Annotated in this window: 107 protein-coding genes (1 of these 107 running past the window's edge); 49 read left to right on the top strand and 58 right to left on the bottom strand. The window is 74.1% G+C overall.

What is annotated here, in order from left to right; genetic code table 11:
* Window positions 1-371, top strand: the 3' end of a protein-coding gene (locus tag QSK10_RS13305; RefSeq protein WP_285663079.1) for an ABC transporter permease. Its footprint begins 397 nt before the window's first position; 371 of the gene's 768 nt are visible here — the last part of the coding sequence; its start codon lies beyond the left edge, outside the window; its stop codon occupies window positions 369-371.
* Here QSK10_RS13305 and QSK10_RS13300 read toward each other — a convergent pair.
* Window positions 353-952 carry a hypothetical protein gene (locus tag QSK10_RS13300; protein WP_285663078.1) on the bottom strand — a complete coding sequence of 200 codons (600 nt, stop codon included), beginning with the start codon at window positions 950-952 and terminating at the stop codon, window positions 353-355. The two genes, QSK10_RS13305 and QSK10_RS13300, sit on opposite strands and share 19 nt — an antisense overlap.
* A 72-nt stretch (window positions 953-1,024) precedes the next feature.
* On the opposite strand from QSK10_RS13300, the gene QSK10_RS13295 reads away from it, so the two are divergent.
* Both QSK10_RS13295 and QSK10_RS13290 read left to right on the top strand, forming a co-directional pair.
* On the top strand, window positions 1,025-1,180 hold the full coding sequence (locus QSK10_RS13295; protein WP_285663077.1) for a hypothetical protein: 156 nt from the start codon (window positions 1,025-1,027) through the stop codon (window positions 1,178-1,180).
* Between the two features lie 563 nt (window positions 1,181-1,743).
* Complete coding sequence (locus tag QSK10_RS13290) at window positions 1,744-2,052, top strand: hypothetical protein (protein WP_285663076.1); 309 nt, start codon at window positions 1,744-1,746, stop codon at window positions 2,050-2,052.
* A 37-nt stretch (window positions 2,053-2,089) separates the two neighbouring features.
* On the opposite strand, the gene QSK10_RS13285 is transcribed toward QSK10_RS13290, so the two are convergent.
* Window positions 2,090-2,521, bottom strand: a complete 432-nt coding sequence (locus tag QSK10_RS13285; RefSeq protein ID WP_285663074.1) for a YybH family protein — start codon at window positions 2,519-2,521, stop codon at window positions 2,090-2,092.
* Window positions 2,522-2,603: 82 nt separating this feature from the next.
* Window positions 2,604-3,482 carry a LysR family transcriptional regulator gene (locus QSK10_RS13280; RefSeq protein WP_285663073.1) on the bottom strand — a complete coding sequence of 293 codons (879 nt, stop codon included), beginning with the start codon at window positions 3,480-3,482 and terminating at the stop codon, window positions 2,604-2,606.
* Window positions 3,483-3,587: 105 nt separating this feature from the next.
* Here QSK10_RS13280 and QSK10_RS13275 point away from each other — a divergent pair, with 105 nt between their 5' ends.
* The 3 genes from QSK10_RS13275 (at window position 3,588) to QSK10_RS13265 (ending at window position 8,929) form a co-directional block, all read left to right on the top strand.
* On the top strand, window positions 3,588-4,010 hold the full coding sequence (locus QSK10_RS13275) for a hypothetical protein (RefSeq protein WP_285663072.1): 423 nt from the start codon (window positions 3,588-3,590) through the stop codon (window positions 4,008-4,010).
* Window positions 4,003-5,583, top strand: coding sequence for a multicopper oxidase family protein (locus QSK10_RS13270; protein WP_285663071.1), 1,581 nt, complete (start codon window positions 4,003-4,005; stop codon window positions 5,581-5,583). Before QSK10_RS13275 ends, QSK10_RS13270 begins: the two co-directional genes overlap by 8 nt.
* A 166-nt stretch (window positions 5,584-5,749) precedes the next feature.
* Complete coding sequence (locus QSK10_RS13265) at window positions 5,750-8,929, top strand: S8 family peptidase (protein ID WP_285663070.1); 3,180 nt, start codon at window positions 5,750-5,752, stop codon at window positions 8,927-8,929.
* Between the two features lie 7 nt (window positions 8,930-8,936).
* Here the strand turns inward: QSK10_RS13265 and QSK10_RS13260 are convergent, their stop codons facing one another.
* The gene (locus tag QSK10_RS13260; RefSeq protein WP_285663069.1) at window positions 8,937-9,581 is read right to left on the bottom strand and encodes a class I SAM-dependent methyltransferase; all 645 of its coding nucleotides are present in this window, start codon (window positions 9,579-9,581) and stop codon (window positions 8,937-8,939) included.
* Window positions 9,582-9,690: 109 nt separating this feature from the next.
* Here QSK10_RS13260 and QSK10_RS13255 point away from each other — a divergent pair, with 109 nt between their 5' ends.
* Both QSK10_RS13255 and QSK10_RS13250 read left to right on the top strand, forming a co-directional pair.
* Entirely contained in the window at window positions 9,691-10,110 is a 420-nt protein-coding gene (locus tag QSK10_RS13255; RefSeq protein WP_285663068.1) for a VOC family protein, read from the top strand.
* A 120-nt stretch (window positions 10,111-10,230) separates the two neighbouring features.
* Window positions 10,231-10,374: a hypothetical protein gene (locus tag QSK10_RS13250; RefSeq protein WP_285663067.1), complete on the top strand. Its 144-nt coding sequence runs from the start codon at window positions 10,231-10,233 to the stop codon at window positions 10,372-10,374.
* On the opposite strand, the gene QSK10_RS13245 is transcribed toward QSK10_RS13250, so the two are convergent.
* On the bottom strand, window positions 10,375-10,971 hold the full coding sequence (locus QSK10_RS13245) for a helix-turn-helix domain-containing protein (RefSeq protein WP_285663066.1): 597 nt from the start codon (window positions 10,969-10,971) through the stop codon (window positions 10,375-10,377).
* A 97-nt stretch (window positions 10,972-11,068) separates the two neighbouring features.
* Between QSK10_RS13245 and QSK10_RS13240 the strand changes: the two genes are divergently transcribed.
* A complete protein-coding gene (locus QSK10_RS13240) occupies window positions 11,069-11,887 on the top strand; it encodes an MBL fold metallo-hydrolase (RefSeq protein WP_285663065.1) in 819 nt (272 codons plus the stop codon).
* A 54-nt stretch (window positions 11,888-11,941) separates the two neighbouring features.
* Here QSK10_RS13240 and QSK10_RS13235 read toward each other — a convergent pair whose 3' ends face one another.
* Window positions 11,942-12,310: a nuclear transport factor 2 family protein gene (locus tag QSK10_RS13235; protein WP_285663064.1), complete on the bottom strand. Its 369-nt coding sequence runs from the start codon at window positions 12,308-12,310 to the stop codon at window positions 11,942-11,944.
* Window positions 12,311-12,474: 164 nt separating this feature from the next.
* Between QSK10_RS13235 and QSK10_RS13230 the strand changes: the two genes are divergently transcribed.
* The 3 genes from QSK10_RS13230 (at window position 12,475) to QSK10_RS13220 (ending at window position 15,663) form a co-directional block, all read left to right on the top strand.
* Window positions 12,475-13,569, top strand: a complete 1,095-nt coding sequence (locus QSK10_RS13230) for a carbohydrate kinase (RefSeq protein WP_285663063.1) — start codon at window positions 12,475-12,477, stop codon at window positions 13,567-13,569.
* 14 nt (window positions 13,570-13,583) lie between these two features.
* Window positions 13,584-14,489, top strand: coding sequence for a pseudouridine-5'-phosphate glycosidase (locus QSK10_RS13225; protein WP_285664452.1), 906 nt, complete (start codon window positions 13,584-13,586; stop codon window positions 14,487-14,489).
* Between the two features lie 118 nt (window positions 14,490-14,607).
* The gene (locus tag QSK10_RS13220) at window positions 14,608-15,663 is read left to right on the top strand and encodes a nuclear transport factor 2 family protein (RefSeq protein ID WP_285663062.1); all 1,056 of its coding nucleotides are present in this window, start codon (window positions 14,608-14,610) and stop codon (window positions 15,661-15,663) included.
* On the opposite strand, the gene QSK10_RS13215 is transcribed toward QSK10_RS13220, so the two are convergent.
* Window positions 15,660-16,571: a LysR family transcriptional regulator gene (locus tag QSK10_RS13215; protein ID WP_285663061.1), complete on the bottom strand. Its 912-nt coding sequence runs from the start codon at window positions 16,569-16,571 to the stop codon at window positions 15,660-15,662. The genes QSK10_RS13220 and QSK10_RS13215 overlap by 4 nt on opposite strands.
* A gap of 70 nt (window positions 16,572-16,641) precedes the next feature.
* Between QSK10_RS13215 and QSK10_RS13210 the strand changes: the two genes are divergently transcribed.
* Window positions 16,642-17,496 carry an SDR family NAD(P)-dependent oxidoreductase gene (locus QSK10_RS13210; protein ID WP_285663060.1) on the top strand — a complete coding sequence of 285 codons (855 nt, stop codon included), beginning with the start codon at window positions 16,642-16,644 and terminating at the stop codon, window positions 17,494-17,496.
* Between the two features lie 50 nt (window positions 17,497-17,546).
* Here QSK10_RS13210 and QSK10_RS13205 read toward each other — a convergent pair whose 3' ends face one another.
* The 3 genes from QSK10_RS13205 to QSK10_RS13195 all read right to left on the bottom strand — a co-directional run bounded on the left by QSK10_RS13205 (window position 17,547) and on the right by QSK10_RS13195 (window position 20,412).
* Window positions 17,547-17,891 (bottom strand): cupin domain-containing protein, encoded by a 345-nt coding sequence (locus QSK10_RS13205; RefSeq protein WP_285663059.1) that lies wholly within the window; start codon window positions 17,889-17,891, stop codon window positions 17,547-17,549.
* 43 nt (window positions 17,892-17,934) lie between these two features.
* A complete protein-coding gene (gene rox, locus QSK10_RS13200) occupies window positions 17,935-19,359 on the bottom strand; it encodes a rifampin monooxygenase (protein WP_285663058.1) in 1,425 nt (474 codons plus the stop codon).
* A 210-nt stretch (window positions 19,360-19,569) separates the two neighbouring features.
* Entirely contained in the window at window positions 19,570-20,412 is an 843-nt protein-coding gene (locus tag QSK10_RS13195) for a dihydrodipicolinate synthase family protein (RefSeq protein ID WP_285663057.1), read from the bottom strand.
* A 71-nt stretch (window positions 20,413-20,483) separates the two neighbouring features.
* Between QSK10_RS13195 and QSK10_RS13190 the strand changes: the two genes are divergently transcribed.
* The 10 genes from QSK10_RS13190 (at window position 20,484) to QSK10_RS13145 (ending at window position 32,237) form a co-directional block, all read left to right on the top strand.
* Window positions 20,484-21,377 (top strand): LysR family transcriptional regulator, encoded by an 894-nt coding sequence (locus tag QSK10_RS13190; RefSeq protein WP_285663056.1) that lies wholly within the window; start codon window positions 20,484-20,486, stop codon window positions 21,375-21,377.
* A gap of 119 nt (window positions 21,378-21,496) precedes the next feature.
* The gene (locus QSK10_RS13185; RefSeq protein ID WP_285663055.1) at window positions 21,497-23,437 is read left to right on the top strand and encodes a glycosyltransferase family 2 protein; all 1,941 of its coding nucleotides are present in this window, start codon (window positions 21,497-21,499) and stop codon (window positions 23,435-23,437) included.
* A 76-nt stretch (window positions 23,438-23,513) separates the two neighbouring features.
* Window positions 23,514-24,644, top strand: coding sequence for an epoxide hydrolase family protein (locus QSK10_RS13180; protein WP_285663054.1), 1,131 nt, complete (start codon window positions 23,514-23,516; stop codon window positions 24,642-24,644).
* A 152-nt stretch (window positions 24,645-24,796) separates the two neighbouring features.
* Window positions 24,797-25,165: an ArsR/SmtB family transcription factor gene (locus QSK10_RS13175; RefSeq protein ID WP_285663053.1), complete on the top strand. Its 369-nt coding sequence runs from the start codon at window positions 24,797-24,799 to the stop codon at window positions 25,163-25,165.
* Window positions 25,165-25,791 carry an SRPBCC family protein gene (locus QSK10_RS13170; protein ID WP_285663052.1) on the top strand — a complete coding sequence of 209 codons (627 nt, stop codon included), beginning with the start codon at window positions 25,165-25,167 and terminating at the stop codon, window positions 25,789-25,791. The genes QSK10_RS13175 and QSK10_RS13170 overlap by 1 nt, the downstream gene beginning before the upstream one ends.
* A 168-nt stretch (window positions 25,792-25,959) precedes the next feature.
* Window positions 25,960-28,119, top strand: coding sequence for an RNA polymerase recycling motor ATPase HelR (helR, locus tag QSK10_RS13165; RefSeq protein ID WP_285663051.1), 2,160 nt, complete (start codon window positions 25,960-25,962; stop codon window positions 28,117-28,119).
* A 224-nt stretch (window positions 28,120-28,343) separates the two neighbouring features.
* The gene (locus QSK10_RS13160) at window positions 28,344-29,342 is read left to right on the top strand and encodes an ABC transporter substrate-binding protein (RefSeq protein WP_285663050.1); all 999 of its coding nucleotides are present in this window, start codon (window positions 28,344-28,346) and stop codon (window positions 29,340-29,342) included.
* Complete coding sequence (locus QSK10_RS13155) at window positions 29,342-30,385, top strand: FecCD family ABC transporter permease (protein WP_285663049.1); 1,044 nt, start codon at window positions 29,342-29,344, stop codon at window positions 30,383-30,385. The genes QSK10_RS13160 and QSK10_RS13155 overlap by 1 nt, the downstream gene beginning before the upstream one ends.
* On the top strand, window positions 30,382-31,425 hold the full coding sequence (locus QSK10_RS13150; protein WP_285663048.1) for a FecCD family ABC transporter permease: 1,044 nt from the start codon (window positions 30,382-30,384) through the stop codon (window positions 31,423-31,425). Before QSK10_RS13155 ends, QSK10_RS13150 begins: the two co-directional genes overlap by 4 nt.
* Window positions 31,425-32,237, top strand: a complete 813-nt coding sequence (locus QSK10_RS13145) for an ABC transporter ATP-binding protein (protein WP_285663047.1) — start codon at window positions 31,425-31,427, stop codon at window positions 32,235-32,237. The genes QSK10_RS13150 and QSK10_RS13145 overlap by 1 nt, the downstream gene beginning before the upstream one ends.
* Here QSK10_RS13145 and QSK10_RS13140 read toward each other — a convergent pair.
* Window positions 32,219-32,539 (bottom strand): hypothetical protein, encoded by a 321-nt coding sequence (locus tag QSK10_RS13140; protein WP_285663046.1) that lies wholly within the window; start codon window positions 32,537-32,539, stop codon window positions 32,219-32,221. The two genes, QSK10_RS13145 and QSK10_RS13140, sit on opposite strands and share 19 nt — an antisense overlap.
* A gap of 38 nt (window positions 32,540-32,577) precedes the next feature.
* A complete protein-coding gene (locus QSK10_RS13135) occupies window positions 32,578-33,414 on the bottom strand; it encodes a pentapeptide repeat-containing protein (RefSeq protein WP_285663044.1) in 837 nt (278 codons plus the stop codon).
* Window positions 33,415-33,502: 88 nt separating this feature from the next.
* Here QSK10_RS13135 and QSK10_RS13130 point away from each other — a divergent pair, with 88 nt between their 5' ends.
* Entirely contained in the window at window positions 33,503-33,979 is a 477-nt protein-coding gene (locus QSK10_RS13130; RefSeq protein WP_285663043.1) for a DUF2975 domain-containing protein, read from the top strand.
* A complete protein-coding gene (locus QSK10_RS13125; protein WP_285663042.1) occupies window positions 33,979-34,185 on the top strand; it encodes a helix-turn-helix domain-containing protein in 207 nt (68 codons plus the stop codon). The genes QSK10_RS13130 and QSK10_RS13125 overlap by 1 nt, the downstream gene beginning before the upstream one ends.
* Here QSK10_RS13125 and QSK10_RS13120 read toward each other — a convergent pair.
* Entirely contained in the window at window positions 34,166-37,153 is a 2,988-nt protein-coding gene (locus tag QSK10_RS13120; protein WP_285663041.1) for a BTAD domain-containing putative transcriptional regulator, read from the bottom strand. The two genes, QSK10_RS13125 and QSK10_RS13120, sit on opposite strands and share 20 nt — an antisense overlap.
* A gap of 84 nt (window positions 37,154-37,237) precedes the next feature.
* Between QSK10_RS13120 and QSK10_RS13115 the strand changes: the two genes are divergently transcribed.
* Window positions 37,238-38,110, top strand: coding sequence for an alpha/beta fold hydrolase (locus tag QSK10_RS13115; RefSeq protein ID WP_285663040.1), 873 nt, complete (start codon window positions 37,238-37,240; stop codon window positions 38,108-38,110).
* Here the strand turns inward: QSK10_RS13115 and QSK10_RS13110 are convergent.
* From QSK10_RS13110 to QSK10_RS13095, 4 genes are all read right to left on the bottom strand, one after another.
* Window positions 38,103-38,615 (bottom strand): hypothetical protein, encoded by a 513-nt coding sequence (locus QSK10_RS13110; RefSeq protein ID WP_285663039.1) that lies wholly within the window; start codon window positions 38,613-38,615, stop codon window positions 38,103-38,105. The two genes, QSK10_RS13115 and QSK10_RS13110, sit on opposite strands and share 8 nt — an antisense overlap.
* A 73-nt stretch (window positions 38,616-38,688) precedes the next feature.
* Window positions 38,689-40,401, bottom strand: coding sequence for an ABC transporter ATP-binding protein (locus tag QSK10_RS13105; protein WP_285663038.1), 1,713 nt, complete (start codon window positions 40,399-40,401; stop codon window positions 38,689-38,691).
* Complete coding sequence (locus QSK10_RS13100; protein ID WP_285663037.1) at window positions 40,398-42,065, bottom strand: ABC transporter ATP-binding protein; 1,668 nt, start codon at window positions 42,063-42,065, stop codon at window positions 40,398-40,400. The genes QSK10_RS13105 and QSK10_RS13100 overlap by 4 nt, the downstream gene beginning before the upstream one ends.
* Window positions 42,062-42,955, bottom strand: coding sequence for an alpha/beta hydrolase (locus QSK10_RS13095; protein ID WP_285663036.1), 894 nt, complete (start codon window positions 42,953-42,955; stop codon window positions 42,062-42,064). Before QSK10_RS13095 ends, QSK10_RS13100 begins: the two co-directional genes overlap by 4 nt.
* 268 nt (window positions 42,956-43,223) lie before the next feature.
* On the opposite strand from QSK10_RS13095, the gene QSK10_RS13090 reads away from it, so the two are divergent.
* Window positions 43,224-43,652 carry an LppU/SCO3897 family protein gene (locus tag QSK10_RS13090; protein ID WP_285663035.1) on the top strand — a complete coding sequence of 143 codons (429 nt, stop codon included), beginning with the start codon at window positions 43,224-43,226 and terminating at the stop codon, window positions 43,650-43,652.
* A 40-nt stretch (window positions 43,653-43,692) separates the two neighbouring features.
* On the opposite strand, the gene QSK10_RS13085 is transcribed toward QSK10_RS13090, so the two are convergent.
* From QSK10_RS13085 to QSK10_RS13075, 3 genes are all read right to left on the bottom strand, one after another.
* Window positions 43,693-44,733 carry an LLM class flavin-dependent oxidoreductase gene (locus tag QSK10_RS13085; protein ID WP_285663034.1) on the bottom strand — a complete coding sequence of 347 codons (1,041 nt, stop codon included), beginning with the start codon at window positions 44,731-44,733 and terminating at the stop codon, window positions 43,693-43,695.
* Window positions 44,734-44,872: 139 nt separating this feature from the next.
* Window positions 44,873-45,559, bottom strand: a complete 687-nt coding sequence (locus QSK10_RS13080) for an ABC transporter ATP-binding protein (protein ID WP_285663033.1) — start codon at window positions 45,557-45,559, stop codon at window positions 44,873-44,875.
* 2 nt (window positions 45,560-45,561) lie between these two features.
* Window positions 45,562-46,920 (bottom strand): ABC transporter permease, encoded by a 1,359-nt coding sequence (locus QSK10_RS13075; RefSeq protein ID WP_285663032.1) that lies wholly within the window; start codon window positions 46,918-46,920, stop codon window positions 45,562-45,564.
* A gap of 159 nt (window positions 46,921-47,079) precedes the next feature.
* Here QSK10_RS13075 and QSK10_RS13070 point away from each other — a divergent pair, with 159 nt between their 5' ends.
* Together QSK10_RS13070 and QSK10_RS13065 are read left to right on the top strand one after the other, a co-directional pair.
* Window positions 47,080-47,817: a response regulator transcription factor gene (locus tag QSK10_RS13070; protein ID WP_285663031.1), complete on the top strand. Its 738-nt coding sequence runs from the start codon at window positions 47,080-47,082 to the stop codon at window positions 47,815-47,817.
* Window positions 47,814-49,235, top strand: a complete 1,422-nt coding sequence (locus QSK10_RS13065) for a sensor histidine kinase (RefSeq protein ID WP_285663030.1) — start codon at window positions 47,814-47,816, stop codon at window positions 49,233-49,235. The genes QSK10_RS13070 and QSK10_RS13065 overlap by 4 nt, the downstream gene beginning before the upstream one ends.
* Here the strand turns inward: QSK10_RS13065 and QSK10_RS13060 are convergent.
* The 8 genes from QSK10_RS13060 to QSK10_RS13025 form a co-directional block, all read right to left on the bottom strand.
* Entirely contained in the window at window positions 49,216-49,851 is a 636-nt protein-coding gene (locus QSK10_RS13060) for a hypothetical protein (RefSeq protein ID WP_285663029.1), read from the bottom strand. The genes QSK10_RS13065 and QSK10_RS13060 overlap by 20 nt on opposite strands.
* 12 nt (window positions 49,852-49,863) lie before the next feature.
* A complete protein-coding gene (locus QSK10_RS13055; protein ID WP_285663028.1) occupies window positions 49,864-51,213 on the bottom strand; it encodes a glycosyltransferase 87 family protein in 1,350 nt (449 codons plus the stop codon).
* Window positions 51,210-51,854: a methyltransferase domain-containing protein gene (locus tag QSK10_RS13050; protein ID WP_285663027.1), complete on the bottom strand. Its 645-nt coding sequence runs from the start codon at window positions 51,852-51,854 to the stop codon at window positions 51,210-51,212. The genes QSK10_RS13055 and QSK10_RS13050 overlap by 4 nt, the downstream gene beginning before the upstream one ends.
* Entirely contained in the window at window positions 51,851-52,477 is a 627-nt protein-coding gene (locus QSK10_RS13045) for a TIGR04282 family arsenosugar biosynthesis glycosyltransferase (protein WP_285663026.1), read from the bottom strand. The genes QSK10_RS13050 and QSK10_RS13045 overlap by 4 nt, the downstream gene beginning before the upstream one ends.
* Window positions 52,474-53,124 carry a glycosyltransferase family 2 protein gene (locus tag QSK10_RS13040; protein ID WP_285663025.1) on the bottom strand — a complete coding sequence of 217 codons (651 nt, stop codon included), beginning with the start codon at window positions 53,122-53,124 and terminating at the stop codon, window positions 52,474-52,476. The genes QSK10_RS13045 and QSK10_RS13040 overlap by 4 nt, the downstream gene beginning before the upstream one ends.
* Window positions 53,121-54,125, bottom strand: a complete 1,005-nt coding sequence (locus QSK10_RS13035) for an NAD-dependent epimerase/dehydratase family protein (protein WP_285663024.1) — start codon at window positions 54,123-54,125, stop codon at window positions 53,121-53,123. Before QSK10_RS13035 ends, QSK10_RS13040 begins: the two co-directional genes overlap by 4 nt.
* A 71-nt stretch (window positions 54,126-54,196) precedes the next feature.
* Window positions 54,197-54,610, bottom strand: coding sequence for a hypothetical protein (locus QSK10_RS13030; RefSeq protein WP_285663023.1), 414 nt, complete (start codon window positions 54,608-54,610; stop codon window positions 54,197-54,199).
* On the bottom strand, window positions 54,607-55,200 hold the full coding sequence (locus tag QSK10_RS13025) for a TetR/AcrR family transcriptional regulator (protein WP_285663022.1): 594 nt from the start codon (window positions 55,198-55,200) through the stop codon (window positions 54,607-54,609). Before QSK10_RS13025 ends, QSK10_RS13030 begins: the two co-directional genes overlap by 4 nt.
* Window positions 55,201-55,365: 165 nt before the next feature.
* On the opposite strand from QSK10_RS13025, the gene QSK10_RS13020 reads away from it, so the two are divergent.
* A complete protein-coding gene (locus QSK10_RS13020; RefSeq protein ID WP_285663021.1) occupies window positions 55,366-55,542 on the top strand; it encodes a hypothetical protein in 177 nt (58 codons plus the stop codon).
* A gap of 94 nt (window positions 55,543-55,636) precedes the next feature.
* Here QSK10_RS13020 and QSK10_RS13015 read toward each other — a convergent pair whose 3' ends face one another.
* Window positions 55,637-56,560, bottom strand: a complete 924-nt coding sequence (locus tag QSK10_RS13015; protein ID WP_285664451.1) for a LysR family transcriptional regulator — start codon at window positions 56,558-56,560, stop codon at window positions 55,637-55,639.
* Window positions 56,561-56,631: 71 nt separating this feature from the next.
* Between QSK10_RS13015 and QSK10_RS13010 the strand changes: the two genes are divergently transcribed.
* The 3 genes from QSK10_RS13010 to QSK10_RS13000 are packed head-to-tail and all read left to right on the top strand — an operon-like array spanning window position 56,632 to window position 59,995.
* Window positions 56,632-57,318, top strand: a complete 687-nt coding sequence (locus QSK10_RS13010) for a succinate dehydrogenase cytochrome b subunit (RefSeq protein ID WP_285663020.1) — start codon at window positions 56,632-56,634, stop codon at window positions 57,316-57,318.
* Window positions 57,315-59,249 carry a fumarate reductase/succinate dehydrogenase flavoprotein subunit gene (locus QSK10_RS13005; protein ID WP_285663019.1) on the top strand — a complete coding sequence of 645 codons (1,935 nt, stop codon included), beginning with the start codon at window positions 57,315-57,317 and terminating at the stop codon, window positions 59,247-59,249. Before QSK10_RS13010 ends, QSK10_RS13005 begins: the two co-directional genes overlap by 4 nt.
* On the top strand, window positions 59,246-59,995 hold the full coding sequence (locus tag QSK10_RS13000) for a succinate dehydrogenase/fumarate reductase iron-sulfur subunit (RefSeq protein ID WP_285663018.1): 750 nt from the start codon (window positions 59,246-59,248) through the stop codon (window positions 59,993-59,995). The genes QSK10_RS13005 and QSK10_RS13000 overlap by 4 nt, the downstream gene beginning before the upstream one ends.
* Window positions 59,996-60,045: 50 nt before the next feature.
* Here QSK10_RS13000 and QSK10_RS12995 read toward each other — a convergent pair whose 3' ends face one another.
* From QSK10_RS12995 to QSK10_RS12960, 8 genes are all read right to left on the bottom strand, one after another.
* Window positions 60,046-61,746 carry an acyl-CoA dehydrogenase gene (locus tag QSK10_RS12995; protein WP_285663017.1) on the bottom strand — a complete coding sequence of 567 codons (1,701 nt, stop codon included), beginning with the start codon at window positions 61,744-61,746 and terminating at the stop codon, window positions 60,046-60,048.
* The gene (locus QSK10_RS12990; RefSeq protein ID WP_285663016.1) at window positions 61,743-62,744 is read right to left on the bottom strand and encodes a 3-oxoacyl-ACP synthase III family protein; all 1,002 of its coding nucleotides are present in this window, start codon (window positions 62,742-62,744) and stop codon (window positions 61,743-61,745) included. Before QSK10_RS12990 ends, QSK10_RS12995 begins: the two co-directional genes overlap by 4 nt.
* Window positions 62,741-63,769: a beta-ketoacyl synthase N-terminal-like domain-containing protein gene (locus tag QSK10_RS12985; RefSeq protein WP_285663015.1), complete on the bottom strand. Its 1,029-nt coding sequence runs from the start codon at window positions 63,767-63,769 to the stop codon at window positions 62,741-62,743. The genes QSK10_RS12990 and QSK10_RS12985 overlap by 4 nt, the downstream gene beginning before the upstream one ends.
* Complete coding sequence (locus tag QSK10_RS12980) at window positions 63,760-64,974, bottom strand: beta-ketoacyl-[acyl-carrier-protein] synthase family protein (protein WP_285663014.1); 1,215 nt, start codon at window positions 64,972-64,974, stop codon at window positions 63,760-63,762. The genes QSK10_RS12985 and QSK10_RS12980 overlap by 10 nt, the downstream gene beginning before the upstream one ends.
* The gene (locus tag QSK10_RS12975) at window positions 64,971-65,210 is read right to left on the bottom strand and encodes a phosphopantetheine-binding protein (protein ID WP_285663013.1); all 240 of its coding nucleotides are present in this window, start codon (window positions 65,208-65,210) and stop codon (window positions 64,971-64,973) included. The genes QSK10_RS12980 and QSK10_RS12975 overlap by 4 nt, the downstream gene beginning before the upstream one ends.
* Window positions 65,211-65,224: 14 nt before the next feature.
* On the bottom strand, window positions 65,225-66,052 hold the full coding sequence (locus QSK10_RS12970; RefSeq protein ID WP_285663012.1) for an SDR family NAD(P)-dependent oxidoreductase: 828 nt from the start codon (window positions 66,050-66,052) through the stop codon (window positions 65,225-65,227).
* A 2-nt stretch (window positions 66,053-66,054) separates the two neighbouring features.
* Window positions 66,055-66,756, bottom strand: a complete 702-nt coding sequence (locus tag QSK10_RS12965) for an AfsA-related hotdog domain-containing protein (RefSeq protein WP_285663011.1) — start codon at window positions 66,754-66,756, stop codon at window positions 66,055-66,057.
* Between the two features lie 83 nt (window positions 66,757-66,839).
* Entirely contained in the window at window positions 66,840-67,607 is a 768-nt protein-coding gene (locus QSK10_RS12960; protein WP_285663010.1) for an IclR family transcriptional regulator, read from the bottom strand.
* A 379-nt stretch (window positions 67,608-67,986) separates the two neighbouring features.
* Between QSK10_RS12960 and QSK10_RS12955 the strand changes: the two genes are divergently transcribed.
* On the top strand, window positions 67,987-68,514 hold the full coding sequence (locus tag QSK10_RS12955; RefSeq protein ID WP_285663009.1) for a GNAT family N-acetyltransferase: 528 nt from the start codon (window positions 67,987-67,989) through the stop codon (window positions 68,512-68,514).
* A gap of 37 nt (window positions 68,515-68,551) precedes the next feature.
* Here QSK10_RS12955 and QSK10_RS12950 read toward each other — a convergent pair whose 3' ends face one another.
* The 4 genes from QSK10_RS12950 to QSK10_RS12935 form a co-directional block, all read right to left on the bottom strand.
* Window positions 68,552-69,370: a class I SAM-dependent methyltransferase gene (locus tag QSK10_RS12950; protein ID WP_285663008.1), complete on the bottom strand. Its 819-nt coding sequence runs from the start codon at window positions 69,368-69,370 to the stop codon at window positions 68,552-68,554.
* A gap of 113 nt (window positions 69,371-69,483) precedes the next feature.
* The gene (gene katG / locus QSK10_RS12945; protein ID WP_285663007.1) at window positions 69,484-71,709 is read right to left on the bottom strand and encodes a catalase/peroxidase HPI; all 2,226 of its coding nucleotides are present in this window, start codon (window positions 71,707-71,709) and stop codon (window positions 69,484-69,486) included.
* A 33-nt stretch (window positions 71,710-71,742) separates the two neighbouring features.
* Window positions 71,743-72,204, bottom strand: coding sequence for a Fur family transcriptional regulator (locus QSK10_RS12940; protein WP_285663006.1), 462 nt, complete (start codon window positions 72,202-72,204; stop codon window positions 71,743-71,745).
* Between the two features lie 120 nt (window positions 72,205-72,324).
* On the bottom strand, window positions 72,325-72,819 hold the full coding sequence (locus QSK10_RS12935; RefSeq protein WP_285663005.1) for a beta-class carbonic anhydrase: 495 nt from the start codon (window positions 72,817-72,819) through the stop codon (window positions 72,325-72,327).
* A gap of 83 nt (window positions 72,820-72,902) precedes the next feature.
* Between QSK10_RS12935 and QSK10_RS12930 the strand changes: the two genes are divergently transcribed.
* Window positions 72,903-73,697: a hypothetical protein gene (locus QSK10_RS12930; RefSeq protein WP_285663004.1), complete on the top strand. Its 795-nt coding sequence runs from the start codon at window positions 72,903-72,905 to the stop codon at window positions 73,695-73,697.
* A 32-nt stretch (window positions 73,698-73,729) separates the two neighbouring features.
* On the top strand, window positions 73,730-75,010 hold the full coding sequence (locus QSK10_RS12925; protein ID WP_285663003.1) for a lanthionine synthetase LanC family protein: 1,281 nt from the start codon (window positions 73,730-73,732) through the stop codon (window positions 75,008-75,010).
* On the opposite strand, the gene QSK10_RS12920 is transcribed toward QSK10_RS12925, so the two are convergent.
* The 4 genes from QSK10_RS12920 to QSK10_RS12905 form a co-directional block, all read right to left on the bottom strand.
* The gene (locus QSK10_RS12920; RefSeq protein ID WP_285663002.1) at window positions 74,965-76,158 is read right to left on the bottom strand and encodes a hypothetical protein; all 1,194 of its coding nucleotides are present in this window, start codon (window positions 76,156-76,158) and stop codon (window positions 74,965-74,967) included. The two genes, QSK10_RS12925 and QSK10_RS12920, sit on opposite strands and share 46 nt — an antisense overlap.
* Before the next feature lie 97 nt (window positions 76,159-76,255).
* Window positions 76,256-76,648, bottom strand: coding sequence for a hypothetical protein (locus QSK10_RS12915; RefSeq protein WP_285663001.1), 393 nt, complete (start codon window positions 76,646-76,648; stop codon window positions 76,256-76,258).
* A gap of 215 nt (window positions 76,649-76,863) precedes the next feature.
* The gene (locus tag QSK10_RS12910) at window positions 76,864-77,880 is read right to left on the bottom strand and encodes an ABC transporter substrate-binding protein (protein WP_285663000.1); all 1,017 of its coding nucleotides are present in this window, start codon (window positions 77,878-77,880) and stop codon (window positions 76,864-76,866) included.
* 936 nt (window positions 77,881-78,816) lie between these two features.
* A complete protein-coding gene (locus QSK10_RS12905) occupies window positions 78,817-80,118 on the bottom strand; it encodes a TIGR01777 family oxidoreductase (RefSeq protein ID WP_285662999.1) in 1,302 nt (433 codons plus the stop codon).
* 225 nt (window positions 80,119-80,343) lie between these two features.
* On the opposite strand from QSK10_RS12905, the gene QSK10_RS12900 reads away from it, so the two are divergent.
* Window positions 80,344-81,489: a Cmx/CmrA family chloramphenicol efflux MFS transporter gene (locus QSK10_RS12900; RefSeq protein ID WP_285662998.1), complete on the top strand. Its 1,146-nt coding sequence runs from the start codon at window positions 80,344-80,346 to the stop codon at window positions 81,487-81,489.
* Here QSK10_RS12900 and QSK10_RS12895 read toward each other — a convergent pair.
* Genes QSK10_RS12895 through QSK10_RS12885 form a run of 3 tightly spaced genes read right to left on the bottom strand, consistent with a single transcriptional unit; the run spans window position 81,407 to window position 83,283 of the window.
* Window positions 81,407-82,243, bottom strand: a complete 837-nt coding sequence (locus QSK10_RS12895) for a hypothetical protein (RefSeq protein ID WP_285662997.1) — start codon at window positions 82,241-82,243, stop codon at window positions 81,407-81,409. The genes QSK10_RS12900 and QSK10_RS12895 overlap by 83 nt on opposite strands.
* Before the next feature lie 36 nt (window positions 82,244-82,279).
* The gene (locus QSK10_RS12890; protein ID WP_285662996.1) at window positions 82,280-82,771 is read right to left on the bottom strand and encodes a hypothetical protein; all 492 of its coding nucleotides are present in this window, start codon (window positions 82,769-82,771) and stop codon (window positions 82,280-82,282) included.
* Window positions 82,768-83,283: a hypothetical protein gene (locus tag QSK10_RS12885; protein WP_285662995.1), complete on the bottom strand. Its 516-nt coding sequence runs from the start codon at window positions 83,281-83,283 to the stop codon at window positions 82,768-82,770. The genes QSK10_RS12890 and QSK10_RS12885 overlap by 4 nt, the downstream gene beginning before the upstream one ends.
* An 80-nt stretch (window positions 83,284-83,363) precedes the next feature.
* Here QSK10_RS12885 and QSK10_RS12880 point away from each other — a divergent pair, with 80 nt between their 5' ends.
* The gene (locus QSK10_RS12880) at window positions 83,364-86,093 is read left to right on the top strand and encodes an AfsR/SARP family transcriptional regulator (protein WP_285662994.1); all 2,730 of its coding nucleotides are present in this window, start codon (window positions 83,364-83,366) and stop codon (window positions 86,091-86,093) included.
* Here the strand turns inward: QSK10_RS12880 and QSK10_RS12875 are convergent.
* Complete coding sequence (locus tag QSK10_RS12875; RefSeq protein WP_285662993.1) at window positions 86,083-86,952, bottom strand: NAD(P)-dependent oxidoreductase; 870 nt, start codon at window positions 86,950-86,952, stop codon at window positions 86,083-86,085. The genes QSK10_RS12880 and QSK10_RS12875 overlap by 11 nt on opposite strands.
* A gap of 83 nt (window positions 86,953-87,035) precedes the next feature.
* On the opposite strand from QSK10_RS12875, the gene QSK10_RS12870 reads away from it, so the two are divergent.
* Window positions 87,036-87,413, top strand: coding sequence for a MerR family transcriptional regulator (locus tag QSK10_RS12870; RefSeq protein ID WP_285662992.1), 378 nt, complete (start codon window positions 87,036-87,038; stop codon window positions 87,411-87,413).
* A 213-nt stretch (window positions 87,414-87,626) separates the two neighbouring features.
* Here QSK10_RS12870 and QSK10_RS12865 read toward each other — a convergent pair whose 3' ends face one another.
* Entirely contained in the window at window positions 87,627-88,493 is an 867-nt protein-coding gene (locus QSK10_RS12865) for an endonuclease/exonuclease/phosphatase family protein (RefSeq protein ID WP_285662991.1), read from the bottom strand.
* A 240-nt stretch (window positions 88,494-88,733) separates the two neighbouring features.
* On the opposite strand from QSK10_RS12865, the gene QSK10_RS12860 reads away from it, so the two are divergent.
* Window positions 88,734-89,762 carry a TrmB family transcriptional regulator gene (locus QSK10_RS12860; RefSeq protein WP_285662990.1) on the top strand — a complete coding sequence of 343 codons (1,029 nt, stop codon included), beginning with the start codon at window positions 88,734-88,736 and terminating at the stop codon, window positions 89,760-89,762.
* A gap of 105 nt (window positions 89,763-89,867) precedes the next feature.
* Window positions 89,868-93,620 carry a S8 family serine peptidase gene (locus QSK10_RS12855; RefSeq protein ID WP_285662989.1) on the top strand — a complete coding sequence of 1,251 codons (3,753 nt, stop codon included), beginning with the start codon at window positions 89,868-89,870 and terminating at the stop codon, window positions 93,618-93,620.
* Window positions 93,621-93,696: 76 nt separating this feature from the next.
* Here the strand turns inward: QSK10_RS12855 and QSK10_RS12850 are convergent, their stop codons facing one another.
* Complete coding sequence (locus tag QSK10_RS12850) at window positions 93,697-94,431, bottom strand: hypothetical protein (RefSeq protein ID WP_285662988.1); 735 nt, start codon at window positions 94,429-94,431, stop codon at window positions 93,697-93,699.
* 131 nt (window positions 94,432-94,562) lie between these two features.
* On the opposite strand from QSK10_RS12850, the gene QSK10_RS12845 reads away from it, so the two are divergent.
* From QSK10_RS12845 to QSK10_RS12830, 4 genes are read left to right on the top strand one after another with little or no spacing between them, the layout of a single operon-like run.
* Entirely contained in the window at window positions 94,563-95,231 is a 669-nt protein-coding gene (locus QSK10_RS12845) for a TetR/AcrR family transcriptional regulator (protein ID WP_285662987.1), read from the top strand.
* On the top strand, window positions 95,231-95,401 hold the full coding sequence (locus QSK10_RS12840) for an SIP domain-containing protein (RefSeq protein WP_285662986.1): 171 nt from the start codon (window positions 95,231-95,233) through the stop codon (window positions 95,399-95,401). Before QSK10_RS12845 ends, QSK10_RS12840 begins: the two co-directional genes overlap by 1 nt.
* Before the next feature lie 33 nt (window positions 95,402-95,434).
* On the top strand, window positions 95,435-97,699 hold the full coding sequence (locus QSK10_RS12835) for an ABC transporter ATP-binding protein/permease (protein ID WP_285662985.1): 2,265 nt from the start codon (window positions 95,435-95,437) through the stop codon (window positions 97,697-97,699).
* Complete coding sequence (locus tag QSK10_RS12830; RefSeq protein ID WP_285662984.1) at window positions 97,696-99,372, top strand: ABC transporter ATP-binding protein; 1,677 nt, start codon at window positions 97,696-97,698, stop codon at window positions 99,370-99,372. The genes QSK10_RS12835 and QSK10_RS12830 overlap by 4 nt, the downstream gene beginning before the upstream one ends.
* Before the next feature lie 3 nt (window positions 99,373-99,375).
* On the opposite strand, the gene QSK10_RS12825 is transcribed toward QSK10_RS12830, so the two are convergent.
* Together QSK10_RS12825 and QSK10_RS12820 are read right to left on the bottom strand one after the other, a co-directional pair.
* The gene (locus QSK10_RS12825; protein ID WP_285662983.1) at window positions 99,376-100,110 is read right to left on the bottom strand and encodes a phosphotransferase; all 735 of its coding nucleotides are present in this window, start codon (window positions 100,108-100,110) and stop codon (window positions 99,376-99,378) included.
* Window positions 100,111-100,174: 64 nt separating this feature from the next.
* On the bottom strand, window positions 100,175-100,879 hold the full coding sequence (locus QSK10_RS12820) for a DUF2306 domain-containing protein (RefSeq protein ID WP_285662982.1): 705 nt from the start codon (window positions 100,877-100,879) through the stop codon (window positions 100,175-100,177).
* A 106-nt stretch (window positions 100,880-100,985) separates the two neighbouring features.
* Here QSK10_RS12820 and QSK10_RS12815 point away from each other — a divergent pair, with 106 nt between their 5' ends.
* Window positions 100,986-101,735: a TetR/AcrR family transcriptional regulator gene (locus tag QSK10_RS12815; protein ID WP_285662981.1), complete on the top strand. Its 750-nt coding sequence runs from the start codon at window positions 100,986-100,988 to the stop codon at window positions 101,733-101,735.
* On the opposite strand, the gene QSK10_RS12810 is transcribed toward QSK10_RS12815, so the two are convergent.
* Window positions 101,711-102,508, bottom strand: coding sequence for an alpha/beta fold hydrolase (locus tag QSK10_RS12810; protein WP_285662980.1), 798 nt, complete (start codon window positions 102,506-102,508; stop codon window positions 101,711-101,713). The genes QSK10_RS12815 and QSK10_RS12810 overlap by 25 nt on opposite strands.
* A gap of 61 nt (window positions 102,509-102,569) precedes the next feature.
* Between QSK10_RS12810 and QSK10_RS12805 the strand changes: the two genes are divergently transcribed.
* Complete coding sequence (locus tag QSK10_RS12805) at window positions 102,570-105,596, top strand: AfsR/SARP family transcriptional regulator (RefSeq protein ID WP_285662979.1); 3,027 nt, start codon at window positions 102,570-102,572, stop codon at window positions 105,594-105,596.
* A 7-nt stretch (window positions 105,597-105,603) separates the two neighbouring features.
* Here QSK10_RS12805 and QSK10_RS12800 read toward each other — a convergent pair whose 3' ends face one another.
* Complete coding sequence (locus QSK10_RS12800) at window positions 105,604-106,155, bottom strand: dihydrofolate reductase family protein (protein WP_285662978.1); 552 nt, start codon at window positions 106,153-106,155, stop codon at window positions 105,604-105,606.
* 419 nt (window positions 106,156-106,574) lie between these two features.
* Between QSK10_RS12800 and QSK10_RS12795 the strand changes: the two genes are divergently transcribed.
* Window positions 106,575-107,549, top strand: coding sequence for a cytochrome P450 (locus QSK10_RS12795; protein ID WP_285662977.1), 975 nt, complete (start codon window positions 106,575-106,577; stop codon window positions 107,547-107,549).
* On the opposite strand, the gene QSK10_RS12790 is transcribed toward QSK10_RS12795, so the two are convergent.
* Entirely contained in the window at window positions 107,516-108,520 is a 1,005-nt protein-coding gene (locus QSK10_RS12790; protein WP_285662976.1) for a glycoside hydrolase family 113 protein, read from the bottom strand. The two genes, QSK10_RS12795 and QSK10_RS12790, sit on opposite strands and share 34 nt — an antisense overlap.
* 106 nt (window positions 108,521-108,626) lie before the next feature.
* Between QSK10_RS12790 and QSK10_RS12785 the strand changes: the two genes are divergently transcribed.
* Window positions 108,627-109,190 carry a TetR/AcrR family transcriptional regulator gene (locus QSK10_RS12785; protein ID WP_285662975.1) on the top strand — a complete coding sequence of 188 codons (564 nt, stop codon included), beginning with the start codon at window positions 108,627-108,629 and terminating at the stop codon, window positions 109,188-109,190.
* Here the strand turns inward: QSK10_RS12785 and QSK10_RS12780 are convergent.
* Window positions 109,166-111,478, bottom strand: a complete 2,313-nt coding sequence (locus QSK10_RS12780) for an ATP-binding cassette domain-containing protein (protein ID WP_285662974.1) — start codon at window positions 111,476-111,478, stop codon at window positions 109,166-109,168. The two genes, QSK10_RS12785 and QSK10_RS12780, sit on opposite strands and share 25 nt — an antisense overlap.
* On the bottom strand, window positions 111,475-111,762 hold the full coding sequence (locus QSK10_RS12775) for a hypothetical protein (RefSeq protein ID WP_285662973.1): 288 nt from the start codon (window positions 111,760-111,762) through the stop codon (window positions 111,475-111,477). The genes QSK10_RS12780 and QSK10_RS12775 overlap by 4 nt, the downstream gene beginning before the upstream one ends.
* Between the last annotated feature and the right edge of the window lie 26 nt (window positions 111,763-111,788).

The raw sequence follows: 111,788 nt of genomic DNA, 5'->3' as shown, positions 1-111,788 counted from the left end.
GCGGCGTCCTGGGACCGGTGGCGCTGGTGGTCCTGTCGGTGCTGCTGGGCACCACGTTCAGCGCGCTGTCGCACGCGCTGGGCATGACGCTGCGGCAGCGCGAGAGCGTCATCGGGCTCAGCGTGTTCCTGCTGCTGCCGCTGACGTTCCTGTCCACCGCGTTCATGGCGAAGTCGCTGATGCCCGGCTGGATGCAGGGCATCGCGGCGGGCAACCCCGTGGACTGGGCGCTGGTCGCCGCGCGCGGGACGCTGGCCGCCGACGTCGACTGGGGCGCCGCCCTCGGGCGCGGCGGGCTGCTGCTGGGCCTGGCCGCCGTCCTGGTGCTGCTGTCCACCGGAACGTTCCGGGGCTACCAGAAGAAGGTCTGATTCGTGGGCCCCGGGCGCGTGCCCGGGGCCCACTTCCGTGCCGCCGCCCGCGCCTGGAGCTCGGCCATGACCTCCAGCCACTTGCGGGGGATGCCCAGGTCGAAGTACTTCGACTTGAGCACGATGATCTTGTTCCGCCGGTCGGCGAGCAGCGCCACGATCGCGCCGTGCAGCTCGGCGAGGAAGGCCTCCTCGCCCTTGGCGACGCTGCCGGGCAGGACGTCCACCGTCCACTCCATGAGGCCCCTGGCGCGGATGCGGACCGCACGGCCGGGCGAGACGCCCAGGCCCTCGATCGCGTTGAGTTCGCGCTCATAGGCCCGCCGCTTGGGATCGGTGGTGGGCCGCTCGGCCTCGGCGAGCTCGGCGTCGGTGAGCCCCTTGGACTTCTGGTAGGCCTGGCTGCGGCCGCGATGGTAGGCGACCCAGGTGGTCAGGCCCAGGCGGGCGAGCTGCCGGGCGAGGCGGGCCTCGTCGTACCCGGCGAAGGTGCCGGGACGGAAGGTGACGTCGACCTTGGTGTAGTCGTGGACCGCGGGGCGCGCACCACCATCACCCCGATTCCCGGCGCGCCCTCGCACGTCGCACCCAACGTCACACAGGACACCGACGGGTTCCGCGACGACAAGCCCTCCTATCCCGGCGCCACGGCGATGAGCGGCTCCGTCGGGGCGGCCTGGGCGCAGCTGCGCGACGAGCTGTCCAAGTACATGGCAGACCCCAACAACCACAACCCGAACGCCCCCAAGTCGAACCCGCCGGCACCGGGTTCCGACGAGGACCCCGGCAAGCCCGTCCTGCCCGCCTAGCCCCGCGAGAGGAGACACCGTGGCAGACCAGGTGATCACACCACCGGAGCTGACCGGCGGCACGTACGAGGCGACCGTGAGCAACAAGGCCGCCCAGCTCAAGGCCGAGCTCATCAAGCAGACCCTCGACGACATCGAGTCGTGGCGGCTGGCCGTGGACGTCCAGTACCAGAACGCCCATCCCGAGGCGCCCAAGAACATGTCACCGATTCCGGTGGCGGAGATCCAGCGGTACCAGAACACCGTCCGCAACGAGTACTACGAGTGGGTCGTGCCCGCCTTCGAGCGGTACCTCCAGCCCGACCCGGACGCCACCAACGAGATGATCGCCGGGCTGCGCACCATCGAGAGCATGTTCCAGGGCAGCCAGGACAACGCCGGTCACTTCACCGCGGCCAGCCCGGCACTGGCGCGGATCAACGACGTGCGCACCGACATGTCCGGCTGGCAGGGCGACATGCAACGGCCGCGACCCCAAGTCGCACACGTGGGGGACCCTGATCGGCATCTCCATCGGCACCGCGCTGACACTGGCCGGCGGCGGCGTCGCCGCGGCCGGGGCCGTGCTCATCATCGGCAGCACCATCGCCCAGGGACTCACCCCCGATCCGCCCAAGACCAACGAGCTCAGCGCGCCGACGGCGCAGGAGGTCGCGGTCAAGATCACCGAGGCCATGACCAAGATGGACTCCGACATGCTCGTCGAGGAGGACAAGGTCGAGAACGCCTTCCGCAACATCTACACCGCGGTGTCCGGCTGCCGGCAGTCCTCGATCTCGGCCAACACCTCCGGCGACCTCGCGGTGGCCGTCCCGAGAGTGTCGACGGCCCAGCCCGGCGACATCACCGACGGCTCACTGCGGCCGAACTGACCGAGTGGGGCGGCGGACCGCCGCCCCACTCCCCCGGTCAGGGCTGAAGGTCGGTCACGCCCTTGCCGGTGGCGATGTCGAAGGGCACCGAGGCCTGGTCGTGGACGATGGTCCATCCGCTACCGACCCGGCGCAGGCACAGCGTCACCCGCACCCACATGCCCTTCGTCGCCGTCCCGTCGGCCAGGGTGCCGCTGAGGCGGCCGAAGGCGTGCCCGAAGGCGATGTCACCGCCGACGCTCACCTCCAGGTCGCGAACCTCGTAGTCCAGCTCCCCGAAGAACGCGAAGGCGCGCGCCCAGTTGGCCATCTTCGCCTCGACGCCCACATGTTGTAGCGGCGGCTCCACGTCGAAGGACACCACGTCGGCTGCGTAGAGCCGCCGCAGGGCGTCCAGGTCCTTGGCGCGGATGCCCTCGGCGATCCGGGCGACGTGGGCGCGGATGGCGGTCTCGTCCCGCTCGGTCATGGCTTCTCCCTCATCGGCGCGAGGGCGGATCCGCCCTCACCCCCCTGAGACGAAACGTCGCGGGCGAATGTGACACCGGCGCCTAACGCGTCCAGTCCCAGCCCGCGATGAGCGTCCACATCAGACGCGCGGCCGCGCCGTGGCGCGCCTCGGCGTCGCGGTGCATCGTCACCGCCCGGCGGCAGTCGGGACTGTCCACGGGCACCCAGACCGCCGGGACGTCCACCGCCTGGCGCCGGGCGAACGCCGGCACGAGACCCACCCCGAGTCCCGCGGCGATCAGCGCGGCGATCGAGCTCGGCTCGTCGCTCTCGCAGACGATCCGGGGCGTGAGGCCACGGGCGGCGAACAGCCGGTCCAGCAGTCCCCGCGCCCAGTGCCCCTCGCGGGCGGTGATCAGCGGCTCCCCGGCCAGCTCGTCGACGGTCACCGAGTCCCGCCCGGCGAGCGGATGGCCCGCCGGGACGGCCACGCCGACGGCGTCCTCGAACAACCGCACCGACTCCAGGCCCTCAGCGTGCACCGGCTGCGAGGCCACGCACAGGTCGACGTCGCGGGCGCGCAGCAGCCGCGCCATGTCCGCCGCCGCCGACCAGCGCAGCTCGATCTCCACGGCCGGATGGCCGCGCTTGTAGGCGGCGAGGGGACCGGTGAGGGTCAGGAACGTCTCCGAGGCCAGCCGCACCTCCCCCACGCCCGGACCGGCGGCCTCGGCGACGGCGCGGCGCCCGGCGTCCAGCTCGCCGAGGGCGCGCTCGACGTGCTCGCGGAACAGCCGCCCGGTGTCGTTGAGGCGCAGGCGCCCGCCCCGGTCGAAGAGCGGCGCGCCCAGCTCGGCCTCCAGGCGCGCGATGGTGCGGCTGAGCGAGGGCTGGGCGACGCGCAGCTCGTCGGCGGCGCGGCTGAGGTGCTCCAGCCGGGCCACGGCGAGGAACTGGCGCAGCGAGTTCAGGTCCACCATGCCTCCGCGGTCATAACTCCATAGCGATATAGATCTTAGACACGATAGCCCTGTGGTCATAGCGTGGCGGAGTCATGGGAACGAGAGAAACTGAGGAGGAACCCCGTGCTCGCCAATGAGCTGGAGGCCCCCGCCGTGGGCCGGACGCGCCCGGTCGGCTGGGTGTACCGGGGCGTGGTCACCGCGCACGTGGCGTCGATCGTGGGCCAGCCGGTGTTCGCCGGGCTGTACCTGACGGGGGACTACGAGGGCCTCGGGTGGCACGCCACCGGGGCCAACGTCGTCACATCGATCGGCTACGCGCAGGTGATCGTGGCGATCGTGCTGTGGGCCCGGCTGCGGCGGATGTGGCCGTTCGCGGCGACCATGGGCATCGTGGCGGCCGAGACCGTCCAGTACTTCGCCGGACTCGGCGGCGCACTGTGGCTGCACGTCCCGCTCGGGGTGATGACGATCGCCGCGCTGGTCGTCCAGTTCGTCGACGTGTGGCGCGGCCCCATCACCCGGCGGGAGGCGCGCGATGCGTGAGCCCGCGATGAGCCGCCGCCGGATGCTCGGGATCGGCGGCGCCCTGGGAATCATGGCGGTGACCGGGCTGTCGGTCGCCGCCGCGACGGCCCGCCGCCCGGCCACCACCGGCGCCGAGCTGAGCAGCGCGCTCCCGCTGCCGCCGCCCTTCCAGGTGCCGCTGCCGATCCCGGCGGTACTACAGCCCGTCGCCGACGGAAGGTACGAGATCACCCAGCGCGAGACCACCACCGAAATCCTGCCCGGCGTCTGGACTCCCGTGTGGACCTACGACGGGACCTTCCCCGGGCCGACGATCGAGTCGCGGCGGGGCCGCCCGGTCACCGTCACCCACCGCAACGACCTCCAGGTGCCCACCGTCGTCCACCTCCACGGCGGACGCACCCCCGCCGAGTCCGACGGCTACCCCACCGACCTCGTGCTGCCCGAGGGCTGGCCCGTCGACCAGCAACCCGTCCACAGCGGACACGCCAGGCAGATGAGCGACCCGCGCGCGGTCCGCACCTCCCGCACCAGGGACTACACCTTCCCGCTCGACCAGCGGCCCACCATGCTCTGGTACCACGACCACCGCATGGACTTCACCGCCCCGGCGATCTGGCGCGGCCTGGCCGGGCTGCACTTCGTCCGCGACGACGCCGAGGAGGCCCTCGGCCTGCCCTCGGGACCCCGCGAGCTGCCGCTCATGATCACCGACCGCGCCTTCAACGACGACGGCACCTTCCACTACCCCTCCCTCGACCCGAGCCTGCGCTCCACACCCGGCGTCGAGGAGCCGTACCTGGCCGGGGTCCTCGGCGACGTCATCCTCGTCAACGGCGCGCCCTGGCCCGTCCACGAGGCCGAAGCCGCGCGCTACCGGCTGCGCCTGCTCAACGCGTCCAACGCCCGCCACTACGAGCTGGAGGCCGTCACCGAGGACGGGCGCCGCCTCGACCTCGTCCAGGTCGGCGCCGACCAGGGCCTGCTCGCCGCGCCCGTCACCCACACCTCACTGCCCATCGGGCCCGCCGAGCGCTACGACGTCGTCATCGACTTCGCCGGTGTGCCCGTGGGCGGCCTGGTCCGCGTCCTCAACCGGCTCGGCTCCGGCCGCGCCGCCGAGGTGATGGCCTTCCGCATCGCGCGCGCCGCCTCCGACGACAGCCGCGTCCCGGCCGTGCTGTCCACCGACCTGCCCGCCTGGCGGCGCGAGGACGCCGTGAGCGTCCGCGAGTTCGGCTTCCGCGCCGGGCGCATGGGCGACGGGCACGGCTGGCTCATCGACGGCCGCCCCTTCGACCCCGCCCGCACCGACGTCACCGTCGGCCTCGGCGACGTGGAGGTCTGGCGGCTGATCGCCGACGTGCACCACCCCATCCACCTGCACCTCACCGGCTTCCGGATCCTCTCCCGCGGCGGCCGCGAGCCGCTCCCCCACGACGCCGGGCTCAAGGACACCGTGTCGCTGCGGCCGGGCGAGTCGGCCGAGATCGTCACCCGCTTCGAGGGATACCGCGGGCGGTACCTGTTCCACTGCCACAACGCCGAGCACGAGGACATGGGGATGATGGCGAACCTGGAGGTGGTCTAGTCACCGTCCACATTGGTGTGATCACGATCGGGGCGTCGCCGCAGGCCGGGCGGCGTCCCGACCCGTCACCCGAAAAGTTCTCCCGCCCGGCGCAACCATCTTGATCTTCCAGCTCGTTCTCAGCTCCGTGGATCTTTCACTCCACAAGCGACGAATGGGAGTACCTGTGAGACTTCATTCCTCATTGCTATCGGCGGGAGCGGCGGCGCTGCTCATCGCCGGGCTTCCCGGGGTGGCGGCGGCCGACCCGCCCGGCGCCCCGGGAACCGGGGCGTCCGCGGCGGGATCGAAACTGGTGGAGGTCGACCTCGTCACCGGTGACACCGTCATGATCACCCCGGACGGGCAGGTCGGGTTCCGGCCCGGCGAGGGCCGTTCGGGCACCCGCTACCTCACCTACTTCAAGGGCGAGGGCGCTGACCGGGACCGGTACCTCGTTCCGGCCGACGCGCTCGAACCGCTGCGGGCGGGCGTCCTCGACGAGCGCCTTTTCGACATCACCGACCTGGTCGCCGACGGTTACGCCGGGCAGCCCCTGCCGCTGATCGTGCGGGACGCGCCCGGCAAGTTCGCCGCCGCCGCGGCCGACGAGGGCCTGTGGGACAAGGTCAAGCGCAGCCGGGTCGAGCGGGTGTGGCTGGACGGCAAGTCCCGCGTCACGCTCGCCGAGTCGGTGCCGCAGATCGGCGCCCCGGCGGCCTGGCAGTCGGGTTACACCGGCAAGGGCGTGACGGTGGCCGTCCTGGACAGCGGCTACGACCCGACGCACCCGGACCTGGCCGGGCACGTCACCGCGGCCAAGGACTTCACCGGCACCTCCCCCGAGGCCATCGACGGGCACGGGCACGGGACGCATGTGGCGTCCACCGTGGCCGGTTCCGGCGCGGCCTCCGGCGGCAAGTACAAGGGCGTCGCCCCGGACGCCAAGCTGCTCATCGCCAAGGTGTGCAGCAACGCCGGTGAGTGCGCCGACAGCGACATCATCGCCGGTCTCCAGTGGGCGGCCGAAAATGGCGCGTCCGTGGTCAACCTGTCCCTGGGCGGCAACCCCACCGACGGCACCGACCCGCTGTCGACGGCGGTCAACGAGATCACCGAGCGCACCGGGATGCTGGTCGTGGTCGCCTCGGGCAACTTCGGGTGCCGCGAGTGCGTGGGCAACCCGGGCTCGGCCGACAAGGCGCTCACCGTGGGCAGCGTGACCAAGCAGGACACCCTGTCCGACTTCTCCAGCCAGGGCCCGCGCGTCGGCGACGGCGCGCTCAAGCCCGACCTGGCCGCCCCCGGCACCGCGATCACCGCCGCCCGCGCCAAGGGCACCGCCATGGGCACGCCGGTCGGTGACGGCTACACCACCGCCGACGGCACCTCGATGGCCTCGCCGCACGTCGCGGGCGCGGCCGCGCTGCTCAAGCAGGTCCACCCCGACTGGACCGCGGCCCGCCTCAAGGCGGCGCTGATGAGCTCCGCCAAGGGCCTGACCGACCTGGACGTGTTCCAGCAGGGCGCCGGGCGCGTCGACGTGGCCACCGCCGTGTCGGCGACGATCACCCCCGACACCGGCAGCCTCAGCTACGGCAAGTTCTCCGCGCCCTACACCGAGAACCCGGGCGCCAAGAACGTCACCTACACCAACGACACCGGCAAGGACGTCACGCTGAACCTCGCCGTCACCGGTGACGCGATGTTCGCCGTGGACCGCGCCACCGTCACCGTGCCCGCGCACGGCAGCGCCTCGGTCGCCCTCTCGGCGACCGTCATCGGCGGGACGATCGGCGTCCACGGCGCGGTCCTGACCGCCACCGCCGACGGGGTCTCGGTGCGCACGCCCATGGGCGCGGTGCTGGAACCCGAGACGCACGAGCTGAAGATCGAGATCAAGTCCCGCAACGGCGGGCCGATCACCGGCTCCGGCCCGATGGGCGCCTTCGGGATGGTCTACGGCATCGACGGTCCCCGCTTCGCCGAGTGGGTGAGCTTCGACAGCGAGGGACGCGGCAGCATCCGCGTGCCCCCGGGCCGCTACCAGGTCGCGGCCTCGGTCGCCGAGGGCGGCGACAAGCCCGCCGTGACGACCTTCGCCGACGACCTGTCCGTCACCGCCGACACGACCATGCCGGTGGACCTCACCAAGGGCGAGCTCGTCGACGTCGCCGTCGACGCCAAGGACGCGCAGCTGTACCAGACCATGGACGCCGTCAACGGGGTCGGCGCCGACGGTCAGGTCCGGTACGCGTTCAACATCTTCGCCTACAACGGCACGCCGACCTACCTCGTGCCCAACGCCGAGCCCGGCCTCGGGTTCACCTTCATCCACGCCACCACCCTCGGCAGCCCCAAGGGCGCGGCCAACCCGTACGCGTACTCGCTGTTCCACACCCTGACCGGCAACACGGTCCCGGGGCGCACGACGTTCACCAAGCACGACAATGAGCTGGCCCGCGAGGACGCCGTCTACGACAGCCAGGGCGTGGTCACCACGGGCAAGCGCGTCGACTGGAACCTCGACAACGGGTTCTTCTCCATCGACGAGCCCGGCGTGGCCGCCCCCGGGCGGCGCACCGAGTACTTCACCCCGGGCACCTGGATCGGCACCTACCAGCTGGGCACGACCACGGTCGGCGGGTACGAGTACGCCCAGCGCGACCCGGTCCGCAAGGCCGGGACGACCACCGCGGTGGTCTGGGGCCGGGCGCCGCTCGGCGTCGGCCAGGTGTCCAACTTCCGCGACGGCGGCTACGTCGCCTTCATCCCGGCGATGTACGACGACGCCAACCCGGAGGTGTGGCTCGCCGACGGCAAGTCCTCCACCAGCACCGGGTCGGCGAAGCTGACCATCGACGGCAAGGAGGTCCCCCTCGACGGGTTCGGTGCGTGCGTGCGCCAGGCGCAGCTGCCCGAAGGCACCGCCGGTGCCTTCGAGTTCACCTGCGACTCCCACCGGGTCAACGAGTTCTCCAAGATCGGCACCGCCTCCAGCGCGACGTGGAAGTTCCACAGCGCGCCGACCACCGCGATGACCGAGATGCCGATGCTCGGCGTCCGGCTGTCCTCGCCGACGGTGGTCAACGGCTTCGCGCCCGCCCGCCAGGTCCAGAAGCTCGACCTGGACGTCTTCCGCACCGGGGCCACCGGCGCGATCGGCACCAGGCAGCTGACCTTCGAGGTGTCCTACGACGACGGCAAGACGTGGAAGCCGGTCCCGGTCGGCCGCTTCGGCGACCACGCCTTCACGCTGCTGGCGCACCCCAAGGGCGCGCAGTTCGTCTCGACGCGCATCACCGCCGCCGACGGTGACGGCAACTCCGTCACGCAGACGACGATCCGCTCCTACGGTCTCTCGTAGGGATCGCTCAGACGGGCGGGGCCTCCGGCGACGGGGGTCCCGCCCTTTTCACGGCCCGCACCTTCTCGACGGCACCCCGTTTCGAGCGCCATTCCTCGGCCACGGTCAGGCCCACCGCCTCCACGTGCTCACGCGGGCGGCGGCCGAAGTGCTCACCGGCGATCGGCACGGTGAGGCGGTCGAGCGTCCATTGCAGCGCCCGCAGCCACCACGCGGTGGCCGCGACGTGGTCGAGGAGCAGCAGCGTCCCACCAGGTCTGAGGACGCGCGCCATCTCGGCCAGCGCGCCGGGCACGCCGGGGAACCCGCAGAGCCCGTAGGTGCACACGACGGTGTCGAATTCCCCGTCGCCGTACGGGAGCGCCATGGCGTCGCCCTCGCGGAGGTCGGCGTCGATCCCCAGCTCACGGGCGCGCGCACGCGCCCGGGCCAGCATCCCGGGACTGAGGTCGACGCCGGACAGGCGCACGCCCGGGGCGTAGCCGGGCAGGTTCAGGCCGGTGCCGACGGCGACCTCCAGCACCCGCCCGCTCGCCCGGGACACCCAGTCGCGATGGTCGCCGAAGAGGCGGCGCTCGGTCCAGCCCATCTGCGCGTCGTAGCCGCCGGCCTGGCGGTCCCAGAGCCGGCGGACGCGGTCACCGGACGGCATGGCGCCTCCTCGTCGCGGGAGCGGTTCCCGCCCACATCGTCCTCCTCTTGCGGCCTTCGGTGACCGGAAACCTTCTTTGACGTACAGTGGCGATCTTTGGGAGGACCGGATGCGGCAGCGCCTCAACATGATCCTGCTCGGCGTGCGCGACGTGGCCACCACGGTCGCGTTCTACCAGGCCCTGGGGTGGCGGCGGTCCGCCAGGGGATCCGAGGAGTTCGCGCTCTTCGAGCTCGGCGGCGTCGCCGTGGCCTTCCAGTCCCGCGCGGCCTTCGCCGCCGACGCCCGCCTGCCCGAGCGCGAGCCCGGCGGCTTCGCCGGTTTCGCCCTCGCCTACGTGGCCCGCAGCGCCGACGAGGTGTACACCGTCATGGCCCGCGCCGCCGAGCTCGGCGCGACCGTCACCCGTCCCGCCGGCCCCAACCCGTGGGGACACAGCGGGTACTTCACCGACCCCGACGGGCACCTGTTCGAGGTGCTCTACGAGGACGGCTGGATCTTCGACGAGCACGACGACCTGGTGCTGTGAGACACCGGTGATGTGAGCGGGGTCTAAGCCGGGGAGGGCCCACATCGGACGGACGCGCGGGAGGGCGATGATGCCCCCGCCCGTAGTCGCATGCCGCCCGTCCCCGCCCCGGGAGTGCCCATGACCGTGCCGACCGCGCCCCCGCCCGCCAAGACCGACGGGCCGCCCGACAACTGGCGGAGCGTCCTGCCCGTCATCGGTGTGGTGGCGCTCGTCTTCGTGGTGTGCTCGGTCTGTGGCATGTGCTTCGGCGGACGGCACTGATCAGACCCGCCGCGAGATCACCATGACGTACTCGCACGGGGCGTCGGTGCGGTTGGCGAAGCCGTGGTCGGCATCGGCCTCGAAGAACATCGAGTCGCCCGCCTCCAGGGTCTCGCCGAGCTCGCCGATGAGCACCGTGACGGTGCCCGCGAGCACCACGACCTGCTTCTCCGTGCCCGGCGGGTAGGCGGGCAGCAGCCCGGTGGAGACGCGCGCGGGCAGGTAGTGGGCGACCATCTCGGAGCGCCCGGCGCCCGGGGCCGCCGACACGATGTGCCGCTCGAAGCCGGTCTCGGGGTCGCGGAAGACGGGCCGTTCGCTCCGGCGCATGACGACGGCCGTGCCGGAAGCGGCGGCCGGGGCGCCGATCAGGTCCGACAGGGACGCGTCGAGCGCGTGGGCGATCCTGGACGCCACGCCGATCGTCGGGCTCTTCTCGCCGCGCTCCACTTTGGACAGCATCGCGCGGCTGACGCTGGAGCGCGCCGACAGCTGCTCCAGCGTCAGGCCCGCCTCCTCACGGCGTCGCCGCACGTTGCCGCCGAACGCGCCGGACAGGCCGTCGCGCGCCTCGGCCGCGTCTCCGTCTTCGGCCACCGTGCTCCTCGATCGATGGGTGCTCACCGCCCACAGTGTAGGCTTCTACTAAAGAAGATGAGTTCTACTAACGAAGACTGGACTACGGAGCGAATTCATGCGCTTGATCTCCACCGGCCGCCTCCACGCCGCCTTCGCCTTCGGCGACCTGCGGGTGGTCTCCCTGCGCGACGGCTACATCGACATGCCGCCGACGCGGCTCCGCGACGAGCAGGGCCGCCCGCTGCCCGAGCTGCCGGACGGCGTCCCGCTCGCCGGGGGCAACCTGCGCCTGGCGGTGAACGCCTTCTACGTCACCGACGGCACGCGCTCGCTGCTCATCGACACCGGCGCCTCCGACAACTGGCACGACCCCACCATGGGCCTGATCTACGACGCGCTCGACGAGGCGGGCGTCGACCGCGCGCACATCACCGACGTGGCCATCACCCACGACCACGAGGACCACGTGAGCGGCCTGATCATGCCCGGCGGTGGCGAGGCGTTCCCGAAGCTGGAGCGCGTGTGGATCGGCGCGGGCGACACCGCGGTGTTCACCGGGCGGCTGGAGCCGATCCGCGAGCGCGTGGTGCCGATCTCGGAGCGGGTCGCGATCAACGAGTGGGCCACCGCGCTCCCGACGCCGGGTCACACGCCCGGTCACACCGTTTACGAGATCGCGGGCGGCACCGGCCGCCTGCTCGTCTGGGGCGACACCGTGCACGTGCCCACTCTGCAGTTCACGCGGCCGTGGGTGTCGTGGGAGTTCGACGGGGACCAGGCGCGGGCCCGCGCCGCGCGGGCGGGCCTGCTGGAGCGGCTGGCCGGTCCGGAGCACTTCGTGGCGGGCGCGCATCTGGACTCGCCCGGCATCGCGCGGGTGAGGCCGTCCGGCGAGGGTTACGCGCTGGAGTACCTCGCTCCGGCGATCGGGTGACTCCGGGCCGGAAACCCCGCGGCGCGGCGGGAGATTCCGGCCCGGACCGGACGGCTACTGGGCGCCGGCCGCGATCAGGCCGGCCATGTCCCACTCGACCCAGACGTGGGTGACCTTTCCGTCGTCGACCTGGTAGATCGCCACGATGTCGATGTCGGCCGCGCTGCCGATGGCGTTGACGTGCAGGAACGGCGCCACCTGGCGCAGGTGGACGTTGAGGTAGCAGGCGACGTACTGGCCGTCGGCGCTGGGGAAGATCGGGCCGAAGGTGTTGATCGACCGGTCGGTGAACGCGCCGGTGAACGCGTTGGTCAAGTCGGGAATCTCATCGGAGTCGACCAGATCGGCCAGCACCCGCCGGTCGCCGCCGATCAGCGCCTCACGAACGTACCGTTCCACCACGCCGACGATGTCCATGTTCATCCTGCCAATCCGTACGAGAGGGATCACCGTGCTCTGGACCCACGCGGTCGAGGCACCCGGGCACCTTAGTTGATCATGCTGAACATGAGCGACCCGAGCGTGTCCGGGACCGAGCCCGCCACCCCACCTTCTTTATTCAGCTAAAGCTGCTTTATGATCATCAGGTGTCCCTGACTGAACGCGAGCGCGAGATCGTCGCCCTCCTGCGCCGCGACCCGATGATCGGGTCGGCGGCGATCGCCGAGGCGCTCGGCACGACCCGCGCCGCGGTCAACGTGCACCTGTCGAACCTCGGCCGCAAGGGCGTGATCCTGGGCCGGGGCTACGTCCTGGCGACGACGCCGGGCGTGGTGGTGATCGGCGGCTCCAACATGGACGTCAAGGCGCGCAGCGAGCGGCGGGTCGTGCCCGCGTCCAGCAATCCGGGGACGGCGGCGATCACGCCGGGCGGGGTGGGCCGCAATGTGGCCGAGAATCTCGCCCGGCTGGGCACGCGGACGCATCTGATCTCGGTGGTCGGCGGTGACGCGCTCGGCGATCAGGTGCTGGCGGCGACGTCGGCGGCGGGGGTGCACGTCGAGCACGTGCGGCGGGGCTCGCGGCCGACGGGGACCTATACGGCCGTGCTGGACGCCGACGGCGAGCTGATGGTGGCCGTCTCCGACATGAGCGCCGCCGAGGAGATCGACGCCGCGCTGGTGGCCGGCGCGCGGGACCTCATCGCCAACGCCGGGCTGCTCGTCCTGGACGGGAACCTGCCGGAGGCGACCATCGCCTACGCGCTGGAGCTGGCGGCCTCCGCCGGGGTGCGGACGGTGCTGGAGCCGGTGAGCGTGCCGAAGGCCGCCGCCCGGGCGCACCTGGTCTCGGCCGAGCTGCCGCTGTTCGCCGTCACCCCCAACCGCGATGAGCTGACCGCGCTGACCGGGCTGCCCTCGGGCACCGACCGCGAGGTGCGGGAGGCGGCCGCGGCGCTGCACGAGCGCGGCGTCCGGTACGTGTGGACGCACCTCGGCGAGCGCGGCTCGCTGTTGAGCGGCCCCGAGGGGGCCGTGCCCGTGGCGGCGGTGCCCGCCGAGGTCGTGGACGTGACCGGGGCCGGGGACGCGGCCCTGGCGGCCTTCGCGCACGCGCTGCTCGCGGGTGAGGACGTGGCGGCCGCGGCCGCCTACGGTCACGCGGCGGCCGCGCTGACCATCGCCGGTACGCACACCGTCCGGCCCGATCTGACCGACTGGCTTGTGAGGAGCACCCTGTGACGACGCCACACCCGATGCTGCGGCTGACCGACGAGGTCGCCCAGGCGCTGCGCGACCGGACCCCGGTGGTCGCGCTGGAGAGCACGATCATCAGCCACGGGATGCCGTATCCGCAGAACGTGGCGATGGCGACCGAGGTGGAGGGGATCATCCGCGAGCACGGGGCGGTGCCCGCCACGATCGCGGTGCTGGACGGGGTCCCGCGCATCGGTTTGGACGCCGAGGGCCTGGAGCTGCTGGCCGGCGACGGCAACGTCACCAAGGTGAGCGTCCGCGACCTGCCGTTCGTGGTGGCGCGGCGCATGCACGGGGCGACCACGGTGGCGGCGACGATGCGGCTGGCCGCGCTGGCCGGGATCCGGGTCTTCGTGACCGGTGGGCTGGGCGGCGTGCACCGCGGCGCCGAGCGGACCTTCGACGTGAGCGCCGACCTGACCGAGCTGGCCACGACGGACGTGGCGGTGGTCAGCGCGGGCGTGAAGAGCATCCTCGACATCGGGCTGACGCTGGAGAAGCTGGAGACGCTCGGGGTGCCGGTGCTGGTCAATGGCAGCGACGAGTTCCCGTCGTTCTACTCGCGCGGCAGCGGGCACGGCGCGCCGATGCGGGTGGACTCCGCCGCCGAGGTCGCCGCGGTGATGGCGGCCAAGTGGGGCCTGGGGCTGTCCGGCGGGCTGGTCGTGGCCAACCCGATCCCGGAGGCCGACGAGATCCCCGCCGAGCGCATCGGCGTCATCATCGCCCGGGCGCTGGACGACATGGCGGCGCTGGGGATCCAGGGCAAGGACATCACGCCCTACCTGCTCGGCCGCATCGTGGAGCTGACCGAGGGCGCGAGCCTGACGGCCAACATCGCGCTGGTGCGCGCCAACGCGCGGCTCGGCGCGGCGATCGCCAAGGAGTACGCGGCGCGGGGGTGAAGGCGGCGCCGCCGGATGCGCGTCCGGCGGCGTTCCCCCCACTGACTCCACAGTGGACCGAGCGGGGGTACCGGCCGTACCCTGTGACGATCCGCAATCCGACCACGGGGAGTCGTCGATGGAGACAGCCGAGGAAGCACCGGCCGCGCGCAAGCCGTTCCCGCCGATCAGGGTCCGTTCCCGGAAGGTGGCCTGGGCGGCGGCGTTCCTGGCCTTAATCGTCGTCATCGCCGGGGTGTTCGCGATGCGCACGGCCACCCGCGAGACCCCCGGGTCGGTGGTGCGCGGCTTCTTCGACGCCGTGCTGGCCGGGGACGTCGACACCGCCCGCGCGATGGTCCCCGAGGGCGTCGAGGACGGGTACGCCACCGACTTCCTCGTGCCGCGCGCGATCCGCCACGACTGGCGGGTCACCGAAATCCGGGTCACCGAGGGCGATGACACCGCCGTGGCGATCGTGACCGTCACCGGCCCGCCCGGCACGCACAACGCGACGGTCTCGCTGACCCTCGCCGGCAACGAGTGGCGGCTGAACAACCCCTACGGCGTGGTCACCTTCGCCATGTCCAGCCTCGCCTACGGCGAGGCCAACGGCATCATGCTCGACCTGGCCGACCAGCGCGCGAAGTTCCTGGTCTTCCCCGGCGTCTACGACTTCTACACCGACCGCACCGGCGTCCTCGACGTCGCCGGGCGCCCCAAGACGGTCATGGTGCTGCCCGAGCAGGCCGAGCCGACCATGGCGATGCCCGACGGGACGGTGTCCTTCGGCCCGAAGACGACCGAGTCGGCGAAGGCCGCCACGAGGACCGCCATCGACGCCTGCACCGCGATCACCGACCGCGTCGACCCCGCCGCCTGCCACTTCGACGCCGCCGAGCTGGGCCTGGACGCCCCGCACGGCATCACCTGGAAGGTCGAGGAGTACCCCGAGGTGGAGGTCGCGATCCTGTGGCCGCCGGTGGAGTACGGCGACCGGTGGGCGATCCAGACCACCAGGCCGGGGCGGATCACGCTGACCGGCGAGCACGCCGGGAGCGAGAAGTTCGGGCTGGACTGCACGCTGACCGGCGAGCTGTACTTCGTCACCGTCGGCCTGGGCGGCGTCGGCCCGCTGATGACGGCCGAACGCTCCTGGAACGGGCTCGAACCGATCCACTGCGCGAAACTCTAGGACGCCAGGGCCGCCGCCCGCAGCGCGGCGGCCACCCGGTTCACCGCCTCGTCGGGCGGGCCCGGGACGCGCGCGACGACCAGCCGCCGCAGCTCCAGCGGCCCGCCCCGTACCGGCAGGATCCGCACGCCCGGCGGGGCGATCCCGGCCAGCGAGGCCGGGGCGGTGGTGACGCCCAGCCCGGCGGCGACCAGGTGGAGCTTGGCGAGCCAGTCGCGGGCGGTGTGGGCGATCTCGGGCCGCTCGCCCAGGCCCGGCCAGACGCCCATGACCCGGTCGCCGTCGGCGGGGGAACCGGCGATCCAGCGCTGCCCGCGCAGGTCCTCCACGTCGGCGAAGTCGGCGCGGGCCAGCGGATGCCCCTCGGGCACCGCCAGGCATAGTGGCCGCTCGGTGAGGGTGCGCACGGCCAGCGGGGGCGACTCGTCGTCCGGCGGGCGAAACGGCGGCGCCGAGGCCAGCAGCGCCAGGTCCACCGCGCCCGCGCGCAGGGCCCGGGCCAGGGCGGGGGTGTTGCCCTCGCGGGTGCGCACCTCGATGCCCGGGTCGCTGTGGCGCAGCGCCGCCAGGGCCTTCGGGACGACCGTCGCGCCCGCCGTGGGCACCCAGCCCAGGCGCACGGTCACCGCACCGCCGGGCAGGCCGCTCAGCTCGCGCGCGGCGGCGTCGATCTCGTCGAGGACGACCACCGCCCGGCGCATCACCACCCGCCCGGCCGGGGTCAGGCGGACCCCGTCACGGCGGCGCTCCAGCAGCGACGCACCGGCGGCGCGCTCGATGGCGGCGATCTGCCGGGAGACCGCCGACTGCGTGTAGCCCAGCGAGACCGCGGCGGCGGTGAAGGTGCCCTGGTCGGCGACCGCCCGGAAGACCCGCAGCGCGGTGAGGGAGACATCGGTGAAGTCCATGACGTTTACGCATACTACTAGTTCCATAGTCTCGTTGGACGCATGATCATCGGTGGCCTACCGTCAAGGCATGACATCACCCCGCACCGCACTCGTCACCGGCGCCAACCAGGGCCTCGGCCTCGCCCTCGCCGAGGGCCTGGCCACCCGGCTGTCCGACGTGGACACCGTCCTGCTCACCGGACGCGACCCGCGCAAGGTCGCCGAGGCCGCCGCCGCGCTGCCCGCCAACGTCGAGGGCCGCGTCCTCGACGTCACCGACACCGAGGCCATCGCCCGCCTGGCCGCCGAGCTCGGCGGCGTCGACATCGTCATCTCCAACGCCGTGGCCCGCGTGGGACCCACCGACTCCCAGTCGGCGCGCGCCGACGAGTTCATCGACGTGTCCAACACCGCCACCCACGCCGTCCTGCGCTCCTTCGCGCCGATCCTGCGGCCCGGCGGGCGCCTCCTGGTCGTGGCCAGCGCCCTGGGCACCCTCGGCCACCTCGACCCGCGCCTCCACCACCTCTTCGACGGCGCCACCCTCGACCAGGTCGAGTACGCCGTGGAATCCTGGCGCGCCGCCGTCCACAACGGCACCGCCCAGGAGGCCGGGTGGCCACTGTGGCTCAATGTGCCCTCCAAGGTCGCCCAGGTAGCCGCCGTGCGCGCGCTCGCCGCGAACCGCCGCGAGCGCGACCTCGCCGAGGACACGCTGATCGCCTCGGTGTGCCCCGGCATGGTCGACACGGCCACGTCCCGGCCCTGGTTCGGCGACTACCCCGCCGTGCAGTCGCCCAAGGAGGCCGCGCGGGCGATCCTGGACCTGGTCTTCACCCCCGCCGACGCCCGCCAGTACGGCGAACTGGTGCAGTTCGGCGAGGTCCTCGACTGGCGCTCCGGGACTCCGCCGCTGGCGCAGGACGCGCTGCTGACGCCGTGAGAGACCGGCCCGAACGGCCGTGAAGGCCGTTCGGGCCGGCCCGTCCGGCGCTACTCGGCGGTGAACACCTCCACCGAGGTGCCCTCCAGCGCCAGCGCCGTCATGCCGGTCTCGCTGCCGGAGGTGTGCTCCTCGCCCGGCTCCCACTCGACGCCCGTCCCGGCCGCGACCGGGACGCGCTCGCCGTCGGGTCCGGCGACCCAGCCCTCACCGGCGATGACGAGGAAGATCTGCCGCACCGGGGCCGGATGCTCGCCGATGGTCCCACCGGCGGCGATGGTCAGGCACGTGAGCTGGAGGCGGCCCTCGCCCTTGGCGACCCGGGTGGCGGTGGCGCCGATGCTGCCGAAGCGGTCGATGAGGTTCTCGGCGCGGTCGAACTGGAACAGCTGCACGGGGGCTCCTGCCTTGAGGGGCGTTCGAGTCTACGGGCCGCGCTCAGGCGGGCGCGCCGAACCAGGTCCGCAGCGCCTCGCGCAGGCTCGCCTGGTCGTCGCCGACCCAGGCGACGTGGCCGTCGGGGCGCAGCAGGACGGCGGGCGCGTCCAGCTCCTCGGCCACGTCGGCGTGGTGGTTCACGCGATCGGACCAGCCCTCGGCCGACAGCTCGCCGGTCTGGTCGAGCAGGAGCCCGCGGCCGTCGTGGGTCAGGTCGAAGAGGCGGCCGCCTTTGAGGCGGACGTCGCGCAGGCGGCGGCCCAGCAGGTCGGGGCCCTCGCCGAAGTCGTAGCGGATGCCGATCGCGATGATGTTCTCCAGCAGGTACCGGGTCACCTCCTCGAAGTCCATGAGGTTCTCGATGAGCCGGCGGACGGCCTGGGCGCCGGGATCGAGGGTCATCAGGTGCATCTGGGCGGCGGTGTTGTCCAGGACCGCCGCGGCCACGGGGTGGCGCTCGCTCTCGTAGGTGTCGAGCAGGTTGTCCGGCGCCGTGCCGGTCACGGCGGCGGCGAGCTTCCAGCCGAGGTTGACCGCGTCCTGGACGCCCAGGTTCAGCCCCTGGCCACCGGTCGGGGGATGGATGTGGGCGGCGTCGCCGGCGAGGAAGACGCGCCCGACACGGTAGCGCTCGGCCTGGCGGGTGGCGTCACCGAAGCGCGACAGCCAGCGCGGGGAGTGGACGCCCCAGTCGGTGCCGCCGATGGCGGTGAGCTGGCGCTTGAACTCGTCGAGCTCCGGGGGGACCGAGCGGTCCTCGGCGACGCTCTCGGCGGGGACGACGACGCGGTAGACCCCCTCGCCCAGGGGCATCGCGCCGAACCGCAGCTGGGTCTTGCGGACCTCGGTCATCACCGACATCAGCTCCTCCTGCGAGGCGGTCAGCTCCATCTCGCCCAGCAGCGTGTCGTTGCGGCTGGGCTGGCCGGGGAACGCCACGCCGAGGAGCTTGCGGACGGTGCTGCGCCCGCCGTCGCAGCCGACGAGGTAGCGGCAGCGCTCGCGGGACCCGTCGGAGAGCTCGATGGTGACGCCCTCGCCGTCCTGGGCGAGGCCGGTGACGGCGACGCCGCGCCGGATCACCGCGCCCAGCTCGGCGGCGCGCTCGGCGAGGAGCCGGTCGGTGATGGTCTGCGGGAGGCTCAGGACGTAGGGGTGGGTGGTGTCCAGGCGCACCGGCCCGGTCTTGCGGATCCCGGCGAAGAAGCCGTGAAGGGGATGGGTGGTGCCCAGTGCGGTGAAGCGGTCGAGGATGCCGCGCTGCTCCAGCAGTTCCATGGTGCGCGCGTGCATGCCCAGCGCGCGGACGACCTTGGTCGGCTCGGCGTCCTTCTCCAGCACGAGCACCTCGATGCCGTGCAGCCTCAGCTCGGCGGCGAGCATGAGACCGGCCGGCCCGGCTCCGGCGACGATGACGTCGGTCATGAGTTCTTTCCGCCCCGTTCCATGTGGTCCGCGGGCCGCTCGCGCGACCCGCCGCGCGGACTTTTCATCCCGAACCGCCAGGGTTCGGGAATGCCCGTCTTGGGCGGGCTGAGCGCGCGGTCCGTAGATCATGCGCCATGACCCGGGTCTTGCCGCAAGCCCCCATGTGCGGTATATGTTAGATATGGCGGGAGGTTCTCCCGCCCTTTTTCATGCCCGCTGGAGCGCCGCCTTGACCGAGGTCTCGCCCGCCGCCAGCAGCGGCAGCCGCACGTCGGCGGTGGGGATCTGGCCGCGCGCGTGCAGGACGCCCTTGACCACCGTCGGGTTCGGTTCGGCGAACAGCGCCGCCGACAGCGGCGACAGCCGGTGGCCGAGGGCGCGGGCGGTCGCGGCGTCCCCGGCGCGCCAGGCGGCGATCAGCTCGGCGAAGTCGGCGGTGGCCACGTGCGCCGAGGACAACACGCCGCCGTGCGCGCCCAGGGCCAGCAGCGGCGAGATGAACAGGTCGTCGCCGCCGAGGATCGCGAAACCGGCGGGCGGATCGGCCAGCAGGTCGATGGTGTCGGCGTTGACGCCGCCACCGGCGTACTTCACGCCCACCACGCCCGGGATCGCCGCGACCCGGCGCAGCGCGCCGGCGGTGAGGTACTGGCCGGTCCGGTAGGGGATGTCGTAGGCGACGACCGGGACGGGCGAGTCGGCCGCGAGCCGGGCGAAGTGGGCGACGACGCCGTCCTCGCCCGGGCGCACGAACGACGGGACGACGGCGAGCGCGGCGGTGATCTCGGGGCGCGCCAGCGCCTCCGGCGGTGTGGCGCCGACCAGTAGCGGTGCCCGGCGCTCGCGCGCGACGCGGGCGGCGACGTCGAGGACGGCGCGCTTCTCGTCCTCGGTGAGCGAGCCCGGCTCGCCGGTGGTGCCCAGGGCGACGAGGCCGTCGGCGCCGTCGTCGAGGACGGTGTGGGCGAGCGCTTCGAGCGCGGCGAGGTCGACTTCGCCGGTGGTGGCGAACGGGGTGATGAGGGGGATGAACAGGCCTTCGATGGTCATGATCCTCATCCTGCGCGGGACGACCCGAAAGCACCAGCGCCGATTCGCGAGGGGTTTCGTAAGCTGAGCTTATGCTCGATGTCCGGCGCCTGCGCCTGCTCCGCGATCTGGCCCGCCTGAAGACCATCGCCGCCGTCGCCCGGGCGCACTCCTACTCGGCCTCGGCGGTCTCCCAGCAGCTGACGCTCCTGCAGCGCGAGGCCGGGGTGGAGCTGCTGGCCCGCGACGGGCGCGGCGTGCGGCTCACCCCGGCGGGCGCCGCGCTCGTCGCGCACGCCGAGACCGTGCTGGCCGCGCTGGAGGCCGCCGACGCCACCCTCGCCGCCGCGCGCGGCGGGCTGCGCGGCATGGTCCGCATCGGCGCGTTCCCCACGGCGGTGCGGACGCTGCTGCCGGCCGCGCTGGCCTCGCTCGCCCGCGACCATCCCGGGCTCGACCTGATGGTCAGCGAGCTGGATCCGGTGGCGATGCCGGACGCGCTGCGCGAGCGGGTCCTGGACGTCGCCCTCGTCCACGACTACGACCTGGTGCCCGCCGCGCCCGACCCCACATTGGACGCCACGCCGCTGCTGGAGGAGACGGTCTACCTGGCCGTCCCGGCGCACGCGGGCGAACTCGGGCTGCCCGGCGCGCGTGAGGCCGACTGGATCCTGGGCACGCCCGGGACGCTCTGCCACACCGTGGCGCTGCGGGCGTGCGAGGCGGCGGGCTACACCCCGCGCGTCCGCCATCACGTCGACGACTTCACCGCGGTGCTGGCGCTGGTCGCCGCCGGGCTGGGGGTGGCGCTGGTCCCGCAGCTGGGCGTGGCGGAGGTCTCGGCGGCGGTGCGGCTGCTGCCGCTGCCGATCCGGCGGCGCACGAGCACCGCGCACCGGCGCGGCGCGGGCGGGCATCCGGCGGTGGCGGCGTGCGCGGAGGCGGTGCGGGCGGCGACGGAGGGGTACCTGCGGGGCCTGACCTGACGGCCGGGGCGGACCGGATGTCCGGGTGATTTCGCCGCCGCCGGGCGACTCCACAATGGGGGGACGGTCCGGGGGACCGCATCTCGATGTTCCACGGGGCGGAGCGAAGGTGGGGGCGCGTGAGCCTGGAGACCGTCCGGGGGCGGGGCGGCGCGGATCCGCTCGTGTCGGTGGTGGTGCCCGCGTACAACGCGATGCCCTACCTGCGGGAGTGTTTAGACAGCGTCCGCGCGCAGAGCGTCGGCACCGGTCAACTGGAGTTGATCGCCGTCGATGACGGCTCGACCGATGGGACGGGCGCGTTCCTCGACGCCTACGCCGCCGAGCACCCGTGGGTGCGGGTGGTGCACCTGGCCGGCTGCGGCGGCCCGGCCGCGCCCCGCAACCTCGGGGTGGAGCTGGCGCGGGGCCGGTACGTGTTCTTCGCCGACGCCGACGACTACCTCGGGCCGGAGGCGCTCGAACGCATGGCCGCGATGGCCGAGGCCAACGGCTCCGACATCGTCTACGGCAAGCAGGTCGGCGTCAACGGGCGCCTGGTCGCCGCCTCGGTGTACCGCTTCAGCATCCCCCGCGCCGACGTCTACGACTCCCGGGTCTACTGGTCGCTGCTGTCCCAGCGGCTGTTCCGGCGCGCGTTCCTCATCGAGCACCGCCTGCGGTACCCGCTCGGGATCCCGGTGGCCTCCGACATGCCGTTCATGGCCCGCGCGCTGGTCGCCGCCTCGGTGGTCTCGGTGGTCGCCGACTACGACTGCTACTTCCTGACCAGCCGCGAGGACGCCGACCACATCACCAGCACCCCCGGCGTGGGACCGCGACTGCCGCACATGCGCGACATCTTCGAGGACTTCCTGCCCACCGTCGAGGCCGGTCCCAAACGCGATGCCCTGCTGCGCCGCCACCTCACCGTCGAGCAGAGCACCTTCGTCCACCACCTGCGACGCGAGACCGACCGGGAGGCCCGGGAGCTCTACGTCAAGGAGTTCGGCGGCTACATCGCCCCCTACCTCGACGCCGGGCTGCTGGCGTCGCTGCCCGCCTTCGAGCGCGTCAAGCTGCGTTTGATCGCCGACGGAGACCTCGACGCGCTCCTCGACGTCGCGGCCACCAAGGGCGAGCCCGGCCGGATCGTCGTGGAGGGCGATCGCGCCTTCGCCGCCTACGCCACCTTCCGCACGACCCCGGGACTGTCCGATGCCGACCACGAGGTCACCCGCGAGCTGCGGATCCGCTACGAGCTGACCCGCGCCGAGTGGACCGGGGCAGGGTACGCCCTCGCCGGGCACGTCCGCGTCGACGGCTTCGCGCTCACCGGCGCCGAGCTGATCCTGCGCCGCCGCGACGGCGCCGACGAGAAGCGGCTGCCCCTCGTCCTCGCCGAGACCGGGGCCCCGGTCCTGGAGGACGCGACCGGCGAGGCCCGGCGCTGGGCCATCACGCTGGAGGACCTGTCCGGGCTCGGCGAGGGCCTGTGGGACGTCCACATCGAGGCCGCCGCCGGGCTCCTGCGCCGCGGCGCCCGGGTGGGCTCGCTGCGCACGTCCGATGTCGGCACCGCCGAGACCGTCGCGCTGGCCGGCGGGCGGCTGATCGGCACCTACTACACCCACCCCTACGGCAATCTGAGCTTCGATTCCGGGCTCACCCGCGCCGCCGCGCGGGCCGTGCTCGCCATGGACGCCCGGATGAGGGACGGCGCGCTCACCGTCACCGGACGGCTGCCCGAGCGCGCCGGAAGCGCGCCGGTGCTGCGGCTCAGCGGCCCCGGCGGCGCCGTGGAGGTGGCGGGCACGGCCGGGGACGGGCGCTTCGGCGTCACCGTCACGGCGGCGGTGCTGCGCGGGCTCGCGGTGGGCGTCTGGCGGGCGAGCCTGGCCTGGGGCACGGCGGGCGTCCCGGTCACGCCGGTGGCGAAACCCTTGCCCCGCCACGGTTTCCGGGAGGTCGCGGTGGACGCCAGGGGCGCGCTGGTGATCCGGGTCGGCGCGGGCGCGTGGGTGCGGCGGGCGCTGAAGCGCTCGGGGCTGGTCCGGCGGGTGATCGGCCGTCTGCGATAGTGAATCAAAACACTCGTTGTGCAAAAAGGACCGATTGAGGACGGAACCTGTCCGCAAGGGCACGTAGATTGATGGCATGACCGAGAACAAGAGCGCCGCCGTCACCCCCTTCACCGTCGCGATCGAGCAGGCCGAGCTGGACTACCTCAACCGCCGCCTGCGCGACACCCGCTTCGCCCAGGAGGTCGACGGCGCCGGTGACGACTACGGCGTGTCCACCTCGCGGGTGCGGCACCTGGTCGAGTACGCGTTGGACGGCTTCGACTGGCGGGCGCTGGAGGCGCGGCTGAACGCGTACCCGCAGTTCACCACCGAGATCGACGGGCAGAACATCCACTTCCTGCACGTCGTGTCCCCCGAGCCCGACGCCATCCCGCTGCTGCTGACCCACGGCTGGCCCGGCTCGGTGCTGGAGTTCCTGGACATCGCCGACGCCCTCGCCGATCCCAAGGCACATGGTTCAGACGGTCCCGCCTTCCACCTGGTCATCCCCTCGCTGCCCGGCTTCGGCTTCTCCGGGCCGACCACCGAGCGCGGCTGGGGCACCCGCCGGACCGCGCTCGCCTGGCTGGAGCTGATGAGCCGCCTGGGTTACGAGCGTTTCGGCCTGCACGGCAACGACGGCGGCTCGATGGTCTCCCCCGAGGTCGCGCGTGTGGCCGCCGAGCGCGTCATCGGCGTCCACGTCAACCAGGCCTTCTCGTTCCCCAGCGGCGCGCCCGGCGAGATGGACGACCTGACCGAGGAGGAGGGCGCGGCCCTGGGCATCCTCCAGTGGTTCTGGGAGGCCAAGGGCGCCTTCAACGTGCTGCACAGCCAGCAGCCGGGGACGCTCGCGCACGCCCTGGCCGACTCCCCCACCGGCCTGCTGGCCTGGATGGACCAGCTGATGGGCACCGAGGTCGACGACGAGTTCGTGATCGGGAACGCCTTCGTCTACTGGCTGACCGGGACCGGCGCCTCCTCGATCCGCTACTACTACGAGGACAAGCACAACCCGGCCGGGACCGAGCCGACGACGGTGCCGTTCGGGGTGGCCGTCCACGGTGGTGACTTCGCCTCGATCCGGCGCTTCGCCGAGCGCGACCACCGCGACATCGTGCAGTGGCGCACCCACGAGCGCGGCGGGCACTACGCCGACCATCTGGAGCCGGCCGGCAGCCTGGCCGACCTGCGCGACTTCTTCACCACGGCGACCGCGAAGTAGCGGCGGCGATGTACGGCCCCGGCTTCGGCCGGGGCCTTCTTTTTGCCCCGAACGGCGGGCGCGGCCGGTGCCGGTCGCGCAGAGTGGAGGCGCCCGGGAAGAACCTTATAGCAGTCGGGACTTATATAAGTGGCGAGTGATATGGTAGCCGTGTGCACGCCTTCGACGTACTCGGCGATCCCGTCCGCCGCCGGATCCTGGAGCTGCTCGCCGAGGGCGAGCTCACCTCCGGCGCGGTGTGCGAGGTGATCCGGGCGGAGTTCGGGATCTCGCAACCGGCCGTGTCGCAGCACCTGCGGGTGCTGCGGGACAACGGGTTCGCGGTCGCGCGGGCGCAGGGGACGCGGCGGCTGTACGCCGTGCGTCCCGACGCCCTGCGCGACGTGGACGTATGGCTGGACCGGTTCCGCCGGTTCTGGGCGCCGCCGCTGGCCGCGCTCGCCACCGAGATCGCCCGGGGCAAACGGCAGCGGCGCCTTTCGGGCGGCGAGGACCAGGGAGAGGAAGTGAGGACGACGTGATGAACGTCGACGTCGACGGTCAGATCAGCGCGGTGAGCCGCGAGCTGGGCGACCGCGTCCACGAGGCCGGTGAGCTGCTGGAGATGCGGATCAGCCAGGTCTATCCCACCACCGCCGAGGACCTGTGGGAGGCGGTCACCGACGCCGGGCGCATCCGCCGGTGGTTCCTGCCGGTGAGCGGCGAGCTCAAGGTCGGCGGGAAGTACCAGCTGGAGGGCAACGCCTCGGGGACGGTGGAGAGCTGCGACCCGCCGCGCGCGTTCACCGCGACGTGGGAGTTCGGCGGCGGCGTCAGCTGGATCGAGGTCGGGGTGGCGCCCGAGGGCGACGGCGCCCGCTTCACCCTCGTCCACCTCGCGCGCGTCGAGGAGCAGATGTGGGAGACCTACGGGCCCGGCGCGGTCGGGGTCGGCTGGGACGGGGCCTTCATGGGGCTGGGGCGCTACCTGGCGTCGGGCGAACCCAACGACGCCGCCGAGGCCGAGGCGTGGGCGGGGACCGAGCAGGGCAAGCTGTTCACACGATTGAGCAGCGACGCGTGGTGCGCGGCGAGCGTCGCCTACGGCACCGATCCGGAGAAGGCGCGGGCGGCGGCCGAGCAGACCCGCCGGTTCTACACGCCCTGAGTGGACGGTCCCGGCACCTCGCGTGCCGGGGCTCTCTCCCCGCCCTTCTCAATGTATAACCCAGGGCCCACTCACACCGGTACACCGGGTCCCCTTGAGCGCGAAGGGCGTCGTGCAGAATCGGCGGTCCGACCACGGGCGGATCATGCGCCCGGGCGCCGTGAACCGATGGGAGCCGACGAAGTGTCACGGGAAAAGAGTGTCTTCGACCTGCCCGATCGCCTCTCCGCGAAGGCCGACCCCGCGCTCATCACCGACGACGAGCGCCACCTGAAGGCCATCGGCGACCGGCTCGCCGAGACCATCGCCGAGGTCTCCGCGCGCCTCGACGAGCAGCGCCGGGCGCCCGGCGGCGCCGGACAGCAGGCCCTGGACCGCGACCAGGAGATCTACCGCCTCACCGCGCGGCTGCGCGCGCTGCGCCGCTTCGGCCTCGACCTGTGCCTGGGGCAGATGGTCACCGAGGAGGGCGCCGAGCCGGTCTACATCGGGCGCATCGGCCTCACCGACGCCTCCGGGAAGCAGCTGCTGGTGGACTGGCGCTCACCGGCCGCCGAGCCGTTCTTCGGCGCCACCCACGCCAACCCGATGGGCCTGGCCGGGCGCCGCCGCTACCGGTGGACGGCCGGGGCCATCACCGACTACTGGGACGAGGTCTTCACCGCCGAGGGCTTCGAGGGGCACAAGGCGGCCCTGGACGACCAGTCGGCGTTCATCGCCAGCCTCGGCGCCAACCGCTCCGAGCGCATGCGCGACGTCCTGGGCACCATCCAGGCCGACCAGGACGCCATCATCCGCGCCGGGTCCAAGGGCGCGCTGGTCGTCGACGGCGGGCCCGGCACCGGCAAGACCGTGGTCGCGCTGCACCGCTCGGCCTATCTCATCTACTCCGACCCGCGCCTGGGGCACGGGCGCGGCGGCGTGCTGTTCGTCGGCCCGCACCAGCCCTATCTGGCCTACGTCGCCGACGTCCTGCCCAGCCTGGGCGAGGAGGGCGTCACCACCTGCACGCTGCGGCACCTGCTGCCCGAGGGCGCCGGGGCGGTCGAGGAGAGCGACGCCGAGGTCGCGCGCCTGAAGTCGGCCTCGGCCATGGTCGACGCCATCGACGCCGCCGTGCGCTTCTACGAAGAGCCGCCCGCCAAGGGCATGACCGTGTCCACCGACTGGTCGGACCTGCGGCTGACCGCCCGCGACTGGGTGACCGCCTTCGAGGCCGTCGAGCCCGGCGTCCCCCACAACGAGGCCCGCGACCAGATCATGGACGAGCTGGTGGCGATCCTGGTGGACAAGGGCTCCGAGGCCCCCGAGGACCAGCTGGAGGCCGAGATCCGCCGCAACCGGGAGCTGGTCACCGCCCTCAACCGCGCCTGGCCGATGCTCGACCCCGACGACATCGTCGCCGACCTGTGGACGGTGCCGGCCTACCTGCGCAAGTGCGCGCCGTGGCTGACGCCCGAGGAGGTCCGCCTGCTCAAGCGCGAGGACGCCCGGGCCTGGACGGTGGCCGACCTGCCGCTGCTGGACGCCGCCCGCCGCCGCCTCGGCGACGCCACCGTCTCGGCCCGCAAGCGCCGCCACGAGGCCGCCGTCGCCGAGTCGCGCGCCGAGATGGCCCGCGTCGTCGACGACCTGATCGCCGCCGACGCCGACGGCGAGGGCCTGGTGACGATGCTGCGCGGCGAGGACGCCCAGAGCGTCATCATCGACGAGGACGCGCTGACCAGCGCCGACCGCGACGCCCTCGCCGGGCCGTTCGCGCACATCGTCGTCGACGAGGCACAGGAGCTCACCGACGCCGAGTGGCGGATGCTGCTATCGCGCTGCCCCTCGCGCAGCTTCACCATCGTCGGCGACCGCGCCCAGGCCCGCCACGGCTTCACCGAGTCCTGGCGCGAGCGCCTGGCCCGCGTCGGCCTCGACCACGTCGAGATGGCCTCCCTCACCGTCAACTACCGCACGCCCGAGGAGGTCATGGAGGAGGCCGCCCCGGTCATCCGCGCGGCCATCCCCGACGCCAACGTGCCGACCTCGATCCGCCGCAGCGGCATCCCCGTCGTCCACGGCGCCATCGGCGAGCGCGACGCGATCCTGGCGGCCTGGCTGGCGGAGAACGCCGACGGCGTGGCCTGCGTGATCGGTGACGGGACCTTCGCCGAGACCGCGCGGGTGCGCTCGCTGACGCCGACGCTGTCGAAGGGCCTGGAGTTCGACCTGGTGGTCCTGGTCGACCCGGAGAACTTCGGCGAGGGCGTGGAGGGCGCGGTGGACCGGTACGTGGCGATGACGCGCGCGACGCGGCAGCTGGTGGTGCTGCGCAGCAGCTGACCGGTGCTGACGAACGCCCCCGCCATGGTTGGCGGGGGCGTTCGCGCGTCCACCTGCGGTGACACTCCGGGCGCGGTGGTGGTCCATAAGGGACGCGCAGGTCGGGCGGGGGAGGCCGGTGGATCTCCCGTCCGTCTTTCGCTAAGGTAAGGCTGCCCTCATTCAGGTGAGGCTCCCCTTAGTCACCGACCCGGTCGCTCTCGAACCAGTGGAGACACACCCCCATGCGCCGCCGTACCCTCCTCAGCTCGCTCACCGCGCTCACCGCCGCCGCGCTCGTCCTCACCGGCTGCGGCGCGAAGGCCAAGGACGACCCGTCCCCGGCCGGCGGCGCCTGGTCCTACACCGCCGGTGACGGCAAGACCTACACCGCCGACAAGACCCCCAAGCGCATCATCGCCCACGCCTACGCCGCCAAGGCGCTGATGGAGTTCGGCATCAAGCCCGTCGGCATCTACGCCGACGGCAAGGTCGGCGCCGACGTCGGCCTCAAGGGCGTCGACTTCACCGGCGTCACGATCCTCGGCGAGGAGTGGGGCAAGATCGACGCCGAGAAGGCCGTCACCCTCGCCCCCGACCTGATCGTGGCCGACTGGTGGCCGGTGGAGAAGGTCTACTCCGGGCAGGAGGAGGGCGTCGAGGACTCCGCCAAGAAGCTCGCCGAGCTCGCCGACGTCGTCGGCCCCGCGCAGGGCGACTCCATCGTCGGCGTCATCGAGGGCTACGCCAAGCTGGCCGAGTCGCTGGGCGCCGACCCGTCGGTCATCGCCGCCGCCCGCGGCAAGTTCGAGGAGGCGAAGACCCGCTTCCAGGCCGCCACCGCCGCCAAGCCGAACCTGACCGCGCTGGCCATCGGCCCCTACGACAACACCTACGCCATCGCCGTCCCGAAGTACGCGCCGGAGCTGCTCGACTTCCAGAAGTGGGGCCTGAAGGTCATCGACCCGCAGAAGCCCGACCCGGAGTTCCCGTACTGGGAGTCCCTCAGCTTCGAAAACGCCGACAAGTACCAGCCCGACGTGCTGCTCTTCGACGACCGCAACCACCCCGGCAACCAGGAGAAGCTCGCCGCGCAGCCCATCGCCAAGTCCATCAAGGCCTACGCGGCCGGCGCGATGACCACCTGGCCCGCCTACTGGCTGCACACCTACAGCGACTACACCGCGCAGCTGGACCGGCTGACCGCGTTCATCCAGGGCGCCGACGAGAACATCGGCGACTAGTGGTCGCCACCGCCGAGAAGGCCCCGCCGGGCACGACCGCCGTCAAGCGGATCGGGCTCGGCGGCGGTCTGCTCATCGCCCTCGGCGCGGTGGCCGTCCTGGCGTTCCTCAGCATCGCCCTCGGCTCGCGCTCGGTCACCCTCCAGACCGTCCTCGACGCCTTCTTCGACCCCACCGCCACGTCCCCCGACCTCACCGTCATCCGCGACATGCGCGTGCCCCGCACGCTGCTGGCCATCGTCGTCGGGACCGCCCTCGGGCTCGGCGGGACGCTCCTGCAGGGCGTGGCCCGCAACCCGCTGGCCGACCCCGGCATCATGGGCATCAACTCCGGCGCTGCGCTGGCCATCGTCGGCGGCATCATGCTCATCGGCGTCCAGAGCGCCGCCGGGTACGTCTGGTTCGCCTTCGCCGGCGCCGGGATCGCCACCGTCCTGGTCTACGGACTGGCCGCCACCGGACGCGACGGCGCCACCCCCGTCAAACTCGCCCTCGCCGGGGCCGCGGTGACCGCGGTGTTCGGCTCGGTCACCTCCGCCATCGTGCTGTCCAACGTCGACGCGCTCAACGAGATGCGCTTCTGGCAGGTCGGCGCGCTGTCCGGGCGGTTCATGCCGGTCTTCTGGCAGCTCGCGCCGTTCCTGGTCATCGCCTCGCTCATCGCGCTGTTCGCCGGGCGCCCGCTGAACACCCTCGCGCTGGGCGACGACGTCGCCCGCGCCCTCGGCCAGCCCGTCGCGCTGACCCGGACCGTCCTGTTCGCCCTCATCGCCGTCCTGTGCGGCGCGGCGACCGCCGCCGCCGGGCCGATCGCGTTCCTGGGCCTGATGGTCCCGCACCTGGCGCGCTTCATCTGCGGGCCCGACTACCGCTGGATCCTGCCCTACTCGGCGCTGCTGGGCCCGGTCCTGCTGCTGGCCTGCGACATCGCCGGACGCGTCGTCGTCGCCCCCGGCGAGCTCCAGGTCGGCGTCGTCATCGGCGTCGTCGGCGCGCCGGTGTTCATCGCCCTGGCGCGCTTCCGGAGGCTGGTGCAGCTGTGACGGCCAAGACCCTCGCTCCCCCGCGCTCCTTCCGCGCCCACCGCCGCCGCCGCGCCCGATGGGGCCTGGCCCTCTCGGCGGGACTGACCGCCTCGGTCGCCGTGGTCTTCGTGTTCTCCCTGAGCTTCGGCAGCGTCACCGTCGCCCCCACCGACGTGATCCTGGCCCTGATCGGCGCGCCCGCCGAGAAGTGGCACACCTTCATCGTCCAGGACCTGCGGCTGCCGCGCGCGATCACCGCCCCGCTGGTCGGGGCCGCGCTCGGCGCCTCCGGCGCGATCTTCCAGCGGCTCCTGCGCAACCCGCTGGCCTCACCGGACTTCCTCGGGGTCTCCTCGGGCGCCAACGTGGCGGTCGTCGCCGGTTTCGCGCTGTGGAACCTCACCGGCTACCAGCTGTCGCTGGCCGCGATCCTCGGCGGCTTCGCCACCGCCGCCGGGATCCACCTGCTGGCCGGGCGCGGCGGCCTCAGCGGCCACCGGTTCATCCTCGTCGGCATCGGCGTCTCGGCGCTGATGGCCTCGGCGACCTCCTACCTGCTGGCCCGCTCCACCGTCTCCGACGCCAAGGCCGCCATGTCCTGGCTCATCGGCTCGGTCGGCATGGCCAAGCAGGCCGACATCATCGTGCTCGCCGTCGCCCTCGCCGTCCTGCTGCCCGCCTCGGCGCTGCTCGGGCGGCGCCTGCGCGTACTCGAACTGGGCGACGGGACGGCCACCGCGCTGGGCGCGAGCGTCCGCCGCGACCGGGCGATCCTCATCCTGGCCGCGGTGATCCTGGTGGCCCTGGCCACCGCGGCGGCCGGGCCGATCGCGTTCGTGGCGCTCATGGCCGGGCCGATCTCCGCGCGGCTGTCCGGCGGCGCCGGGGAGAGCGTGTTCCGCGCGGCCTGCGCGGGGGCGTTCCTCGTCCAGCTGTCGGACCTGGCCGCCCAGCACCTCCTCGCCACCCCGATCTCCACGGGCGTCGTCACCGGCTTCGTCGGCGCGCCCTACATCGCGTGGATCATCGTTCGCGCCAACAGAAGCGGAGCAGCGTGATGACCGACCGGCACACCCTCGCCGTCGACGGGCTCGTCCTCGGCTACGACGCAAAGACCATCGTCGACGGCGTCACCACCGACATCCCCACCGGCCGGGTCACCGCGATCATCGGCGCCAACGCCTCGGGCAAGTCGACGCTGCTGCGCGGGGTCGCGCGGCTGCTCCAGCCGCGCGGCGGGGCCGTCGTCCTGGACGGGCGGCCCGTCCACGACATGCGCAGCATCGACGTGGCGAAGGTGATCGGGCTGCTCCCCCAGTCCCCCGTCGCCCCGGAGTCCATCACCGTCGGCGACCTCGTCAGCCGCGGCCGCTACCCCCACCAGGGCTGGTTCGCGCGCTGGACCCGCGAGGACGACGACGCCGTCGCCGCCGCGCTGGAGGCCACCGGCACCGCCGAGCTCGTCGACCGCAAGCTGTCCCAGCTCTCCGGCGGCCAGCGGCAGCGCGTGTGGATCGCCATGGCCCTGGCTCAGGGCACCGACATCCTGCTGCTCGACGAGCCCACGACCTACCTCGACGTGAACTACCAGATCGAGGTCCTGGACCTGCTCACCGACCTCAACCACCGCACCGGCACCACCATCGTGATGGTCCTGCACGAGCTGAGCCTGGCCTGCCGCTACGCCGACCACCTCATCGCCATGAAGCAGGGCCGCGTGGTGACCGAGGGCGCGCCCGCCGACGTGGTCACCGCCGAGATGGTCGAGGAGGTCTTCGGGCTGCGCTGCGACGTCATGCCCTGCCCCCGCAGCGGAACCCCGCTGGTCATCCCGCTCGGGCGGCACAAGCTTCAGCCGACGCGCGTGTAACGGTCGTCGTCATTGAGGGCGGGCTCCAGGACGAGCTCGGCGCCCTCGATCCGCCACGCGCCCGCCCACTCGCCCGCCATGGGCTCGTCGTCCTCGATGACGTCACCGACGGAGTAGGTGAAGCGGTGGAACACCAGGCGCAGCCGGTCGCCCTCGGCGCGCCAGGTGAAGTGCTCGCGCTCCTCGACCATCGGGCGAGCGTGCTCGGCGAAGCCGGTGCCGTCGGCGGCGAAGACGACGGCGGCGTCCTCCATCGCGCCGTAGTACTTGGCGCGCCACTGGCCGATCAGGGCTTCCTCCACGACGCCGCTCCTCTCCGAGCCGGATTCTGCCGCACCGCTCAGGCGACCAGCACCCGCCCCGGCTGCCCGTCGGGCGCAGCGGCCCGCCACGCGCCGGGAAGGTCGTGGGCGAAGACCAGCCGGACGCGGGCGTCCAGCGTGAGCGCGGCGAAGGTGGCGCCGGGGAACTCGGCGGGGCCGGTGAAGACCGCGCCGGTGAAGTCGGCCTCGCCGAGGGAGGCCGTGCCGAACACCGCCCGGCCGCCGAAGACCGCCCGCCGGAATCCGGCCTCCCCGGCGATGTGGGCGCCGCTGAACCAGGCGGTGCCGAAGGCGGCCTCGGCGAAGTCGGCCGCCTCGGCGAAACGCGCCCAGGGGAACCAGGCGATGGTGGCGAACCGCGCCCGGCCGAAGAAGGCGGGGCCACCGAAGGCCGCGCGGTCGAAGCGGGCCATGAACTCGAAGGCGGCCCCGGTGAAGTCGGCGGTCCGCAGGAAGGCCGCGCGCTCGAAGTGGGTGATCCCGGTGAAGACCGCACCGGTGAAGTCGGCGGTCCCGAAGCGGCAGTCGGCGAAGTCGGCCCCGTGCAGGTGCGCGCCGCGCAGATCGACGTCCATCGGGCCCCAGTAGGCCGCCGAGCCGGGACGCAGGTGCCCGGCGATCAGGCGCAGCGCCAGCGCGCGGCCCTCGTCGGGCTCGGGCGCGCGCAGGTGGGCGCACCACACGTCCAGCACCCGGGGGCGCCAGTCGGCGTGCTCGACCGCCAGGGAGTCCAGGACATGCAGGGCCCCGGCACGGACGCCGGGCTCGGCATCGGCCAGGTGGGCCAGGGCCCGGAGAAAGTGCTCGCGCACGTCGGCGGTGTTCAGCGGGCCTCCTTGAGCGGCGGCGTCCATTGTGACCGGTGGACACGCCGGGCCACCACTTGCCTCGCCTATCGTTTTTCGATAGATTCTCATCGAGAGTCGATAGAAGGAGCCCTCCATGGGAAAACTCGCCGTCCAAGCACTGCGCGTCGTGCTCGTCCTGCTCTTCGGCGGATCGCTGTTCGTGCAGACCGTCATGCTCCCGCTCATCGCGGTCAACGACTCCGACACCCGGCCCCAGGCGGCGGGCATGACCTGGGCGCTCACCGTCATCCTGATCCTGTGGATCATCACCGCGCAGGTCATCCTGGTGTGCGTGTGGAACCTGCTCACCATGGTCGGGCGCGGGACCGTCTTCTCCCCCGGCGCGTTCCGGTGGGTCCACCTGATCATCGGCGCCCTCATCGCCGCCGCGGTCCTGACCGCCTCCCTCGCCGGGATGATCGCGCCGGGTGACGACGTGCCGCCGGGCATGGTCCTGCTGCTCGGCGGGGCCGTGATCGGGCAGCTCGGGGTCGCGCTGATCGTGCTGGTCCTGCGGATGCTGCTCGTCCAGGCCGCCGGGATGCGCGCCGAACTGGACGAGGTGATCTGATGCCGATCATCGTGGACATCGACGTCATGCTCGCCAAGCGCAAGATGTCGGTCGGCGAGCTCGCCGAGCGGGTCGGCATCACCCCGGCGAACCTGGCGGTGCTCAAGAACGGGCGCGCCAAGGCCGTCCGCTTCACCACCCTGGAGGCGCTCTGCGAGGTCCTCGACTGCCAGCCGGGCGACCTGCTCAGGTGGGAGGCGCCGTAGCCGCCAGCCAGTCGGGGACCGGCCCGAAGGACACCATGCCGCTGCCCGCGCCCGCCAGTTCCCCCTCCGCGGGGAGCAGCAGGCCGTGGGCGCGGCCCATCGCGTCGCGGTCGCCGAGGGCGATGGCGGCCGCGGCGGTCAGGCAGGCGCGGGCCTCCAGGAGCAGATCACGTGGGGACGCCGGGGTCGCGGCGAGCGCCCGCGCGGCCGCCGCCCGGTCGGGCAGCAGCCGCAGGGGACGCGCCCACGGCTCGTAGGGCCCCATCGGCGGCAGGTCGCCCATCGCCGGGACCGCGCCCGGCCGCAGCCGCAGCGACAGCAGCGCCAGGGGCAGCAGCCCGCCGGCGACGCCGGGCATCCCGGCGGTGTCCAGGCGCGCGGCGGCGCGGCGGTAGGCGGCCTCGGTGGGGTTCTTCAAGGCCGCGTACCAGTCGGTGAAGACGGCCACCAGGGGCACCTCGTACCGCTCGGCGAGTGCCGTGACCGCCGACGCGTGGGCGTCGCCGGTGGCGTGGTCCCCCGTGGCGGCGGCCGACTGGATCGCGATCAGGTGCCCGAGGACGGCGAAGGACACCAGGTCGTGGGCCTGGGCGAGGGCGATGATCTCGGCGGCGATGGCGGCGCGCTCGCCGGAGAGCCCGGCGCGGTGGAAGGCGTGCATGAAGCGCGCGTTCAGCGTGAAGGCCAGTAGCGCGGGGTCGCCGATGGCGCGGGCGAGGTCCTCGGCCTCGGCCGCCGCGCGGCGGCCCCGGCCGTCGCGGGCCCCGCGCGTCTCCATCGCGATCGTCGCCAGCAGGCGCGCGCGGACGGCCACTGGCGCATCCGGGAGCGCCTCCTCGGCGGCCGCGACCACCAGCGCCGAGAGCTCCTCGTCGTCGTTGACCGGCCAGATCGCCGGCACGTCATAGGACGTGACGGTCGCGGCCAGCACGTCACGGTCGCCGAGGGCGCGGGCGGTGGCGATCGCCTCGGCGCGGTGGCGGCGGGCGGCGGCCAGGTCGCCGGTGACGGCGAGGGCGGCGACGAGGCCCATGGTGACCTCGACGCGCTCGCGCGGGCCGGCGTCGAAGTGCCGCTGGGCGGCGTGGGCGCGGGACCAGAGGCGGGCGGCGTCGTGGAAGCGGTGCCCGGCGGCGAGCGCGGCGGCGCGGGCGGTGGCCGCGGCGCGCGGGAAGTCCCCGGCGGCGAAGTAGTGGTGGGAGCGGGCGTCGTCATCGTCGACGGCCTCGGCGGCCAGGGCGTGCCGGCGGGCGCGGCGGGGCGCGGCGATGTCGGCGTAGAGGGTGTCGCGCACGAGGGCGTGGCCGAAGCGCATGCGGTGGGCGTCGGCGGTGGCGAAGCCGTGGGCGAGCGCGGCGTCCACGGCGTCGAGGACCACCTCGGCGTCGCCGGCCATGCGGGTCAGCACGTCGAGGGGCACGTCCACGCCGAGCACCGACGCCGTGGCCAGCACCGCGTGGGCGGGCGCGGGCAGCCGCGCCAGGCGGTGGCGGACGACGTCGCGGACGCCCGCGGGCACCGCCGTCAGCGCGGCGGGTCCCTCCTCGGCGAGGAGGCGGGCGAGTTCGCGGGCGTAGAAGGGGTTGCCGCCGCTGCGGGCGTGGATCGCGGCGGCCACGTCCGGTGCGACGGCCGTGCCGGTGGTCTCGGCGATGAGCGCGGCGGTCGCGGCCGGTTCGAGGGGCGCGAGGTGGACGCGGACGGGGTCCAGCCGTGCCGCGCGGGACAGCGCGGCGGTGAGCGCCGCCGAGGGTGCGGTGTCGCGGTGGGCGGCCAGGAGCAGCACGGGCGCGGCGGGCGGCGCGGTGAGCAGGGCGGTGACGTAGTCGAGGACGGCGGGGTCGGCGCGGTCGAGGTCGTCGACGGCGAGCAGGACGGGGGCGAGCCCGGCGAGGTGGCCGGTGACGGCGCGGTGGAGGCGGGCGCGGACGGCGGCGGGGTCGCCGGGCCCCGGCTCGGGCGGGGTGAAGCCGGGCAGCGCGTCCACGAACTCCGGCCACGTGCCGCGCGACCAGACGACCGGGCCGCCCGGCCACGACTCGGCCAGTTCCTCGGCGAGGGCGGTCTTGCCCGCGCCGGGCTCGCCGGACAGCAGCGCGGGGACCAGCCGCCCGGTGGCCGCGGCGCGGTCGGCGGCGGCGCGCAGGCGGGCGAGTTCGGCGTCGCGGCCGGTGAGGCGCGCGCGTCCGGGTGGGCGCAGGAGCGGCGCGTGCCGCAGCACGTCGCGTTCCAGGTCGCGCAGGGCCGGGTCGGGCAGGAGGCCCTCGTCGTCGAGGACGGCGCGGGCGCGGCGCAGCGCGGCCAGCGCGTCGCCCTGGCGTCCGGCGCGGTAGAGGGCCAGCGCGAGCAGCCGCCAGGCGTCGCCGCGCCGGGGGTGGGCGGCGACGTGTGCCGCGAGGTCGGCGGCGGTCTCGGCGGCGCGGCCGAGGGAGAGGGCGGCCTCGGCGCGGCGTTCGGCGGCCAGCAGGCGCAGGTCCTCCAGGCGGGCGGCGGCCGCGAAGGCCCAGGGCTCCCCGGCGAACTCGGCGTAGGCGGGCCCGCGCCACCACGACAGGGCGGTGTCGAGCAGGTCGTGCGCCTCGCGGGCGCGCCCGGCGGTCAGCAGCCGCCCCGATTCGGCGACGGCGGCCTCGAAGCGGCGGGCGTCGACGGCGGCGTCGGGCACGCGCAGGGCGTAGCCGGGCGCCTCGGTGACCAGGACCGTCGCGGGCGCGCGCGGCGGGCGGCCGGGTTCCAGGGCGCGGCGCAGGGCGGCGATGAAGGTCTGGAGCGCGCCGGTGGCCCCGGCCGGGGGCTCGGGCCACAGGTCGCCGATGAGGACGCCGACGGGCACGACGCGGCCCTCGGCGACGAGGAGCCGGGCGAGGACCTCGCGGTGGCGCGGGCCCTTCACGTCGACCGGGCCGGCGGCGTCCTCGACGGTCAGCGGCCCCAGGACGCCGAGGCGCAGGTCGTCGGCGGTCGGCACGCACCGAATGTACCGGTGTGCTGAGTGGTTGCTGATTCGCCGCGCGCAGGCTCGGCCCGTACCCCCCTTTCCAGAGGAGCTCCCATGACCGTCATCCCCGGCTTCGGCCGCCAGCGCGTCCACGTCGGCGGCGGCGTCCACCTCAACACCGCCGTGGGCGGTGACGGACCGGCGGTGGTGCTGCTGCACGGCTTCCCGCAGACGCACCTGATGTGGCGGCACGTGGCCGCCGATCTCGCCGCCGACCACACGGTGATCGTCCCGGACCTGCGCGGCTACGGCGACAGCGACAAGCCCGAGGCCGGTCCGGACACCTACTCCAAGCGGACGATGGCCGCCGACACCGTCGCGCTGGCCGCCGCCTTCGGCTTCGAGCGCTTCGCCCTGGCCGGGCACGACCGGGGGGCGCTGGCCGCCTTCCGCACCGCGATGGACCACCCCGGGCACGTCACGCACCTGGCGTCGCTGGACGTGGTCCCCACCGCCGACATGTGGGAGGTGCTGGCTGGGGCGGGCGCGGCGGTGGCCTTCCACCTGTACCTGATGGCGCAGCCGCCCGGCCTGCCCGAGACGCTGATCGCGGCGGCGCCCGACGCGTTCTTCGCGCACTTCCTGAGCGCGTGGAACAACGGCGCCGAGCCCTTCGGCGCCGGGATCCGCGAGGCGTACCTGGCGGCCTCGCGCGACGCCGTGGCCTCCATCGTCGCCGACTTCCGCGCCTCGGCCGGGATCGACCACGAGCACGACCTGGCCGACCGGGCCGCCGGGCGCGTCCTGGCGATGCCGGTGACGGTGCTCCAGCAGGACTGGGGCGCCGCCCTCGGCTACGACGCGGCGGCGGTGTGGCGGGCCTGGGCGCCCGACCTCGACCACCGGACCGTCCCCTACGGGCACTTCATGGCCGAGGAGGCGCCCGGCGCGGTCGCGGGCGCGATCCGGGAGCTGCTGCTCAGGTGACCTTGTCGCCGGGCCGCAGGTAGCGCGGCGGCTGGTAGCCGTACCCGTCCTTGGGGTCGCTCTCGTTGCACCCGGCCGGACCGGCGTACATCTGGTCGGGCACCAGCACCACGCGGTAGGCGGTGGGGACGCCGATCCAGTCGTCGCCCTCGCCGGCGCTCGCGTCCTGCGGGAACAGGCCGATCTCGGTGCAGCCCAGGACGATCGAGCCCGCGTCGACCGCGCAGGCCTGGAGGCTCAGGTGATCGGGCGGGAACTTCGCCGGATCGGCGGTCACCCGGTAGCGGAAGTGCACCTTGTCGCCCTCGCCGGGCACCTGCGGGTGCGGCTCGGCCTTCCAGTCCAGCACCGCCACGGTCACGCCGAGCTCGTCGTGCCCCTGCTTGGCCGCCACCGAGGTCGCGGCGGGCCCGGGCTCGCCGGGCGTGCAGTCCGGCCCGGCCGAGCAGGCGGTCAGGGTGGCGGCGAGGGTGGCCGCGATCGCGATCGGGGTGAGGAACCGCATCAAGATCCTTTCGCCGGAACCGAAAGGGTACCGGGTGGGCGGTCCCCGTCCGGCCCGGCGGGGACCACCCGGCTCACTCCCCCACCGGCGCCAGTGACGCCGCCCAGAACGCGGCGTAACGCCCGCCGCGCGCCAGCAGCTCCGCGTGGCCGCCCTGCTCCACGATCCGGCCGCCGTCGAGGAACACCACCCGGTCGGCGCGGCGCACCGTCGCCATCCGGTGGGCGACCATGACCACCGTCCGGCCCGCCATCAGCCGCTCCACCCCCTCGTGGACGGCGGCCTCGTTGACCGGGTCCAGCGCCGAGGTCACCTCGTCGAGCAGCACGATCGGGGCGTCCTTGAGCAGCGCGCGGGCGATCGAGACCCGCTGCCGCTCACCGCCCGACAGCAGCGCGCCGCCCTCACCGACGCGCGCCGCCCAGCCCCCGGGCAGCCGCCCGACGACCTCGTCCAGGCGCGCGGCGGCCGCCGCGGCGCGGACCTCGGCGCCGGTGGCCTCCGGGCGGCCCAGGCGCACGTTCTCCTCGATGGTGGCGTCGAAGAGGTACACGTCCTGGAACACGATTGCCACCCGCGACATCAGCTCGGCGGAGTCCACCGCCCGCACGTCCACACCGCCGACGCGCACGGCCCCGGCGTCGATGTCGTAGAAGCGCGGCACCAGTTGCAGCAGCGAGCTCTTGCCCGCCCCCGAAGGCCCGACCACCGCCACCCGCTCGCCCTCGGCGACGGTGAGGCTCAGCCCGTCCAGGACCCTCCGGTCGCCGCGCGTGAAGGTGACCTCCTCCAGCTCCAGGTCGTGGCGGTCGGGCCGGACCGGCGCGGGCGGCTCCGGGAGCGGCTCGGTGTCCAGGACCGCCTCCAGCCGCGCCAGCACCGACTTCGCCCCGCGCATCTTCCCCGCCGCCTCCCCCAGCGCCAGCACCGGCTCGGCGCAGCGCGCGGCCAGCACCAGCAGTGCCAGCAGCTCCGGGCCGCCCAGAGACCCGCCGACGGCCAGGTAGGCGCCCAGGGCGAGCAGACCGGTGAACACCGCCTGCACGGTGAAGGTGAGCCCGAGCGCGCCGGGCAGCGCCGAGCGGGTGGCGCGGCGGGTGGCGCGGCTCAGCTCGCGCAGCGAGGCGTCCAGCAGCTCGAAGCGCTCACCGGCGCGGCCACCGGCGCGCAGCACCGGCTGCGCCTGCACGTACTCGATGACGCGGCCGGTGGCCTCGTGATCGCGTTCGGCGCGATCGGCGTCGGTGGCCGTCATCGCCCGCCCCGACCACACCTGCACACCGGCGACCACGGGCGCGGCGGCGAGCGCGGCCAGGCCCATGCGCCAGTCGAAGGCGGTCATCACCGCCGCGATCGTCAGCGGCGTGACGGTCGCCGAGACCAGCGGGGACAGCAGGTGCGCGATGGCGCTCATGGCCTGCAGGACCCCCCGGCTGGCCAGCACCGACAGCTCGCCGACGCGCCCGGCGGTGTACCAGCCGAGCGGGAGACGGCCGAGGTGCCCGCCGAGGCGGCGGTAGAGCCCGCGCATCATGGTGGTGCCGACGCGGAACCCGAAGCGGTCGGCGACGTAGCGCAGCAGAGCGTAGGCGGCCACCGCCCCGCCGAAGGCGGCGAGCCAGGGCCGCGCGGAGCCGGGATCGGGCCCCAAGAGCGCGCGCAGCACCGGGATCAGCAGCGCGTAGGAGAGGCCCTCGGCGATCGCGGTGACGGTCATGAGCGCCACGGCGCGGCGCACCGGGCGGGCGTACTCGGGTCCGAGGACGCGCAGGAGAGAGCCGATCACGAGGTCACCTTCCCGGTGTGGGCGAACGCGGAGGAGCCCTCGGTGAGCACACCGCCGTCGAGGACCACGACGGTGTCGGCCCCGGCGACGGTCTCGGGCCGGTGGGCGATGACGAGGAGCGTCCGGTCGGCGCGCCCGGCGGCCAGGGCGCGGCGGACGGCCAGCTCGGTCTCCGGGTCGGCGAAGGCGGTGGCCTCGTCGAGGACCAGGACGGGGGTGTCGGCCAGCAGCACGCGGGCCAGCGCGACGCGCTGGGTCTCACCGCCCGAGAGCACCGCCTCATCGCCGAGGACGGTGTCGTAGCCGCGCGGCAGCTCCAGGATCCGCTGGTGGACGCAGGCGCGCCGGGCGGCCTCCTCGACGCGCTCACGCGAGGCGCCCGGCACCGCCAGGGCGATGTTGTCGGCGACCGGGGCGCGCAGCAGCCGCACGTCCTGGAACACGAACGACACCGTCTTGTACAGGTCGGCGGCGGCGATCTCGCGCAGGTCGACCCCGCCGAGCAGCACCTCGCCCCGGGTGGGGTCGAAGAAGCGCGGCAGCAGCCGCACCAGCGTCGACTTGCCGCTCCCGGAGGGCCCGACCAGGGCGGTGGTCGTACCGGGTTCCAGCACGAGGTCGACGCCGCGCAGGACCTCGTGCTCGCCGTAGCCGAAGTGGACGCCGCGCAGCTCGATCCGGTGCCCCTCGGGCGCCGTGGGCCGCGCGGGTACCGGCAGCGGCGCCTCGGCGAGGGTCCCGCGGATCCGGCCGATGGCCCGCCGGGCGGCCTGGAGATCGTCCAGGCCGTGCCCGAGGGCGGCCAGCGGAGCGGTCAGCCCCAGCCCGAGCAGCAGGAACGGCGGGACGTCGGCGGCGGCCATGCCCCCGCCGCCGACCAGCGCGCTCGCCCCGATGAGGACGGTCAGCAGCACGAACGGCGGCGACAGCACCACCTGCATCGCCGCGGCCACACCCGACAGCCCGCGCGCCCAGCGGCCGAAGGCGGTGACGAAGACATCGACGGCGTCCAGGAACCGCCGGTGGGCGCGCTCGCCGCCGCCGAAGGCCTTGACCACGGCGATGCCCTGCACGAACTCCACCACCGAGGCGGCGATGTCGGCCATGCCGGAGTCGAAGCCCTTCTGCTCGCGCTGCCGCGCCGGGAGCATCAGCAGCGGGACCAGGGCCACCGCGAGCGCCACCGGAATCAGCGTGATCAGCGTCAGCCGCCAGTCCAGGGTGAACAGGTAGACCAGCGAGACCAGCGGCACGACGAAGGCCGAGACCAGCTCGCCGGGGGTGTGGGCGATGACGGGGTGGATGGCCGCGACGTCCTCACCGGCGAGTTTGGCCAGCTCGCCGGTGCGGCGCCGTGAGAGCCGCCCGAGCGGGACGAGCGCCAGGTGCGCGGCCAGGCGGCGGCGCAGGGAGAGCTGGACGCGGTCGTCGAGCAGGTGCCCGGTGGCCGAGGACGCCACGGTGAAGGCCAGCCGGACGAGCAGCCCGGCCGCGCCCGCCAGGACGACCGTCCGCACGTGCCCGGGATCGGCCGGGCCGGACGCCAGGAACGTCCGGCCCAGCTCGATCACGGCCAGCAGCGGCGCCAGGCCCGCCAGCGCGCCCACCACCTGGAAGGCGACCACGGCCGTGAAGCCCCACCGGAAGGGCTTCAGCACGCTCATGCCAGGGCCCGGCGCAGGACGGCGCCCAGCTCGGCGAGCTGCCGCCGGGAGACCTCGGCGGAGGTGATGGCCTGCGAGCCGTGGAAGGTCCCCGGCCACTGGTGCAGCTCGACGGGGACCCCGGCCTGGAGCAGCCGCAGCGCGTAGAGGATGTCCTCGTCGCGGTTGGGGCAGAACTCCGCCGAGGCGATGTAGGCCGCCGGGAGCCCCGAGAGGTCCTCGGCCCGTGCCGGGGCCGCGTACTCGTCGGCGGCCCGCCCGGCGAGGTAGTGGCCCCAGGCCGAGGCGAGCTTGCCGCGCGTCAGCCACGGGGTGTCGGTGAAATGGCGCGCCGACCAGGTCTCCAGGCGGTCGTCGAGGCCGGGCTGGTTGAGCAGCTGGAAGTGGACGCGGGGGCCGCCCTCGTCGCGGGTGCGCAGGCAGAGCGCGGCGGCGATGGTGGCGCCCGCGCTGTGCCCGGCGACGGCGAGGCGGCCGGCGTCGAAACCGAGCCGCCCGGCGTTCTCCGCCGCCCAGGTCAGGACGGCGTAGGCGTCGTCGATCGCCGCCGGGTAGGGGTTCTCGGGGGCGAGCCGGTAGTCCACCGAGACGACCACGGCGCCCGAGGCCTCGGCGACGCGTGCCGCCCACGGGTGCTCGGAGTCCAGGCCGCCCATCACGAAGCCGCCGCCGTGGAACCACAGGATCGCGCCACGGGCCTCACGGGGCCGGTAGACGCGCACCGGAACGTCGGCCTCGCCGCTCACCACGTGGTCCTCGACGTCCATGCCGGACAGGTCGGGGACGGGCGCCGAGGCCGTGAGCTTCGCGTGCAGCTCGCGCGCGGCGGGCACGTCGGTGAGGTCGGCCGGGGGGAACAGGGGGATGAAGGCTGCGAGTTCGGGGTCCATGGCCACGAGGCTATGGACGAAGGCCCTCCGCGTCGTCCGGCGAGCGTCGTACGCCCCGGCGTACTCCCAGCGCACTCCGCGCCGTCACCGGGCACCCCCGCCACCACCGGTTCCGGCGACGTGGCCGGGGCGGCGGCCGCGTCGCGGCGTACCACGGCGGGCGTAGGCGTCTCCCCGAATCGTGCCGCGCGAGGCGTCCCGGCGCGCGTTCCGGCGTCCCGGCGGACAGACTCGAACTCACCCGGCCCCCGACACCGAGCAGGACGACGTGAGCTACCCACACCAGCAGCGCCCCCAGTACCCGCAGCAGTACGGCCCGCCCCCACCGCCGCCCGGCTACGGCTACGCCCCGCCGGTGCCGCGACGGCGCGGACCGCGCTGGGGACTGCGCATCACCTTCGTGCTGCTGCTCGTCGGCGCGCTGTTCGGCTACTTCTTCTTCGTCCACGGCGGCAACCCCCAGCGCGGCGACTGCCTGAAGAACCTCGATGAGACCTTCACCGGGTGGAGCACCGTGGAGTGCACCGACCCGGCCGCCGCGTGGAAGGTCGTGGAGACGGCCACCTCCGGCGGATACGACTCCGACCTGGGCACCTGCGACAACCACCCCGACGGGCAGCAGGTGAACAAGCGGAACGGCAAGCGCGGCAAGCGCTGGGAGATGTGCGTCGTCCCGGTGACCGGCGCCGCGAAGTAGTCCGGCGGCCAGGGGTGCGCGCCCCTGGCCGTACGGTTTCCTAGTCCCTCAGCAGCGGGAGCAGCCGCTCGCCCTGGCGCTCGATCTCGGGCAGGTACGGGGTGTCGGACAGCACGAAGTGCGTCACGCCGAGATCGCGGTACTTGCGCAGCGAGGACGCCACGTCCTCGGCCGAGCCGACCAGCCACGTCGTGCCCGCGCCGCCACCGCCGTAGCGCCCCGGGGCGGTGTACAGGTTGTCGTCGAGGACGTCGCCGCGCTCGGCCAGGTCCAGCAGCCGCCGCTGCCCGACCGCCTCGCGCCACAGCCGGTTCGGGGTCTCGGCCATGCGCGCCACCTTCGCCTCCGCGTCGGCCCAGGCCTCCTCGGTGGTGTCGCGCACCAGGGTCGTCACGCGCAGGCCGAACTCCAGGGGCGCGTGCTCGCGGCCGAGCTTGGCCGACAGCTCCCGCAGCCGCTCGATGCGCTCGCGCACCCCCGCCAGGGGCTCGCCCCAGAACAGCTGCACGTCGGCCTCCAGCGCCGCCACCTCCTGGGCCGCCTCGGACGCCCCACCGAAGTACAGGCGCGGACCCCTGCCCACCGGGCGCGGGACGACCGTGGCGCCGGTGACCGAGAAGTGCTCGCCCTGGAAGGTCACGTTCTCCTCGGTCCACAGCCGCCGCACGATGCGCATGAACTCACCCGTGCGGGCGTAGCGGTCGGCCTGGACGCTCTCGTGGTCGCCGTAGGCGGCCAGGTCGTCCTTGCCGGAGACGATGTTGACCAGCAGCCGCCCGCCGCTGAGGTGGTCGAGGGTGGCGGCGGCCGAGGCGAAGTTGGCCGGGCGCCAGTAGCCCGGGCGGATGGCCACCAGGGGCCGGAAGGTGGTCGTGCGCGCGGCCAGCGCGGTGGCCACGGTGAAGGTGTCGGGCCGTCCCCAGCCGGTGCCGATGAGCGCGCCGGACCAGCCGTGCCGCTCCAGCGCCTCGGCGTGGCCGGTGAGGGTCGCCAGGCTGTTGTGGCCGTCGGTGGCGTCGTCGCCCCGGTGCCCGGGTTCGGCCTGGTTGGGGATGTACCAGAGGTATTCGGCGGCGGGCATGGCGGCTCCTCGTGACGCTTACCTAGTTTTCCTATCGACTTAGTAGAGAATAGCGCGTGGGAGAGGCCGCCGATCATGGCCGCAGGCGTGCGAAAGCGGGCCGCGCGGCGACTGCGCGGCCCGCTCGTCCGATGGCGGCCTAGCTCCCCTTCATCCGCGTGTGCACGATCTTCCCGTCGCGCATCGAGAAGGTCATGTCCGCCTTCGCCGCCACACCACGGTCGTGCGTCACCACCACCACGGTGGTGCCCCTGGCGACCACGAGGTCCCGCAGCAGCGTCACGATGCGCTTGCCGTTGCGGCTGTCGAGGTTGCCGGTCGGCTCATCGGCCAGGATCAGCTCCGGCTCATTGGCCAGCGAGCGCGCGATCGACACCCGCTGCTGCTCACCGCCGGAGAGCTTGCCCGGCAGGCGGTCGAGCTTCTGGCCGGACAGCCCGACCATCTTCAGCAGCTCCGTCGCCCGGCCGCGGCGCTCACCGGCCTTGACCCCGGCGAACTCCAGGGGCAGCATCACGTTCTCCACCGCCGTCAGGTTCGGCACCAGGTTGTACTGCTGGAACACGAACCCGATCCGCGCACGCCGGTAGGCGACCTGCTCACGCGGCCGCAGCGCGGTGATCTCGGTCCCGGCCAGGTGGATGCTGCCGCTGGTCGGCGCGTCCAGGGCGCCCATCAGCGACAGCAGAGTGCTCTTGCCGCTGCCGCTGGAGCCGACGATGGACGCGAAGGTCGCCGCGGGGACCTCGAAGGTCACCCCATCGACGGCATTGACATCCTCGCCACCGGAGCGGAAGCGCTTGACGACGTCTTTCACCTGCAGCACGGCTACTCCCCTCGCAGGACTTCGGCGGGACGGACGCGGGCGATCAGCCACGCGGGCGCGGCGGCCCCCAGGACGGCGATGACCAGCGCGGTGGCCGCGCCCAGGCCGAGGGTGTCCCAGCCGAGCCCGGCGGTCACCTCGCCGATGAGGTCGGCGGCGCTCTCGGGCTCACCGCCGCCGGGACCGGCGATGCGCACGGCCTTCGCGCCCGCCGGCATCCCCGGCATCTTGCCGCCGGCCTCGTTCGCCGGCGTGTTCGTGGAGACCAGCACGTCGGCGATGACGTTGCTGGTCAGCGCCGCCACCCCGAGCCCGAGAATGGTCGCGGCCAGCACCAGCGTGACGGCCTCGACGCCGAACTGGCCGACGATGCCGCGCGTGGTCGCTCCGATGGCCTTGAGGACGCCGACCTCCTTGCGGCGCTCGCGGACGGTCAGCGCCAGGGTGAAGAACACGATCACCGCCGCGCAGAACAGGCAGATGAGGAACCCGAGGCGGGTGATGCGCTCGACGGTCTCCAGCCCCTGCGTGGCCTGGAGCGCCGTCTCGGTCTCGGCGTGGACCTCCACGGCGCCGCCGAGCAGCTCGCCGATCTTCGTCTTGACCGCCTCCAGGTTGGCCACGTCATCGGCCTTGGCGACGATGGAGGTGTAGCCGCTCTGGTCACCGAGGTCCATGAGGGTCTCGGCGGTCATGACCACGCCGACGTCGTCGAAGGTGCCGCCGGAGGCGGCGATGCCGACCACGGTGAAGGTCTGGTCGAAGGCGGTGAAGGTGCCGCCGACCGACAGGCCGTTCTTCTTCGCCAGCTGGTCGCTGATGACCGCCCCGCGCGTGTCCGACGCCTGGAGCGCGCGCCCGTCGGTGATGTCGAGGGCCTGGCCGCGCGCGTTGACCGTGCCGTCGGTGCCGCCGACCATGATCGGGAACTTCACCCCGGCCGGGGCGCCCATGGCCGCGGCGTCCACGCCCGACTCCAGATTCGTGGTTCCCTTGGCCCCCGACGGCCCGGCGATGGACACCCTCGGCCCGCCGGACTTGTCGTCCTCGCCGTCGGAGGGCGCCTCCAGCATCCCCTGCACGATGCCCGTGGCCGAGGCCACGTGATCCAGCCCGCGGATCGCGGTGAGCTGGTCGGCGGTGAGCGGCTGCGTGTCCTCGCCCTTGGGCGCGAAGGCCGGGGCCGCGGTGACCGTCGTGTCGAGCTTCGAGCGCACCGACTCCAGCCGCGCGGCCACGGCCTCGTTGGCCACCAGCATCGACAGGGTCAGCCCGATGACGATGGCCAGCACCAGGACGACCGCGCCGCCCCTGATCTTGTTCCGGAAGGTGTTCCTGATGCCGCGTACGGCCACACTCATGCGTCGTCCTCGTGGTTCGGGGTTCCGGACGGCCCACGCCGCCCGCCGGGGCAACGAAAGCAGCCGCCCCACCCCGCCGGGAAGGCTCCGGGCCCGGTTCTCAACCAACTCCCAAACAGCCCACAGCCACGCCCAATGATCGGCGGCGAGACTCTCCGCATGCCCCTCATGACGCCTTCCGCCGCGCGCCGCGCCGACGGCGGCCCGGCGTGCCTGCTGCTGGTGGAGGACGAGCGGATGCTCGCCGACATGCTGCTGGACGCGCTGGCCTTCGCCGGATACGACGTCCATCACGCCGACACCGGCGACCGGGCCCTGTCGCTGACCGCGCGGCTGCGCCCGGACCTGCTGCTGCTCGACGTGAACCTGCCGGGCCTGGACGGCTTCGGCGTCGCCGCCAGGCTGCGCGAGTCCGGCGACGGCGTCCCGGTCATCTTCCTGACCGCCCGCGACACCGCCGCCGACCTGCGCGACGGGTTCCTGGCCGGCGGCGACGACTACCTCACCAAGCCGTTCCGGCTGGAGGAGCTGCGGCTGCGCGTGGAGGCCGTCCTGCGCCGCACCATGCCCCGCGAGCCCTCCGGGGACCGCCTCGCCGTCGCCGACCTGGTCATGGACGTCGTCGCGCACCGGGTCTGGCGCGGCACGCGCGAGGTCACCCTCTCCCGCACCGAGTTCGGGCTACTGCGCTACCTCATGGCCCACGCCGGGCGGGTCCACTCCCGCGCCGAACTCCTGCGCGGCGTGTGGGGCCAGGGCTTCGACAGCGACACCTCACTGGTGGAGACCTACATCTCCTACCTGCGGCGCAAGGTCGACGACGGCCCGGCCCGGCTCATCCACACCGTCCGCGGCGTCGGCTACGCCCTGCGCGCCCCGGGAGGCGAGGCTCCGTGACCATCAAGACCCGCCTGGTCGTGGCCACCGGCGCGCTGCTGTGCCTGGCGACGGCCGTCATCGGCGTCGTGGCCATCGGCGCGGTCACCTCCACGATGCTCGCCCGCGTCGACGACCAGCTGCGCGAACTGGGCAAGCAGCCCACATTCGGCCCGACGAAGGGCCAGGCGATGCCCGCCGCGGCATCCCCCGCGCGCCCGGCGTACCAGTCGGTGGCGGTGCTCATCCTGTCCGACGCGGGCGAGGTGGTCTCGGCGGAGAAGGCCGGGTACTACTCCGAGCCGCTGGCGCTGCCCGTACTGCCCGCCACCCTGCCCGAGATCGGCACGCCCGCCTCGGCCGCCAGCGCCGACGGCGAGATCGGCTACCGGATCATGCGCCTGAACCAGCGGGCCGTGTTCATCCGCGACGGCGCGGAGGTGATCGAGGGAACCGTCCTGCTGGCCGTCCCGACCACCGACGTCGACGCCGTCCGCGACACGCTCACCACCACCCTCGGCCTCACCATCGGCGCGGTCGTCGTGGTGGGCGTGCTGGCCGCCCTGATGATCACCCGCAACGGCCTGCGCCCGGTGGACCGGATGATCGACACCGCCGCCGCCATCGCCGACGGCGACCTCGGCCGCCGCGTCGGGCCCTCCGGCGACCGCGGCGAGCTCGCCCGGCTCGGGGCCGCGCTGGACGCGATGGTCTCGCGGCTGGTCGGCGCCATCACCGACCGCGACGCCCAGCAGGAGCGGCTGCGCCGCTTCGTCGCCGACGCCTCCCACGAGCTGCGCACCCCGCTGGCCACCATCGGCGGCTACGCCGAGCTGTACGAGGCCGGCGGGGTCAGCGAGAAACCCGCGCTGGACCGGGCGATGAGCCGGGTGCGCGCCGAGAGCCTGCGGATGGCCTCCCTCGTCGACGACATGCTCCTGCTGGCCCGCCTCGACCAGGAGTCGGGCCTGGAGCGCGGACCCTGCGACCTGACCGCCGTGGTCGCCGACTCCGTCGACGACGCCCGCGCCGTGGACGCCGAGCGGGTGATCACCTCGGTCCTCGCCCCCGGCGTCACGGTCGCCGGGGACGACGCGCGGCTGCGCCAGGTCGCCGCCAACCTCCTGGCCAACGCGCGACAACACACCCCGCCGGGCACCGCGGTGAGCGTGACGGTGTCCACCGAGGACGGCATGGGCGTCCTCATCGTCGCCGACGACGGCCCCGGAATGAGCCGGGAGCACCGGGCGCGCGCCTTCGACCGGCTCTACCGCGCCGATCCCTCGCGCTCGCGGGCCACCGGCGGCTCGGGACTGGGCCTGGCGATCGTGGCGTCCATCGTGGCCGCGCACCGGGGAACGGTGTCGATCGAGGGCGCGCCGGGGGTGGGCACCACCGTGCGGGTGGCGCTGCCGCTGGTCAGCCGATCACGGGAGTGACCCACTGCGCCAGGATCGCCTGGACCTTCTCCTTGGGCAGCGTGGCCATGAACGAGGGGCCGTTGCCCTGGACGTAGACGACGGAGGTGGGGCACGTGAACTCGTCGGTGAAGGCCTCGTCGGAGCCCAGTTGCGCGCCGGTGCGGGCGGTGAAGATCCTGAACAGGTAGTCCACGGCGAAGACCTTCGCCTCGATCTTCTCGCCGCCGTTTCCGGTGAAGCGGCAGACCTTGATCTGCTCGTGCAGGCGGTAGCCGACGCAGACGATGAGCTGGGCGTCGGCGGCGGTGGCCGCGTGCCAGCCCTCGCCCAGGTCGCTGAGTTCCTTGGCGGCGGTGGGATACCCGCTGTCGAAGATCGCGATCGGGTGCGGGCCGTTCCCGAGGTAGTCGGCCGCGCCGGGCCACGCCCTGGGCTGCTCCAGGCAGGTCGCGCCGAGATCGCCGAGGGTCGGCGGCTCGGGTGTGCGCACCGCGACCGGCGGCGGCGCGGCCTCCTCGCCCTTGGTGTTCAGCTTGACCGCGCCGATCACGACCAGGACGACCGCCGCGAGGAGCAACGCGACCATGACGTAGTCGGTGGGCGAGCGGGTGGGGCGGCTGGGCTCTTGGTCCACGGCGGCCTCCGATCACGATCCGCCCAGAGTATGCCGATCGCGCACGAAAGACGAAGCCCGGCCGTGGCGGACCCGGATCCCGGCCGCGATGAGGACGGCGGCGGCCAGCGCGTAGGCGATGGTCGCCGCGTGCGGGAGCGCCGGGTAGGCTGCCGCGGCGGCCAGGCCGAGGACCAGCCACACCGGGCGGGCGGCGAGCGCGGCCAGGCCGATGAGCAGCAGCGCGTACCAGGCGTAGCCGGGGGTGGTGAGCAGCAGCAGCGCTCCGACGAGGGCGGCCGCGCCGTCCCAGGGCCTCGCGGGGTCGCCGCGGGCGATGATCGCGGCGGTGACGAGGGCGAGGACGGCGAGGGTGAGGCCGAGCAGGACGCCCGGCCGCTCCCACGCGGCGGGCAGGGCCAGGCGCAGGAGCGCGAAGCGATCGGAGCCGGAGGCGTCGCCGTAGCCCTCCTCGCCGACGTATCCGCCGAGGTAGCCCAGGACCGAGCCGCGCGACCACAGGACATAGGGGATGTAGGTCGCGGCGGCCACCGCCAGGGCGATCGCGGGCGGGACGACGGCGCGGGGCTTGCGCGCGCCGGCCAGCAGCGCGGGGACGGTGACGGCGGGCAGGAGTTTCGCGGCGATCCCGGCGCCGAGGAGCGCGCCACCGGCGCGGGGCCGCCGGGCGGCCGCGGCGAAGGCGGCCACGGTGAGCAGGGCGGCCAGGACGTCGGCGTGCGCGTTGTTGACCGCCTCCAGCGCGATCGCCGGGCACCAGGCCCACAGCGCGGCCGGTCCGGGTCCGCGTGCGCGCAGGACGACGAGGGCGGTGCCGAGGGCGGCGAGGAGCCCGGCGGCCTGGAGGGCGGTGATCCCGTCGAGCCCGGTGGCCCCGGCGGCGAGGTGGACGGCGAGGAAGTAGGCCTCGGCGACCGGCGGGTAGATGGTGGGCACCGTGGGGCGGTTGATGCGGGTGCAGAAGCCCCCGGCGTCCCACATGCCCGCGCAGTCCGGTGCGGACGGGAACAGGCTCTCGTCGCGCAGCCCGCGCAGGGCCGGGTCGGCGGGCACGTGGTCGTAGGGCGAGATCCCGGCGGCCTGGACCCGGCCGTCCCACACGTAGCGGTAGGCGTCATCGCTGGTGCGGGGCGCGGCGAGCAGGCCGGTGCCGCCGATGAGGGCTCCCCCGGCCAGGACCAGGACGGCCGCGTGGCGCGGCGGGACGCGCCGCAGCGCCCACGCGGCGGCGGTGAACAGCGCCCAGGCCGCCAGGTACCACGCGAACAGCGGGCCCATCGAGGTCGTGCCGCCGATGGCGATCCCGGCGGCGACGGCGGTCGCGGCGGCCAGGCCGCCGGCCAGGACCGTCCAGAGCCTCACCGCACGGGCCGCAGGGCGGTGAAGGCGCGCTCGGCGCACGTCCACTCCTCGGCGACGCGCCAGCCCGCCGGACCGGCCGCCCGGCGCAGCGCCGAGGGGCCCAGCCGCGCCCACGGGAAGAGCCGCCCGCGCCCGCCGCGTCCATTGTCGACGTGGACGGCGAGGCGCTCGTCGACGTCGACGGGCGCGGTCTCCACCATCAGCAGCGCGCCCGGGCGGGCCAGGCCGCGCAGGCGGCGCAGCAGCGCCAGCGGGTCGCCGCCGATGCCGATGTTGCCGTCCATGAGCAGCAGCGTCCGCCACGCGCCCTCGCCGGGCAGCGGCTCGAAGACCGAGCGGCACTCGGCGGCTCCCCCGGCCGCGATCGCGCGCGCCACCGCCGAGGGACACGTGTCGACGCCGAGGGCGGGCACGCCGAGGCGGGCGAGGGCGGCGGCGAAGCGGCCGGGGCCGCAGCCGACGTCCAGGACCGGACCGGCGCAGCGGGCCAGCACGAGCCGGTCGGTGGCGTCGACGTGCCCGCACCAGCGCTCCACGTCCAGCGGCAGCAGCCACCCGTCGGGGCGGCGCAGGTAGAGCGGCCCGCGTCCGGTGCGCATCGCGTCGGCGTAGACGTCCTGGTCCCAGGTCGTGACGGTCACCCGCGCTCCCCCAGTTCCCGGGCGAGGGCGGCGAAGCGGCCGCCGGGGGCGAGCGCGGCGACCGGGCCGACGTCGGCGGCGGTGTCGACGTCGCGCAGCTCGGGCAGGTCGCCCACCGACAGGCCGTGTCGCAGGAGGCGGGCGCGCTGCTCGCGTCCGGTGGTGGCCGTCGACATCGGGACGCCGAGCAGCAGCGCGGGCGTGGCCCGGGCCAGCGCGAGGGCCCAGAAGCCGCCGTCGGCGGCGGGGCCGAGGTAGGCGTCGTGGCGGGTCCACGCGCCGGGCGCGAAGACCCCGGCGAGGTGGGCGTGGGCGAGCTGCGGGGTGTCCATGCCGATGAGCAGGGACGGGCCGGGGCAGTGGGCGAAGGCGGCGGCGATGCGCTCGTCGAGTCCGCCGCCGCGCTGGGCGGTGACCTCGAAGCCCCCGGGCAGCCACGGCCCGGGTTCGCCGTCGAGGACGAGGATCCGGCGCGCGGCGGGCAGCGCGGCGACGGTGGCGAGGGTGTCGGCGAGCGCGGCCTCGGCCAGGGCGGCGGCCTCGGCGGGGGTGTAGGGGCCGTGCAGGCGGGTCTTGGCGCGCCCGGCGACGGGGGCCTTGGCGATGACGAGGACGGCGGTCACCGCAGGACCGCCCGCATGTCGCGGACGGCGTGCCAGGTCCCGGTCCAGGTGCCGGTGACCTTGGAGCGGCCGGTGCGGGGCAGGTAGGGCACGTCGGTCTCGGCGACGCGCCATCCGGCGTCGGCGGCCTTGACGACCATCTCCAGTGGATAGCCCGAGCGGCGGTCGGTGAGGCCGAGGGCGAGCAGGTCCTCGCGGCGGGCGGCGCGCATGGGGCCCAGGTCGTGGAGGCGCAGCCCGGTGCGGCGGCGGATCATCCGCGAGAGGGCGAGGTTCCCGGCGCGGGCGTGCAGCGGCCAGGCGCCGGCGGTGGTGGGGCGCCGGCGCCCGAGGACGAGGTCGGCGGCGCCGTCCAGGACCGGCCCGGCGACGGTGGGCAGGAGTTCGAGGTTGAGGGAGGCGTCACAGTCGCAGAAGCAGACCACCGGCGCGGTGGCGGCGGTGAGCCCGGCGTGGCAGGCCGAGCCGAAGCCGCGCCGGGGCTCGGCGACGACGGTGGCGCCCAGGTCGGCGGCGATCTGAGCGGAGCCGTCGCTGGAGCCGTTGTCCACGACGATGGCCCGGTAGCCCTCGGGGAGGCGGGCGAGGACCCACGGGATGGCCGCGGCCTCGTCCAGGCACGGCAGGATCACGTCCACGGCGGTCACGCGCGTGCCTCCTTCGCGATCCCGGCGACGCCGTCGGCGAAGGCGACCGCGGGCGCCCAGCCGAGTTCGGCGCGGATGCGGGCGGTGGAGGCGGTCACGTGCCGCACGTCGCCGAGGCGGTACTCGCCGGTGACGACCGGGTCGGGGCCGCCGTGCGCGGCGGCGAGCGCGGCGGCCAGGTCCCCGACGGTGCGGGGTTCGCCGCTGGCGGTGTTGTAGGCGCGGAAGCCGCCGGGATCGACGGTGGCGATGCCGGTGAGCGCGGCGAGGTTGGCGGCGGCGACGTCGCCGACGTGCACGAAGTCGCGCCGCTGCCGCCCGTCCTCGAAGACCCGGGGTGGTTCGCCGCGGGCCAGGGCGGACAGAAAGAAGGACGCGACCCCGGCGTAGGGGGTGTCGCGGGGCATCCCGGGGCCGTAGACGTTGTGGTAGCGCAGGGATATGGCGCGGCCGCCGGTCATCCGGGCCCACGCGGCGGCCAGGTGCTCCTGGGCGACCTTGGTGGCGGCGTAGACGTTCCTGGGGTCGGCGGGGGCGTCCTCGGTGACCAGTCCGGGCGCGAGCGGCGCGCCGCAGCGGGGGCAGGGTGGTTCGAAGCGTCCGGCGTCGAGGTCGCTCGCGGCGCGGGGTCCGGGACGGGTGGGGCCGTGCTCGGGGCAGGTGTAGGCGCCCTCGCCGTAGGCGACCATCGAGCCGGCCAGGACGAGCGCGCCCACGCCCGCCTCGGCCATCGCGGCCAGCAGGACGGCGGTGCCGTGGTCGTTGTGGGAGACGTAGTCGGCGGCGTCGGAGAAGTCGCGGCCGAGGCCGACCATGGCCGCCTGGTGGCAGACGGCGTCGGCGCCGCGCAGGGCCCGGGCGACGGCGACGGGATCGCGGACGTCGCGGGCTTCGGGGGTGGAGCGCGCGTCGAAGACGTCGGCGTGGTGCCCGACGTCTTCGAGCGCGGTGACGATCTGGGAGCCGATGAATCCGGCGCCGCCGGTGACGAGTACCCGCATGCGTTCCGACGCTAGTGAGGACGGCGTCTCCCGGCGGCCTCTTCGGGCGTGGCGTCAGGGATTCGTAAGGTTCAGCGGCGCTTGGGGAACAGGGCCCGCACCCGGGACCGGTTCAGCGCGACCGCCGCGACCAGCACGATCGCGCCGACCACGCCCTGCTCCACCTTCATCCACAGTGGATAGCCGTCGTTGGGGACGGCGACGATGATGACGACGCCGATCGGGACGGCGGTGGAGATCCAGCGCAGCCGCACGAAGGCCGCGCGGCTGCCGCGCGCGGCGGCGCGGGCGACCAGGACCAGCACGGGCGCGGCGATGGCCACGGCGCCGCCGCGGATCCACACCACGGCGTTGACCAGGTCCGGGCGGTCGCGCAGGAGGAAGGCCAGGACGAGGGCGGCCACCGAGACGGCGAAGACCGCGAGGTAGACGTGCCGCACGAGCCGGAAGGCGGGGCGGGCGGCGGCGAGGTCGGGGGTGGTCATGAGCTGCTCCGTTCGGTGGCGGCGCGGTAGATGGCGAGGAGTTCGTCGATGTGGTGGGCCAGGTCCAGGCCTGGCCGCGCGGCCAGGCGCAGCGCCACGGCGTCGATGGAGGCGCGGATGGCCACGGCCATGACGACGGGGTCGAAGTCGCCGAACTCGCGCGTGGTCTGGCCCACGCGCAGCAGCCCGGCCAGCTGCTCGACGGCGATGTCGGCGTCGCCGCCGGGCTCCGATCGCCAGGCGCGCAGGTTGTGGATGATCTCGGCGAGCGCGGGGGCGTAGACCGGGTCGCCGCCGAGGAATTCGAGGTTGGCGCGGATGTAGGCGGCCAGCCGCCCGGCCATCGTGTGCTCGATGGCCATGGCGGCGCGCATGGCCTCGGCGCCGCGCTCGGCGACGGTCCGCAGGACGGCCAGGAGCAGTTCCTCCTTGCCGTCGAAGTGGTAGGAGATCAGGCGCGTGCTGCTGAGACCGGCCTCGTCGACGATGCGCTTGAAGGAGGTCCCGGCGTAGCCGTCGCGGGCGAGGACGGTGAGGGTGGCGGCGATGATCTCGTCGCGGCGGGCCTTGGCGGCGGCTGTTACTTGCACGAGTAAAAAGTTACTCGCTTGAGTAAGACCTGTCCAGTCGGGTCCACGTCATGCCCGATATCGCTTGATAAGACGGCCTTGCCCGGTGGGCGATACGCCACGAGACTGTGTGAACGGCCCGATTCGGCCGAGTTTCCGCAACCGTTTCCCACCAGGAGGTCCGACATGAACCCGATCGGCAAGGCGGCGGACTGGATGCTGCGCCTGGTCGCCCCGAAGGCCACCGCGAACGCCTTCGGCGTCGAGTTCGCCGGCTGCTGCGACTTCAAGATCTGCCGCTTCTGCAACTCGGGCACCCCCGACTGCTGGTGCGCCGGATGCTCCGGACCGCGCTGCGCCTGAACCCGGGGCGGGCCCGGCCGCCGACGCGGCCGGGCCCGCCGCGTCACGCCCCGATGTGGACGCGCGAGGCCCACGGCGGCGCCATGCCCGGCGGCTAGCGCTCCAGCGCGCTGCGTTCCACCCCCGGCGGCAGCGAGGCCTCGGCGACGTGGTCCAGCAGCGTCGCGCGCATCGCCGCCGCCGCGTGCGTCGGCGGGGTCTCGCGGCGGTGGGCCAGGGCCACCGTGCGGCGGATGCCGGGCGGCGCCAGCGGGGTGGCGTGGAGTCCGGGCCGCCCGACGACGACCATGCCGGGGACGAGGGCCACGCCCAGCCCGGCCTCCACGAAACCGAGGACGGTGTCCATCTCCCCGCCCTCCACCACGAAGCTGGGCTCGACGCCCTCGCGGCGGAACGCCGCCAGCGTCGCGTCGCGCAGGTCGTAGCCGGTGCGGAACATCAGCAGCGGCCGGTCGCGCAGGTCGGTGATGCGGACCGGGCCGGGCATCTCCTCCCGGGCCGAGGCCAGCACCAGGCTCTCCCGCAGGATCGGCTCGGCCAGCAGCGCCGGGTCGGTGCCCTGGTCGGGCAGGATGATCAGGGCCAGGTCGAGCTCGCCGCCGACGAGATGGCGGACGAGGTCCTGCGAGCCGCTCTGCTCCACGTGCAGCTCGATGCCGGGGTGGGCGCCGTGGAAGCGGCGCAGAACCGGCGGGACCAGCGCGGCGGCCAGGCTCGGCGTCGCCCCCAAGCGGACGCGGCCGCGCCGCAGCCCGACCAGCTCGGCGACCTCGCGGCGGGCGGTGTCGGCGTCGGCGAGGATCCGGCGCGCCACCGGCAGCAGAACCTCCCCGGCGGGGGTGAGGACGACGCCGCCGCGCTCGCGGCGGAACAGGGGCGCGCCGAGATCATCTTCGAGACTGTGAATCTGCTTACTGAGAGTTGGCTGAGAGACCTTCAAACTCGCCGCCGCGCGGGTGAAATGTCCCGCTCTGGCCACCGCCACGAAGTATCGGAGGTGCTGAATCTGCATCGTAATAGCCTACGTCTATCAGATCATTGATCACGATGCATTGGACGAATGATCGACGCGGACCTACGCTCCGCCCTATGGACCTGGCTACCCGGCGCGTCGTCAACACGACGGTCGGCAAGAAAGCCGTCATGGCCGTCACGGGCGTCATTTTGGTGCTCTTCCTGATCGCGCACATGACCGGCAACCTCAAGATCTTCCTGAGCACCGAGTCGTTCGACCACTACGCCCACTGGCTGCGCACCATCGGCGAGCCGCTGCTGCCGTACAGCTGGTTCCTGTGGATCCAGCGGATCGTGCTGCTGGCCGCGGTGATCGGGCACATCTGGTCGGCGACGTCGCTGGCGCTGAAGGCCAAGGCCGCGCGGCCGGTCAAGTACGCCCACCGGCGCCCGGTCAAGGGCAGCTACGCGGCCCGGACGATGCGCTGGGGCGGCGTGATCATCGTCCTGTTCGTGGTCTACCACATCCTCGACCTCACCACCGGGCACCTGAACCCGGTCGGCGACAGCTCGCGGCCGGCCGGCAACCTCATCGCCGACTTCGCCCCCGGGCGCTGGTACGTGACCCTGTTCTACGTGGTGGCCGTGCTCACACTGGCCTTCCACCTGCGTCACGGCGTTTTCTCCGCGCTGCGGACCCTGGGCCAGCAGACTCAGACGGGTGAGCGCCGCGCCAAGGCCGTCGCGCTCGTGGTCGCCGTGGTCATCGCCGTCGGCTTCCTGGCCGTTCCGCTGTCGATCACGACGGGACTGATCAAGTGAACCTTTACACCGAGGGCGACCCGATCGCCGATACCAAGGCTCCCGAAGGCCCGATCGAGACCCGCTGGGACACCCGCCGCTTCGAGGCCAAGCTGGTCAACCCGGCCAACCGCCGCAAGCGCACCGTCATCGTGGTCGGCACCGGCCTGGCCGGCGGCTCGGCCGCCGCTACGCTGGGCGAGGCCGGATACCACGTCAAGTCCTACTGCTACCAGGACAGCCCGCGCCGGGCGCACTCCATCGCCGCGCAGGGCGGCATCAACGCCGCCAAGAACTACCGCAACGACGGCGACTCGGTGCACCGCCTGTTCTACGACACCGTCAAGGGCGGCGACTTCCGCTCCCGCGAGTCGAACGTGCACCGCCTGGCGCAGGTCTCGGTGGAGATCATCGACCAGTGCGTCGCGCAGGGCGTGCCCTTCGCCCGCGAGTACGGCGGCCTGCTGGACAACCGCTCCTTCGGCGGCGCGCAGGTCTCCCGCACGTTCTACGCGCGCGGCCAGACCGGCCAGCAGCTGCTCCTGGGCGCCTACCAGGCGCTGGAGCGGCAGGTGGCGGCCGGGACGGTGGAGATGCACGCCCGCCACGAGATGCTCGACCTGATCGTGGTCGACGGCAAGGCGCGCGGCATCGTCGTCCGCGACCTGGTCACCGGCGAGATCACCACCGACTTCGCCGACGCGGTCGTGCTGGCCTCCGGCGGGTACGGGAACGTGTTCTTCCTGTCCACCAACGCCAAGGGCTGCAACGTCACCGCGACGTGGCGCGCGCACCGCAAGGGTGCGCTGTTCGCCAACCCGTGCTTCACGCAGATCCACCCGACCTGCATCCCGCAGTCCGGTGAGCACCAGTCCAAGCTCACCCTGATGTCGGAGTCCCTGCGCAACGACGGCCGCGTGTGGGTGCCTAAGGAGAAGGGCGACCCGCGTCCGGCCAACGAGATCCCCGAGGACGAGCGCGACTACTACCTGGAGCGCATCTACCCGTCCTTCGGCAACCTCGTGCCCCGCGACATCGCCTCCCGCGCGGCGAAGAACGTCTGCGACGAGGGACGCGGCGTCGGCCCCGGCGGCCTGGGCGTCTACCTCGATTTCGCCGACGCCATCGCCCGCCTCGGCCAGGACGCCGTCGAGGCCAAGTACGGCAACCTCTTCGAGATGTACGAGCGCATCACCGGCGAGGACCCCAACAAGGTCCCGATGCGCATCTACCCGGCCGTGCACTACACGATGGGCGGGCTGTGGGTCGACTACGACCTCCAGTCCACCATCCCCGGCCTGTTCGTGGTGGGCGAGGCGAACTTCTCCGACCACGGCGCCAACCGCCTGGGCGCCTCGGCGCTCATGCAGGGCCTGGCCGACGGGTACTTCGTGCTGCCCAACACCATCAACGACTACCTCGCCACCGGCGACTTCACCCCGGTCACCGAGGAGCACCCGGCGGCCGTCGAGGCCCGCTCGGCCGTCGAGGAGCGCATCAACCGGTTCCTGTCCATCGACGGCGACCGCACCGTCGACTCCTTCCACCGCGAGCTCGGCCGCATCATGTGGGACTACTGCGGCATGGAGCGCACCGACGAGGGCCTGCGCAAGGCCATCGAGCTCATCCGCGGCCTGCGCGAGGAGTTCTGGCGCCGGGTGAAGGTCCCCGGCTCCGGCGACGACCTCAACCAGGCCCTGGAGAAGGCCGGCCGGGTCGCCGACTTCTTCGAGCTGGCCGAACTGATGTGCATCGACGCGCTGCACCGCACCGAGTCCTGCGGCGGCCACTTCCGGGGCGAGAGCCAGACCCCGGACGGCGAGGCGCTGCGCGACGACGAGAACTTCAGCTACGTCGCGGCATGGGAGTGGGGCGGCGACCAGCCACCCGTGCTCCACAAGGAAGACCTCACCTTCGAGTACGTCCACCTCGTCCAGCGGAGCTACAAGTGAACCTGACCCTGCGCATCTGGCGCCAGCACGGGCCCGAGGAAAAAGGGCGCATGGTGAAGTACCGGGTCGAGGACGTGTCCCCGGACATGTCCTTCCTGGAGATGCTCGACATGCTGAACGAGGAGCTCACCCTCGCCGGTGACGAGCCCGTCGCCTTCGACCACGACTGCCGCGAGGGCATCTGCGGCATGTGCAGCCTCATGATCAACGGCTCGGCGCACGGCCCCGAGCGGGCCACCACGACCTGCCAGCTGCACATGCGGCACTTCAACGACGGCGACACCATCGACATCGAGCCGTGGCGGGCCCGGGCCTTCCCGGTCGTCAAGGACCTCGTCGTCGACCGCTCGTCCTTCGACCGCATCATCCAGGCCGGCGGCTACATCAGCGCCCCCACCGGCTCGGCGCCCGACGCGCACGCCACCCCCGTGCCCAAGGCCGACGCCGACGCCGCCTTCGAGGCGGCCACCTGCATCGGCTGCGGCGCGTGCGTGGCGGCCTGCCCCAACGGGTCGGGCATGCTGTTCACCGCCGCGAAGGTCACCCACCTGGGTCTCCTCCCGCAGGGCCAGCCCGAGCGCGACGAGCGCGTCCTGAACATGATCCACGCGCACGACGACGCCGGTTTCGGCGGCTGCACCAACACCGGCGAGTGCCACGAGGTCTGCCCCAAGGGCATCCCGCTGGCCTCGATCGGGCGCCTCAACCGCGACTTCCTGAAGGCCTCGCGGTCGATCTCGCGTTAGTTCCCGGACGAACGGCCCGGTCCCCGCTCGGGGGCCGGGCCGTTCGCCGTTCACGGCACCTCGCCCCCGATGAGCGCGCGGGCGAAATCGGGGGTCCCGAAGACCGGGTCCAGCAGGCGGGCGGGCAGCCCGAAGGCCGCGGTGAGCTCCGGGACGCGATCGGCCAGCCCGTCGCAGAGGGCGTCGAGGGCCACCCGGGAGCGCCCGATCGCCGACGGGCTCAGCACCGCGGTCTCCAGCAGGTCACCCGAGCGGCGCAGCGTCAGCGCGTGCCCGCGCAGCGCCGCCAGGCGGGTGAGCAGGTCGCGCGCGCCGGGCTCGGCCACCGCCGCGGCGCGCTCGGCGAAGGCGTCCTGCAGGACGCGGTCGGCGTGGGCCAGGGCGGCGCGCTCGGCCAGGTGGACGTGGGCGTTCCAGTCACCGTCACGGGCGATGGCCACCGCCAGCTCCTCCCGCGCCCGGGCCTCCAGCGCAGAAGCGCCCGGCGGCGGGGCGTCCAGCAGCGCGCGGGCGGTGTCCAGCCAGATCAGCAGGTTGTCGCCCCCGGCCGAGGTGTAGGCGTCCAGCAGCGCCCGGTAACCGGTGTAGCGGCCGGTGGCGGCGTTGGCGGGGGCACCGCAGCGGGCGCGGCAGACGTCCACCGCCGCCGCGGCCGTCGACACCGCCACGGCCTTCAGCGCGGGCAGGCGCGCGTCGATGAGCGCCCACGGCGTCAGCGCACCGGTCACCGCCGCCCCGTCGCCCTCCGCGAAACTACCGGCCAGCGCGGTGAGGGCGTAGGCGTCGGCGAGGGCGGCCAGCAGGTCGCGGCGCTGACGGCGGAAGTCCATCAGCGGTGTGCCACCGGCAGTGCGGCGGTGCCGGGTGTGCGCCAGGGCCATCGTGACCGCCGCCCGGGTGACGGCCGCGCACGCCGAGACGATGCCGCGCCACACCGGCCTGGCCATCGCCAGCGACCGCGCCAGCCGCGCCGGGCGCGAGCCGAGCGGGTCGTGGAACCCGCCGCCGTCGAGGCGGGCCGAGCCGCGCAGCCAGGCACCGTAGGGCACCGGGACGTCGTCGAAGGTGACGGCGGCGTAGTCGGCCGGCAGCCCGGCGGCCTCGGCGGCGGGCGTGACACCCACACCGGGGGTCACCCGCCCATCGGCGCCGCGAACGGTCACCGCGAAGGGGAACACGCCCCGGTCGGCCCCGGCCACGATGACGCGGGCGTAGACGGCGGCGATCCTGGCCACGCCCGGCGCGCCGGTCGCGGTGGGGAACTTCGCGGCCTCCGGACGCGGCGTGCGCAGCACGAAACCACCCGTCGCCGGGTCGTGCACGGCCTCGGTGCCCGGATCGAGATGGCTGCCGGAGACCCCGGCCTCGGTCAGCAGCAGGACCCCGGCCGCCTCCAGCTTCTCCAGCGCCGCCACCGCCCCGGCGACCTCGGGCGTCCCGGGGTCCAGATCGAGCAGGACCCCCAGGCACAGCGGATAGTGCAGCACCATCGCGTGGAACAGCGCCGGATCGGCCACCGCCGCCCACCCGAAGGCGGCGTCCAGGCGCACCCGGTCGCCCAGCAGCGCGCTCCCGGGACCGAGGGCGGTGTTGACGTGCCGCAGCCGCCGGTGGGTCAGCGCGTGCCGCCCGGCGGCGGTCAGGTCCGGCCGCGGATCCAGGACCTCGTCGTCGAAGGTCCGCCGCAGCAGCGCCTGCGACTCGGCGTCGAGGGGGCCGCGCACGAAATCGGCGAGGGCGTCGGCGGTCATCGGGCTCCTCCGGTGGTCCAGGTCAGCAGGGCGCTCGCCCAGGTCATGCCCGCGCCGATGGCCAGCATCAGCACCCGCGAGCCGTCCTTGAGGCGCCCGTCGTCGCGGGCGGCGGTCAGCGCGGCGGGGATGGACGCCGCGCCGATGTTCCCGGCGGTGGCGCCGATGACCACCAGCCGCGCCGGGTCGAGCCCGAGGCCTTCCCCGAAGCGCTCCAGCGCGCGCGGATTGGGCTGGTGCGGGACGACGAGGTCGAGGTCGCCGAGACCGATGCCGTGGCGGGCGAGGGCGGTGGCGGCCAGCTCGGGGAAGCGGTGGTCCATGACCTCGCGCACCGCCCGGCCGTTCATGGCGATGCGGTGCTCCCCGGCGGCGAGGGTCTCACCGCTGGCGGGGCGGCGGCTGCCCCCGGCGGGGATCAGCACGTGCGGGGCGAGGCGCCCGTCGGCGCCCAGCCGGATCGAGGCGATGCCGCGCCCCTCGGGGACCGCCTCGACCACGCTGGCCCCCGCCCCGTCGCCGAACAGCACGGCGGTGGCGCGGTCGCCGGGGTCGAGGAAGCGCGAGTAGACCTCCACGCCGATGACCAGCGCGCAGCCGGTGCCGGGCTCGGCGGCCAGGTGGTCGCGGGCGACGCGCAGCCCGTAGAGGTAGCCCGCGCAGGCCGCGCCGACGTCCATCACGGCGATGTCGCCCGCGCCCAGCAGGGCCTGCACGCGGCAGGCCGTGGAGGGTCCCAGCTCGTCGGGGGTGGAGGTGCCCACCACGATGAGGCCGACCTCGCCGATGTCGCGCCCGGCGTCGGCCAGCGCGCGGCGGGCGGCCTCGGCGGCCAGGTCGGAGGCGGCCTCGTGCGCGGCGGCGCGGCGGCGTTCGCGGACGCCGGTGTAGCGCTCGATCCAGGCGGGCTCGATGTCGAGCCCGGCGGCGACCTCGGCGTTGGTGACCACCCGCTCGGGCAGGTGGGCGCCGGTCCCGGTGATGCCCAGGCCGCTCATCGCGGGCACCGCAGGACCACGGCGGTGGCCAGCCCGTGGCGGTCGATGGAGGTGGTGACCGCCGCCCGCCCGGCGGCGGCCGGATCGGTGGCGGCCAGTTCGAGCAGGGCCAGGACCTGGAAGCCGACGCTGGCGGCGGAGGTGTCGCCGACGGCGGTGTGGGCCTCCACGCGGCGCGGGCCGGTGCCCAGGACGGCGCGATGGGCGCGGCTCTCACCGTCGTGGCAGCCGTCGAGGGCGCCGTTGCCCGCCGCGGCCCACACCTCGCCGGGCTCCACACCCGCCCGGCGCAGCGCGGTGGTGAGGCATTCGGCGAGGCGCCCGCCGGTGGCGGTGGCCACCGCCAGCACCGCCGCGCGGCCCGGGCGCGCGGCGGTCAGGTGGAACATCACGCAGCCCTCGGCGACCGGGGCGTGCACCGCGCCGGGCGGCCGCGCCCTCCACTCCAGCCAGGCCCGGCGCGAGGTGTACTCCTCGGTCGCCCCGCACAGGACGTCATCGGCGCGCCCGGCGCGGATGAGGCGGGCGGCGTAGATGAAGGCCAGCGCGACGGCGTTGCGGCCCCCGGCCAGGGTGATGTTGGGCCCGGTGACGCCGTGGCGGATCGCGCACTGCCCGGCGGCGTAGTTCATCACCGTCACCGGGAACCGGGCCGGGTTGACCAGGTACGGCTTGGGCGCGGTGTAGGTGGTCTCGGTGAAGTCGAGGATGGTGCCCAGGCTGCCGTTGGTGGTGCCGATGATGACGGCCGAGCGGTCGCGCGGCACGTCCCCGCCGGAGGCGGCCAGCAGCCGCGCGGTGGCGCAGACGGCCAGGCCGGTGGCGCGGTCCATCGAGCGGGTGCCCTTGGTCCCCAGCTCGGCGGCCAGATCGAAGCCGTGGGCGTCCAGGACGCCCGGCGGCGGCGTGGACGGCGGGTCGTGGCGCGCCGCCGGTGGCGTCCCGGCGGTGAGGGCGCGCGCCACGGCGCCGGGCCCGGGTCCCTGCGCCGACCAGGCGGCGGTGGCCGCGATGCTCAGTTCCATGACGCCTCCTCGGGGCGGCGCAGCAGCAGGACGGCGTTGTTGCCGCCGAAGGCCAGCCCGTTGTTCTGGACCACGCCGATGCGCGCGGGCCGCCCGGTGTTGGGCACGCAGTCGATGGCGCAGGCGGGGTCGGTGGCGATGTGGTTGATGGTCGGCGGGATGAACTGGGCGCCGATGCTGTCCACCGCGGCGATCGCGGCGATGGCGCTGGCGGCGCCCATCGCGTGCCCGATCATCGACTTGATGGAGATGACCGGCGGCGGGGACGCCCCGAACACCCGCCGGATCGCGGCGACCTCGGTGACGTCGTTGACCGGGGTCCCGGTCCCGTGCGCCGAGATCAGGTCGACCTGCCCGGGGCCGATCCCGGCGTCGGCGTGCGCGAGGCGGATGCAGGCGGCCAGGCCGTCGCTGTCGGGGGCGACCGGATGCCGCGCGTCGCAGTTGGCGCCGAAACCGATGACCTCGGCATGGATGGGCGCGCCCCGCGCCAGGGCGTGCCCGAGGCTCTCCAGCACCAGCATCCCGGCGCCCTCGCCGGTGAGGATCCCGCTGCGCCCGGCGTCGAAGGGACGGCACGCGTCGGAGGCGATGGTGCCCACCCGGTAGAAACCGCTGAACATGCGCCGGGAGACCGCCTCGGCCCCACCGCACAGGGCGACCTCGGCGTCCCCGGCGCGCACGGCGTCGAAGGCGTAACCGATGGCGTAGTTCCCGGCCGCGCAGGCCGTCCCGATGGTGACCGGCTCGGCCTCGCGCAGCCCAAGGGCGGCGGCCACCGTCAACGGCAGCCGGATCGGCGCGTACCGGCGCGCCGCGGCCGTCCCGACCGCCTCACCCGCCGCCGAGGCCGCCGCCAGCGCGTCCAGCTCGGCCGCCTCCCCGTCGCAGGTGCCCACCACGACGGGGACGTGCGCGCGGGCCAGCGCGGCGGGATCCAGGCGCGCGTCGGCCAGCGCCAGCCGGGCCGCGGCGACCGCGAAGGCCGCCGCGCGCCCGGGCGTCTCCCCACCGCACCAGGCGGCGGGGTCGAAACCGCTCAGCTCACAGGCGTCGGCGTGGGCGAAACCGGTGGTGTCGAAGGACGTCACCGGCCGCTGCCCACTGGTCCCGGCCAGCACGTTGCGGGCGAAGTCGGCGCGGCCCACGCCGATGCAGGTGACCGGGCCCGCGCCGGTCACCACGACGCGCCGCGCGCCACTCACGCCGGGCCCGCGCCGACGATGGCGAGCACCTGCCCGAGATTGACCGGCGGGTCGGTGGCGTCGACGGCGACGCCGTAATCGGATTCCAGCGCGGCGGCCAGCTCGGCCAGCTGGAGGGAATCGGCGTCCAGGTCCTGCTGGAAGTCGACCCCGTCGGTGATCTCACTCGTGTCCACTTCCAGGATCGCGGCGATCAGCCCCACCACCGCCGCCGCCCGCTCATCCGTCATGGTCATCGGTCATCCTCCTGTCATCGCACGGCCGTGCGGCCGAGTGGGAGCAGTCCGGTCAGGGCGGCGCCGCCCGGCTGGGCGAGCAGACCGCCGTCGAGGGTCAGGCAGGCGCCGGTGATGAAGGACGCGGCCTCGCCCGCCAGGAACACCGCCGCGTGCGCGACCTCCTCCACACCGCCCCAGCGGTGCTGCGGGACGTCGCCGGTCAGCGCCGCCGACAGCCCCGGGTCGCCGGAGAACGCGCCGGTCAGGTCGGTGGTGACCCACCCCGGCGCGAGGGCGTTGACGCGGACACCGTGCGGCGCCCACTCCACCGCCAGCGTGCGGGTCAGCGAGATCAGCGCCGCCTTCGTCGCGCCGTAATGCGACAGCATCGGCACCCCCGCCAGGCCCGCCACCGAGGACATGTTCACCACCGCGCCACCGCCCCGGGCCACCAGGTGCGGCCCGAGATGCCGCAGCACCCGCACCGCCGAGGTCACGTTGCCCGACCAGATCCCGGCCCAGTCGTCCTCGGTGGACGCCAGGAACGGGCCCACATGCGACATCCCACCGGCGTTGTTGACCACGATCGACAGATCCGGGAACTCCACCAGCACCAGCGCCATCGCCTCGGCCACCGCCCCCGGCGACTCCAGATCGCAGGGCACCGCCAGAGCCCGCCCGCCCACCGCGGCGATCTCAGCGCGGACCTCACCCAGGCGCCCGGCATCCCTGGCCAGCAACGCCACCGACGCCCCGGCCCGCGCCAGCGCCACCGCCACCGCGCGCCCGATGCCGCGCGAGGCACCGGTGACCAGCGCGCTCGCCCCCTCCAGCCGGTAGGGGCTCTCCACGTCACCCACGCTCACCGCCTCCCCGCGAGCACCGAGGCGGTGACGTCCATGAGGGACGTCAGCTGACGCCGCTCGGCCTCCCGGATCAGCGCCGGCTCGAAGGCCCGCGAGCGGAAGTCCATGGTCATCACCACCCGCTCGCCCTGCTCGATCGACGCCGCCAGCACCAGGTCGCGGAACCCGCGCCCGGCCGGGCGGTCGTCCTCGACCACCAGGCGCAGCTCGGCCGGCAGCGGGAACAGGAACGCCGGGAACGCGATGGAGGTGCGGCCGGTGACGAAGGCCCAGGCCTCGCCCAGGCGCAGCGCGGTGACGGCCATGGCCAGCTGGAGGCACGCCTCGACCTCCAGCATCCCCGGCAGGTGCCGGGCGCCGTTGTCGCGGTCGGCGAGCATCCCGCAGCCGGGATCCACGTGCAGCCCGGCGGCGAACTCGCCGGGCTCGATCTCGCGCAGACCGTCCACGAGGAGGTTGGCGGGATCGGTCTTGTGGACGCCCAGGGCGACCGGGCGGCGGTAGGGCCACGGCTCGACCCGCACGCCGGGAAGCCCCGCGGCGGCCGATTCCAGCCGCGCCCAGTCGCGCGCCGACAGTCCCTGCCCGGCGCGGGCTTCGCATTCCGGCGGTGGCGAACCGCATTCGAGGAGGGTCAGGAAAGTGTCGAGAGTGTGAATGCGCGCACCATCGGCGAATGGCGTGAATGGCGCGCCCACCAGATGAATTGTCCGGCAGGTCATGTGCGCCACACTACGAACGGCCACGCCCGCCGCGGAACCTCTCCGGGCCGAATGTTCCGTTACGCGGAACGCGTTTCGGCGCGGTGCAGGACCTCGGCGACCGCCGGGGCCATGGCCCGCGCGACCCCGCGCAGCGCGCGCTCACCGGCCGCGCCGGGCGCGCGTCCCGAGGCCGCCAGGCTCAGCGCGCCCAGCACGCGGCCACGCCCGTCCAGGACCGGCACGGCGGTGGTCCAGATGCCCAGGAGGTGCTCCTGGCGGTCGTGGGCGACGCCGTCGCGGCGGACGGCCAGCAGCTCACCGTCCAGGCGGCGCGGGTCGGTGAGGGTGAAGCGCGTCATCGGCGCCAGCGCCGGGCGCGCCAGGAACCGGTCGCGCAGGTCCGGGTCATGGGCCAGCAGCACCTTCCCGCTGGCCGTGCAGTGCGGCGGGACGAGGGTGGCGGTGCGCATGACGCTGCGGGTGAAGGCGTGCGGGTACACGCTGGCCGGGAACAGCACGCCGCCCTGGGCGGGCACCGCGTAGGAGGCGGCCAGCCCGGTCAGGTCGTAGAGCTCCAGCAGGTAGGGGCTGACGGTGCGCACCAGCAGGACCCGCTGGTGGCGCCCGGCGCGCTCCCACACCGAGTCGGCCTGCAGGGCGTAGCGCGGCCCCAGCCGCCGCACCGCCCCGGCGCGCTCCAATGTGGCCAGCAGCCGGTGGACGGTGGACTTCGGCAGCGCCACCGCCCGGGCGAGTTCGGAGACCCCGACGGCACGCTCGGCGCGGCCCATTTCGTGGAGGAGAATGATCAGCTTCTCGGCGGCGCCCGGACCGTCGGCCTTCATTCGTCGCCTTTCTCGCGCGTTTCGACCTCACGGATGAACGTGGTCGGCGGCGTGGCCGGAGGTGAACTATTCCGCAGCCCGGGGCAATGCGCTGTCAATTCCGCGACTGGCCTTTTCACGTACCGGGGAGAAAACCACATCGTGGAATAGTGGAGTGGCGACCGCCACGAACGGTCTTCGGCGGGCGGCGCGAATGTTAAATTGGGGTTGCCGGACGCCGGGTCCGGTCTCCGTGAGCCTCGGAAGGACGTGAGTTGATGCCCGTCGCGCATGCCGTCGCCGCGCGCGGCGACGCACCGGCAGTCCTCATCGTCCCGGCTCCGGTCACGCCCGCCTTCTCGTAGCGGGCCCGGGGCCTCGTTCCCGAAAGCTCACCACCATGTCTTCAAGCGACAACCGTCCCGTGTGGACCACCCGGCCCGAGACCACCGGCGACGTGCGGGCCGTGCGCGCGGTCAACGCCGCCGCCTTCCCCACCACCGCCGAGGCCGATCTCGTCGACGCGCTGCGCGCCGACCCCGCCGCGTGGATCGACGGGCTGTCGATCGTCACCGTCGAGACCGGCGGCACCGTCGTCGGGCACACCCTGCTCACCCGCTGCCACGTCGGCGGGGCACCGGCGCTCGCGCTGGCGCCCTGCGCCGTCCTGCCCTCCCACCAGGGCACCGGAGCGGGCTCGGCGGCGATCCGCGCCGGGCTCGACGCGGCCCGCGCGATGGGCGAGAACCTCGTGGTGGTGCTCGGTCACCCCGGCTACTACCCCCGGTTCGGGTTCACCCCGGCCTCCGGGTTCGGCGTGACCGCGCCCTTCGAGGTGCCCGATGAGGCGTTCCTGGCGCTGGCGCTGGACGCCGCGCGCCCGGCCCCCTCGGGCCCGATCGCCTACGCGAAGGCCTTCGGCGTCTGACACCGCACGCCGCGCCCGCCACCCGGCGGGCGCGGTCCTAGGCCGTGCGCCAGATCCGGGCGTGCGTGCTGGGCAGCCGCTCGGCGAACGGCCCCGGGCCCAGCAGCGCCCGCAGGTCGGCCTCGAAGGCGTCCAGGCGCTCGGCGAACAGGTGCGGCGCCGAGGACGAGGTGGAGAACACCCACGCGATGACGTCATCCGTGCCGCGCTCGACCGGCGCTCCCCCGGGGACGATCACGTCCTCGGGGCCGGTGAGCCCGGCCCGGGCGAAGACCTCCGCCTCACCGCCGGGCGTGCCATGCGGAAGGAATCCCCGCCCGGCCCGGCGCACCGGGCCCAAGTGCTCGCGCACCAGGTCCTGGATCGCCTCGTAGGGCACCGGCGGATGCGGCAGGCCCTCGGTGGAGCGAACCTCGTCCTTGAGGTCGGCGATGTGGACGATCGCGCCGCCCGGCGCCAGCATCTTCGCGGCGGTGGCCGCCACGAGGTCCTGGTCCATCCAGTGGAAGGACTGCGCGAAGGTCACCGTGGTGAACTCGCCCAGCCCGGCGGGGAGGACCTCGGCCAGGGCCTTCACCCAGCGCGACTTGCCGTCCAGCCCGGCCTCGGCCGCCGCGGCGCCCGCCTCGGCGAGCATGTCGGCGTCGGGGTCGAGGCCGACGATCCCGGCGTAGTGGCCGGCGAGCAGCAGGGCGACCGTGCCCGGCCCGCAGCCGACGTCCAGGAGGCGCCCGGTGCCGTCCAGCCCGAGGGCGGCGGCCAGCGCGGCGGCCAGCCCGGGGGCGTAGGGCAGGCGCCCGCGCTCGTAATGCGCCGCGGCGCCCGCGAAAAGGGTCTCGTCCCAGCTCCAGCTCATCGGCTTCTCCCATCACGAAGACCGGCCATCGTCGCATGAGGACGGTGGCCGGCCGGGTGAGGGGTGACCTCGCCCGGGGCGGCCCGCACAGACCACCCCGGGTGAGGAGCGCGTCAGACGTCGAAGCGGTCGAGCTCCATGACCTTGGTCCAGGCGGCCACGAAGTCGCTCACGAACTTGTCCTTGGCGTCGTCGGCGGCGTAGACCTCCGCCACGGCGCGCAGCTCGGAGTTGGAGCCGAAGACCAGGTCGGCGCGCGTGCCCGTCCAGCGCACCGCGCCGGAGCCGTCGCGGGCCTCGAAGGTCTCGGCGTCGCCGCCCACCGACGTCCACGTCGTGCCCATGTCGAGCAGGTTGACGAAGAAGTCGTTGGTCAGGGTGCCCGGTGCGTCGGTGAGGACGCCGTGCTTGGAGCCGCCGTGGTTGGCGCCCAGCACGCGCAGGCCGCCGACGAGGACGGTCAGCTCCGGCGCGCTGAGGGTCAGCAGGTTCGCCCTGTCCACCAGCAGGAACTCCGCCGGGAGGCGCTGGCCCTTGCCGAGGTAGTTGCGGAACCCGTCGGCGACCGGCTCCAGGGCCTCGAAGGACTCCACGTCGGTCTCGTCCTGGGCGGCGTCGACGCGGCCCGGGGTGAACGGCACGTCCACCTCGGTACCGGCGGCCTTGGCGGCCTTCTTCACGCCGACGTTGCCGCCGAGCACGATCAGGTCGGCCAGGGACACCTTCTTACCGCCGGTCTGGGCGGCGTCGAAGGCCTCCTTGACGCCCTCCAGGGCGCGCAGGACGGTGGCCAGCTCGCCGGGCTCGTTGATCTCCCAGTTCTTCTGCGGCTCCAGGCGCACCCGGGCGCCGTTGGCGCCGCCGCGCTTGTCGCTGCCGCGGAACGTGGACGCCGAGGCCCACGCCGCCGACACCAGCTGCGCCACGCTGAGGCCGGTGGCCTCGATGCGCGCCTCCAGGTCGGCCACGTCGGCGGCCTCGATGGTGGCGTAGTCGGCGGCCGGGAGCGGGTCCTGCCACAGCAGCACCTCGGAGGGGACCTCCGGGCCCAGGTAACGCACGATCGGGCCCATGTCGCGGTGGGTCAGCTTGAACCACGCGCGGGCGAAGGCGTCGGCGAACTGGTCGGGGTTCTCCAGGAAGCGCCGCGAGATGGGCTCGTAGATCGGGTCCACGCGCAGCGACAGGTCGGTGGTCAGCATCGTCGGGGCGAGCTTCTTGGACGCGTCGTAGGCGTCGGGGACGGTGCCCGCGCCCGCGCCGTCCTTCGGCCGCCACTGGTGCGCGCCGGCGGGGCTCTTGAACAGCTCCCACTCGTACTTGAAGAGGATCTCGAAGAAGTCGTTGGACCACTGCGTCGGCTTGGTCGTCCAGACGCCCTCAAGTCCACTGGTGATGGTGTCGGGGCCCTTGCCGATGCCGAAGGAGTTGCGCCAGCCCAGGCCCTGCTCCTCCAGCGCGGCGCCCTCGGGCTCGGCGCCGACGTTCTCGGCCGGTCCCGCGCCGTGGGTCTTGCCGAAGGTGTGGCCACCGGCGATCAGCGCCACGGTCTCCTCGTCGTTCATCGCCATGCGGCGGAACGTCTCGCGGATGTCGCGCGCGGCGGCCAGCGGGTCGGGGTTGCCGCCCGGGCCCTCGGGGTTGACGTAGATCAGGCCCATCTGGACCGCCGCCAGCGGCGACTCCAGGTCGCGGTCGCCGGAGTAGCGGGCGTCGCCGAGCCAGGTGGTCTCCGGGCCCCAGTAGACGTCCTCGTCGGGCTCCCACACGTCCTCGCGGCCACCGGCGTAGCCGAAGGTCTCGAAGCCCATCGACTCCAGGGCCACGTTTCCGGTGAGGATCAGCAGGTCGGCCCAGGACAGGGCGCGGCCGTAACGCTGCTTGACCGGCCACAGCAGGCGGCGGGCCTTGTCGAGGTTGCCGTTGTCCGGCCAGCTGTTGAGGGGGGCGAACCGCTGCTGCCCGGCCCCGGCGCCGCCGCGTCCGTCGCTGATGCGGTAGGTGCCCGCGCTGTGCCAGGCCATCCGGATCATGAACGGGCCGTAGTGGCCGAAGTCGGCCGGCCACCAGTCCTGGGAGGTGGTCAGGACCTCGGCGATGTCGCGCTTGACCTGGGCCAGGTCGAGGCCCTGGAAGGCCTCGGCGTAGTCGAAGTCCGCGCCGAAGGGGTTGGCCACGTCGGGGTTCTTGGCCAGGATCTTCACGTTCAGCCGGTTGGGCCACCAGCCGCGGTTGCCGCCGCCCTGGGTGGGGTGCGCGGCCCGTCCGTGCGGGACGGGGCAACGCGATTCGGCGCCCGCTTCCGCGTCGTGGACGATGGCGTCGTGGTTCTCGGACATCGGATTCCTTTGCGTTTCAGGGGTGGGAGCGGTTCAAGGGGTGGCGCTAGGGGTGTTTCCGGCGGAGCAGTCGGCGCACCTGCCCCAGTGCACGACCTCGGCCTCGTCGATGAGGAAGCCGTGGTCTCCACTGGCGACCAGGCACGGCGCGGCGCCGACGGCGCAGTCGATGTCGGCTATCCGGCCGCAGGACCGGCACACGGCGTGGTGGTGGTTGTCGCCGACCCGCGACTCGTAACGCGCCACGAAACCCGACGGCTGGATGCTGCGCAGCAGGCCCACGGCGGTGAGCGCGTGCAACGAGTCGTACACCGCCTGATGGGACACCGTCGGCAGCGATTCGCGCACGGCCCGGATGATCGACTCGGTGTCGGAGTGCGGCATCCGGTGCACCGCGGTCAGCACGGCCACCCTGGGTCGGGTGACTCTTAAAGCCGCCTCCCGCAGCATCGCCTCGAAGTCGTAGGTCTCGGCCACCCCGGAAGTCTCACGCATTTTCTTGAATGAGTCAAGACTAGCCGTCGTGGTGAGACTCTCACCCGTCCGTGTTACCCGGATAACACCGAAAAATCCCGGTTCCCGCCTGGGGAACCGGGATCCGGCCGCGCTCACGACTCAGGCCTTGACCTCCCGGAGGCGGCCGGTCTCGACCTCGTAGACGAAGCCGCGCACCTGGTCGGTGTGCGGGATGAACGGATCGGCCTTGATCCGCGCCACCGACTGGCGCACGTCCTCGTCGAGGTCGGCGAAGGCCTCGGCGGCCCACTCGGGCTTGAGGCCGGTCTCGCGCAGGATCGCGTCCTTGAACCCGTCGTCGGTGAAGGTGAGCATGCCGCAGTCGGTGTGGTGGATCAGGATGATCTCGCGCGTGCCGAGCAGCCGCTGGCTGATCGCCAGGCTCCGCCGCTCGTCGGCGGTGACGACGCCGCCGGCGTTGCGGATGACGTGGGCGTCACCCTCGGCCAGCCCGAGCAGGCCGTAGGGGTTGAGGCGGGCGTCCATGCAGGCCAGGACCGCCACGCCCTTGGCGGGCGGCAGCGGCAGCGCGCCCTTGTCGAACGCGGCGGCGTAGCGCTCGGCGTTGGCGAGGAGTTCGTCGGTGACGCTCATGCTGGGGCTCCTTCGTCGGGGTTTCCAGTATTTCCGACTAAACCGATAGGTTCAATAGGCTAAGTGCGTCTAGACTTCGCCGGATGTGCGTCGCCGCCGGTCCCGCCGAACTCACCGACACCATCGTCTACGTGGGCCGCGCCGCGCACCCCGAACACGGCTCCGTCGAAGTCCTCGGCTACCAGAACACCGCCGCCAGCCGCGCCGACGGCCCCAACGCCATGCTGCTGCACCTGCCCGCGGCCGCGCCCATGAGCGGTGCGAACTTCCTCCACGTGGGCCGCCACACCGACCTGCTCACCCGCATGGCCGACGCCATCCCCGCCCCCGTCGCCGCCGGCGGCATGGACTGGATGGACGGCGAAGCGGCCGTCACCGTCTTCGAGCACGACGTCTACACCGTCGTCCTCGCCGCCGACGCCACCGCGATCCCCGCCGCGCTCGGCGGCGTCCCCGAACACCGCCGGCCCACGGTGTCCCCCGAGCTCATCGCCTTCTACGCCACGACCTTCCCCCGGCACACCATCGCCCTGTGCTGCTTCGACAACGCCGACGCCGAACGGGCCCGCCCACTGCTGCTCTGGTACGAGCCGCTGGACCCCGCCGTCCTCACCGTGCCCGCCCTCGACTCCCACACCGGCGGCGTCCCCGAGCCCGGCGCGCCCGTCGAGCGCGGCCACACCCTCGTGTTCGGCGCCGACGACGTCCCCGGCTCCATCCACATCGGACACCCGCCCGGCCTGGACCGCGCGCTGCGCCCGTTCCTGCCCGAGAGCGTCACCGGCCTGGGCGTCATCGGCGAGGGCCCCAACGGCGACTTCGCGCTGCCGTTGACCGACCTGCGGGCCGGGCGGCTGGAGGGATTGCGGGTGGTCTGAGGCGGTGGCGGACGTGTGCTTCCATGTCCGGCATGCCCCGTGCCCGCGAAGCAGAAGACCTCGCCGCCCGTGCCCTCGACTGGCTCCTGCGCCACGCGCGTGAGACCGAAACCGGCCCGCAGTGGCCGCACGTGCCCTCCGGCGAGGAGACCTACCGCTACCTGTACCACGGCAGCCTCGGCGTGATCGCCGCCCTCGTGGAGGGCCACCGTCACTTCGGGGACGACCGTTACGCCGAGGCCGCCCTGCGCGGCACCCGCGCCACGATCGCCCTGTACGAAGGCGCCGACGACTGCACCCTCCAGAACGGCCTGTCCGGCTTCGCCTACGTGATGCGCGGCGTCGGGCGCCACCTCGGCGACGCCGAGGCCGCCGCCGCCTCCAAACGCGCTCTGGAGAGCATCCGCGAGCGGTTCGACGGCACCGGCTGGTTGTGGGCCGGGCGCCGGTTCTTCGAGCTGTTCTACGGCAACGCCGGGACCGCCCTGGCGGCCCTGGCCTGCGAGGACGTCGACCTGGCGGTGACCGCCGTGGAGCCCTTCCTCGCCTACGACCTGGCCGAGGAACCCGATCCCGAGCCGACCCTGCGCTACATGCACCAGGCGACCGGGAAGCCGCACCACATCGGGCACGGCACCCTCGGCGCCGCCTACGCCCTCATCGCCACCGGCCACGCCTCCGGCCGCACCGACCTCGTCGACCACGGCCTCACCGGCGTCCACGACGTCATCGGGCGCAACGAGGGCGGCGAGGACGACTTCCTCGTCACCTTCATGACCCCGCCCAACGATCCCAAGCCGCCGTTCCGCTACGGCTGGTGCAACGGCGTGGCCGGGGACGCGCAGGTCTTCCGCCTGCTGGCCGGGCTCACCGGCGACCCCACCTGGTCGTCCTATGTGGACCGCTGCTGGCACTCCATCACCACGTCGGGCCTACCGGCGCGGCTCCACCCCGGGTTCTGGGACAACAGCGGCCGCTGCTGCGGCACCGCCGGGGTCCTCGCCCTGGCCTGCGACCGGATGGCCGAGACCGGCGAGGGCGGCGACTTCGCCGAGGTCCTGCTGGCCGACATGGCCGCGCGCGCCACCGTCGACGACGAGGGCGCGCGCTGGTCCCATCACGATCACACCGACGGCACCGACCTGGAGCCGCAGCTGGGCTGGGCGCACGGCAACGCCGGGATCGTCCCCGAACTGCTCCGCTACGCCCGGCTGGCCACCGGACGCGAGGGCGACTACGCCATTCGCGTCCCGCACCAGCCCGCGGCTCAGGCCTCCGGCCAGGCCACGTCGGTCTCGACCGGCAGCGCGTAGTCCACGCCGTCGACGGCGAAGCCGTAGAGGCGGTGCACCTGGTCCAGGAACCACGCGGCCTCGGCGGCGGGCACCTCGCCCGCCGTCACGGCGCCGTCCCAGGCGGCGCGGACGGCGTCCTGCACACCGGGGGCGAACTCCCAGTCGTCCACGCGGATCCGGCCCAGCTCGTCGGTGGCCAGCTCGGCGCCGCCCAGCAGGTGCGCCCACATGCGCGAGGCCTGGCGGGCCGGTGACTGCATGCCCTCGCCGAGGACGCCGCGCAGCAGCGACACGTACAGCCCGATCCCCGGGATCGCCGTGGACGCCTGGGTGACGGCGGCGCCGTTCACCGAGACCACGGCCCGGCCGCCGACACCGGCCAGCGCCGAGGCCGTGAGCCGGGCCGCGGTGGCCTCCAGGTCGTCCTTGGCGGCGCCGATGGTGCCGTGGCGGTAGATGGGCGCGGTCAGCTCCGAGCCCAGGTAGGACAGCGCGACGGTGCTCGCGCCCTCGGCCAGCAGCCCGCGCGAGGCGGCCTCGGCCACCCACAGCGCCCAGTCCTCGCCGCCCATGACCTTGGTGGTCGCGGCGATCTCGTCGCCGGTGGCGGGGGCGATCTCCACGCGCCGCAGCGCGGGGCGCTCGGCGTCGAAGTCCATCAGGTAGGTGCCGTGCGCCTCGCCGCGCGGCTTGATGACCGAGGCGAAGGTCGCCCCGTCGTGGTCGGTGCGGCGGGGCGCGGCCACACTGTACACCAGGTGGTCGATCTGCCCGAAGCGCTCGGCGAAGCGGTCGAGGACGGCGGCCTTGGTCCCGGCGGAGAAGCAGTCGCCGTTGACGAACTCGAAGGCGGTCCCGCGCTCGCGCGCCAGGTCGGCGGTGGCGGCCACCCGGTACCAGCCGGGCGAGGCGGTGCGGCGGGCGTTCCCGGGCCGCTCCAGCGCCAGGCCCATGCCGGTGACGCCGGGCCCGGCGATCCCGGCGGCGGTCAGCGCCGAGCCGTACCCGGCGCTGCACCCGATGATGAGGACGCGCGGAGCGCGGCCGGGCGTGGGCCCGTCCCAGGTCTCGGCGGCGGCCTCTTCGACCGTCCGGCGGCACCCCCCGGGATGGGAGTCCAGGAGGAGTGCGCCCTTGCCCCGGGCGGTCACGACGGTCGCGGCCACGGTGTTCTCCGATCGATCGGCGGTGCGAGCCGCGATCGTAACCCCGGGCGTGAGGAGGGCCGCGCGCCCCGTGGAGCGCGCGGCCCGGTGTCGCGGCCTACTGGAAGACGTGCGCCAGCGGGGTCGCCGGGCCGTTCCCGTTGTCCTTGACGATGTGCACGACGCCGTGGTCGGCGGCGCCGGTGTGCGTGCTGTCCTGGGTCCAGACGTTCCACGTCTGACCCGCCTGAACGACGTGCGCGCCGGCCCCCGGCAGCGTCACGAGCTCCTGCGTCGACTCGTACCAGACCTGCGCGTCGACGTAGATGGTGGCGGTCCCGTCGCAGACGACGGTCCAGCCCGCCGACCGCGAGGGAAGGTCGAGCTGCGCGTACGTGGCGTTGCAGGTGACCGCGGCCTGAGCGGCGACGGGTGCGGACAGAAGGGCGGTCGTCGCGATGGCCGTCGCCCCGAAGGCCGCGGCGATACGACCGGCGGACAGAAGCGCCATGTTTTTCTCCCCTGCTCGTTTCCGAATGACTGCTCGATCTGACGCGCGCGCTTTGTCCAAAGTAGATCGTCACGCCGAGTTATTGAACAATCCTCAATGAAATTCGCTGTGAGCCGGGACACGTGTGTTTTCGCAGGTTGCGGGCGGGTTAAAAGCGGTGAACGGGGCATGGCGAGATGATGAAATCACCCCCGGCGGTCACGACACCGGCGCCCTCATCCCCCGTACAGCACCCGGAAACGGCTCGGGTCGACCGGATCCCGCTCGGCGACCTGGATCGGCGGCCACGCCCACTGCCACACCCCGACGCCCGGCACCCGCGCGAACCGGATCCGCCCGCGCGTGCCCGCCACGTCCACGCTCCCCCACCCCCGCGACAACCCGCCGGCGAGCGCCAGGACCGTGTCGTAGCCCTCGAAGGCCACGAAGGACGGCGCCTCGCCCAACTCCGCGCGAAGATCCCGCCCGACGCGCTCACCGAGGGCGGTGGGGCGTTCGGGCAGGTAGCGCAGGAACGGTATTCCCGCGCCGCCGGATCCCAGCCGCGCGAGCCAGCCGGCGAACTCCGGCTGCCCCGCCGGGGCGCCGATGAGCACACCGGACAGCCGCGCGTCGTCCCGGACCGCCTCCACGATCGACGCGGCCGTTTCCGGTGTGCCGATGAGCAGCAGGAGCGCCGTCGCGCCGTGCCGGAGGATCTCCTCGCCCACGGCTTGGGCGTCCACGGTGTCCAGTGCGATGAGGTCACCGCCGCGCGCGGCCAGCCGCTCCCGCAGAATCCGCGTCCCGGCCGCCCAGTACACGCTCTCCTGCGCCGCCACCGCGACCCGGCGGTGACCGGCGTCCAGCAGGAAGTCGGCATTGAGGCTCCACCCGCGCGACTGGGCCGGGGCCAGCCGCGCGACATGCTCCGCCGGGCCCTCGGTGAGCGCGTCCAGCACCGCCGAGGAGCACAGGAACGGCATCCCGAGCGCCTCGGCCCGCGCGGCGACGGCGCGGGCGACGACGCTGTGGTACTCCCCCACCAGCGCCGCGACCCCCAGTCCGGCCAGCTCATCGACCGCCGCCACGGCCCTCGCCGGATCGGCGGCGGTGTCGCGGACGGCGAGCTCGATCGCACGACCCTCCCGGCTCGCGTCACGGACGCCCAGTTCGAGCCCGGCGAGAAGATGGCGGCCCGCCTCGACCCAGCCGGGCGGGGAGAGCGGGACGAGCGCGCCGACGCGGAGCACGGCACCAGGCCGCGCGGGTGATGGCGAGGGGTTCATGCGGCTGACGCCTCCCGGGTGCGGATGCGGACCACGCGATCATGCCGGACGCCGGGCGGGGTGGGATCGGCCGTGCGGGAGGGAAATGCGCGGCCGGAGGGGTGGGGTGGCCTGCGCGAGCCATCTGGTGCATGCCGTGCCGCCGTGGCGGGTGGTCACGCGGGATCCCCGCCGCTACGACGCCGATGTACGCCCCGCGAGCCCATGGATCCGCGCCACGCCACCGGCGATCACGGCGGCTCCCCGCCGAGGCGCGGGCCACGCGTGGGGACGCACCCTCGGCCGTCACCCGCTCGTTCCGCCGCCACCGGACGGGCCCGGCCCGCCGAGGCCGAAAGGTGACCACGACGCCGCCGCGAAGGCGGCGAGGCCCGCCAGAGCGCTCCCAGCCGCCGGTACGGGCGGACCTGCGGCACGAGCCCATGGATCCGCGCCATGCCACCGCCGAGTGGTCACGCGGGTCCCCGCCGAGACGCGAACCGCGCGTGGGCGGCGCCCTTCGGCCCTCAGCCGCTCGTCCCGCCGCCACCGGCCGCCGGTACCCGGCCCCCGGAAATCGAGCGCTGACGCAAGCGGCGAAGCCCGCCCGAGGCGGCGTCCACCGCTCCCGGCCATCCCCTCGCCCACACAGGGGTACCCGGCCGGCGGAGGCCGAAGCGGAGAGCCGGTGGCGGTGGCTTCCTCATCGTGCTCATCCTCATCGGCGGCGGCGGTGCCGTGGCGATACGGGTGGCCGCCCGGTGGTCCTCCGGCCCTGGCACCGGCACTGTCGCCGTGTTCTATCCCGGTGCCTCACCACCACCCGCGCCGCGACTCTACATAACTCTCCATTATCGACGTTGATGCCAACCGAGCCGCCATCCCCACCACCCACTCACCCGGCGCATCCCCGCCGCGCGCCTACCCCCGTCCCAGCACGTGCCCCAGCGCTCCCGCGAGCCTCGGCCACCGGAACCGGTGCCCCACCTCCCGCAGCCTCCCCGGCACCACCCGCTGCCCGGCCATGGCGAACTCGCGCGCGCCCTCCTCCCCCAGCAGCAACGCGGGCGCGAAGCCGGGGACGGGCAGCCGCGCCCGGCGGCCGAGCACCGCCGCCAGCACGCACGAGTACTCCGCGTTGCGCAGGGCATCGGTGACGCCGTTGACCGGCCCGCTGAGCCGCTCGTCGACGAGGGCGCGCAGGTACACGTCGGCGATGTCGTCGATGCCGATCCACGACGTCCACTGCCGCCCGTCGCCGATGCGCCCGCCGAGCCCGGCGGCGAACAGCGGCCACAGCAGCCGCAGCGCGCCGCCGCGGGGGCTCTGGGCGATGCCGGTCCGGATGCACACGACGCGCGTCCCGGCCTCGGCGGCGGGCGCGGTGGCGTCCTCCCACTCCCCCACCAGGCCGGCGAGGAAGCCCTCGCCGCGCGGGCTCGACTCGTCCAGGATCTCGTCGCCCCGGTCGGGCCCGTAGAAGCCGACGGCCGAGGCCGAGACGAACACCGGCACGCCCGCGTGCCCGGCGAGCGCGGCGAGCCGCCGGGTGGGTTCGACGCGGCTGTCGCGGACGGCGTTCTTGTGGGCCGCGGTGAAGCGCCCGGCGATGGGTGCTCCGGCGAGGTGGGCGACGGCGTCGACGCCGTCGAGGAGGTCGGCCGCGGGCGCGTCGGGGTCCCAGTGGCGTTCGCCGTGGCGGGGGCGTCCGCGCACGAGGCGGACGACGTGGTGCCCGCCGGTGGTGAGCAGCGCGGTGAGGGCGGTGCCGATGAGCCCGGAGGCGCCGGTCACGGCGATGGTGCGGGGTTCGGCGGCGAGGTGTGCGTGGGTGGCGAGGTCGTCGGCGAGCTGGCGGTGCCGGTAGCGGAACATCGGGCGCAGCACCCAGGCGGGGACGGGGGTGTCGACGGTGTCGGTCATGAGGGTGCGGCCGTCGCCGGTGTCGGCGAAGTCGTGGGTGTGCCGCCAGGGCAGGGGCGCGGCGAGTTCGTCGGTGAAGCGGGTGGGCGGGGTGTGGCCGGTGGGCACGTGGCGCGCGGTGACGCGGAATCCGGGCGGTACGCGCATCTGGGCGACGCCGTCGCGCAGGGACGCCGCCTCGCGCAGCACGGTGAGCGGCTGCCACGGCGGGGTGAGCCGGACGACCGCGCCGGGGCGGGTGTGCCAGGCGTAGACCTCGGCGATGGGTGCGTCGACGGTGGTGGTGTAGCGGATGCCCATCGCCCGAACCTATCGGCGCGGGCTATTCGCTGGACGCGATTCCGGGCGGCCGGCAGCGTGCTGCGCGTGTCATCTCCCGAGTCCGACAGAGCCGTGCCACCGCCCGCCGGTGGCTCGCCGTCGTTCTCGTCTGGAGTTCTGCTTCCCTGAGCCTCCCGGGCGGCGCCTTCGCGCCCTCCGCGCATTCCCGCGCGCGGGGTTTCCCGCCGGTCCCGGAGTCCTTCTGTGCCGTTCGCCGTTTTCCTGCTCGCCCTCGCCGTCTTCGCGCAGGGCACCTCTGAGTTCATGCTGTCCGGGCTGCTGCCCGAGCTGGCCGCCGATCTGGGGATACCGGTCCCCGCGGCGGGTGATCTGACCTCGGCCTTCGCGCTGGGGATGATCGCGGGCGCGCCGCTGATGGCGGTCCTGGCGCTGCGGATCTCGCGCCGGTTCGCCCTCACGCTGTTCCTGGCGGTCTTCGCCGCCGCGCACGTCGTGGGGGCGGTGACGGCGTCGTATCCGCTGCTGCTGGTCACGCGGGTGGTCGCGGCGGTCGCCGACGCGGGTTTCCTGGCGGTCGCGCTGGCCACCGCCGGTGCCCTGGTCGCCCCGGACGCCCGGGGCCGCGCCACGTCGGTACTGCTGGGCGGGGTGACGCTGGCGTGCGTGGCGGGCGTCCCGCTGGGCGCGGTCCTGGGCTCTCACCTGGGGTGGCGGTCGGTGTTCTGGGCGGTGGCGCTGCTGTGCCTGCCGCCCCTGGCCGCGATCCCGCTGACCGTCCCGGGTGGACGCTCCAGCGGTGCGGCGCCGTGGCGGCAGTTCACGGTGCTGGGGCGGGTCCGGCTGCTGCACGCGCTGCTGCTGGGCGCGCTGGTGAACGGGGCGACGTTCTGCGCCTTCACCTACCTGGCGGTGTTCGCCGAGGGCACCGGGGTCTGGGTCCCGGCGCTGCTGGCGCTGTTCGGGCTGGGCTCCTTCGCCGGAGTCGCTCTCAGCGCGCGCCTGTCGCGGCTGTGGCCGCTGCTGCCGGTCGGCTGGACGCTGCTGGCGCTCCTGGGCGGCGAGCCCGTCGCGCTGATCGCGCTGGTGCCGGTGACGGCCGCGCTGTCCTTCGGCGTCGGCGCCTCGCTGATCGCGCGCGTGATGTCGCTGACCGGGGACGCCCCGCTGCTCGGCGGGGCCCTGGCCACCGCCGCGCTGAACGTGGGCGCGGCCGCCGGGCCGTGGCTCGGCGGCCTCGCCCTCGGCGCGGGCGGCGGGCCGGTGTGGGTCAGCGCGGGGCTCGCCGCGGGCGCGGTGGTCGTGTGGGTCACGTATGGAACGCGCCGGGGTCGGCCATCTCGTTCCGGCGGTTCAGCAGGGGGACCAGGGCGAACCCCTTCGCGTCGGTGAGCCCGTGCTCCAGGGTGGGGAGGATGTTCCGCAGGCCCTTGCCGAGGCGTTCCTCCTCCGCCTGGATGCAGTCCAGCAGGGTCTGCGCCGAGTCGTTCATGGTGCCCAGGATCTCGGTGACGTTGTCGCCGCCGACCGTGGAGCCGCCGAACTCCGAGCCGGCGGTGGTGCCGACGCTGAACAGGCTGCCGAGGACGGTCAGGGCGAGCGCGGCCCCACCGCCGCTCCCGGCGATGGCGAGCACGGCGCCGACGACGGTGAAGCCGGTGGCGGCTCCCTTGCCGAAGAGCGGCTGCTCGCCCTCACCGAGGGCCTTGATGGCGTCGAGGGTCTGGGTGCCGAGGGTGAGGATGTCGTTGCGGGTGCGGGTGATGATCTCGCGGACCCCGCGCAGGGCGAGGATCATCACCTGGATCACCTGGAGCTGGTTGTCCCTGATGACGTCGAAGGGCGCGAGGAAGTTGTCCTTGAAGGCGTCGGCTCCGGCGCCCCGCCAGTCCTTGAGGTCGACTTCGAGGGCGTCGACCTTGCCCATCAGGCCGGAGCTGAGCTGGAAGTTGAGGCGCTGGAGCCCATCGATGAGCGGGTCGACGTCCTCGGGTCTGCGGTCGATGAAGTAGCCGAACATGGTGGGGATCTTGCGGAAGTACGCCTCCCAGAAGGGGTCCTGGAAGTCGGCGGAGAAGGCCCAGGCGCCGGTCTCGACCTTCAGCCGGAAGCGGGCCGCCTCGACGATCGCGTACGCGACATCCATCACCTCGCCGTTAGTTGGCATGGCCGTTGCCTTTCGTCACTGGTCTTTGGGCGGGTAGGGCTTGTCGGGTCCGGAGATCGGCACCTGTGGCCAGGCCGGGTAGGTGAAGTCCGGGTCGCTGATCTGCTCGACGATGTAGGCGTCGAGTTCGCGGGCGGCGTTGGCGTCGGTCGCCTTGTAATGCTCGGTGAGGCCGCGCAGGATGGCCGCGGCGTCGTAGAGGTTCTGCGCGGTCCCGGCGATGGCCTGGTGGAGGACGCGCCGGACGTCCTCGAAGGGCTGGTAGACCCGCTGGAGGGTCTTGGCGTCGGCGACCCGCCGGGAGATCGCGAAGTGGCTCTGCTCGGGTGTGCCGCCGGGCACCGAGGTGTCCGACATCCGGGAGGTGATGGCGTCCTGGCCTTCGCGGCCGACCTCCCACAGGGTTCCGGTTGCCCCGGCGTAGGCGTCGGCCACCAGGGGCAGGGACACCGTTCCGGCCCGCCACAGGTATTGCAGGTCGGCGGCGAAGGCCTTCTCGTCGCTCACATTTCCCTCCAGTACTTCGGGATGTACACCGCCGCGTGCGCCCGCACCACTTCCTCCGAGAACCGCGCCAGCGCGGCGTTGACCGCTCCGGCGATCTCCCCGGCAAGTTCGGGCCGCGCGCGGCGCAGCAGCGCGCCGGGACGGATGCCGACCTGGACGCGGTCCGGGCCGCCCCAGCCGACCTTGACCTCGCCGCCCGGCGATGCCACGGTGAAGGCGAGGGCCTCGACGCGGGATTCGAACTCGGCCTTCATCCGCGTCCTCGGCGTCTCCGGTCCGGTGCCCGGCTCTTCGGAGATGCCCAGGCGGGCGCGGCGGGTCTTGTGGAACGCCCGGACCGCCGCCGACAGTGCCGCGCGGGTCTGCTCGGCGAGGGCGGTCTCGGTGTGGGTGCGGGTGATGGGCCCGTGCAGTTCCACCTCGGCGGGGCCGCCCAGGGCGAGGCGGACGCGGACGGAACCGTCCGGCGATTGGGAGGCGACGGTGAACCCATCGCCGTCTGATGTGGACATACCGCGACTCTCACGGTCTGGCCGTGTTCGCACCTTGCCGCTACCTTGTTCACCTGCACTCGACGAGGAAGGCGGCGGCCATGGCGCGTTTCTCCCTGCTGGGACCGGTGGAGGCCGTCCATGATGGACAGTCGCGGCCGATCAGGTCGGTACCCCGGCGGGCGCTGCTGGCGATCCTGCTGCTGGCCGAGCGGCGTCCGGTGCCCGCCGACCGCCTGATCGACCGGCTGTGGGGCGCCGAGCCGCCGCGCCGGGCGCGCGACGACCTGTACGGGTACCTCTCGCGGCTGCGGGCCGAGCTGGCCGGGATCGCCGACCTGCGCAGGGAACCGGCCGGGTACCTGCTGGACGCCGAACCGTCCACGGTGGACGTGCACGCGTTCCGCGCGGGCGTCGCCGCCGCGCGCGACGCCGAGGGGGACGAGGCCGCCGACGCGCTGTTCGGCCGGGCCCTGGGACTCTGGCGCGGGGAGGCGTTCGCGGGCCTGCGATCGGCGTGGCTGGACGGGATCCGCACCCGCCTGGCCGGTGAGCGCGAGGCCGCCGAGCTCGACCATCACGACGTCCGGCTGCGCCTGGGACGCCACGGCGAGCTGGTGCCGGGCCTGTCGGCGCTGGCGCGCGAGCGGCCCCTGGACGAGCGGGTCGCCGGGCAGCTGGTGCTGGCGCTGCACCGCTCCGGGCGCTCGGCCGACGCCCTCGACCACTATGGACGGTTGCGGCGGCGGCTGAACGCCGAGTTCGGCAACGAGCCCGGACCCGCCTTGCAGGAGCTGCACCGGCTGATCCTGGCCGCCACCGGCGAGGCGCGGGTCGCGGTGGCCGGGCCCGCCACGGCGACGGCCATCCGGCAGCTCCCGGCGGCCCCGAGGCTGTTCCGGGGCCGCGTGGACACCCTGCGCGACCTGGACGCCGCCGCGCGCGGCGGGCTGGCCGTGGTCTGCGGGCCGGGCGGCATCGGCAAGACGTGGCTGGCCCTGCGCTGGGCGCACGAGCACGCCGGGCGCTTCGGCGACGGGCAGCTGCACGTCGACCTGCGCGGCTTCGACCCCGTGGAGGAACCCGTCCCGCCCGCCGACGCGCTGCACCTGCTGCTGACCTCCCTGGGCACGGCACCGGCGGCGATCCCGGCGGGCGTGGACGCGCGCTCGGCGCTGCTGCGCGACCGCCTCGCCGGGCGCTCGTTCCTGCTGCTGCTGGACAACGCCCGCGACAGCGGCCAGGTCACCCCGCTGCTGCCCGGCTCGGGTCCCTCTGCGGTCGTGGTCACCTCACGCGGCGAACTGCCGAGCCTGGCGGTCTCGCACGGGGCGGTCGCGGTGCCGCTGGCGCCCATGGACCGCCGCGACGCCCGCGAGATCCTGCTCGCCCACATCGGCCCCGGCCGCGCCGACGCCGAACCGGAGGCCCTCGCCGAGATCCTCGACCACTGCGCCGGACTGCCCCTCGCGCTGGGCATCCTCGCCGCCCGCGCGGCGGCCGGCCCCCGCGCGCCGCTATCGGCCTACGCCGCCGAGATCGCCGCCGACTCCCTCGGCGCCCTCGACGCCGGCGAGACCGGCGCGAACCTGCGCGCGGTGCTCGCCACGTCCCTGCGCCGCCTCGACCCCGGCCCCGCCGAGGCCTTCGTCCACTTCGGGCTCGCGCCCGGCCCCGACCTCGGCCTCCCCGCCGCCGCCTCGCTCCTGGGCGTCCCGCTCGCCGAGGCCCGCGGACGCATGGCCGCCCTCGTCCGCACCGGCCTGCTGCGCGAATCGGCGCCCGGACGCCACGCCGCCCACGACCTCACCCGCGCCCACGCCGCCGAACTCGCCGCCCGGCTCGACCCCGCCGCCCGGCTCGCGGCCGTCCGCAGGCTCGCCGAGTACGCGCTGCACGGCGCGATCGCCGCCGAGCGCCTGCTGTCCCCGGGACGCGCACCGATCACCGTCGACCCGCCCGGCGAGGGCGTGCTCACCGCGCCGGTCACCGACGCGATGGCCTGGCTGGGCACCGAACGCGAGACCATCACCGGGCTCATCACCCTCACCGCCGCCTCCGGCATGGACGGCCTGGCCTGGCGGCTCACCTGGGGCCTGGCCACCTTCTTCGCCCGCGCCGGGGTCCGCGAGGCTGAACTAGCCGTCATCGCCACCGGCGTGGCCGCCGCCGAGCGCAGCGGCGAGACCGCCGGGCTGCTGCGCCTGCTGCACGGCCTGGGGCTGCTGCACCGCGAGGCCCGCCGCTTCGACGCGGCCGAGGCCGTGCTGTCCCGGGGCCTGGAACTGGCCGGGGACACCGGCGACGACCTCGGCGTGGCCTACTTCCACCTCGCCCTGTGCGCCTGCCACGGCGACCGCGAGGCGCCGCTCCCGGCGATCGCGCACGCCACCGAGGCCGCCGCCATCTTCGCCCGCGCCGGCAACGGCACCGGGCACGGCGCCGCCCTCAACCTCATCGCCTGGCACGAGATCCTCGCCGGACGGGCCGCCACCGCCGCCGGGCACGCCCGCGAGGCCGTGGACGTGTGCCGCGCGGCCGGGGCGCGCCGCAACGAGGGCAGCGCGCTGGACACCCTCGGCCGCGCCCTCCACGTCCTCGGCCGCCACACCGAGGCCGCCGCCACTCTCACCGAGGCGTGCGCGATCCTGCGCGACGTGGGCGTCCAGAGCAGCCTCGGCCTGGCCCTGGACCACCTCAGCGACGCCCACCTCGCCCTCGGCCGGCGCGGACCCGCCCGCGCCGCCCTCACCGAGGCGCTGGAGCGCTACACCGAGCAGGGCATGGCCGAGGCCGAGGGGGCGCGCCGCCGCCTGGCGCTCATGACCTGAACAGCAGCTCCGCCAGCACCGCGTACCCCTCGCCGCCGTGCCCGGCGGCGACCGCGCGATCGGCCAGATCCTTGATGTGCCGCGGGATCCCGGCGTCCAGCCCGAGCGCGCCGGTCTCGTGGACCAGGTGGTCCATGGCCGCCAGGTGGGTGTTGAGGGACGCGTCGTCGTCGGGGTAGCTGCGCTCGTCGACCTGCCCGGCGTACCCGGCGAACCAGCTCGCCACCGTCCCCACGCCGCGCTCGGCGATCGCGGCGAAGTCGGCGGCGGGCACGCCCGCCGCCCGCGCCAGGGCCGCGCCGTGCAGGAACCCGTTCAGCATGCTCCACATGAGACCCAGCAGGGCCACGTCGTGGACCGAGGCCAGGCCGTGGTCGGCACCGAGGTGGACGGGCGTCCCGAGGGCCCCGAAGACCGCCTCGTGGGCGGCGTAGGCCTCCGCCGGGCCGCTGAACAGGATCTGCGCCGAGGGATCGCCGATGGCGGCCGGGACGGTCAGGATCGCGCCGTCCAGGTAGACCGCGCCGAGCTCCCCGGCCCACACGGCCGCCTCGCGCGCGCCCTCGGAGGTGCCCGAGCTGAGGTTGACCAGCACGCGGCCGTCCACATCGGCGCCCGCCAGGGCCGCCCGGACGGCGTCGTAGTCGCTGAGACAGACGATGACCAGCGGGCTCGCGGCGACGGCCCGCGCGGCGGTGGACGCCACCGTCGCGCCATCGGCGGCGAGCGCGGCGGCCTTGCCCGGCGTGCGGTTCCACACCGTCGTGGGATGCCCGGCGCGGACCAGGGCGGCGGCCAGCGCGGCGCCCATGCGCCCGAGGCCCAGCACGGTCACCGGGGTGGTCGTGGGAGTGCTCATGATCGGCTCCTTCTGCCCGAGGGGAATACCTCGCCGATCATGGGCCTTCACACCGGTATGAAGGTCAAGCCGGAGAACCGCGCGTGCTGATCGGGGAACTGAGCCGACGCACCGGGGTCAACCCCCACCAGTTGCGCTATTACGAGGCCCAGGGCCTGCTCACGCCCGTGCGCGGCGCCAACGGCTACCGCGAGTACGGCGAGGACACCGTGACGGTCGTCTCCCAGATCCGCAGCCTGCTGGCCGCCGGTCTGTCGACCGAGGACATCGAGTACCTGCTGCCGTGCGCCAGCGGCACCGGCCCGGACCTGGAGCCCTGCGACGACCTCATCGACGCGCTGCGCACGCGCATGCGCGTCCTGGACGAGCGCCTGGAGTCGCTGAACCGCTCCCGCGAGGCCCTCGGCGGCTACCTCAGCGAGACCGAGAAACGCGCCGAGGTGCGCGGCCCGTACCGCTAGACCGCACCGGCCGCGCGAGCGCGCGACCGGTCCGCGGGTCGGTGAGACCGGGCCGTTTCGCTCCTGGTGAGGGCCACCGCGGCGCCGCCGCGGCGGCCCTCGTATCCCGCCAGGAGCGGTGATTCGGCCGTTTCACCCGGGGGATGGTGACGGACTGTACTACCCCGGCGCACTTCGCGCCATAGAGGCGGTCTTGCACCCCTTGTCACCGGGCTAGAAGACCACGCGCGCCACCACCGGCAGGTGATCACTGCCGGTGGCCGGCAGCGCGCGGATCGCCGGGACCTTCCCGCCCCGGGCCAGGACCTGGTCGATGCGCGCCACCGGCGAGGAGGCCGGCCAGCTGAAGGTGAAGTCCTCCGGCGGCGCGTTCAGCTGCCGGGTCACCGGGCGCAGGCCCCGGTCGGCGGTGGTCGCGTTCAGGTCGCCCAGCAGGATCAGCCGGTGGACGGGCTCGGCGGTGAGCAGCGGCCCCAGCTTGGCCGCGCCCTCGTCCCGCGGGCCCGAGCCGAAGCCGGTGAGCCCGAGCCGCAGCGACGGCAGGTGCGCGACGTACACCGCGACCGGCCCGAGGCCGGGCACCGCGGCGGTGGCGCGCAGGGCGCGCTGCCAGCCGTCGCCGATCGCCTCGGGCTTGATGTCGAGGGGACGGACGTCGGTCAGCGGGTACCGCGACCACAGCGCCACCGTGCCCGAGACCGCGCGGTAGGGCAGTTCCGGGTCCAGGACTCCGGAGTAGGCCGGCAGCGCCTCGGGCAGGACCTCCTCCAGCGCCACCAGGTCCGGCCCGGCGGCCAGCAGCGCCCGCGCCGTCCCTTGTGGATCGGGGTTCTCGTCGCTCGCGTTGTGCTGGACGGCGACGATGCCGCCGGTGCCGTCGCCGGGCTTGAAGGCGGCGGCGAAGACCACCGACCACACCCCGGCGAGCGCGACGACGGCCAGCAGCGCAGTGGTCGAGCGGCGCAGTAGCGCGGCCAGGAGCAGGACGGGGACGGCGAGCCCGAGCCAGGGGCGGAAGGTCTCGACGAGGCTGCCGAGGTGCGGTCCGGCGTTGGGGACGATGCCGGGGATCGCGATCATCAGGGCGAAGAGTTCGGCGAGACCGGCGAGGAGGAGCCCGCGGGTCCACCGGGACCGTCCACGTCGGTCGATCCCCCACCGAGCTGCGGGCCGCGCATCCGTCATCGCTCGGTTCTACCTTCCGGTAACCGGATCCGGCGATGTGATCCACCTCACTGAGGACTGTGACCTGTGTGGACGCCCGTTTCCGGGCGCGCTCAACCGGTTCACCGGTGATCGTTTCTGCGGCACACTGAGCCGGTGCCCCTCGAAGCCCTCGGACTCACCCCGGACGAGGCGCGGATGTACGCGGCCGCCGCGCCGCGTCGCGCCGTCACCGTGGCCGATCTCGCCCAGCTGACCGGTCTCGGCCCGCAGCGCGCCCGCGAGGTCGCCGACGCCCTCACCGAGCGGGGGCTGTTCTCGCCCGGCGGGGATGACATCGTTGTCGCGGCTCCCCCCGACATCGCCGGTGAGGCGTTGCTGCTGCGCCGGTACGAGGAGCTGAACCGGGCGCGGGCCGAGCTGGCCGCGCTCACCGAGGCGTTCCGGGAGCGTCCGGGGGCCTCGGTCGGGGAATTCATGGAGCTGATGCCGGGCCCGGCGGTCGGGCGGCGGTGGGCGCAGATCCAGAGCTCGGCGCGGGCGGAGGTGGTGATCGTGGACGCGCCCCCGTACGCCGGTGAGGCGCCGCCGTACACCGGTGGCCCGCCGCCGAATCCGACGCAGATCGAGCGGCTGTCCTCGCGGGTGGCCTACCGGACGGTGTACTGCCGCCGGGGGCTGGAGATGTACGGCGGTTTCGAGCGGGCGCGGGCGTACGTTGCCGCCGGTGAGCAGGCGCGGGTCCTGGACCACGTGGGCCCGAAGTTCGCCATCGTGGACGGCCGGTACGGGATGGTGCCGCTGTACCACGAGCTGCCCGCCCGCAACGGCGGCGCGCTGCTGATCCACCGCTCGCCGCTGCTGGAGGCGCTCTCGGCGCATTTCGAGATGCTGTGGATGTGCGCGCTGCCGCTGGACACCGAGCGGGAGAGCGCGCTGTCCATCGAGGACCGCGGGCTGCTGACGCTGCTGCTGTCGGGGCTCACCGATGACGCGATCTGCCGTCAGCTCGGCGTGGCGCGGCGGACGGTGGTGCGGCGGGTGCGCGCGCTGATGGACCTGGCGGGCGCGGCGACGCGGATGCAGCTGGGCTGGCAGGCGGCCCAGCTGGGCTGGGTGACGGCACCGTGGCGGGCCGACGGGATGCGCCGCACCGACATCCCGGCGCGCGCCAAGGGCGAGTGACCCACATGCGCCAGTGGCGCATGTGGGCCAGCGCAAGTCATTGATCACCGCCGGGGGTCTCGGGAGGATCTGCGCTACATCCCCTGAGCACGAAGGGACACGCTCATGCGTTCCGTACCGAAAGGGCGCGCGCGGCTGACCGCCGGCGCGGTGGCGGCCGCCACCGCGTTCGCCTTACTCGCGTCCGCGCCACCGGCCTCGGCCGACCCGGCGTCCCCCGTCCCGGCCACCGTCCCCACTCCACTGGCCACGACCGTCACGCTCATCACCGGCGACACCGTGACGGTGTCCACTCTCGACGGCCGCACCTCCGTCTCGGCGGCGGCCCGCTCGGGTTCCGGTTCCTTCCAGACCCGCACGGCCCCCGACGGCGACGTCTACGTGTACCCCGCGGCCGCGCTGCCCGCCGTGGCGTCGGGGCTGCTCGACAGAGAACTGTTCAACGTGACCGTGCTGGCCGCCTCCGGCTACGACGACGCCTCGCGGTCCACGCTGCCGGTCATCGTGGAGTACGCCGGTGGCGCCGCCACCCTGGCGGCGGAGCCCGCGCTGCCCGCCACGGCCTCGGCGGCGGCGATCCCGGCGCTGCACGCCACCGGGGTCGGCGTCGACAAGAACGCCGCCGCCGACTTCTTCGCCGCCCTCGGCGGTGGCGGAGCGCAGAGGACCCTCGCGGCCAACCGGATCGAAAAGGTCTGGCTGGACGCGCGCGTCCGGATCGCCCTTGAGGACAGCGTCCCGCAGATCGGCGCGCCCGGGGCGTGGGCCGCCGGTCACGACGGGACGGGCGTCAAGGTCGCCGTGCTGGACACCGGCGCCGACCTCGGCCACCCCGACCTGGCCGGCCGCGTGGCCGACTCGCGCAGCTTCGTGCCGGGCGAGGAGGTCCGCGACGGGCACGGGCACGGCACCCACGTGGCCGCCACGATCGCCGGATCCGGCGCTGGCTCGCAGGGCAGGCGCAAGGGCGTCGCGCCCGGCGCGTCCCTGATGGTCGGCAAGGTCCTCGACAACGGCGGCTCCGGGCAGGCGTCGTGGATCCTGAACGGCATGGCCTGGGCGGCCCAGTCGGGCGCGTCGGTGGTGTCGATGAGCCTCGGCGGCGACACCGACACCCCCGACGACATCCTGTCCGACGCGGTCGACGAGCTGAGCGCCCAGTACGGCTCGCTGTTCGTGATCGCGGCCGGGAACTCCGGCCCGGCCAGTCCCACGATCGGCTCGCCCGGCACCGCCGACAGCGCGCTGACCGTCGGCGCGGTCAGCAAGACCGACACCCTGGCGAACTTCTCCGGGCGCGGTCCCCGCGTCGGCGACAACGGACTGAAGCCGGAGATCACCGCGCCGGGCGTCGGCATCATCGCCGCCCGCGCCACCGGGACGACGATGGGCACGCCCGTCGACGACCTGTACACCTCCGCCAACGGCACCTCCATGGCCACCCCGCACGTGGCCGGCGCGGCGGTGATCATGAAGCAGATCCACCCCGACTTCACCCCAGCGCAGCTGAAGGACGCCCTGGTCAGCACCGCGAAGAACCTGCCCGGCTACACCGCCTACCAGCAGGGTTCGGGCCGGGTGGACCTGGCCAACGGCGGCACCGCGACCGTCTTCGCCTCCGCCAAGGCCGACTTCGGCACCGTCAGCCCCGTCGAGGGCGGCGCGCCCAAGCAGACCCGCGAGGTCGCCTACACCAACCTCGGCGCCTCCGACGTGACGCTGTCGCTGGCGATGGACCTCGGCCGCGGCACCGCGCCCGCCGACGGCGAGGCCGCGCTCTCGGCGTCCACGCTCACCGTCCCCGCCAAGGGTTCGGCGTCGGTCACGGTGACCGTCGACCCGATGCTCGGCGAGTTCGGCGAGCACTCCGGCTACCTGAGCGCCACCGCGTCCGGCGTCGCCCTGACCACGGCGGTCGGTTACGTCCGCAAGCTGCCGGAGGTCCCCGTCGCGATCAAGGGCGTGGACCGGCTGGGCGCCTCCCCGTTCAACATGACCGTGCAGCTGTTCAACGTGGACTCCGGCGAGTGGGTCTACCGCAGCGGCATGGCCGGTGTGGGCACCGGCAGCGACACCTACACCACGACCGTCCCCAAGGGCCGGTACACGGTGCAGGCGGTGCTGAACACCACCGACTGGGCGGCCGGTTCCGATGTGGCCGCCGACTTCTACTCGGCGGCCGAGATCACCGTCGGCGGGCCGCTGTCGCTGACCGTGGACGCCCGCGCGGCCGTGCCGCTCAAGGCCGGTGTCTCGGGCACCGGGCGCGACCTGGTGCGCACGTGGGTGTCGACGTCGCTGACGCGCGTCCGCGGCGACGGCGCCCAGGTCGCGGTGGGCACGATGGGGCCGGTCGGTGACACCGAGGCCGCGCAGGGCGTCCTGCGCGGGCCGGGCACCGCCGCCGACGGCGCCGTCCAGCTCAGCCACGACGCGGGTTACGCCGACCCGGTGCTGACCGCATCCGTCGGCGGCGAGCGCCTCGACGTGCTGGTCCCGTCCCTCGGGCCGCGCCGCGACGCGAAGCTGTCGCTGCGGGCGGTGGACACCGGCGCCGGTGAGGACGCCGACTTCGCCAAGGTGGACGTGAAGGGCAAGCTCGCGATCATCCGCAGCGACGCCGGTTTCGTCGGCGCGTACGCGCGCCGCGCGGCGGCGGCGGGCGCGGCGGCGGTCCTGTTCACCCGCGCCACTCCCGGCAAGACCTACATCTACACCGGTGGCGACCTGCCCGCCATGGCCGTCCCGTTCGAGCAGGGGCAGCGGCTGCTGGCGCGTGTCGCCTCGCGCAAGACCACCGTGGACGTGTCGATGCGCAAGGAGAGCCGCTACACCTACCTGGTCCCGGCCGGGTGGCGCGGCAAGGCCATGCCGTCGGATCCCACATTCACCGCCCCGGCGCGCAAGTTCGCCGAGGTCCGCGCCGCCTACCACGCCGACGGCGCCTACCGCCTGGACAGCGAGACGATGTACTCGTGGCAGGCGTGGCAGACCACGGCCTACCGTTCGCTGCCCTACGTCCTGTCGCCGTCGGTGCGTTCGGAGTACGTGTACGCGCCCGGCATGAAGTACCGGCACGAGGTCCGCGCGGGTGAGCCGTGGCTGCGGATGACCGGCGCGCTCAAGACCTACCGCGAGCGCGAACGCGACGACGAGTCGTGGTTCGGCGCGCCGCTGCACCCGGGCGCGGTGGACGTGCCGTGCGGGTTCTGCCGCACCGACAAGGCGTGGGCCTTCGGGATCACCCCCTACGGCGACTCCGATCCCGGCCACGCCGGTGACTACGGGGTGTCGGCGGCCTCGGCGAAGCTGTTCCGCGACGGCGTCCAGGTCGGCACGGGCGACTTCCTCGTCCCCGGCACCGCCGACTACCGCGTGGAGTACACCACCGACCGGGCCACCAGCCCCGGCGCGACCTACGGCACGAAGGTGAGCACCGCCTGGTCGTTCCGCTCGACGGCGCCCACCGGCGTGGAGGGCGAGGAGTGCGGGAAGTTCGCGCCGGAGCAGAAGTGCGGCGTCCTGCCGGTCATCCTGACCGGCTACGACCTGCCGCTGAACCTGCTCAACCAGGCCCGCGCGGGCCGCGGCATGGAGTTCGATCTGCGCACGTTCCGTCCCGCCGGCTACACCGGGTCCTCGCGCATCACCGGGGCGAAGGTGTCGGTGTCCTACGACGACGGCGCGACCTGGCGCGCGGCCGACGTGGACCGCGGGCGCGACGGCGTCCACGAGGTGGAGTACGAGCACCCGCGCCTGTCGGCGACCAACGGGTACGTGTCCCTGCGGGTGGAGGTCTGGGACGGGTCGGGTAACCGGACCGTGCAGACGATCATCCGGGCCTACGCGCTGGTGTAGGCGGAGGTGAGAGGGGCGGTCCGGTGACGGGCCGCCCCTTTTCGCGCTGGGCGGGGTCGGCGCGGCCCGGGTGGTCTCACGCGGTCCCGGGGACGGTGGGAGCGAATCCCCCGATCTCCCGCGCCAGGGGAGCCGAGAGGCGCAGCAGGTCCCGGACGAACGCGGCGCGGCCGACGCCGAGGGCGCGCAGGGCGGGGCCGTGGTCGAAGGCCACGACCAGCGCCGCTCCCGCGAGGAGCCCGCGCCAGCCGGATGTCACCGCGCGGCGGGCCACAGGGGACAGCCCGGCGAAGCCTTCGCGCAGGCGGCGGCAGTGGAAGGGGACGTGGCGTTCCTCATCCGCCAGGATGCGCCCGGCCACCTCCGAGGCCAGCGTGTCGCCACAGCCGTCGCGCAGGGCCCGGTAGTAGCGCAGGGCCACCACCTCGGCGACCATCAGGACGAGGAGTTCCAGGCGGAGCCCGAGAAACCGGCGCAGCCGCACGAACACCGCGTCGCTCCAGTGCCCGGTGATCGTGCCGGTCCCGGCCGCCGCGAGCAGCAGGGCCAGCATCCGGGCGTGGTTCTGCTCCTCGGCGACGAAGAGCCCGACCGCCTCGGCGTAGCCGGGATCCCCGGCGCGCCGGGCCTTGGCCTTGAGTTGGGCGCCGTCGCCGCTTTCACCGACCTGGAAGCGCTGGATGCTGCGGATCAGGGCCCCGGGCAGCCGGGCGCCCCGGGTCCAGTCGGGATCGCCGCGGGCGGCACGGCGCTCCCGCGCGGTGGTGAAGTCGGCGATCCAGTCCGCGTACCCGCTCGCGTTCTCGGCCATGGCCACGACGCTAGGCCGGGCATGTACGGACGGGGTGAGGACGACGTGAGGGTTGTGTCAAGACTCCCCCCGCTTGCGCTCCCCCGGTCCCTCCTCTAAGTTATGCGCCGTAACTAAGGAGAGGCTTACCTATGAAGTCCGGCGGTCGCGCCCCCAGCTTCACCCTCGCCGACGTCATCGCCGCCGGTGTCGGCATGGGACTGTCCGATCTCACCGTCCAGGCCGTCGCCGACGCGCTCGGGGTGACCACCGCCGCGATCTACCGGCACGTCACCGGGCGCGCCGAGCTGGAGACGCTCGTCGGGGAGGCCGTCTTCGCCGACCTGGACCTGCCCGACGCGGCCGGGGACGACGCCGCCGCGCAGCTGGTCGCCTTCGGTGTGAGCCTGCGCGAGTTCACCCTCGCGCGACCGGGTTCGGCCGCCTACTTGCAGCGCCTGTTCCCGCGCGGCCCGTCGGGCGTGCGGTTGCTGGAGGCGCAGATCCGCGCGCTGGGACGGCGGGGGTACTCGCCCGCCGCGGCGACCGCGCTGAGCTCGGGGGTCGCCACGGTCGCGCTCGGCGCGGTCATCGCCGAGGAGGAACGCTCCCGTGTGGACGCCGACGCCGCCCGGGCCGCGTTCGAGGCGATGGCCGCCTCGCCGCTGGTGCGCGAGGCCGTCGCGGGCCTGCCGGAGCACACCCCCGGCGACTACTTCCTGCTGCTGATCACCGCGACGGCCACCGGCCTGGTCGCGCTCCTGCCGCCCGGCGCGGCGATCACTCCACCAACGACGACCGGCATCGAGAGGAGCGCCTGATGGCGCGGGGATACGCGGGCGCCATGGCCAGGGTGTACGGAGCCGTGGAGCACACCGTCACCGTCGCGGCCGTCGAGGACCTCACGCCGCACTACCGGCGCATCACCTTCGACGCGCCCGAGCTGTTCACCGGCGAGCCCTTCGAGCCCGCCGCGTGGGTGCGGCTGTGAGCGCCGGACCCGGACCGGCCCGGCCGGGAGCACATGCGCGGCTACACCATTGTGGACGCCGACGCCGAACGCGGCACGGTGGCCATGGAGTTCCTGCTGCACGAGCCCTCCGGCCCCGCCTCGGCCTGGGCGCGGCACGCCGCACCGGGGCAGCGGCTGGCGGTGACGCGGTGGGCGTCGACGCACTTCACCGTCCCCGAGCCCGCCCCGGCCGGCTACCTGCTCATCGGCGACGCCGCCTCGCTGCCCGGCATCAACGCGATCCTGGCGAGGATCCCCGAGACCGCCACCGCCGAGGTCATCCTCGAAATCGGCGACGAACGCGACCGCGACATCCCCGTCACCGCGCACCCCGGCGCGAGCGTGCGCTGGGTGAGCCGCGCCGAGACGGCCGTCGGGGACGCCGACCGCTCCGACTGGTACGCGTGGGTCACCGGCGAGGCCGCGATGTGCAAGGGCGTCCGCGCCCGCCTGCGCGACCTCGGCTTCCCCAAGGGCGCGGTGCACGGGCGCGCGTACTGGACGCGCGGGAAGGCCATGGGCACCGACCGCGAGACCGAGGCGCCGCCACCGGCCGCCACGAAGGGCAGCTGGCGCAGCGGCGCCGGAGCGCGCCTGCTCGCCCCGCTCAAGCCCGCCTTCATCTTCGCCGGGCTCCTCCAGGTCGTGGTCACCCTCCTCGAACTGTCCCCGTACCTGCTGCTGGCCGAACTCGGCCGGCGCCTCCTCGACGGCGGCACCGGCCTGGCCGGGCTCGGCGTCCTCGCGCTGGTCCTCATGGGATCCGGCGCGCTGCTGTCCGGACTGCTGGTCCTGGGCATGCACGCCGTCGACGCCGCCTTCGGCCACCGGGTGCGCCGCGACGTCATCGGCAAACTCTCCCGCCTGCCCCTGGGCTGGTTCACCGGCAAGGGCGCCGGGCGCGTCAAGAAGGCCGTCGAGGACGACGCGCAGGGCCTCCACTACCTGGTCACCCACGCCGTCCTGGACGTGGTCGCCGCGCTCGTGGCGCCGCTGGTGGTGCTCGGCTACCTCTTCACCGTCCACGCCGGGCTCGCCGCGGTCATGCTGATCCCGCTGCTGCTGTTCGCGATCCTCACCGCCCGCATGGTCGCCGCCTCCACCGGCGCGCTGTCGCGCTTCACGACCTGGGAGGAACGCGTCGCAGGGGAGGCCGTGTCGCACCTGGAGGGCCTGGCCGTGGCCCGCGCCTACGACGCCGGGCCCGGCCGCGGATTCGGCGCCACCCTCGCCGAACGCGCCCGCTTCCTGGACGGCTGGCAGCGCCCGCTGTCCGGCCGCAAGGCCGTGGTGGACCTGGTGACCCGGCCGATGACCTCGCTGCTGCTGATCCTGGCCGCCGGTGGCGCCCTGGTCTCCGCCGGGCTCATGGACGCCCCCGCACTCTTGCCGTTCCTGCTGCTCGGCGTGACCTTCGGCGGGCGCCTCCTGGCCGCCGGGTACGGACTCGGCGCCCTCCGCGAGGCCCGCGACGCCGCCCGCCGCATCGGGCTGCTGCTCACCGAACCCGAGATCGCCGAACCCGAAACGCCCCGCGCACTCACCGGCGAGCGCCACACCGTCCGCTTCGAGGACGTGTCCTTCGGCTACGACGGGCGCGGCGACGTGGTCTCCGGCGTCGACCTGGAGCTGGCGCCGGGCACGGTGACAGCGCTGGTCGGGCCCTCCGGGGCGGGCAAGTCCACGCTGGCCTCGCTGCTGGCGCGCTTCCACGACCCGCGCGCCGGGCGCGTCACCGTCGGCGGTGTCGACCTGCGCGAGCTGAGCGCCGCCGGGCTGTACCGCACGGTCGGCTTCGTGTTCCAGGACGTCGCGCTCATCGAGGGCACCATCGCCGAGAACATCGCCCTGGCCCGCCCGGACGCCACGCGCGCCCAGATCGAGGAGGCCGCGCGGGCCGCCGGGATCCACGAGCGCGTCGTGAGCCTGCCCGGCGGCTACGACTCCCCCGCGCGCCTGTCGGGCGGTGAGGCGCAGCGCGTCACCATCGCCCGCGCGCTGCTGGCCGACCCGGCCGTGCTGATCCTCGACGAGGCCACCGCGCACGCCGATCCGGAGTCCGAGCACGAGGTGCAGCGGGCGCTGGCGCGGCTGGTGGCCGGGCGCACCGTCCTCGTCATCGCCCACCGCCTGCACACCGTGACCGGCGCCGACGCGATCGTCGTCATGGACGGCGGGCGCGTCGCGCAGCGCGGGACGCACACCGAACTGCTGGCCGCACCCGGCCTGTACCGCGAGCTGTGGCACGCGGCCCGACCCGAGGGAGCCCACGCGTGATCGACCGCCGTCTGCTCGTCCGCTACCTGGTCCCGGCGGTGCTGGGCGCGATGCTGCGCGCCACCGCCGTCCTGACGCTGGTGCCGCTGCTGACCGCGCTGTTCGACGGGACCGGCGCGTGGGGCTGGACCGCGCTGTTCGCCGCGGCCGTCGTGTGCGGCTGGGCCGTCGAATACGCCGTGGCCCACACCGGTTTCGCCATCGGCTTCGGCCTCCTCAACGGGCTGGAGACGCGCCTGCTGGACCGCCTCCAGCGCGTCCCCCTGGGCTGGTTCACCACCGAACGCAAGGCCGAGGGGCAGCGCGCGCTGACCTCCTCGGGACGCGAGCTGTGCCAGTCGATCACGCACCTGGTCACGCCCGCGGTCAACGCGCTGGCCATGCCGCTGCTGATCGGCCTGGGACTGCTGGCCTTCTCGCCCGCCCTCGGGCTCGTCGCGCTCGCGGCGGTGCCGGTGCTGCTGGGCGCGCTGTGGGCGAGCATGCGCTGCGTCCGCGCCGCCGACGACGCCTATGCCGCCGCCTCGGGCGAGGCCGGGACGCGCATCGTCGAGCTGGCCCGCGCGCAGGCGGCGCTGCGCGCGGCCGGGCGCGCCGGGACCGACGGTACGGCCGTCGGGCGGGCCCTGGACCGGCAGCGGCGGGCCGTGCTGCGGCTGGTCGGGTTCGGGCTGCCGGGGCACCTGCTGTTCGGGCTGGCCGCGCAGGGAGTGCTCATCGCGCTGGCGGTGACGGCGGTGGCCTCGGCCGGGTCGGCGGCGACGGTGGTGGCGCTGCTGATCGTCGGCGTCCGCTTCATCGAGCCCTTCACCACCCTCGCCGACCTCTCGCCCGCCCTCCAGGCCCTGCGCGGCACCCTCGCGCGGGTGCGGGAGCTGCTGAACGCGCCGGTGCTCACCGGCGACGACCGCGAGCCCCTGACCGGCGCCCCGGCGGTGGAGCTGCGCGACGTCCACTTCGCACACGAGCCCGGCCGCCCGGTGCTGTCGGGGGTGTCGCTGACCGTCGAGCGCGGCACGACCACCGCGATCGTCGGGCCCTCCGGCGCGGGCAAGACGACGCTGCTGTCGCTGATCGCGCGCTTCCACGAGGCCTCGGCGGGCACCGTCCTGGTCGGCGGGCACGACGTCACCGCACTCGACCCGGCCGTCCACATGGGACGCCTGGGGATCGTGTTCCAGGACGTGTACCTGTTCGACGCGACCCTGCGCGCCAACATCGCCCTCGGCCGTCCCGGCGCCACCGACGGCGAGATCGCCGCCGCGGCGTCCACCGCCCGTCTCGACGAGCTCGTCGAGCGCCTCCCCGGCGGCTGGGAGACCCGCGTCGGCGACCGGGGCGCGGCCCTGTCGGGTGGCGAGCGCCAGCGCGTCAGCATCGCCCGCGCGCTGCTCAAGGACGCGCCGCTGCTGCTGCTCGACGAGGCCACGGCCGCCCTGGACAACGCCAACGAGGCCGCGATCATCGGCGCGCTCGACGCCCGCCGCGACGGCCGGGCGACGGTGATCGTGGCGCACCGGCTGAGCACCATCGCGCGCGCCGACCGGATCGTGTTCCTGGAGGAGGGCCGCGTGGTGGAGTCGGGGTCGCTGGCGGAGCTGCTGGCGTCCGGCGGGCGGTTCGCCGGCTACTGGGCGCGCCGGGAGGCGGCGGCGGGGTGGACGGTGGTGTGAGGCTCAGGCGTCCAGCAGCACCCGGTGCCGCTCCGACCACACCGCCCGCTGCTCCAGTTCGGCGAGGTAGCCCTCCTCGACCCAGTCGCGCTGGGGGCGCAGCCCGCGGCGGGCGAGCTGGCGGACGTGGGTGATGGTCAGCCGCTGGCGGGCGATCACCGCGTCGACGAGCCCGGCGGTGGAGGCCATGCCGTAGGCCTCGGCGAAGAGCTCGATGCGGCGGGGCCGGTCGGGTGGGACGGGGTGGCGCAGGTGGGTCATGGCCTCGTCGTCGGAGCGGAAGGGCGCGGTGAACTCCAGGGCGTAGGCGATGTCGAGGAGGCGGTCGCCGGGTCCGGCGAAGTCGAAGTCGACGAGGCCGACGGGTTCGTCGCCGTGCCATACGGCGTTCCACGGGCCGAAGTCGCCGTGGCAGATGACGTCGCCGGGTCCGTAGTCGAGGGCCCACGCGGCGCCGGGGGGCGGGCGGTAGCCGCGCGCGGCCTCGTGGAAGTCGCGCAGGAGCGCGGCGAAGGCGCGCAGGCCGTCGTCGGAGATCACCCGGCCCCAGCCCTCGGCGCCGGAGTCGCCGGGGATGAGCGCGAGGGTCTCCCAGCCGTCCGCTAAGTCGAGGGGGCGGGGGACGCGGTCGAAGCCGACGTCGTGGAGGTGGCGCAGGAAGTCGTGGACGGTGGGGGTCCACCAGCCGGCGGGCCGCCGCACGCGGTCGCCGTCGATGAGCACGCGGTCGCCGGTCATGCGCCGACAGTAGCGCGAAGGGGCGGTGGCGGGCCGGGGACGAAAGTCCGCGGCCCGCGGCGGTTCAGCGCGCGCGGCGGCGGTTGCGGCGGTCGAGCCACAGCTGCGCGAGCGCGAGGTGGAGGGTGAAGCCCACCCACACGCCGATCGCGGTGAAGGTCTGGACGCGCACGTCACTCAGGGACGCGGTGGCCAGGTCCTCGTCTCCCGAGTACAGGGCGATCGCGGCGACCACGCCGAGGAAGCGGGTGGTGATGATGGCGAAGGTGAGCGCGAAGCCGCGGATCATCCAGCGCCGGTGGTCGCCGAGGCGGCGGGCGCGGGCGGCGCGGAATCCGGCGATGGTGACGGCGAGCCAGATCAGGCCCATGAGGACGTTGGCCACCCGCACGACCGGCCCGAAGGGGCTGACGGCGCCGACGGTGACGGCGAGCAGCGCGCCGGGCACGACGCCGGCCAGGACGTAGAGGCGGCCCATGATCCGGTGCGCCCTGGGGTACCGGTTGCGGAATGCCGGCCAGATCTGGAAGCAGGCGGTGGTCATGGCGACCGTGCCGAACACGACGTGGGCGGACAGCAGCCAGTAGTGCTGCGGGAAGCCCTCGGGCGCCGGGACGTTGGTGCGCGCGGGGTCCAGGGTCAGGTACCGCGGCACCGAGTAGGCCATGAAGGCCGCGGCGATGAGCATCAGCGGCCCGATCCAGGGCCTTCGCAGGAGCGGCGTGCGGGTCTTGTTACCGGCTTCGGGCCGGGTGTCGACGCTGGTCATGGGGTGGTGGCCTCCGAAAGAGAAAACTCTGTATGAGGTACATCAATAAATGTACGCCATACAGAGTTCTACGATGAAGTCCCCCGCCCGCAGAGATTGGTGATCCATGCCCGACGACAGCGAAGCCCCAGGCAAGAGCGACCTCGCCCGGACCGTCGATCTCCTGTGGGGGATCGAGGCGCCCCGCGGCACCCGCGGTCCCCGGCCCGGCCTGAGCGTCGAGGCGATCACCCGCGCCGCCCTGGAGATCGCCGACGCCGAGGGCATCGCCGCCCTGTCCATGCAGAAGGTCGCCAAGCTCCTCGGCTACACGACCATGTCCATCTACAACTACGTGCCCGGCAAGGAGCAGCTCATCGAGCTGATGCTGGACGCGGCCACTCCCCCGCCGCCGGTGCCCGCGGAGGGCGAGGACTGGCGGGTCTCCCTGGAGCGCTGGGCGGCCGCCACGTGGGAGCTGTACCGGCTGCACCCGTGGTCACTGAAGGTCCCCACCGCCAACCCGCCACTGGGCCCCAACCAGCTCGCCTGGTTCGAGGCGGCCCTGGCCGCCATCGCCCGCAGCGGCCTGTCCGGCGGCGACGTGATGGCGCTGGGCCTCTACGTCCTGGCCTCGGTGCGCGGGCAGGCCGGGCTCGTGCTCGACCTCACCGGCACCCGCGACGCCACCGCCCCGGAGTTCGCCGAGCAGATGCGCCGGATCGTGGACTCGGCGCGCTTCCCCGTCCTGCACGGCATCACCATGGCCGCCCCGGAGCAGGCGTACGGCACCGCCGCGATCCAGATGGACCTCGACTTCGGGCTGCGGCGCCTGATGGACGGCGTGGAGCGCTACGTGGAGCGGCGCGTGGGCTGAGCGCCGGTCCCGTCGTCCTCCCCCGCGCCCAGGAACTCCTCCACCATCGGCGCCAGCCACGCCGCCCGCGACGGCACGCCGACGTGCGTGGTGCCCGGCAGGATCGCCAGGCGGCTGGCGGGCAGCCCCTCGATGTCGCCGGGCACGCCGCCACCGACCAGCCGGAACATCTCCACGATGTGCTCGGGACGCACGATGTCGGCGTCGCCGAGGACCAGCAGGACCGGCGCGGCCAGCGCCCGCACGCTCTCCCGCGTCCACTCCGGCAGATCGGCGTCGAGGACCTTCATCTTCTCCACCAGCCGCGCGAAGCCGCCCGGGTCGGGAGCCGTGCGCAGGTACTCCTCGTGGAACTCCGAGCCGTGCAAATGCTCCGGCCGCAGATCCTGGATGCCCTCCAGCAGCCCCGGATACGCGCCGCTCGGCTCGAAGCCGGCCGAGGCGAGCACGAGCCGCCCGACGCGCCCGGCGTGATCGGTGCCCAGCCGCAGGCCCACCGAGGCGCCCATGCTCCAGCCGAGCACGTCGGCGCGTTCGACGCCGAGGCGGTCCAGCAGCTCCACGACGTCGGCGGCGAAGTGCTCGATGGTGAAGGGACGGTCGATGTCGGGGGTGCGGCCGTGGCCCTGGAACTCCACGGCGATGACGTGGCGGCGGGCGGCCAGCAGCGGCAGGAGCTCGCCGAACGAGGTGGCGACGCCGGAGAGGGCGCCGGGCAGGAGGACGAGCGGGCGGCCGGTCCGGGGTCCGTGTTCTTCGAAGTAGATCTCCATGCCCCCACCGTGCGCCCGGCCGCTTACGGTCGGCTTCAGGCCCGCTTACTAGTATCGGCCCGTGCGCTTCGGGATCCTCGGCCCGCTCGCCGTCACCACCGACGACGGCGAGCCCGTCACGGTGCCCGGGACGAAGGTCCGCCTACTGCTGTCGATCCTGCTGGCGAGCCGCAACCGGGTCGTGTCGGCCGACCGGCTGGTGGAGGACCTGTGGGGCGCCGACGCCCCGGCGAACCCGCTCGGCGCGCTCCAGGTGCGCGTCTCGCAGCTGCGCAAGGCCCTCAATGACGCCGAGCCCGGCGCGCGCGACCTCGTCGAGTCCCGCCCGCCCGGGTACGTCCTGCGCGCCGGGGACGTCGACGCCGACCGCTTCGGCGTGCTGGCCGGCTCCACTGACGCCGGGCGCCTCGCCGAGGCCCTGTCGCTGTGGCGCGGCGAGGCCTACGCCGACGTCGCCGACGAGGACTTCGCGCGCGCCGAGACGATGCGGCTGGCCGAGCAGCGGCTCGTGGTCCACGAGCGGCTGGCCGAGGCGCGGCTGGCGCGCGGCGAGCACGACCTGGTCGCCGCCGAACTCGCCGGGCTCGTCGAGCGGCATCCGCTGCGGGAGGGGCTGCGCGCGCTGCACCTGCGGGCGCTGTACGCCTCCGGGCGGCAGACCGAGGCCCTGGACAGCTACGCCGATCTGCGCGAGCGCCTCGCCGAGGAGCTGGGCCTGGACCCGGGCCCGGAGCTGGCCGCGCTGTACAAGCGGATCCTCGACCAGGACGCCGGGCTGTCGGCGCCGCCGAAGGCCGCGCTGATCCGCAACTCCCTCCCGGCGCGCATGGACGACCTCGTCGGCCGCGCCGAGGCGCTCACCGAGCTGCGCGGGCTGCTGCCGAAAGCGCGCCTGGTGACGCTGGTCGGTCCCGGCGGGGTCGGCAAGACGCGCCTGGCCACCGAGACCGCCCACGAGCAGGACTTCCCCGACGGCGCGCACCTGGTGGAGCTGGCGCCGCTGCCGGCCGGTTCGGGCGAGATCGCCGAGCGGGTCCTGGCCGCGCTGGACGCCCGCGAGGTCACCGGCGCGAGCGTGGCCGCCGCCGACCGGCTCACCGCCGTCCTGCGGCACCGCGAGGCGCTGCTGGTGCTGGACAACTGCGAGCACGTCATCGACGCCGCCGCAGCGCTGGTGGCGCGGCTGCTGCGGGAGGCCCCCGGCCTGACGGTGCTGGCCACCAGCCGCGAGCCGCTCGGGGTGACCGGCGAGATGGTGTGGGAGGTCCCGCCGCTGGCCCTGCCCGCCCTCGACGACGCCGACGCGGTGCACCGCTCCCCCGCCGCGCGGCTGTTCGCCGTGCGCGCCGCCGCCCGCCAGCGCGGGTTCCTGCTGGACGCGTCCACCGCCCCGCTGGTGGCGCGGCTCGTCCGCCGCCTCGACGGGCTGCCGCTGGCGCTGGAGCTGGCCGCCACACGCGTCCGGGCACTGGGGCTCAAGGGCGTCGTGGACCGCCTCGACGACCGCTTCACGCTGCTCACCACCCGCCAGCGCGACCTGCCCGACCGGCAGCGCACCCTCGCCGAGCTGATCGGCTGGAGCTGGGACCTCCTCGACGAGGAGGAGCGGCGGGTCCTGGCCACCCTCTCGGTCTTCGGCGGCGGCTGCGACCTCGACGCCGCCGAGGAGATCTGCGCGAGCGGCCTCGACGTCCTCGACCGGCTCGTCGACCGGTCCCTGGTCGTGCTCGACGAGACCCCCGCCGGGCCCCGCTACCGCCTGCTGGAGTCGGTGGCCGCCTTCGGCGCCGAACGCCTCACCGACGCCACCGCCGCCGCGCGGCACGCCGCCTACTACAGCGCCCTCGCCGAGCGCGCCGACGCCGGGCTGCGCGGCCCGGAGCAGCGCGCGTGGCTGGCGCGGCTGGACGCCGAGGCGGAGAACCTGCGCGCCGCCCTCGACCGCGAGGGACTGCGCCCGGCGCTGGCGCTGTCCTGGTACTGGTTCCTGCGCGGCCGCCTCAGCGAGGCCCGCCGCCGCCTCGCGGTGACCGGCTCACCGCGCGACGAGGAGCTCGCGGCGCCCTGGCGGCTGGGTTTCGCGCTGCTCCAGGGCGAGCCGCTGGACGCCGGTGCCGCCCGCGCGGCCGTGGCGGGCGCGCCGAACGGGCGCGCGGCCTGGTTCGCCGCCCGCGCGGTCCTCGACGCCGGGAACGTCGCCCTGGCCACCGAGCTGCTGCCCGCCGAGCCCGACGGGGACTGGACCGAGGCGGCGGTGCTGAGCACGCGCGCGATGCTCGCCCACGCCGAGGGGAACCTGCCCGAGATGGAGGCGGTGGCCACGCGCGCCGAGCGGCTGTTCACCGCCGAGGGCGACGCCTGGGGACGCCTCCAGGCGGGCGAGTGGCTGGCCGCGCTGGCCGACCTGGGCGGCGACTATCCGCGCGCGATCGCCGTCCACGAGGAGGGCCTGCGGCTGGCCGAGGAGCTGTCGCTGTGGCCGGACGTGGGCGGGAAGCTGTCGTGGCTGGCGTGGCTGGCCACCCAGAGCGGCGACCAGGACCGGGCCCGCGAGCTCGGCGGGCGGGCGCTGGCGATGGCCCGCGAGCACGGTTCGCCGGCGGCGGCGGTGTTCGCCGAGCTGTCCCTGGGCTTCGCCGAGCGGCGCGGCGGGGACCTCGACGCCGCCGAGGCGCGGCTGGGGCGGCTGGCCGAGGGCGGGCGCGTCGACGGCGTCCCGTCCCTGTACCTGCCGATGGTGCTGGTGGAGCTCGGGTACGCCGCGGGTGAGCGCGGCGACCGGGCGGGCGCGCTGGCGCTGCACCGGGACGCCTTCGACGCCGCGCTGGAGATCGGCGCCGGGCAGGACACGATGGGCGCGCTGGAGGGCCTGGCCTCGCTGGTGGACTCACCCGAGCTCGCCGCGCGGCTGCTCGGCGCGGCGGCGGCCGGGCGGGCCGCCTCGGGCGTGGTGGCGTCCCCGGCGGAGCGGCCCGGGATCGAGCTGGCCACCGCGCGGGTGACCGGCGCGCTGGGCGCCGAGCGGGTCGGCGAGCTGCTGGCCGAGGGCGCGACGATGGGCCCGGAACGGGTCCGGGCCCTCATCTGACGTTGGCTCAGGCGGCCTTGGGGCGGTAGTCGGCGATGATGACGCCGTTGCCGAAGACCTTCGTGTCGATCAGGTCGAAGCCGCCCTTGACGTCCTTCAGCGCGGGGCTGAAGTTGCCGGTGCCCTCGATGACCGGGTGGATCCAGAAGCGCACCACGTCGACCAGGCCGGCGGCGATGAGCTGCTGGGTGACCGAGCCGAAGCCGTACTGGATGATGTCGCCGCCCTCGGCGGCCTTCAGCTTCGCCACCGCCTCGGTCAGCTCGCCCTGGAGGACCTCGGTGTTGTTCCAGGACGGGTCGGTGAGGGTGGTGGAGGCGACGTACTTCTTCACGTTGTTGAAGTAGGCGGCGCCGGTGGTGGGGTCGCTCTCGTCCATGGCGGGCCAGGCGACGGACATGCCGTCGTAGGTGGCCCGGCCCATCAGCATCGCGTCGGCGGTCTCGGTCTGCGCGGCGGCGAGCGCGGCGGCCTCGGCGTCGAAGTAGGGGGCGGTCCACATGGGGTTCTCGATGACGCCGTCGAGGGTGATGTAGGTGGAGTTGATGAGCTTGCGCATGTCGGTGTCTCCCGTTTTTCGTTTCCGTCTCGCTGACAGGGAGAACTCTGCCGGGTGCCGCTTACGGTTCGCTTCAGGTCGCCTTACCGGGTCTTACGGCGGTTGCCCGCGGCCGTCGCGGCGGGGATGCTGGAGTGATCATCCGCCCACGCCCCGTCACCCGCTACCTGTCACCGAGGAGGCCTCATGCCCGCCCCGCCGGTTCCCCTCGACTCCACCGGGACCCGCCTGTTCGCGCAGATCGCCGCGTTACGCCGCCAGGACGCCGCGCGCGTGGCGTTGCGCGACGGCGTCACCGCCTGGGCGGTGACCGACGGCGCGCTGGTGCGCGCGCTGACCGCCGATCCGCGCGTGAGCCGTGATCCGCGCCGCCACCTGCCGGGTTTCGACGCCGCCGCCCAGCCGGCCTGGATGTACCCGTGGACGGCGCCGTCGATGTTCAACTCCTACGGCGCGACCACACGCGGCTGCGCAAGCTGGTGGCGCGCGTCTTCACCGTCCGGGGCATCGAGGCCCTGCGCCCGGCGGTGCCGTCCATCGTGGACGCGCTGCTGGACGAGCTGGAGGCCGAGCCGCCCGGCGCGGTGGTCGACCTGCGGGCCCGCTTCGGCTACCGCATCCCCAGTTACGTCATCTGCGACCTGATGGGCGTCCCGGCCGAGCGCCGGGCGGTCATCGCGGAGGTGATGGAGGCGGTCATGGACACGTCCCTGGCGCCCGGGGAGGCCGCCGCCAACACCGAGGCGATGGTGGGCGCGATGGCCGAGCCGGCCGCCCACAAGCGCGAGAACCCCGGCGAGGACCTCACCACGCGGCTCCTGGCGATCCACGACGAGGACGGCGCGCGGCTCGCCGAGCACGAGCTGGTGGCGAGGTTGCTGCTGCTCGTGGGCGCGGGGAGCGAGACGGCGGTGTCGCTGATCGACTGCCTCACCGTCAACCTGCTGACCCACCCGGAGGCGCTGGCGAAGGTGCCGGCCTATCCGGCGCGCTGGGCCGACGCGGTGGAGGAGACCCTGCGGCACGATCCGCCGATCGTGTTCCTGCCGATGCGCTACGCCGTGGAGGACATCGCCCTCCCCGGCGGCGGGGTGATCGCCGCCGGAGAGTCCATCGTCCTGGGCTTCGGGGCGCACGGCCGCGACCCCGCCGTCCACGCCGCCCCGGACGTGTGGGACCTGGACCGCGCCGACAAGGACCATCTGGCGTTCGGCCACGGCGTCCACTACTGCGTCGGGTCGCCGCTGGCGCGCCTGGAGGCGGAGGTGGCGCTGACCGGCCTGTTCGCGCGGTTCCCGGACCTGATGCCGGCCGTGGAGCCCGGTGAGCTGGTCCACCAGCCGTCCTTCATCGGCTACGACTACGCGTCGGTGCCGGTGCTGCCGCGCCCGTAGCCCGCCACGGCGTGGAAGGCCGCCTTCGGCCGCCACGTGCGCCCGTCCTCGTCCACGGCGACGATGCCGTAGCTCCCGAGGTCGAGGTCGGGCCGCCCGTCGGTGCGGTGCGGCAGGTGCCAGCAGGCGAAGACGCACACGAACACGATGTCGGCACCGGCCTCGTCGAAGAGTTCCAGCAGCTCCCGGACGCAGGCGGCCTGCTCCTCCTCGTCGCGTTCGGCCGGGCGGTGGAGGCCGGTGGCGCGCCCGCCGGTGTACTCCACGATCATCCCGGCCTGCGCGCCGTCGCCGGAGGCGCCCTTGTAGGTGGCGCAGCCGGTCTCGGTCACCGCCAGCGGCACGCCCCCGGCGGCGATGGCGCGCACGTCGCCGGGGAACCGCTCGGCGATCGCGGTCATCCGGTACAGGTCGTAACCGGCGTAGTCGAAGAGCGCCCAGTCGACGCGCTCGAAGGGGATGGCCGCGTAGGAGACCGGGCCGCCGAAGCGCTCCCGGACGGCGGCCACGGCACGGGCCAGGAACGCGTTCAGCGGCCCGGCGATGAGCCCGATCAGGCCGGGCAGCCGGCCCGGCTCGAACATGGTGGCCAGCCGGTCCTCCAGGGTCTCCCCGGCGATGTAGCCCTTGCCGACCAGGGCCAGCTCGGCGCCGGTGGTGAAGACGACGGTGGCGCCCTCGCGGCGGACCCGTTCGGCGCGCTCGGCGCAGTCCAGCAGCACCTCCAGCGTGGCGTCCTCGTCCAGGTCGCAGGGGAACGGCGAGAACCACACCTCCAGGCCGTGCGCCGCCGCGATGCGCGCGGCCGTTTCGAGGCGGGCGGGGTCGCCGCCGGTGACGCGGACGGCGGCGCAGCCCAGCTCACCGGCGATGGCGGCCATGTCGCGTTCGACGTCGGCGGGCTCGAAGTGCTCGCGGGTGGTGGTGCCCAGGTTCAGGAATCCGGTGTCGTAGGTGACGCCTTTGCGCATGGGAACGCTCCTCTCGATTTACGGTACGGACCGTACCCTAAGAAGCCGGTGACCGCCAGAGGGGCCACATCGGGTAAGGTACGAGCGGTACCGGAGGGGGACGGACGTGGCGGACACCCGCAGGCGCGGCGCGGAACTGGAGGAGGCGATCCTGTCCGCCGCCGCCGACGAACTGCGCGAGGCGGGCTACCCCGGCCTCACCATGGACCGCGTGGCCCGCCGCGCGGGCACCAACAAGAACGCCATCTACCGGCGCTGGCCCAACCGGGCCGCGCTCGGCCTGGCCGCCTACCGGCGGCTCGCCTCCGCCGTCCGCCCGCCCGACACCGGAGCCCTGGCCACCGACGCCCTGGAGCTGCTGCGCGCGGCCAACCGGCACTGGTCCTCACCGCTCGGCGAGATCCTGCGCGCGCTGCTGGCCGACGCGCCCGAGCTGATGGCCGAGCTGCGCGGCCCCGGCAACGACGACGGCAGCGACCTGTGGCTGGCGATGCTGGCCCGCGCGGTGGCGCGCGGCGAGGCCAGGCCCGAGGCCCTGCACCCGCGCGTGGCCACCGTCCCCGTCGCGCTGCTCCGCAACGAGTACATCGCCAGGGGCGCCCCCCACGTCCCCGACGAGGTCCTCACCGAGATCATCGACCTCGTCTACCTGCCCCTGGTGCGCAGGTAGGGGCCGGTGCGGCTGCCCGGGGACGCGGCGATCTCCCCCGGCGTCCCCTCGGCCACCAGGCGCCCGCCCTCGTCGCCCCCGCCGGGACCGAGGTCGATGACGTGGTCGCAGGCGGCCACGAACGCCGGATCGTGCTCGGCGGCCACGACCGAGCCACCGGCGTCCACAAGGGATTCCAGCTGCCGCGCCAGCACCTCCGCGTCGGCCGGGTGCAGGCCCGTGGTGGGCTCGTCCAGCAGGTACAGCGCGCCCTTGGCGGCCCGCTGCAACTCCGCGGCCAGCTTCACCCGCTGCGCCTCCCCGCCCGACAGCTCCGTGGCGGGCTGCCCGAGACGCAGGTAGCCCAGGCCCACGTCACCCAGCGTCCGCAGTGGACGCAGCGCGGCCGGGACGCCGTCCAGGAACTCCGTGGCCGCCTCCACCGTCAGGCCCAGGACCTCGGCGATCGAGGCGTCCCGGTAGCGCACCGCCAGCGTCGCGTCGTTGTAGCGGCGGCCACCGCAGTCCGGGCACGGGGTGTAGGCGGTCGGCAGGAACAGCAGCTCCACCTCCAGGTAGCCCTCGCCCTTGCACGTCTCGCACCGCCCGCCGGGCACGTTGAAGGAGAACCGGCTCGCGGTGAACCCGGCCGCCTTCGCGTCCGGCGTCCCCGCGAACAGGCTCCGCACGGTGTCGAACAGGCCCGTGTAGGTCGCCAGGTTCGAGCGCGGCGTGCGCCCCAGCGGCCGCTGGTCGACCCGCACGACCCGCGCCATGTCCGCCGCCGCCTCGGCGATCTCCTCCAGCAGGCTCGTCTTGCCCGCCCCCGACACCCCGGTGACCGCGCACAGCACGCCGAGCGGGACGTCGACGTCCAGCCCGCGCAGGTTGTTGCGGCGCAGGCCGCGCAACTCCAGGGTCCCCACGGGCTTGCGCGGCTCGCGGTCGGGGACGACCGGCGGGGACGCCAGGAACCGCCCGGTGACCGACTCGGCCACCTCGCTCAGGCCCGCCACCGGCCCGCCGTACAGGACCCGGCCACCCCGCTCGCCCGCGCCGGGCCCGATGTCGACGACCCAGTCGGCCGCGCGCACCACGTCCAGGTCGTGCTCGACGACGTAGACGGTGTTACCGGAGTCCTTCAGCCGCCGCAGGACCCCGATCAGCGCCTCCGCGTCGGCCGGGTGCATCCCCGCCGAGGGCTCGTCCAGGACGTACACCACCCCGAACAGGCCCGCCCGCAACTGCGCGGCCAGCCGCAGTCGCTGAAGCTCACCGCCCGACAGCGTCGGCGCCGCCCGCCCCGCCGAGAGGTAGCCCAGCCCCAGCCCTTCGAGGACCGCCACGCGCTCCAGGATGTCGGCGATGAGGACGCCCGCCGCGCCCTCCCGGGGCGTCATCACCCGCTTCAGCTCGGTGAGCGGCAGCGCGGCCAGCTCGGCGATGTCGCGGCCCGCGAAGGTCACCGCCAGGGCCTCCGGGCGCAGGCGCTTGCCGCCGCAGAGCGGGCAGGCGCCCACGGTCAGGAACGCCGCCAGGCGGTCCTTGCGCGCCTGGTTCTTCGCCTCCGCGAAGGACTTCAGCAGCAGGTTCCGCGCGCTGGTGTAGGTGCCCTGGTAGGGGCGCTGGATGCGGTGTGCCTCGCGCTCGGGCTGGACGGTGACGACGGGTTTGTCGTCGGTGAACAGGATCCACTCGCGCTCCGCCTCCGGCAGCTCCCGCCAGGGCTTGCCGACGTCGTGGCCGAGCGTGCGCAGGATGTCACGGAGGTTCTTGCCCTGCCACGCGCCCGGCCAGGAGGCGACCGCGCCGTCCTCGATGCTCAAGCCCGGGTCCGGGACCATCGAGTCCTCGGTGGCCGCGTAGACCACGCCCTGCCCCTCACAGCGCGGGCAGGCGCCCTCGGGGGTGTTGGGTGAGAAGGCGTCGGAGTCGAGCCCGTGGACGTTCCCCTCCCCCGCGCGCGACATGAGCATCCGCAGCGTGTTCGACAACGCGGTGACCGTACCGACGGTGGAACGCGACGAAGGCGCCGACCGCTGCTGCTTCAGCGCCACGGCAGGCGGGACACCCGTGACCGCCTCGACGTTCGGGTCCTCCATCTGATGCAGCAGACGGCGGACGTACGGGGCCAGGGATTCGAGGTACCGGCGCTGCGCCTCGGCGTAGATCGTGCCGAACGCCAGCGAGGACTTCCCCGAGCCGGAAATGCCGGTGAAGGCCACGATCCGGTCCCTGGGCACATCGAGGGTGACCGAACGCAGATTGTGCAGGCGCGCGCCCCGGACGTGGATGTGGCCCTCGGTCACGGCAGGCGGCCGCCGATCTTCACGGTGAGGTCATCGCCCTCGCTCGCGGAGTCCTTCAGCCACCACATCGAGGGCTCCAGCACCGCGCCCGCCTCGGTGGTGTGGCCGTGGACGTGGAGGAGCCAGGTCTCGGTCTCAGGGGACTCGGTGAGCTCGGCGGCGGTTATGACGCCGTCGGCGAAGAGGATGGTGAGGGTGGTGGGGGTGAGGGCGGGGAGGCCGGGGAGGCGGAGTTCGGCGCCGCGGAAGAGGTGGGTGTGGGTGGCGCGGGCTTGGAGGGTCATGGGTGGAGGGTAGTTGGGGGTGGGTG

Source organism: Actinorhabdospora filicis, assembly GCF_030269765.1.
GTDB classification, from domain to species: Bacteria; Actinomycetota; Actinomycetes; order Mycobacteriales; family Micromonosporaceae; genus Actinorhabdospora; species Actinorhabdospora filicis.
The sequence above is the reverse complement of the archived record's forward strand: the minus strand, read 5'-3'. Positions and strand labels throughout refer to the sequence as shown.

Coding starts and splice junctions, on each gene's coding strand:
- QSK10_RS13295 (WP_285663077.1), top strand. CDS start 1,025: ATGAGCGGCTCCGTCGGGGCGGCCTGGGCGCAGCTGCGCGACGAGCTG.
- QSK10_RS13285 (WP_285663074.1), bottom strand. CDS start 2,521: ATGACCGAGCGGGACGAGACCGCCATCCGCGCCCACGTCGCCCGGATC.
- QSK10_RS13280 (WP_285663073.1), bottom strand. CDS start 3,482: ATGGTGGACCTGAACTCGCTGCGCCAGTTCCTCGCCGTGGCCCGGCTG.
- QSK10_RS13270 (WP_285663071.1), top strand. CDS start 4,003: ATGCGTGAGCCCGCGATGAGCCGCCGCCGGATGCTCGGGATCGGCGGC.
- QSK10_RS13260 (WP_285663069.1), bottom strand. CDS start 9,581: ATGCCGTCCGGTGACCGCGTCCGCCGGCTCTGGGACCGCCAGGCCGGC.
- QSK10_RS13255 (WP_285663068.1), top strand. CDS start 9,691: ATGCGGCAGCGCCTCAACATGATCCTGCTCGGCGTGCGCGACGTGGCC.
- QSK10_RS13250 (WP_285663067.1), top strand. CDS start 10,231: ATGACCGTGCCGACCGCGCCCCCGCCCGCCAAGACCGACGGGCCGCCC.
- QSK10_RS13240 (WP_285663065.1), top strand. CDS start 11,069: ATGCGCTTGATCTCCACCGGCCGCCTCCACGCCGCCTTCGCCTTCGGC.
- QSK10_RS13235 (WP_285663064.1), bottom strand. CDS start 12,310: ATGAACATGGACATCGTCGGCGTGGTGGAACGGTACGTTCGTGAGGCG.
- QSK10_RS13225 (WP_285664452.1), top strand. CDS start 13,584: ATGCTGCGGCTGACCGACGAGGTCGCCCAGGCGCTGCGCGACCGGACC.
- QSK10_RS13220 (WP_285663062.1), top strand. CDS start 14,608: ATGGAGACAGCCGAGGAAGCACCGGCCGCGCGCAAGCCGTTCCCGCCG.
- QSK10_RS13215 (WP_285663061.1), bottom strand. CDS start 16,571: ATGGACTTCACCGATGTCTCCCTCACCGCGCTGCGGGTCTTCCGGGCG.
- QSK10_RS13210 (WP_285663060.1), top strand. CDS start 16,642: ATGACATCACCCCGCACCGCACTCGTCACCGGCGCCAACCAGGGCCTC.
- rox (WP_285663058.1), bottom strand. CDS start 19,359: ATGACCGACGTCATCGTCGCCGGAGCCGGGCCGGCCGGTCTCATGCTC.
- QSK10_RS13195 (WP_285663057.1), bottom strand. CDS start 20,412: ATGACCATCGAAGGCCTGTTCATCCCCCTCATCACCCCGTTCGCCACC.
- QSK10_RS13190 (WP_285663056.1), top strand. CDS start 20,484: ATGCTCGATGTCCGGCGCCTGCGCCTGCTCCGCGATCTGGCCCGCCTG.
- QSK10_RS13180 (WP_285663054.1), top strand. CDS start 23,514: ATGACCGAGAACAAGAGCGCCGCCGTCACCCCCTTCACCGTCGCGATC.
- QSK10_RS13170 (WP_285663052.1), top strand. CDS start 25,165: ATGAACGTCGACGTCGACGGTCAGATCAGCGCGGTGAGCCGCGAGCTG.
- helR (WP_285663051.1), top strand. CDS start 25,960: ATGGGAGCCGACGAAGTGTCACGGGAAAAGAGTGTCTTCGACCTGCCC.
- QSK10_RS13160 (WP_285663050.1), top strand. CDS start 28,344: ATGCGCCGCCGTACCCTCCTCAGCTCGCTCACCGCGCTCACCGCCGCC.
- QSK10_RS13145 (WP_285663047.1), top strand. CDS start 31,425: ATGACCGACCGGCACACCCTCGCCGTCGACGGGCTCGTCCTCGGCTAC.
- QSK10_RS13135 (WP_285663044.1), bottom strand. CDS start 33,414: ATGGACGCCGCCGCTCAAGGAGGCCCGCTGAACACCGCCGACGTGCGC.
- QSK10_RS13130 (WP_285663043.1), top strand. CDS start 33,503: ATGGGAAAACTCGCCGTCCAAGCACTGCGCGTCGTGCTCGTCCTGCTC.
- QSK10_RS13125 (WP_285663042.1), top strand. CDS start 33,979: ATGCCGATCATCGTGGACATCGACGTCATGCTCGCCAAGCGCAAGATG.
- QSK10_RS13115 (WP_285663040.1), top strand. CDS start 37,238: ATGACCGTCATCCCCGGCTTCGGCCGCCAGCGCGTCCACGTCGGCGGC.
- QSK10_RS13110 (WP_285663039.1), bottom strand. CDS start 38,615: ATGCGGTTCCTCACCCCGATCGCGATCGCGGCCACCCTCGCCGCCACC.
- QSK10_RS13100 (WP_285663037.1), bottom strand. CDS start 42,065: ATGAGCGTGCTGAAGCCCTTCCGGTGGGGCTTCACGGCCGTGGTCGCC.
- QSK10_RS13095 (WP_285663036.1), bottom strand. CDS start 42,955: ATGGACCCCGAACTCGCAGCCTTCATCCCCCTGTTCCCCCCGGCCGAC.
- QSK10_RS13085 (WP_285663034.1), bottom strand. CDS start 44,733: ATGCCCGCCGCCGAATACCTCTGGTACATCCCCAACCAGGCCGAACCC.
- QSK10_RS13075 (WP_285663032.1), bottom strand. CDS start 46,920: ATGAGTGTGGCCGTACGCGGCATCAGGAACACCTTCCGGAACAAGATC.
- QSK10_RS13070 (WP_285663031.1), top strand. CDS start 47,080: ATGCCCCTCATGACGCCTTCCGCCGCGCGCCGCGCCGACGGCGGCCCG.
- QSK10_RS13035 (WP_285663024.1), bottom strand. CDS start 54,125: ATGCGGGTACTCGTCACCGGCGGCGCCGGATTCATCGGCTCCCAGATC.
- QSK10_RS13030 (WP_285663023.1), bottom strand. CDS start 54,610: ATGACCACCCCCGACCTCGCCGCCGCCCGCCCCGCCTTCCGGCTCGTG.
- QSK10_RS13020 (WP_285663021.1), top strand. CDS start 55,366: ATGAACCCGATCGGCAAGGCGGCGGACTGGATGCTGCGCCTGGTCGCC.
- QSK10_RS13010 (WP_285663020.1), top strand. CDS start 56,632: ATGGACCTGGCTACCCGGCGCGTCGTCAACACGACGGTCGGCAAGAAA.
- QSK10_RS12995 (WP_285663017.1), bottom strand. CDS start 61,746: ATGACCGCCGACGCCCTCGCCGATTTCGTGCGCGGCCCCCTCGACGCC.
- QSK10_RS12990 (WP_285663016.1), bottom strand. CDS start 62,744: ATGAGCGGCCTGGGCATCACCGGGACCGGCGCCCACCTGCCCGAGCGG.
- QSK10_RS12985 (WP_285663015.1), bottom strand. CDS start 63,769: ATGGAACTGAGCATCGCGGCCACCGCCGCCTGGTCGGCGCAGGGACCC.
- QSK10_RS12975 (WP_285663013.1), bottom strand. CDS start 65,210: ATGACCATGACGGATGAGCGGGCGGCGGCGGTGGTGGGGCTGATCGCC.
- QSK10_RS12960 (WP_285663010.1), bottom strand. CDS start 67,607: ATGAAGGCCGACGGTCCGGGCGCCGCCGAGAAGCTGATCATTCTCCTC.
- QSK10_RS12955 (WP_285663009.1), top strand. CDS start 67,987: ATGTCTTCAAGCGACAACCGTCCCGTGTGGACCACCCGGCCCGAGACC.
- QSK10_RS12950 (WP_285663008.1), bottom strand. CDS start 69,370: ATGAGCTGGAGCTGGGACGAGACCCTTTTCGCGGGCGCCGCGGCGCAT.
- katG (WP_285663007.1), bottom strand. CDS start 71,709: ATGTCCGAGAACCACGACGCCATCGTCCACGACGCGGAAGCGGGCGCC.
- QSK10_RS12940 (WP_285663006.1), bottom strand. CDS start 72,204: ATGCGTGAGACTTCCGGGGTGGCCGAGACCTACGACTTCGAGGCGATG.
- QSK10_RS12935 (WP_285663005.1), bottom strand. CDS start 72,819: ATGAGCGTCACCGACGAACTCCTCGCCAACGCCGAGCGCTACGCCGCC.
- QSK10_RS12930 (WP_285663004.1), top strand. CDS start 72,903: ATGTGCGTCGCCGCCGGTCCCGCCGAACTCACCGACACCATCGTCTAC.
- QSK10_RS12925 (WP_285663003.1), top strand. CDS start 73,730: ATGCCCCGTGCCCGCGAAGCAGAAGACCTCGCCGCCCGTGCCCTCGAC.
- QSK10_RS12915 (WP_285663001.1), bottom strand. CDS start 76,648: ATGGCGCTTCTGTCCGCCGGTCGTATCGCCGCGGCCTTCGGGGCGACG.
- QSK10_RS12905 (WP_285662999.1), bottom strand. CDS start 80,118: ATGGGCATCCGCTACACCACCACCGTCGACGCACCCATCGCCGAGGTC.
- QSK10_RS12895 (WP_285662997.1), bottom strand. CDS start 82,243: ATGGATGTCGCGTACGCGATCGTCGAGGCGGCCCGCTTCCGGCTGAAG.
- QSK10_RS12885 (WP_285662995.1), bottom strand. CDS start 83,283: ATGTCCACATCAGACGGCGATGGGTTCACCGTCGCCTCCCAATCGCCG.
- QSK10_RS12880 (WP_285662994.1), top strand. CDS start 83,364: ATGGCGCGTTTCTCCCTGCTGGGACCGGTGGAGGCCGTCCATGATGGA.
- QSK10_RS12875 (WP_285662993.1), bottom strand. CDS start 86,952: ATGAGCACTCCCACGACCACCCCGGTGACCGTGCTGGGCCTCGGGCGC.
- QSK10_RS12865 (WP_285662991.1), bottom strand. CDS start 88,493: ATGATCGCGATCCCCGGCATCGTCCCCAACGCCGGACCGCACCTCGGC.
- QSK10_RS12855 (WP_285662989.1), top strand. CDS start 89,868: ATGCGTTCCGTACCGAAAGGGCGCGCGCGGCTGACCGCCGGCGCGGTG.
- QSK10_RS12850 (WP_285662988.1), bottom strand. CDS start 94,431: ATGGCCGAGAACGCGAGCGGGTACGCGGACTGGATCGCCGACTTCACC.
- QSK10_RS12845 (WP_285662987.1), top strand. CDS start 94,563: ATGAAGTCCGGCGGTCGCGCCCCCAGCTTCACCCTCGCCGACGTCATC.
- QSK10_RS12840 (WP_285662986.1), top strand. CDS start 95,231: ATGGCGCGGGGATACGCGGGCGCCATGGCCAGGGTGTACGGAGCCGTG.
- QSK10_RS12835 (WP_285662985.1), top strand. CDS start 95,435: ATGCGCGGCTACACCATTGTGGACGCCGACGCCGAACGCGGCACGGTG.
- QSK10_RS12825 (WP_285662983.1), bottom strand. CDS start 100,110: ATGACCGGCGACCGCGTGCTCATCGACGGCGACCGCGTGCGGCGGCCC.
- QSK10_RS12820 (WP_285662982.1), bottom strand. CDS start 100,879: ATGACCAGCGTCGACACCCGGCCCGAAGCCGGTAACAAGACCCGCACG.
- QSK10_RS12815 (WP_285662981.1), top strand. CDS start 100,986: ATGCCCGACGACAGCGAAGCCCCAGGCAAGAGCGACCTCGCCCGGACC.
- QSK10_RS12810 (WP_285662980.1), bottom strand. CDS start 102,508: ATGGAGATCTACTTCGAAGAACACGGACCCCGGACCGGCCGCCCGCTC.
- QSK10_RS12800 (WP_285662978.1), bottom strand. CDS start 106,155: ATGCGCAAGCTCATCAACTCCACCTACATCACCCTCGACGGCGTCATC.
- QSK10_RS12790 (WP_285662976.1), bottom strand. CDS start 108,520: ATGCGCAAAGGCGTCACCTACGACACCGGATTCCTGAACCTGGGCACC.
- QSK10_RS12775 (WP_285662973.1), bottom strand. CDS start 111,762: ATGACCCTCCAAGCCCGCGCCACCCACACCCACCTCTTCCGCGGCGCC.